Origin of the sequence: Kitasatospora sp. NPDC018058 (genome assembly GCF_044327205.1) — a bacterium.
Lineage (GTDB): Bacteria > Actinomycetota > Actinomycetes > Streptomycetales > Streptomycetaceae > Kitasatospora.
In genome coordinates this window covers 1-113,046 of the sequence record NZ_JBIRFA010000001.1, presented here as the reverse complement: position 1 = coordinate 113,046, position 113,046 = coordinate 1, and the positions used below count along the sequence as shown (strand labels likewise).

At 72.8% G+C, this 113,046-nt stretch carries 99 protein-coding genes, 4 tRNA genes and 1 pseudogene (1 of these 104 only partly in view); 37 read left to right on the top strand and 67 right to left on the bottom strand.

Annotation, left to right across the window (positions count from 1 at the left end; all coding sequences use genetic code 11):
• A protein-coding gene (locus ACH4E7_RS00520; RefSeq protein ID WP_396246797.1) for an SDR family NAD(P)-dependent oxidoreductase crosses the window boundary here: on the top strand, positions 1–353 show its 3' portion. Its footprint begins 73 nt before the window's first position; 353 of the gene's 426 nt are visible here — the last part of the coding sequence; its start codon lies off the left edge, out of view; the stop codon is at positions 351–353.
• A gap of 5 nt (positions 354–358) precedes the next feature.
• On the opposite strand, the gene ACH4E7_RS00515 is transcribed toward ACH4E7_RS00520, so the two are convergent.
• The 4 genes from ACH4E7_RS00515 to ACH4E7_RS00500 all read right to left on the bottom strand — a co-directional run bounded on the left by ACH4E7_RS00515 (position 359) and on the right by ACH4E7_RS00500 (position 8,001).
• Positions 359–1,381, bottom strand: coding sequence for a MazG family protein (locus ACH4E7_RS00515; RefSeq protein ID WP_396246796.1), 1,023 nt, complete (start codon positions 1,379–1,381; stop codon positions 359–361).
• Positions 1,382–1,390: 9 nt separating this feature from the next.
• Positions 1,391–3,193 carry a protein kinase gene (locus ACH4E7_RS00510; RefSeq protein WP_396246795.1) on the bottom strand — a complete coding sequence of 601 codons (1,803 nt, stop codon included), beginning with the start codon at positions 3,191–3,193 and terminating at the stop codon, positions 1,391–1,393.
• A 188-nt stretch (positions 3,194–3,381) separates the two neighbouring features.
• Positions 3,382–7,011 (bottom strand): transcription-repair coupling factor, encoded by a 3,630-nt coding sequence (gene mfd / locus ACH4E7_RS00505; protein ID WP_396246794.1) that lies wholly within the window; start codon positions 7,009–7,011, stop codon positions 3,382–3,384.
• Positions 7,012–7,668: 657 nt separating this feature from the next.
• Positions 7,669–8,001, bottom strand: coding sequence for a beta/gamma crystallin domain-containing protein (locus tag ACH4E7_RS00500; protein ID WP_396246793.1), 333 nt, complete (start codon positions 7,999–8,001; stop codon positions 7,669–7,671).
• Positions 8,002–8,399: 398 nt separating this feature from the next.
• On the opposite strand from ACH4E7_RS00500, the gene ACH4E7_RS00495 reads away from it, so the two are divergent.
• The gene (locus tag ACH4E7_RS00495; RefSeq protein ID WP_396246792.1) at positions 8,400–9,119 is read left to right on the top strand and encodes a hypothetical protein; all 720 of its coding nucleotides are present in this window, start codon (positions 8,400–8,402) and stop codon (positions 9,117–9,119) included.
• Here ACH4E7_RS00495 and ACH4E7_RS00490 read toward each other — a convergent pair.
• The 3 genes from ACH4E7_RS00490 to ACH4E7_RS00480 form a co-directional block, all read right to left on the bottom strand.
• Positions 9,116–10,543, bottom strand: a complete 1,428-nt coding sequence (locus ACH4E7_RS00490) for a hypothetical protein (protein WP_396246791.1) — start codon at positions 10,541–10,543, stop codon at positions 9,116–9,118. The genes ACH4E7_RS00495 and ACH4E7_RS00490 overlap by 4 nt on opposite strands.
• 266 nt (positions 10,544–10,809) lie before the next feature.
• Positions 10,810–13,551, bottom strand: coding sequence for an SUKH-4 family immunity protein (locus ACH4E7_RS00485; RefSeq protein ID WP_396246790.1), 2,742 nt, complete (start codon positions 13,549–13,551; stop codon positions 10,810–10,812).
• Between the two features lie 67 nt (positions 13,552–13,618).
• The gene (locus ACH4E7_RS00480; protein ID WP_396246789.1) at positions 13,619–14,620 is read right to left on the bottom strand and encodes an SMI1/KNR4 family protein; all 1,002 of its coding nucleotides are present in this window, start codon (positions 14,618–14,620) and stop codon (positions 13,619–13,621) included.
• A gap of 639 nt (positions 14,621–15,259) precedes the next feature.
• Here ACH4E7_RS00480 and ACH4E7_RS00475 point away from each other — a divergent pair.
• Positions 15,260–15,721, top strand: a complete 462-nt coding sequence (locus ACH4E7_RS00475; protein ID WP_355670022.1) for a YwqJ-related putative deaminase — start codon at positions 15,260–15,262, stop codon at positions 15,719–15,721.
• A gap of 92 nt (positions 15,722–15,813) precedes the next feature.
• A complete protein-coding gene (locus ACH4E7_RS00470) occupies positions 15,814–16,329 on the top strand; it encodes an SUKH-3 domain-containing protein (protein ID WP_396247130.1) in 516 nt (171 codons plus the stop codon).
• A gap of 99 nt (positions 16,330–16,428) precedes the next feature.
• On the opposite strand, the gene ACH4E7_RS00465 is transcribed toward ACH4E7_RS00470, so the two are convergent.
• Positions 16,429–17,697, bottom strand: coding sequence for a sensor histidine kinase (locus ACH4E7_RS00465; protein ID WP_396246788.1), 1,269 nt, complete (start codon positions 17,695–17,697; stop codon positions 16,429–16,431).
• A 260-nt stretch (positions 17,698–17,957) separates the two neighbouring features.
• On the opposite strand from ACH4E7_RS00465, the gene ppc reads away from it, so the two are divergent.
• Entirely contained in the window at positions 17,958–20,753 is a 2,796-nt protein-coding gene (gene ppc / locus ACH4E7_RS00460) for a phosphoenolpyruvate carboxylase (protein ID WP_396246787.1), read from the top strand.
• A 61-nt stretch (positions 20,754–20,814) separates the two neighbouring features.
• On the opposite strand, the gene ACH4E7_RS00455 is transcribed toward ppc, so the two are convergent.
• Positions 20,815–21,183, bottom strand: coding sequence for a hypothetical protein (locus tag ACH4E7_RS00455; protein WP_396246786.1), 369 nt, complete (start codon positions 21,181–21,183; stop codon positions 20,815–20,817).
• 145 nt (positions 21,184–21,328) lie between these two features.
• On the opposite strand from ACH4E7_RS00455, the gene ACH4E7_RS00450 reads away from it, so the two are divergent.
• A complete protein-coding gene (locus ACH4E7_RS00450; RefSeq protein ID WP_396246785.1) occupies positions 21,329–21,505 on the top strand; it encodes a hypothetical protein in 177 nt (58 codons plus the stop codon).
• A 330-nt stretch (positions 21,506–21,835) separates the two neighbouring features.
• On the opposite strand, the gene ACH4E7_RS00445 is transcribed toward ACH4E7_RS00450, so the two are convergent.
• The 7 genes from ACH4E7_RS00445 to ACH4E7_RS00415 form a co-directional block, all read right to left on the bottom strand.
• Positions 21,836–22,357: a SigE family RNA polymerase sigma factor gene (locus ACH4E7_RS00445; RefSeq protein WP_396246784.1), complete on the bottom strand. Its 522-nt coding sequence runs from the start codon at positions 22,355–22,357 to the stop codon at positions 21,836–21,838.
• Positions 22,358–22,450: 93 nt separating this feature from the next.
• Positions 22,451–22,774: a hypothetical protein gene (locus tag ACH4E7_RS00440; protein ID WP_355670027.1), complete on the bottom strand. Its 324-nt coding sequence runs from the start codon at positions 22,772–22,774 to the stop codon at positions 22,451–22,453.
• A gap of 139 nt (positions 22,775–22,913) precedes the next feature.
• A complete protein-coding gene (gene pth, locus ACH4E7_RS00435; RefSeq protein ID WP_355670028.1) occupies positions 22,914–23,492 on the bottom strand; it encodes an aminoacyl-tRNA hydrolase in 579 nt (192 codons plus the stop codon).
• A 114-nt stretch (positions 23,493–23,606) separates the two neighbouring features.
• On the bottom strand, positions 23,607–24,194 hold the full coding sequence (locus tag ACH4E7_RS00430; protein WP_396246783.1) for a 50S ribosomal protein L25/general stress protein Ctc: 588 nt from the start codon (positions 24,192–24,194) through the stop codon (positions 23,607–23,609).
• 282 nt (positions 24,195–24,476) lie between these two features.
• Entirely contained in the window at positions 24,477–25,454 is a 978-nt protein-coding gene (locus ACH4E7_RS00425; RefSeq protein ID WP_396246782.1) for a ribose-phosphate diphosphokinase, read from the bottom strand.
• Positions 25,455–25,656: 202 nt separating this feature from the next.
• The gene (gene glmU, locus ACH4E7_RS00420; RefSeq protein ID WP_396246781.1) at positions 25,657–27,111 is read right to left on the bottom strand and encodes a bifunctional UDP-N-acetylglucosamine diphosphorylase/glucosamine-1-phosphate N-acetyltransferase GlmU; all 1,455 of its coding nucleotides are present in this window, start codon (positions 27,109–27,111) and stop codon (positions 25,657–25,659) included.
• Between the two features lie 142 nt (positions 27,112–27,253).
• Positions 27,254–27,324, bottom strand: a tRNA-Gln gene (locus tag ACH4E7_RS00415).
• A gap of 249 nt (positions 27,325–27,573) precedes the next feature.
• Between ACH4E7_RS00415 and ACH4E7_RS00410 the strand changes: the two genes are divergently transcribed.
• Positions 27,574–28,554 (top strand): acyl-CoA desaturase, encoded by a 981-nt coding sequence (locus ACH4E7_RS00410; RefSeq protein ID WP_396246780.1) that lies wholly within the window; start codon positions 27,574–27,576, stop codon positions 28,552–28,554.
• Positions 28,555–28,769: 215 nt separating this feature from the next.
• Positions 28,770–29,372, top strand: a complete 603-nt coding sequence (locus ACH4E7_RS00405; RefSeq protein ID WP_350526162.1) for a TetR/AcrR family transcriptional regulator — start codon at positions 28,770–28,772, stop codon at positions 29,370–29,372.
• A gap of 92 nt (positions 29,373–29,464) precedes the next feature.
• Here ACH4E7_RS00405 and ACH4E7_RS00400 read toward each other — a convergent pair whose 3' ends face one another.
• Entirely contained in the window at positions 29,465–30,256 is a 792-nt protein-coding gene (locus tag ACH4E7_RS00400; RefSeq protein ID WP_396246779.1) for a methyltransferase domain-containing protein, read from the bottom strand.
• A gap of 111 nt (positions 30,257–30,367) precedes the next feature.
• Here ACH4E7_RS00400 and ACH4E7_RS00395 point away from each other — a divergent pair, with 111 nt between their 5' ends.
• A complete protein-coding gene (locus tag ACH4E7_RS00395) occupies positions 30,368–30,865 on the top strand; it encodes a MarR family winged helix-turn-helix transcriptional regulator (protein WP_396246778.1) in 498 nt (165 codons plus the stop codon).
• Positions 30,866–30,953: 88 nt separating this feature from the next.
• Here ACH4E7_RS00395 and ACH4E7_RS00390 read toward each other — a convergent pair whose 3' ends face one another.
• The 5 genes from ACH4E7_RS00390 to ACH4E7_RS00370 all read right to left on the bottom strand — a co-directional run bounded on the left by ACH4E7_RS00390 (position 30,954) and on the right by ACH4E7_RS00370 (position 34,885).
• On the bottom strand, positions 30,954–31,850 hold the full coding sequence (locus tag ACH4E7_RS00390) for a LuxR C-terminal-related transcriptional regulator (protein ID WP_396247129.1): 897 nt from the start codon (positions 31,848–31,850) through the stop codon (positions 30,954–30,956).
• A 276-nt stretch (positions 31,851–32,126) separates the two neighbouring features.
• Positions 32,127–33,089, bottom strand: a complete 963-nt coding sequence (gene galE, locus ACH4E7_RS00385; protein ID WP_396246777.1) for a UDP-glucose 4-epimerase GalE — start codon at positions 33,087–33,089, stop codon at positions 32,127–32,129.
• A gap of 249 nt (positions 33,090–33,338) precedes the next feature.
• Positions 33,339–34,007 (bottom strand): LuxR C-terminal-related transcriptional regulator, encoded by a 669-nt coding sequence (locus tag ACH4E7_RS00380; protein WP_396246776.1) that lies wholly within the window; start codon positions 34,005–34,007, stop codon positions 33,339–33,341.
• Between the two features lie 220 nt (positions 34,008–34,227).
• Positions 34,228–34,300, bottom strand: a tRNA-Thr gene (locus tag ACH4E7_RS00375).
• Between the two features lie 132 nt (positions 34,301–34,432).
• Entirely contained in the window at positions 34,433–34,885 is a 453-nt protein-coding gene (locus ACH4E7_RS00370; RefSeq protein ID WP_396246775.1) for a winged helix-turn-helix transcriptional regulator, read from the bottom strand.
• 168 nt (positions 34,886–35,053) lie between these two features.
• Between ACH4E7_RS00370 and ACH4E7_RS00365 the strand changes: the two genes are divergently transcribed.
• The gene (locus ACH4E7_RS00365) at positions 35,054–35,650 is read left to right on the top strand and encodes a flavodoxin family protein (protein WP_396246774.1); all 597 of its coding nucleotides are present in this window, start codon (positions 35,054–35,056) and stop codon (positions 35,648–35,650) included.
• 40 nt (positions 35,651–35,690) lie between these two features.
• Here ACH4E7_RS00365 and ACH4E7_RS00360 read toward each other — a convergent pair whose 3' ends face one another.
• The 3 genes from ACH4E7_RS00360 to ACH4E7_RS00350 all read right to left on the bottom strand — a co-directional run bounded on the left by ACH4E7_RS00360 (position 35,691) and on the right by ACH4E7_RS00350 (position 37,753).
• Positions 35,691–37,025: an MFS transporter gene (locus ACH4E7_RS00360; RefSeq protein ID WP_396246773.1), complete on the bottom strand. Its 1,335-nt coding sequence runs from the start codon at positions 37,023–37,025 to the stop codon at positions 35,691–35,693.
• A gap of 142 nt (positions 37,026–37,167) precedes the next feature.
• On the bottom strand, positions 37,168–37,608 hold the full coding sequence (locus ACH4E7_RS00355; RefSeq protein ID WP_396246772.1) for a hypothetical protein: 441 nt from the start codon (positions 37,606–37,608) through the stop codon (positions 37,168–37,170).
• Between the two features lie 16 nt (positions 37,609–37,624).
• The gene (locus ACH4E7_RS00350) at positions 37,625–37,753 is read right to left on the bottom strand and encodes a hypothetical protein (protein ID WP_396247128.1); all 129 of its coding nucleotides are present in this window, start codon (positions 37,751–37,753) and stop codon (positions 37,625–37,627) included.
• 29 nt (positions 37,754–37,782) lie between these two features.
• On the opposite strand from ACH4E7_RS00350, the pseudogene ACH4E7_RS00345 reads away from it, so the two are divergent.
• A pseudogene (locus ACH4E7_RS00345) lies at positions 37,783–37,907 on the top strand (pirin-like C-terminal cupin domain-containing protein); the annotation flags it as partial.
• 277 nt (positions 37,908–38,184) lie between these two features.
• On the opposite strand, the gene ACH4E7_RS00340 reads toward ACH4E7_RS00345, so the two are convergent.
• The 6 genes from ACH4E7_RS00340 to ACH4E7_RS00315 all read right to left on the bottom strand — a co-directional run bounded on the left by ACH4E7_RS00340 (position 38,185) and on the right by ACH4E7_RS00315 (position 43,144).
• Positions 38,185–38,352 carry a hypothetical protein gene (locus ACH4E7_RS00340; RefSeq protein WP_396246771.1) on the bottom strand — a complete coding sequence of 56 codons (168 nt, stop codon included), beginning with the start codon at positions 38,350–38,352 and terminating at the stop codon, positions 38,185–38,187.
• 140 nt (positions 38,353–38,492) lie between these two features.
• Positions 38,493–38,903, bottom strand: coding sequence for a hypothetical protein (locus ACH4E7_RS00335; protein WP_396246770.1), 411 nt, complete (start codon positions 38,901–38,903; stop codon positions 38,493–38,495).
• Between the two features lie 100 nt (positions 38,904–39,003).
• Positions 39,004–39,270, bottom strand: coding sequence for a hypothetical protein (locus ACH4E7_RS00330; protein WP_396246769.1), 267 nt, complete (start codon positions 39,268–39,270; stop codon positions 39,004–39,006).
• A 148-nt stretch (positions 39,271–39,418) separates the two neighbouring features.
• Positions 39,419–40,783 (bottom strand): S8 family serine peptidase, encoded by a 1,365-nt coding sequence (locus ACH4E7_RS00325; RefSeq protein ID WP_396246768.1) that lies wholly within the window; start codon positions 40,781–40,783, stop codon positions 39,419–39,421.
• Between the two features lie 131 nt (positions 40,784–40,914).
• Entirely contained in the window at positions 40,915–42,561 is a 1,647-nt protein-coding gene (locus ACH4E7_RS00320; RefSeq protein WP_396246767.1) for a WXG100 family type VII secretion target, read from the bottom strand.
• A gap of 70 nt (positions 42,562–42,631) precedes the next feature.
• Positions 42,632–43,144 carry a hypothetical protein gene (locus ACH4E7_RS00315; RefSeq protein WP_396246766.1) on the bottom strand — a complete coding sequence of 171 codons (513 nt, stop codon included), beginning with the start codon at positions 43,142–43,144 and terminating at the stop codon, positions 42,632–42,634.
• 391 nt (positions 43,145–43,535) lie between these two features.
• Between ACH4E7_RS00315 and ACH4E7_RS00310 the strand changes: the two genes are divergently transcribed.
• A complete protein-coding gene (locus tag ACH4E7_RS00310) occupies positions 43,536–45,431 on the top strand; it encodes an FUSC family protein (RefSeq protein WP_396246765.1) in 1,896 nt (631 codons plus the stop codon).
• 1 nt (position 45,432) lies between these two features.
• Here the strand turns inward: ACH4E7_RS00310 and ACH4E7_RS00305 are convergent, their stop codons facing one another.
• The 7 genes from ACH4E7_RS00305 to rsmI form a co-directional block, all read right to left on the bottom strand.
• Complete coding sequence (locus ACH4E7_RS00305) at positions 45,433–47,244, bottom strand: ABC-F family ATP-binding cassette domain-containing protein (RefSeq protein WP_396246764.1); 1,812 nt, start codon at positions 47,242–47,244, stop codon at positions 45,433–45,435.
• A gap of 188 nt (positions 47,245–47,432) precedes the next feature.
• Positions 47,433–48,350, bottom strand: a complete 918-nt coding sequence (locus tag ACH4E7_RS00300; protein WP_396246763.1) for a 4-(cytidine 5'-diphospho)-2-C-methyl-D-erythritol kinase — start codon at positions 48,348–48,350, stop codon at positions 47,433–47,435.
• A complete protein-coding gene (rsmA, locus tag ACH4E7_RS00295; RefSeq protein WP_396246762.1) occupies positions 48,347–49,303 on the bottom strand; it encodes a 16S rRNA (adenine(1518)-N(6)/adenine(1519)-N(6))-dimethyltransferase RsmA in 957 nt (318 codons plus the stop codon). The genes ACH4E7_RS00300 and rsmA overlap by 4 nt, the downstream gene beginning before the upstream one ends.
• 97 nt (positions 49,304–49,400) lie before the next feature.
• Positions 49,401–50,279, bottom strand: a complete 879-nt coding sequence (locus ACH4E7_RS00290; protein ID WP_396246761.1) for a TatD family hydrolase — start codon at positions 50,277–50,279, stop codon at positions 49,401–49,403.
• Positions 50,279–51,898, bottom strand: a complete 1,620-nt coding sequence (metG, locus tag ACH4E7_RS00285) for a methionine--tRNA ligase (RefSeq protein WP_396246760.1) — start codon at positions 51,896–51,898, stop codon at positions 50,279–50,281. Before metG ends, ACH4E7_RS00290 begins: the two co-directional genes overlap by 1 nt.
• Positions 51,899–52,030: 132 nt before the next feature.
• Positions 52,031–52,456, bottom strand: coding sequence for a hypothetical protein (locus tag ACH4E7_RS00280; RefSeq protein ID WP_355670049.1), 426 nt, complete (start codon positions 52,454–52,456; stop codon positions 52,031–52,033).
• Positions 52,457–52,691: 235 nt separating this feature from the next.
• On the bottom strand, positions 52,692–53,561 hold the full coding sequence (gene rsmI, locus ACH4E7_RS00275) for a 16S rRNA (cytidine(1402)-2'-O)-methyltransferase (RefSeq protein WP_396246759.1): 870 nt from the start codon (positions 53,559–53,561) through the stop codon (positions 52,692–52,694).
• A 105-nt stretch (positions 53,562–53,666) separates the two neighbouring features.
• Here rsmI and ACH4E7_RS00270 point away from each other — a divergent pair, with 105 nt between their 5' ends.
• Both ACH4E7_RS00270 and ACH4E7_RS00265 read left to right on the top strand, forming a co-directional pair.
• Positions 53,667–55,445, top strand: coding sequence for a dolichyl-phosphate-mannose--protein mannosyltransferase (locus ACH4E7_RS00270; RefSeq protein ID WP_396246758.1), 1,779 nt, complete (start codon positions 53,667–53,669; stop codon positions 55,443–55,445).
• A 194-nt stretch (positions 55,446–55,639) separates the two neighbouring features.
• The gene (locus ACH4E7_RS00265; protein WP_396246757.1) at positions 55,640–57,409 is read left to right on the top strand and encodes a penicillin-binding transpeptidase domain-containing protein; all 1,770 of its coding nucleotides are present in this window, start codon (positions 55,640–55,642) and stop codon (positions 57,407–57,409) included.
• Positions 57,410–57,533: 124 nt separating this feature from the next.
• On the opposite strand, the gene ACH4E7_RS00260 is transcribed toward ACH4E7_RS00265, so the two are convergent.
• The 6 genes from ACH4E7_RS00260 to ACH4E7_RS00235 form a co-directional block, all read right to left on the bottom strand.
• The gene (locus tag ACH4E7_RS00260; RefSeq protein WP_396246756.1) at positions 57,534–58,943 is read right to left on the bottom strand and encodes a glycosyltransferase 87 family protein; all 1,410 of its coding nucleotides are present in this window, start codon (positions 58,941–58,943) and stop codon (positions 57,534–57,536) included.
• A gap of 128 nt (positions 58,944–59,071) precedes the next feature.
• A complete protein-coding gene (locus tag ACH4E7_RS00255; RefSeq protein ID WP_396246755.1) occupies positions 59,072–60,562 on the bottom strand; it encodes an APC family permease in 1,491 nt (496 codons plus the stop codon).
• Positions 60,563–60,809: 247 nt separating this feature from the next.
• On the bottom strand, positions 60,810–62,318 hold the full coding sequence (locus ACH4E7_RS00250; protein WP_396246753.1) for a penicillin-binding transpeptidase domain-containing protein: 1,509 nt from the start codon (positions 62,316–62,318) through the stop codon (positions 60,810–60,812).
• Entirely contained in the window at positions 62,318–63,664 is a 1,347-nt protein-coding gene (locus tag ACH4E7_RS00245) for an FtsW/RodA/SpoVE family cell cycle protein (RefSeq protein WP_396246752.1), read from the bottom strand. The genes ACH4E7_RS00250 and ACH4E7_RS00245 overlap by 1 nt, the downstream gene beginning before the upstream one ends.
• 181 nt (positions 63,665–63,845) lie before the next feature.
• A complete protein-coding gene (locus ACH4E7_RS00240) occupies positions 63,846–64,529 on the bottom strand; it encodes an ABC transporter (RefSeq protein ID WP_396246751.1) in 684 nt (227 codons plus the stop codon).
• Positions 64,526–65,386 carry an ATP-binding cassette domain-containing protein gene (locus ACH4E7_RS00235; RefSeq protein ID WP_396247127.1) on the bottom strand — a complete coding sequence of 287 codons (861 nt, stop codon included), beginning with the start codon at positions 65,384–65,386 and terminating at the stop codon, positions 64,526–64,528. The genes ACH4E7_RS00240 and ACH4E7_RS00235 overlap by 4 nt, the downstream gene beginning before the upstream one ends.
• Positions 65,387–65,560: 174 nt before the next feature.
• Between ACH4E7_RS00235 and ACH4E7_RS00230 the strand changes: the two genes are divergently transcribed.
• The 3 genes from ACH4E7_RS00230 to ACH4E7_RS00220 all read left to right on the top strand — a co-directional run bounded on the left by ACH4E7_RS00230 (position 65,561) and on the right by ACH4E7_RS00220 (position 68,254).
• A complete protein-coding gene (locus ACH4E7_RS00230) occupies positions 65,561–66,883 on the top strand; it encodes a VWA domain-containing protein (protein WP_396246750.1) in 1,323 nt (440 codons plus the stop codon).
• 2 nt (positions 66,884–66,885) lie between these two features.
• Entirely contained in the window at positions 66,886–67,749 is an 864-nt protein-coding gene (locus ACH4E7_RS00225) for a peptidase (RefSeq protein WP_396246749.1), read from the top strand.
• A gap of 64 nt (positions 67,750–67,813) precedes the next feature.
• Positions 67,814–68,254: a universal stress protein gene (locus ACH4E7_RS00220; protein WP_396246748.1), complete on the top strand. Its 441-nt coding sequence runs from the start codon at positions 67,814–67,816 to the stop codon at positions 68,252–68,254.
• A gap of 9 nt (positions 68,255–68,263) precedes the next feature.
• Here the strand turns inward: ACH4E7_RS00220 and ACH4E7_RS00215 are convergent, their stop codons facing one another.
• The 10 genes from ACH4E7_RS00215 to ACH4E7_RS00170 all read right to left on the bottom strand — a co-directional run bounded on the left by ACH4E7_RS00215 (position 68,264) and on the right by ACH4E7_RS00170 (position 77,828).
• Complete coding sequence (locus tag ACH4E7_RS00215) at positions 68,264–69,880, bottom strand: DUF2079 domain-containing protein (protein WP_396246747.1); 1,617 nt, start codon at positions 69,878–69,880, stop codon at positions 68,264–68,266.
• Between the two features lie 15 nt (positions 69,881–69,895).
• Positions 69,896–71,122 carry a glycosyltransferase 87 family protein gene (locus ACH4E7_RS00210; protein ID WP_396246746.1) on the bottom strand — a complete coding sequence of 409 codons (1,227 nt, stop codon included), beginning with the start codon at positions 71,120–71,122 and terminating at the stop codon, positions 69,896–69,898.
• Between the two features lie 323 nt (positions 71,123–71,445).
• Positions 71,446–71,519, bottom strand: a tRNA-Ala gene (locus ACH4E7_RS00205).
• Positions 71,520–71,589: 70 nt separating this feature from the next.
• Positions 71,590–72,591, bottom strand: a complete 1,002-nt coding sequence (locus tag ACH4E7_RS00200) for a hypothetical protein (RefSeq protein ID WP_396246745.1) — start codon at positions 72,589–72,591, stop codon at positions 71,590–71,592.
• Positions 72,592–72,740: 149 nt separating this feature from the next.
• Positions 72,741–73,349, bottom strand: coding sequence for a GNAT family N-acetyltransferase (locus ACH4E7_RS00195; RefSeq protein ID WP_396246744.1), 609 nt, complete (start codon positions 73,347–73,349; stop codon positions 72,741–72,743).
• A gap of 14 nt (positions 73,350–73,363) precedes the next feature.
• Entirely contained in the window at positions 73,364–73,867 is a 504-nt protein-coding gene (locus tag ACH4E7_RS00190) for a molybdenum cofactor biosynthesis protein B (protein WP_396246743.1), read from the bottom strand.
• Positions 73,864–74,304 carry a cyclic pyranopterin monophosphate synthase MoaC gene (gene moaC, locus ACH4E7_RS00185; RefSeq protein ID WP_396247126.1) on the bottom strand — a complete coding sequence of 147 codons (441 nt, stop codon included), beginning with the start codon at positions 74,302–74,304 and terminating at the stop codon, positions 73,864–73,866. The genes ACH4E7_RS00190 and moaC overlap by 4 nt, the downstream gene beginning before the upstream one ends.
• Before the next feature lie 282 nt (positions 74,305–74,586).
• The gene (gene glp, locus ACH4E7_RS00180) at positions 74,587–75,924 is read right to left on the bottom strand and encodes a gephyrin-like molybdotransferase Glp (protein ID WP_396246742.1); all 1,338 of its coding nucleotides are present in this window, start codon (positions 75,922–75,924) and stop codon (positions 74,587–74,589) included.
• A gap of 26 nt (positions 75,925–75,950) precedes the next feature.
• A complete protein-coding gene (gene galU / locus ACH4E7_RS00175; protein ID WP_396246741.1) occupies positions 75,951–76,868 on the bottom strand; it encodes a UTP--glucose-1-phosphate uridylyltransferase GalU in 918 nt (305 codons plus the stop codon).
• Between the two features lie 51 nt (positions 76,869–76,919).
• Complete coding sequence (locus tag ACH4E7_RS00170) at positions 76,920–77,828, bottom strand: GGDEF domain-containing protein (RefSeq protein ID WP_396246740.1); 909 nt, start codon at positions 77,826–77,828, stop codon at positions 76,920–76,922.
• A gap of 62 nt (positions 77,829–77,890) precedes the next feature.
• Here ACH4E7_RS00170 and ACH4E7_RS00165 point away from each other — a divergent pair, with 62 nt between their 5' ends.
• Positions 77,891–78,466: a 5-formyltetrahydrofolate cyclo-ligase gene (locus tag ACH4E7_RS00165; RefSeq protein WP_396246739.1), complete on the top strand. Its 576-nt coding sequence runs from the start codon at positions 77,891–77,893 to the stop codon at positions 78,464–78,466.
• A gap of 78 nt (positions 78,467–78,544) precedes the next feature.
• Here ACH4E7_RS00165 and ACH4E7_RS00160 read toward each other — a convergent pair whose 3' ends face one another.
• On the bottom strand, positions 78,545–81,265 hold the full coding sequence (locus tag ACH4E7_RS00160; protein WP_396246738.1) for a penicillin acylase family protein: 2,721 nt from the start codon (positions 81,263–81,265) through the stop codon (positions 78,545–78,547).
• A 273-nt stretch (positions 81,266–81,538) separates the two neighbouring features.
• Here ACH4E7_RS00160 and ACH4E7_RS00155 point away from each other — a divergent pair, with 273 nt between their 5' ends.
• The 5 genes from ACH4E7_RS00155 to mscL all read left to right on the top strand — a co-directional run bounded on the left by ACH4E7_RS00155 (position 81,539) and on the right by mscL (position 86,214).
• A complete protein-coding gene (locus ACH4E7_RS00155) occupies positions 81,539–83,023 on the top strand; it encodes a potassium/proton antiporter (RefSeq protein ID WP_396246737.1) in 1,485 nt (494 codons plus the stop codon).
• Positions 83,024–83,391: 368 nt separating this feature from the next.
• The gene (locus ACH4E7_RS00150) at positions 83,392–84,759 is read left to right on the top strand and encodes an MFS transporter (protein WP_396246735.1); all 1,368 of its coding nucleotides are present in this window, start codon (positions 83,392–83,394) and stop codon (positions 84,757–84,759) included.
• 126 nt (positions 84,760–84,885) lie between these two features.
• Positions 84,886–85,191 (top strand): FmdB family zinc ribbon protein, encoded by a 306-nt coding sequence (locus ACH4E7_RS00145; protein ID WP_396246733.1) that lies wholly within the window; start codon positions 84,886–84,888, stop codon positions 85,189–85,191.
• Positions 85,192–85,494: 303 nt separating this feature from the next.
• Complete coding sequence (locus tag ACH4E7_RS00140) at positions 85,495–85,767, top strand: hypothetical protein (RefSeq protein WP_396246732.1); 273 nt, start codon at positions 85,495–85,497, stop codon at positions 85,765–85,767.
• 30 nt (positions 85,768–85,797) lie between these two features.
• On the top strand, positions 85,798–86,214 hold the full coding sequence (mscL, locus tag ACH4E7_RS00135; protein ID WP_396246731.1) for a large conductance mechanosensitive channel protein MscL: 417 nt from the start codon (positions 85,798–85,800) through the stop codon (positions 86,212–86,214).
• A gap of 98 nt (positions 86,215–86,312) precedes the next feature.
• On the opposite strand, the gene ACH4E7_RS00130 is transcribed toward mscL, so the two are convergent.
• Positions 86,313–86,573, bottom strand: a complete 261-nt coding sequence (locus ACH4E7_RS00130) for a hypothetical protein (protein WP_396246730.1) — start codon at positions 86,571–86,573, stop codon at positions 86,313–86,315.
• Positions 86,574–86,693: 120 nt separating this feature from the next.
• Positions 86,694–87,665: a sigma-70 family RNA polymerase sigma factor gene (locus ACH4E7_RS00125; RefSeq protein ID WP_396246729.1), complete on the bottom strand. Its 972-nt coding sequence runs from the start codon at positions 87,663–87,665 to the stop codon at positions 86,694–86,696.
• A gap of 433 nt (positions 87,666–88,098) precedes the next feature.
• Here ACH4E7_RS00125 and ACH4E7_RS00120 point away from each other — a divergent pair, with 433 nt between their 5' ends.
• A complete protein-coding gene (locus tag ACH4E7_RS00120; protein WP_396246728.1) occupies positions 88,099–88,911 on the top strand; it encodes a phosphatase PAP2 family protein in 813 nt (270 codons plus the stop codon).
• Positions 88,912–88,985: 74 nt separating this feature from the next.
• Here ACH4E7_RS00120 and ACH4E7_RS00115 read toward each other — a convergent pair.
• A tRNA-Arg gene (locus ACH4E7_RS00115) sits at positions 88,986–89,058 on the bottom strand.
• A gap of 177 nt (positions 89,059–89,235) precedes the next feature.
• Here ACH4E7_RS00115 and ACH4E7_RS00110 point away from each other — a divergent pair.
• On the top strand, positions 89,236–90,786 hold the full coding sequence (locus tag ACH4E7_RS00110; RefSeq protein ID WP_396246727.1) for a glycosyltransferase family 39 protein: 1,551 nt from the start codon (positions 89,236–89,238) through the stop codon (positions 90,784–90,786).
• Positions 90,787–90,855: 69 nt separating this feature from the next.
• Here ACH4E7_RS00110 and ACH4E7_RS00105 read toward each other — a convergent pair whose 3' ends face one another.
• A complete protein-coding gene (locus ACH4E7_RS00105) occupies positions 90,856–93,375 on the bottom strand; it encodes a hypothetical protein (protein ID WP_396246726.1) in 2,520 nt (839 codons plus the stop codon).
• 298 nt (positions 93,376–93,673) lie between these two features.
• Between ACH4E7_RS00105 and ACH4E7_RS00100 the strand changes: the two genes are divergently transcribed.
• The 3 genes from ACH4E7_RS00100 to ACH4E7_RS00090 all read left to right on the top strand — a co-directional run bounded on the left by ACH4E7_RS00100 (position 93,674) and on the right by ACH4E7_RS00090 (position 95,996).
• Positions 93,674–94,417, top strand: coding sequence for a GPP34 family phosphoprotein (locus tag ACH4E7_RS00100; protein WP_396246725.1), 744 nt, complete (start codon positions 93,674–93,676; stop codon positions 94,415–94,417).
• Positions 94,418–94,926: 509 nt separating this feature from the next.
• Positions 94,927–95,790, top strand: coding sequence for a helix-turn-helix transcriptional regulator (locus ACH4E7_RS00095; protein ID WP_355670104.1), 864 nt, complete (start codon positions 94,927–94,929; stop codon positions 95,788–95,790).
• Positions 95,787–95,996 carry a DUF397 domain-containing protein gene (locus tag ACH4E7_RS00090; RefSeq protein ID WP_355670105.1) on the top strand — a complete coding sequence of 70 codons (210 nt, stop codon included), beginning with the start codon at positions 95,787–95,789 and terminating at the stop codon, positions 95,994–95,996. The genes ACH4E7_RS00095 and ACH4E7_RS00090 overlap by 4 nt, the downstream gene beginning before the upstream one ends.
• Positions 95,997–96,091: 95 nt before the next feature.
• Here ACH4E7_RS00090 and ACH4E7_RS00085 read toward each other — a convergent pair whose 3' ends face one another.
• Both ACH4E7_RS00085 and ACH4E7_RS00080 read right to left on the bottom strand, forming a co-directional pair.
• The gene (locus ACH4E7_RS00085) at positions 96,092–97,207 is read right to left on the bottom strand and encodes an ADP-ribosylglycohydrolase family protein (RefSeq protein ID WP_396247125.1); all 1,116 of its coding nucleotides are present in this window, start codon (positions 97,205–97,207) and stop codon (positions 96,092–96,094) included.
• 172 nt (positions 97,208–97,379) lie between these two features.
• Entirely contained in the window at positions 97,380–99,986 is a 2,607-nt protein-coding gene (locus ACH4E7_RS00080; RefSeq protein WP_396246724.1) for a bifunctional FO biosynthesis protein CofGH, read from the bottom strand.
• Between the two features lie 182 nt (positions 99,987–100,168).
• Here ACH4E7_RS00080 and ACH4E7_RS00075 point away from each other — a divergent pair, with 182 nt between their 5' ends.
• From ACH4E7_RS00075 to ACH4E7_RS00065, 3 genes are read left to right on the top strand one after another with little or no spacing between them, the layout of a single operon-like run.
• Positions 100,169–101,401 carry an outer membrane lipoprotein carrier protein LolA gene (locus ACH4E7_RS00075; RefSeq protein ID WP_396246723.1) on the top strand — a complete coding sequence of 411 codons (1,233 nt, stop codon included), beginning with the start codon at positions 100,169–100,171 and terminating at the stop codon, positions 101,399–101,401.
• Between the two features lie 3 nt (positions 101,402–101,404).
• The gene (locus ACH4E7_RS00070; protein WP_396246722.1) at positions 101,405–102,445 is read left to right on the top strand and encodes an ABC transporter ATP-binding protein; all 1,041 of its coding nucleotides are present in this window, start codon (positions 101,405–101,407) and stop codon (positions 102,443–102,445) included.
• Positions 102,432–103,307, top strand: a complete 876-nt coding sequence (locus ACH4E7_RS00065) for an ABC transporter permease (RefSeq protein ID WP_396246721.1) — start codon at positions 102,432–102,434, stop codon at positions 103,305–103,307. The genes ACH4E7_RS00070 and ACH4E7_RS00065 overlap by 14 nt, the downstream gene beginning before the upstream one ends.
• A 23-nt stretch (positions 103,308–103,330) precedes the next feature.
• Here the strand turns inward: ACH4E7_RS00065 and rarD are convergent, their stop codons facing one another.
• The 3 genes from rarD to ACH4E7_RS00050 form a co-directional block, all read right to left on the bottom strand.
• Positions 103,331–104,293 (bottom strand): EamA family transporter RarD, encoded by a 963-nt coding sequence (rarD, locus tag ACH4E7_RS00060; protein WP_396246720.1) that lies wholly within the window; start codon positions 104,291–104,293, stop codon positions 103,331–103,333.
• Between the two features lie 161 nt (positions 104,294–104,454).
• Entirely contained in the window at positions 104,455–104,616 is a 162-nt protein-coding gene (locus ACH4E7_RS00055; RefSeq protein ID WP_396246719.1) for a hypothetical protein, read from the bottom strand.
• A gap of 57 nt (positions 104,617–104,673) precedes the next feature.
• A complete protein-coding gene (locus ACH4E7_RS00050) occupies positions 104,674–105,441 on the bottom strand; it encodes a TetR/AcrR family transcriptional regulator (RefSeq protein WP_396246718.1) in 768 nt (255 codons plus the stop codon).
• 102 nt (positions 105,442–105,543) lie between these two features.
• On the opposite strand from ACH4E7_RS00050, the gene ACH4E7_RS00045 reads away from it, so the two are divergent.
• Positions 105,544–105,738, top strand: coding sequence for a DUF6011 domain-containing protein (locus ACH4E7_RS00045; protein WP_355670112.1), 195 nt, complete (start codon positions 105,544–105,546; stop codon positions 105,736–105,738).
• Positions 105,739–105,754: 16 nt separating this feature from the next.
• Here ACH4E7_RS00045 and ACH4E7_RS00040 read toward each other — a convergent pair whose 3' ends face one another.
• The gene (locus ACH4E7_RS00040; RefSeq protein ID WP_396246717.1) at positions 105,755–107,692 is read right to left on the bottom strand and encodes a tetratricopeptide repeat protein; all 1,938 of its coding nucleotides are present in this window, start codon (positions 107,690–107,692) and stop codon (positions 105,755–105,757) included.
• A gap of 265 nt (positions 107,693–107,957) precedes the next feature.
• Here ACH4E7_RS00040 and ACH4E7_RS00035 point away from each other — a divergent pair, with 265 nt between their 5' ends.
• A complete protein-coding gene (locus ACH4E7_RS00035) occupies positions 107,958–108,203 on the top strand; it encodes a hypothetical protein (protein ID WP_396246716.1) in 246 nt (81 codons plus the stop codon).
• Here ACH4E7_RS00035 and ACH4E7_RS00030 read toward each other — a convergent pair.
• The gene (locus tag ACH4E7_RS00030) at positions 108,200–109,174 is read right to left on the bottom strand and encodes an SDR family NAD(P)-dependent oxidoreductase (protein ID WP_396246715.1); all 975 of its coding nucleotides are present in this window, start codon (positions 109,172–109,174) and stop codon (positions 108,200–108,202) included. The genes ACH4E7_RS00035 and ACH4E7_RS00030 overlap by 4 nt on opposite strands.
• A gap of 187 nt (positions 109,175–109,361) precedes the next feature.
• Between ACH4E7_RS00030 and ACH4E7_RS00025 the strand changes: the two genes are divergently transcribed.
• Complete coding sequence (locus tag ACH4E7_RS00025) at positions 109,362–109,886, top strand: AAA family ATPase (RefSeq protein WP_396246714.1); 525 nt, start codon at positions 109,362–109,364, stop codon at positions 109,884–109,886.
• A 92-nt stretch (positions 109,887–109,978) separates the two neighbouring features.
• On the top strand, positions 109,979–110,884 hold the full coding sequence (locus ACH4E7_RS00020; protein WP_396246713.1) for an aminoglycoside phosphotransferase family protein: 906 nt from the start codon (positions 109,979–109,981) through the stop codon (positions 110,882–110,884).
• Here the strand turns inward: ACH4E7_RS00020 and ACH4E7_RS00015 are convergent.
• Complete coding sequence (locus ACH4E7_RS00015; RefSeq protein ID WP_396246712.1) at positions 110,881–111,165, bottom strand: hypothetical protein; 285 nt, start codon at positions 111,163–111,165, stop codon at positions 110,881–110,883. The two genes, ACH4E7_RS00020 and ACH4E7_RS00015, sit on opposite strands and share 4 nt — an antisense overlap.
• Before the next feature lie 179 nt (positions 111,166–111,344).
• On the opposite strand from ACH4E7_RS00015, the gene ACH4E7_RS00010 reads away from it, so the two are divergent.
• Both ACH4E7_RS00010 and ACH4E7_RS00005 read left to right on the top strand, forming a co-directional pair.
• Positions 111,345–112,016 carry a DsbA family oxidoreductase gene (locus ACH4E7_RS00010; protein ID WP_396246711.1) on the top strand — a complete coding sequence of 224 codons (672 nt, stop codon included), beginning with the start codon at positions 111,345–111,347 and terminating at the stop codon, positions 112,014–112,016.
• Positions 112,017–112,342: 326 nt separating this feature from the next.
• On the top strand, positions 112,343–112,795 hold the full coding sequence (locus ACH4E7_RS00005; protein ID WP_396246710.1) for a hypothetical protein: 453 nt from the start codon (positions 112,343–112,345) through the stop codon (positions 112,793–112,795).
• Positions 112,796–113,046 lie beyond the last annotated feature (251 nt).

Here is a 113,046-nt window from a genome sequence, read left to right as displayed (position 1 = left end):
TCACCGCGGCCGGCGCCGCCGGGATGCTGATCGCCGACACCCACGTCGGCATCGCCGAGGACCTCGCCGCCGAACTCGACCGGCCCGGCTGCCCCGTCGTCGGCGTCTCCGCGGACATCCGCCGCCCCAGCGACGTCGCCGCCCTGGTCGACACCGCCGAGAAGCACCTCGGGCCGATCGACCTCTTCTGCGTCGCCGGCCCGAACGGCGAGCGGATCGTCTCCCTCGCCGACCTGCCCGACCACCTCGACCTGGAGCGCCTCGCCGAACTCGTCGCCCTCATCGGCGAGGCCATCGGCGAACTCGTCCCGCCGCAGCGGCGCCCGGCCGAGCACACCGCCACGGCGGCCTGAGCCGACTACTCCGGCTTGAGCCCCTCGGCCGCGCGCACCGCGCCACGGTAACCGCGCGCGGCCGAGCGCAACGCCGCGTCCACATCCACCCCGGCGTCGTGCGCCCGCTGCACCACCGCCAGCAGCAGCCGGCCCGCCGACTCCGCGGTCAGCTCCGCCGGCAGCTCGTACGGCGCGTCCGGCACACCCGCGAACCCCGCCCGGCGCACCCGGGACACCAGCTTCGCCGCGTACGCCAGTGCCGGCAGCCCGGCCGGCACGCCGTCCAGCACCGACTCCCGGTCCGCCTTCTCGGCCGCCTTCAGCTGCTCCCAGTTCGCCTCCACCTCGGCGGCGCCCGCGGCCTCGACGTCCCCGAACACGTGCGGGTGCCGGTACACCAACTTCTCCACGATGTCCCCGGCGACGTCGTCGATCGTGAACGGCCCGGTCGGGTGCTCCTCGGCGATCCGGGAGTGGAAGAACACCTGGAGCAGCACGTCGCCCAGCTCCTCGCGCAACGTGTCCCGGTCCCCCTCCTCGATCGCCTCGACCAGCTCGTACGCCTCCTCGACCAGGTACTTCACCAGGCTCTCGTGCGTCTGCTCGGCGTCCCACGGACACCCGCCGGGCGAACGCAGCCGGTCCATCACCGACACCAGGTCCAGCAGCCGCGACCCCGGCAGGTCGTACGAACCCGGCAGCACCTCGATCTCCGGCACCTCCCCGGCGTGCTCCACCGCCAGCCGCGCCAGCGCGTTCGTCAGCCCCGGATCCCCGTCCGGACTCCCCAGCCACACCGTCGGCCCCGCTTCCGCCGACTGCTCGGTCAACAGCCGCGCCAACGCCGGCGCCGACGCCGCCCCCACCGCCTCGACCGCCACCCCGGCCTGCCGCACCGCGGCCACCTGCGGATGCCCCTCCTCCCCCACCAACACCCGCCCTGCCGACCGCAACGCCTCCCACGCCGGCCACGCCAGCAACCCGGGGGCCACCCGGTGGGTGGTGGTCAGCAGGATCAACTTCGCGCCCGGAACATTCGTCGTCACACCTCGAACCTACCCGCCCCCGCCGGCAGCCCGCCGGGCCGGACGCACTCCCGCTCGCACCGGAAGTCGGCCCCGCCGGCTTCCCACGTCCGAACGGCACCCGCAGAGCCCCGCCAGCCGACGGCACGGGACACCCGTCACCGGCGAGGGATCAGCGGGTGGGGGGCCAGGGCGTGGGGTGGTGGGGCTGAAGGGTGGTGAGGGATTGACGGAGGCGGCGGACGGCGGGGTGGTGGGGGCCGTCGCGGCGTTCGCGTTCGAGGAGGAGTCGGAGGAGCCAGTGCCAGGCGTTCTGGGGGTCGCCGGTGGCGGCGAGGTGGAGGCCGATGCGTTCGCGGAGGTCGTAGGTGCGCTCGGGGTCGGTGTCGAAGCCGGATTCGAGGCGGGCGGTGTGGGCGGCGAGCAGGGCCTGGTACTCGGCGAGGGCGTCGGGGCCGTGGCCGAGTCGGTCGAGGCAGAGGGCGGCCCGGTAGCGGTGGTCGAGGCCCTGGGGGCCGTGCGGGCCGCCGTCCGCGGTGGCGGCGAGGCGGCGGTACTCGGGGAGGGCCTGCTGGGGGTGCCCTCGTGGAGGAGGATGCGGGCGTAGATGGTGCGGACGGCGCGGACGAGGGGCGCGCGCTCGCCGAGGTCGGCCTCGGCGCGGGGCAGCAGGCGGGCGGCGAGGCCGAGGACCTCGGTGTGGCGTCCGGCGTCGACGAGGTCGGAGAGTCGGGCGCACTCCGCGCCGAGGTCCGGGGCGGAGGAAACGGCGACGGGAGCGGCGACGGGGACGGCGGGGGGTGCCGAAGGGGCCGGGGGGATGAGGAAGGGCCGCGGCTCCGGGCGGACCACCGCGGCCGACGGCTCCGGCTGGTGCGGGTAACGGAAGGGGCGTGCCGGGTCGGGCAGCGGCGTGAAGCGGGGCTGCGGGGCACCCTCGGCCGGGGGCAGCAGCGGGAGCAGTCGCCCGTACACCGCCTGGGCGGCGGCCGGGCGGTCGGCGGGCTGCTTGGCGAGGAGGTCGAGCACCAGCCGTTCGAGCGGCTGCGGCACCTCGGGGCGCAACTCGCGCAGTGGGACGGGCGGTTCGTCGACGTGCCGGCGCAGGACGCCGAGGGCGGTGGGCGCCCGGAAGGGCTCCTCGCCGGAGAGCATCTCGTGCAGCAGGCAGCCGAGCGAGTAGAGGTCGCTGCGCGGGTCGGTGGTGGCGGCGAGGGCCTGTTCGGGAGCCATGTAGGCGGGACTGCCGATGGGCACGCCGGTGAGGGTGAGGCGGGTGGTCTCGGTGTCGAGGGCCGTGGCGACGCCGAGGTCGAGCAGCACGGTGCGGCCGTCCGCGCGGACCATGACGTTGCTGGGCTTGAGGTCGCGGTGCACCACCGGGATGGCGTGGACGGCGGCCAGCGCCCCGCAGAGTTGGGCGGCGACGGCCACCGCGCGCTCGACCGGGAAGGGCGCGTCCTCGGCGATGAGGTCGGCGAGGCTGGCGCCGGGGACGCGCTGCATGACGAGGTACAGCTCGCCCTCGTCCTCATCCTCGCCCGCGTCGAAGACGGTGACCAGGCCGGGGTGGTCGAGCGCGGCCGTCACCCGGCACTCGCGCAGGAAGCGGCGGCTCAACTCGTCGCCGTGGCGGCGGCGTTCGGTGGTCGCGGCGCCGGCGCCGGACCCACGGCCGGAACCGCCGGGCAGCAGGTGCTCGGGGCGGAGCAGTTTGACGGCAACCGGACGGTGCAGCCGTTCGTCCTGCGCGGCCCAGACCTGGCCCATGCCGCCGCGGCCGATCTTCTCGGTGAGCCGGTAGCGCCCGGCGATCAGCCTGGCGCCGGTCACGATCCGCCCTCGCGGGCCCTGACGGCGCAGCAGTTCGCCAAATTCGCGCAGGTCGTGGGAGGTCTCGACGGAGATCGGCTGACGCCTCCGTTCACAACCGCCGGCCCGCACACAGCCCCGTACACAGCAAAACGGCGGCCCCCGGCCGAAGCCCGAGACCGCCGTGGACCGCCGACCGGCCAGGTGCGCTACTTCTTCGCCCCCGCCAGGTCGTCGAACATGGCCGACAGGAACTCCGAGCACCAGCCCAGCAGTTCCCGCCCGACCAGCGGCTTGCCGCCGATCCGGCCGGTGCTCGGCCGGGGCACCAGCAGCTGCTGGGCCGCCCCCTTGACCTGGCTGCGCGGGTAGAGCCGGTTCAGCCGCAGCTGCTGGGACTCCCGCAGCTCCACCGGCCCGAAGCGGATGTTCGAGCCCTGCAGGGTGATGTCCGAGATCCCGCACCGCCGGGCGTACAGCCGAAGCGCCGCGACCAGCAGCAGGTTCTCCACCGGCTCGGGCAACTTGCCGTAGCGGTCGACGAGTTCGTCCCGGACCTGCTGGATGTCCGCCTCCGAGTTGACTGCCGCGATCGAGCGGTAGGCCTGCAGCCGCAGCCGCTCGCCGGGCGCGTAGTCGTGCGGCACGTGGGCGTCCACCGGCAGCTCGATCTTCACCTCCAGCGGCTCCTCCTCCGGTTCGCCGCCGTTCGCCAGCGACTCGCGGAACTCGGCCACCGCCTCGCCCACCATCCGCATGTAGAGGTCGAAGCCGACCCCCGCGATGTGCCCGGACTGCTCGCCGCCGAGCAGGTTGCCCGCGCCACGGATCTCCAGGTCCTTCATCGCGACGTACATGCCGGCGCCCATCTCGGTGTGCTGGGCGATGGTGGCCAGCCGCTCGTGCGCGGTCTCGGTGAGCGGCTTCTCCGGCGGGTACAGCATGTACGCGTAGCCGCGCTCGCGGCCACGGCCGACCCGGCCGCGCAGCTGGTGCAGCTGGGAGAGGCCGAAGGTGTCGCCGCGCTCGACGATCAGGGTGTTGGCGTTGGAGATGTCGATGCCGGACTCCACGATCGTGGTCGACACCAGGACGTCGAACTCCTTCTCCCAGAAGTCGACGACGACCTTCTCCAGCTGGGTCTCCCCCATCTGCCCGTGCGCGGTGGCGATCCGCGCCTCGGGCACCAGGTCCTTCAGCCGGGCGGCGGCCTTGTCGATCGACTCCACCCGGTTGTGGATGTAGAACACCTGGCCCTCGCGCAGGAGTTCACGCCGGATCGCAGCCGAGATCTGCTTCTCGTCGTACGGCCCGACGAAGGTCAGCACCGGGTGCCGCTCCTCCGGCGGGGTGGTGATGGTGGACATCTCGCGGATGCCGGTGACCGCCATCTCCAGGGTGCGCGGGATCGGGGTCGCGGACATGGTGAGCACGTCCACGTTGGCCCGCAGCTTCTTCAGCTGCTCCTTGTGCTCGACGCCGAAGCGCTGCTCCTCGTCGACGATGACCAGGCCGAGGTCCTTGAACCTGGTCTCGGAGGAGAACAGCCGGTGGGTGCCGATGACGACGTCCACCGAGCCCTCGAACAGCCCTTCCAGCACGGCCTTGGCCTCGCTGTCGGTCTGGAAGCGGGAGAGCGCCTTCACCGTGACCGGGAAGTTGGCGTACCGCTCGGCGAAGGTGGAGAAGTGCTGCTGCACCAGCAGCGTGGTCGGCACCAGCACCGCCACCTGCTTGCCGTCCTGCACCGCCTTGAAGGCCGCGCGCACCGCGATCTCGGTCTTGCCGTAGCCGACGTCGCCGCAGATCAGCCGGTCCATCGGGACGGACTTCTCCATGTCCGACTTGACCTCGGCGATGGTGGTCAGCTGGTCCGGCGTCTCCGCGTACGGGAAGGCGTCCTCCAGCTCCCGCTGCCACGGGGTGTCCGCGCCGAAGGTGTGGCCGGGCGCGGCCATCCGCGCCGAGTACAGCTTGATCAGGTCGGCGGCGATCTCCTTGACCGCCTTCTTGGCCCGCTGCTTGGTCTTCGCCCAGTCCGCGCCGCCGAGCCGGTGCAGCGTCGGGGCCTCGCCGCCGACGTACTTGGTGACCTGGTCCAGCTGGTCGGTCGGCACGAACAGCCGGTCGCCGGGGTGGCCGCGCTTGGCGGGGGCGTACTCCAGCACCAGGTACTCGCGGGTGGCGCCCTGGACGGTGCGCTGCACCATCTCGACGTACCGGCCGACGCCGTGCGCCTCGTGGACGACGTAGTCGCCGGCCACCAGGGCCAGCGGGTCGATCGCGTTGCGGCGCCGGGACGGCATCCGGCGCATGTCCTTGGTGGAGGACTTCTGGCCGGACAGGTCGGTCTCGGTGACGACGGTGAGCTTGAGGTTCTCGTCCACGAAGCCGTGCTCGATCGAGCCGCAGGAGACGTAGACGACGTCCCGGGTGGGGGCCTCGGCGAGGTCGGCGACCAGCCGGGCCGGGATGCCCTCGTTGCCCAGCACCTCGGCCAGCCGAGAGGCCGGGCCGTGGCCCTCGGTCACCATGACGACCCGCCAGTCGGAGGCCAGCCGCTCCTTGGCGTCGGCGATCGCCCGGGCGGTGTCGCCCCGGTACGCCTCGACGGCGTGCATGCCGAGGGTCAGGGTATTGGCGTCGAACTCGAGAACACCGTCCACCGTCGACTCGCTCGTCGCGAACGGGCTGACCGACCACCAGGCCAGGCCGATCTCGGCCGCGTGCTCGCGCACCTCGGCGAGCGAGCGCAGCGAGGCGGCGGAGACGTCGATGGCCTCCAGGTCGATCGGCCGGTCCCCGCCGGCCGCCGCGGCGACCCAGGAGGCGTGCAGGAACTCCTGACTGGTCGCCACCAGGTCGGCGGCCCGGGTGCGGACCCGCTCGGGGTCGCAGACCACCGCGACCGAGCCGAGCGGCAGCACGTCGAGCAGCAGCTCCATGTCGTCCACCAGCACCGGCGCCAGCGACTCCATGCCCTCGACCGCGATGCCCTCGGCGATCCTGTCCAGGATCTCGGCCAACCCGGGGTGCTCGGCGGACAGTTCGGCGGCCCGCGCCCGCACCTCGTCGGTCAGCAGCAGTTCACGGCAGGGCGGCGCCCACAGCCCGTGCTCGGCGATCTCCAGCGAGCGCTGGTCGGCGACCTTGAAGTAGCGGATCTCCTCGACCTCGTCGCCCCAGAACTCCACCCGCAGCGGGTGTTCCTCGGTCGGCGGGAAGACGTCCAGGATGCCGCCGCGGACGGCGAACTCGCCGCGCTTCTCGACCAGTTCGACCCGCGCGTAGGCGGCCGCGGCGAGCCTGCGGGCCACCTCCTCCAGGTCGTGCGACTCACCGCGCTGGACGGCCACCGGCTCCAGCTCGGCCAGGCCCTTGACCTGGGGCTGCAGCACCGAGCGGACCGGGGCGACGATCACCTGCACCGGCCCGGCCGCCGGGTCGTCCGCCCGCGGGTGCACGATCCGTCGCAGCACGGCCAGCCGGCGGCCGACGGTGTCCGAACGGGGCGACAACCGCTCGTGCGGCAGGGTCTCCCAGGCCGGGTACTCGGCGACGCCGTCGGGCGGCAGCAGCGAGCGCAGCGAGGCGGCGAGGTCCTCGGCCTCCCGGCCGGTCGCGGTGACGGCGAGCACCGGACGGCCCCGGTCACCGGCGGCCCGTCCGGCCAGTGCGCGGGCCAGCGCGGCGATGGCGAACGGCCGCGCGGCGGGCGGTCCGACCAGGTCCAGGTGGCGGCGGCCGCCGGCCTCGGCTCCGGTGGCGGTGGCCGCCTCGATAGCCTCGGCGAGCGCCGCGTCCCGCGCGACGACATCGAGCAGTCCGGTCAGGCTCATCTGGGGTCTCTTCTTCGTCCCGTGGCTGGTGCTGCCTCCGGGCGGCGAAGGCCCGCCGGGGCAACGCGAACGGCCCGGCACGCCGAGCGGCCGGGGGTCTCCAGCCTACGCCGCGGCAGTGACGGGCACGCGGTGTACGGCCCCGGCGGGGCCGGGCGGGGACGAACCGGCGGTCGCCACCCCGCAGCCGTCAGGGACACGGCCGCGGACGAACCACTGGACGGAACACCGGGCAGCCGGTGGACGAACCAGCCGGACACCGGTCGGCATCCGGCTCCGCCATCCGCCACCAACTGGACATACTCCGGTCACTGGCCGTCCATGGAGATCGCGCACCATGGTGAACGTGCCCGCCGCACCCAACCGTGGGGGATGGCTGTGGTGGCACTGTCGCACCCCCGATGGGGGTCGGAGGTGCGAGGCCGGGCGACCCTGGGTGGGGGCGCCCGCCCAAGCGCCGGGAACCGTGGCGCCCTTTCCTGGAGGGCGCCACGGGTCTCGGCCTCATCCTTCTGCCGCCCGTTCACCACCCGGCCCGCGCACCGGCCGCCCCGGACGTCCGCACCCGTCCGGTCGGCGAAGACCATCACGGCGAAGACCGTCACAGCGAGAGCCGTCACAGCGGAAGCCGTCAGAGCGAAGCGGTCACAACGGGCACTACCAACGGGACAGGTTGATGTCGTACATCATCACCTGGTGCCCCTGGTTGGCGTTGAAGTCGTAGCGCTCCCAGCTGAAGACGGTCCACGAGCCGAGCCCGCCGCCGAGGTAGGTGATGACCTTGTTGTTGCCCGCGTCGATCCGGTCGACGTTGTAGATCCGCACGGCCGTCCAGCCGTCGTTCGCGAAGCAGAGCTGGCCGCTGTAGCCGTAGTTCCACACCTTCGCGAAATCGTCCCGGTTTCCGCAGTCGACCCGGTCCACGGCATGTGCGCCGGCGGTCGGCAGCAGCGTCGCGGCGGCGGCCGTGAGAACCGCCAGGGCGCCCACTCGACGCGCCTTGCCATTTCTGTTCCGAACGCTGGTACGGGGATTAGTACGGCGAATCATGTAACCCTCCGTCGGTAGCGGTTGCGACTCCCGAGATTTGCACGGCGGGCCACCACCGCACAGCCGTTTTCCGGCCAAGCCGGTCCCCGGCGAGCACCCCGGGAACGTTCTGGGACGAAATGAGCTATGGTCCCAACAAGTTTGCCGCGCTTGAGGATCGGAGCAGACGCTTGCCACGCCCCACCCAATTCGGACGATTCACCGCCATATCTCTGACGGCCGTTCTGTCGGTTTTATCCGCAGGCTGCTCGGACGGCTCCGGTAAGGGTTCCGCCGAATCCTCCCCGACTCCGCCGGAGATCAGTTCGACAATCGCTCCGGAATCCGGTCGCGGCGGAATGACCGGACTTCCCCTCTCCGCTTATCAGGCCGATGATCAAACCTCCGTCAAGGAGATTCAGGCACGAAATGTGCTGGTCGTCTCCTGCATGCACCGGGCCGGGTTCGCCGCGTTCAACGGGGACGGCCTGCAGGCCGCGCAGCCGCCGGACAACGCGACCGCCCTGCCGGCCGGCCCCTGGGGCTACCTCGGGGCGCAGGCTGCGGCGACCCTGGGCTTCCACCCGCCGAAGCGGACCGCCCCGCGGCCGAACCCCGCCCCGGCCGGAGCCGGTGAGGCCTACGACAACGCCCGGGTGGACTGCGACCGGCAGACCGCCGAACGGCTCGGCTCACCACCCGCGGCCGGCGGCGAGCTGGTCAGCCGGCTGTTCGACGAGTCGACCAAGGCCACCGCCAAGGACGCCCGGGTGGTGGCGGCCACCAAGGAGTGGGCCGCCTGCATGTCGGCCGCCGGCTTCGAGGCGACCACGCCGGAGGAGCTGTCCCACGGGTACCAGGCCGCGACGGAGCCCACCCCGGCCGAGCTGGCCGCCGCCCGCGCCGACGCCGACTGCACCGTCAAGTCCAACCTGGCCGGCCTCTGGTTCGCCGTGCTGGCCGGCTACCAGCGTCAGCTGATCGACCGCAACGCAGGGGCCCTGGCCGCACAGAAGGAGGCGGTCAGGGCCCAGGACGCCAAGCTCACCCAGCTGATCGCGGGTGAGGGCAAGGGTTAGCGGCGGCGGTAGGAGACCGTGTTGGGGGCGGCGTAGCCGCTGCCGTCGTCCACGATGATGATCTTCGGGATGATCCGGGTCTCGTCCTCGGGCTCCTCGGCGCCCTCCGCGCCCTCCGAACCCTTCACGCCGTCCCGGTCGGCGGTCGGCGCGGGCGGCGAGGCCGGCTTCGGCGGCACCGCGGCCGGGGCGACCGGGCCGGTCACCACCGGCTCGGCGGCAGCGCCCTTGGCTCCGTCGGCCTTGGCACCCGCAGCGCCCCCGCCTACCACCGGCTGCCGCAGCACCGCCGTCGACTTCTCCGGAGCCGGAGCCGGAGCCTTGTCGGGGGCCGGAGCCGCAGCCACAGCCTTGTCGGGAGCCGGAGCCGCAGCCTTGTCGGCGGCCGGAGCCGCAGCCGGGGCCGGGACCGAAGCCAGCGCCGAAGCCTTCCGCAGGTTCCGCACCGGGATCTCCCCGGTGTCCGCCTCCGAGTCCACGGGCACCGTGTCGGCCACCGCGTCCGCCGGGGCGGCGTCCTCGACGGCCTCCTCCTCGGACTCGATCTGCCCGACCGCCGCGCCCGTGAGCGAGGCCAGCGTCGCCTTGATGTGGTCCAGGTGCTTTTGGACGGTCTCCAGCCGGGTGTCGAACGCGTGCTGGTCGCGCTCGGTCGCCGCGTTGATCTTCTCGGCCTCCCGGCGGGCCTGCTCGACCAGCTGGTCGGCCTTGGCCTGGGCGTCGGTCTCCAGCTGCTTGATCCGGTTGAGCACGGTCTCCCGGTGCTGCTCGGCCTCCTTGACCCGGCGCTCGGCCGTCGCGGAGACCTCGGCCTCCTCGGCGTCGGCCTTGGCCTGGGCCTCGGCGAAGGTCTCGTCGGCCTTGCGGCGCTTGGTGGCCAGCTCGGCCTCGGCGTGCTCGCTGGTCTCGGCGGCGGCCACCCGGACCTTGGCGGCGTAGGCGGTGGCGCCGTCCCGGGCTTCGCGGCTCTCCCGGTCGGCCTCGGCGCGGATGCTTTCGGCCTCGGCGCGGGTGCGCTCGTCGGTGCGGCGGGCGGCCGCGTCGGCCTCCGCGCGGATGGTGGCGCTGTACTCCTTGGCCGCCTTGTCGAGCGCCTGCCCGGCCTCGTACACCTCGTCCCGCAGGTCCTCGGCGAAGCGCTCGGCCTTCTCCTTCACCGCGTCGGCCTCGTTCTGCGCCATCTCGGCCAGTCCGGCGGCCTGCTCGCTGAGCACTTGGTAGTCCGGCTCCGGGGCCTCGTCGGCGGCGCGGCGGACGTCGTCCAGCCGGGCCTCCATCTGCCGGATCCCGGCGCCCAGGACGCTCAACCGCTCCCACGCCTCGTCGCGTCGTGCGGTCAGGGCGGCGAGCGCCCGGTCGACCTGCTCGGGCGCGTAGCCGCGCCGGGCCTGGGTGAAGCCGTACTGGGGGACGGCGTCGCTCATGGGCTCTTCCCCTCGTTTCGCGGGCTGCGGAGCCCATGATCGGACGGAACGGACGGATCCGGAACCGGTTCGCAGGCCGGGGCCGGATCCGGCCGTCGTGCGGACCGGATTATGTCGAGGACCAGGCGAATAGACCCACCCTCTTGACCTATTTTGCGCAGATCCGGACGAAACCCCAATGAGGCACAGCTACCGGGACATGCCGGAGGGGTCGTTCCGGACACCGGAACGACCCCTCCCCACCTGCGAGGATCCGCGACGGTCCGCTACAACAGACCGTCCCAGAACTGCTCCAACAGCACGGCCCACCAGGTGTCCGCGTTCTGCAGGGCCGCCGGGTCGATCGCGGCGAGCTGCGCCTGGAAGTCGGTGGTCCAGCGACCGGCCTGCTCCGGCGTCAGCCCGTACCGCAGCCGCCACATCCGGCCCAGCAGGGCCAGCGCGCGGGCGAACTCCGGTACACCGCTGTTGACGAAGCGCGGCGGCTGGCCGGTTCCATCGATGTCCACGGCGACCACGTGCGCGGTGCCGTACTGGACGCACAGCTGACGACCGTAGTCGTTGCCGAGCACCAGGTAGCCGCCGAAGTCCGGGGCTGCGGGAAGGCCGCGCTCGGCGGCCAGCTCGGCGAGGGTCGGGATCGGCCGGCCCTCCTGCGCCTGGGCCCAGAAGAACGGCCCGAAGTCGCGCGGCAGCCCGGCCCACATCAGGCTCTGCGACACCGGCTCCGGCACGCCCTGACGGGAGACCGCGCGCTGCTCGTAGCGGAACAGGTTCTGCCCGAAGGCCTCGCCGACCTCCTGGGCGAGCTGCTGCGGCGGTGCCGGGGGCAGCTGCTGGACCGTCCCGGGCGCGGGCAGCGGCACCCGGAACGGGCGGACCCGCTGGGCGCCCGAGGCCAGCTGGTGCAGCTCGTCCAGGTGGTCGAGCAGCTCGGCCATCCCGGCCTGCCGGGAGGCGTGGTCGCGGCCGTACGGGGCGGTGTGGGTGAGCCGCACGTTCGGCCAGGAGGCCGCGATCATGCGGTTGCAGTAGCCGCCCGGCAGGTCGCAGGACTCCAGCTCGGTGTAGAGCTCGAGCACCTGCTCCGGGGGCACGTTCAGCCGGCGCAGGTCCTGCAGGATCTTCCACTCCGGGTGCGGGGTGCCGGGCTCGCTGCGGTGCAGCAGCTTCTGCTCCGAACCGTCCGGGCCCCGGTAGCTGAGCGCGGCGAAGTAGCCCGGGCCGACCGCGGGGACCCCGGGCGGGACCGGCGCGCCCTGCGGCGGGCCGGTGACCGGGGTCGGTGGGACAACGCCGGGCGCGGCACCCGCGTTCGGGTAGCCGTACCCGGCCGCGGGCGCGGCGGGGGCGGTGGGGCCACCGGGCGGCGGCGGGACGGCGGGGCCGCCGGACGGCGGGGTGCCCGGGTCCGCCGGGCCGGCGAGCAGCGCCGGGTCGATCGCGCTGGCCAGCTGGGTCGCCTCGTACGCGATCCCGGCTGCGGGCCCGGCGGGCGCGCCCTGCGGGGTCGGGGCCGGGGTGTCACCGCTGCGCAGGCCCGCCGGGGGCGGGGGCGGCGGGGTCGAACCGGCCGCCCGGCCGCCGGCACCGCCGACGGGCGTGCCGGAGCCCGGGGTGTGCCGCAGCTCGGCGGGCGGGGGCGGCGGCGGGGCGGTGCCCTGGTTGCGGCCCAGCCCGCCCGAGCCCGAGGAGCCGGAGGGGCCGCCGGACGGACCGCCGCGCAGCGCGGCCGGCGGGGGCGGCGGCGGGGCCGACCCCGGGGCGCGGCCGAGCCCGCCCTGCGCCGGCGCAGCGGCGGGCGGCGCGGACGGCGTACCGGGGCCGCCGGGCAGACCGGCCAGCCCGCCGGGCGAGGCCAGCATGGTGGGCGCCTGCTCGACCGGCGCACCGCCCGCAGGCGGGGTGGCCGGGGCACCGGGCAGGCCCATCAGACCAGGCATGGCGTCCGGCGGCGCGAGCAGCGTCGGCGCCGGCTCGGCGGCGGCGGTGGGCACCGGGGCCGGCGGGGCGGCGGGCGGAGCTGCCGGGGGCTGGGCGGCGGGCGGCGGGACCGGCGGCATGCCGTAGCCACCGCTGCCCGGGGGCATCAGCATGGTCGCGGCCTCGGCCCCGGCCGGGGCGGGCGCGTCGGGCAGGTCCGAGCCGGAGGTGCGCAGGCCCTCGGACATCAGCACGGTCGCCGCCTCGGCGCCGACCGGCGCGGGGGGAGCGACCGGGGCGACCGGCTCCACGGGCGCGGCCGGCGGCGGCACCGGCGCGGCGGCCGGGGGCTGCGGCGCGAAGGCCGGCTCGTCGCCGGGCGGCGGGGCGAGCATGGTCGGGGCGTCCCCGGCGGGTCGGTCGGAGACCGGCGGCGCGGTCAGCACGGCGGGCGCCGGCGGCGCGGACGGCACCGGCGCGGGCGGCAGGGGTGCGGGCGCCGGGGCGGGTGCGGGCGGCATCGGCGCGGGCGGCTCCTCGGCCGCGACCGGCGCCGGAGCGGGAGCCGGGACAGCCGTCGGAGCCGGGGCAGCCGTCGGAGCCGGGACAGCCGTCGGAGCCGGGGCAGCCATCGGAGCAGGAGCGGCGGCAGCGGCCGGGGCGGCAGCGGCCCCCAGCTTCTCCGCCTCCGCCGCGATCGCCGCGGCCCCCGCCTCCTGCAGCCACTGCGGCGGGCTGAGCAGGAAGGAGGTGGCCTCCACCGGCCCCGGTGCGGGCTTCGCCGCCCCGGCCGGGTTGGCCGCGACCGGCCGCCCGTACACCTCTTCGTACTGCCGGACCACCTCGTTGACGGGCAGCGCGGGCCAGAGCGTGCTGGCGCCCGAGTCCCGGGCGATCACCAGCCGCGCCTCACCCGAGCCGCTCTCACCGCCGTCCGTACCGGCGGCCGCGTCCGCGGGCGCGACCGCCCAGCAGACGAAGCCCAGGTCGAACTCCCGGACCCGCACCTCGCGCTGCTGCGCGTGCGGCACGCCGCCGTTGATCCACTCCTCGGCGATCTCATGCGCCTGCGCGTACGTCACCACGCCCGGTTCACCCCTGTCCGCATCCTCTTCGTCCCCCGTTCCACCTGCACCCCGGCGCCCACGCGCGTCAGCCCATCGGGACGGCCCGGGCGAACCCGCCGTCCACCATCAGCTCCGCGACCGTCTCCAGCTCCGGCGGGCTGCCGGCCAGCCGCACCAGGAAGGCGTCGAAGTCGTCCCCGCAGGGCAGCAGCAGCCGGGCGCAGCGGTCCTCCGGGGCCTCCGGCGCGCCGGAGTCGCGGGCGTCGTCGTACAGGTGGAACCAGACCGAGCCGGTCCGGTCGCCGCGCACCTTGAGCGCGAGAATGCCGCCCTGCACGTAGGCGATGCCCAGGTAGTCCTTGGTGAGGTGGTCGCGCAGGCACTTGTTGGCGTACACGACGTCCTCGGTGCCGTACTCCTCGGTGAGGGTCAGGAACGGCTGGTCGAGCAGCATGCCCAGCTCGGTGTCCAGCGCCACCCCGACCGGGCCGCGGCCGCCGCCCAGCTTGAGGAAGGTGCGGTAGGCGCCGGGCAGCCGGTAGCCGAGGCGCTCCTCGGCGCGCTGCACCAGGTCCTCGGGGACGCCGATCGGGTCGCCGCCGTCCTTGGCCAACGAGAAGTGGACGGGCCGGCGCTCCTGCAGCGGGCGGGTGCCGCGGCGGGAGTGGTCGGCGGGCGAGGTGGCCAGGCCGCCGTGGTGCCGCAGCAGGGCCTTCACCTCGACCGGGACGAGCTCCATCCGCCGCCAGCCCGGGGCGGCCCGGCCGACCGCGTGGTGCCAGGTCCAGCCGGGCGGGGTGGCCACCGCGGTCTCCAGGTCGGCCCAGAGCGGGTGGCCCTGGGTGAACAGCGCGGCGTTGGCGGAGACGTAGTCGGTCAGCCGCAGTTCGTCCACGCCGAAGCCCTCCGGCGGGTCGGCGACCTCGGCCACCGCGGCGGCGTACGGGCCGAAGTCCGGGTAGCCGGACTCGTCCACCCGGACCCCGGCCGGGTGCCGCTCCGCGCGGACCGGATCCGGGAAATGCACCACCTGACCTGCGTACGCCGCGTTCGGTGCGGCGGCGACGCCGGGCCGACCTGTCGTCATCTGGGAGCCCCCACTGGCTGCTGCAAATTCTCGGTGCGCTTGCTGGGCACCAGCCTAGGGGGTCACCCCGCCGGCCGAACCCCCGCACCCGGAGCCCGTCCCAACACCTCCACGACCCGCGACTGCCGTGCCCGCGTGAGGTGCGGGTGCATCGGCGGACGGACCGGGACGGGGCCGTACGACCCGGCGCCGATCATCCGCACGGCGTCGGCGAGTTCACGTCGTCGGTGAACACCCCCAGCCCCGCCCGTACTGCCGGGCGCCCCGGGACTGTGCCGCGCACTCCACCGTCGGGCGGTCGTCGGCCGCCTCCAACGGTTCCTTCATCGGCGCGAGTTGGCCGAACAGGTGGACGGGCCGCGCCCCCTTCGGCGCGCTGTCGGAACCGTACCGGCCACGGCTCCGCATCGGAGGTGGTTTCGGTAGATTGGCGGACAAGTCGTGATGGCGGTGTGCGGATCCGGCCGAGATCGCGTCAGGATGCCGACGGGCGACCGGCCGATCAGGCGACGGCCGTACGGCGGTTCGGCCGCGCCCGCACCCCGGTTGTGCGCTTGTCGGTGTCAAATGACAGGCTTGCCCAGGACCAACAGGACCCAACAGGAACCGGACCGCCGGGAACGAGGAGGAGGACACCGCATGACCACCGGTGAGCCGGCGGGCCCGCCCGTGCTGCGCCACCACCGCGACAGCCTGCTGCCCGCCGTCGCCGCCGCGCTGTCGCTCAAGGGCGGCGAGGTGCACACCCTGGCGGGCGACAAGGACGAGCGCCGCCCGGTCCTGCACCCGCTGGTCGGCGACTTCCTGGACACCCTGCCGGTCGAGGCCCGCGAGCGGTTCACCGGCCGCTGCCCGGAGGCCGTCCTGCTCTCCCAGTACCTGACCACGGTCGACGGCAAGCGCTCGAAGCGAGCGGCCCGCAAGCCGATGAGCCTGAACGAGGCCCGCAAGGCACTCAAGGGCTCCCGGATGACGACCGTGCGGATCCGCGAGGAGGGCGACCCGGCACACGGCACCCACGCCCCGCCGTGCCGTTCCTGTGCCCCGATGCTGGAGCACTTCACCGTGCAGAGCGTCGCCGTCGGGCCGCCCGCGCGCTGATCCGCGCGCCGACCGCCCCCTCGTACACCCCCTGTCCCCGATCCCCGGAGTCCGCCCTGAATCCGCCCAGCCCGCCCCCGCCGCCGACCACCCTGTCCTCGGCCGGCACCCTCGGGCGGACCCGCCCGCGCTTCCCCGCCGACGTCGCCGCCGAGCTCAAGGCGGCCGGTTGGCACCCCGGCCGCTGGCAGATCCGGCAGGCCGAGGAGTGGGCCGACACCCTGGCCGGGTACGACGGGTCCGGCGGCGTCCCGCACGCGGTGTTCCCGGCCGCGGTGGAGGCCTGGGCCGAGTTCGGCGGCCTCGCCTTCGACCTGTCCGGCCCGGGCCGCCAGCTGGCCCGCACCCCGTTCCTGATCGACCCGCTGTGCGGCCTCCACCAGCCGCGCACCCTGTTCGACCTCGGCCGGGCGCTCGGCACCCAGCTCGCCCCGCTCGGCGAGGAGGCGTACGGGCAGGCGCTGCTGGCCGTCGACCAGGAGGGCCGCGTCTACAGCCTGGACCACACCGGCGAGTGGTTCCTCGGCCATGGCATCGACCAGGCGATCAGCGCCCTGATCCTGGGCACCGCCCCGGAACGGCTGCGCACCGCGGAGGAGCACTCCTAGCCCGGCCGACCCGTCAGCCCAGCCGGTTCGCCAACCCGGCCAACCCGGCCGACCCGTCAGCCCAGCCGGTTCGCCAACCCGGCCAACCCGGCCGACCCGTCAGCCCAGCCGGTTCGCCCGGACCGCCAGCCTGGACGGCAGCACCGCCTCGACCCGGAACCCGCCGTCCGCCTCCGGTCCGGCCGAGAAGGTGCCGCCGAGCGCGACCACCCGCTCGCGCATGCCGACCAGCCCGTTCCCGCCGCTGGGCAACTGCGCCGCACCCCGCTCCCCGCCCGGGCAGGCGTTCACCACGCTCACCCGCACCCCGTTCGGCGCGTACGCGAGCAGGACGGACACCTGCGCCCCGCCCGCGTGTTTGTGGGCGTTGGTCAGCCCCTCCTGGACCACCCGGTACGCGGTCTGCTCGGCCTCCCCGGTGAACTCCTGCCGGCTGCCGCTGACCGTCAGGGTCACCGCCATCCCGGCTGCCCGGGACTGGTCGACCAGCCGGGGCAGCCCGACCAGCGAGTCCGGCTCCGGCTGCCGCTCGTCGTCCATCCGCAGCACGCCGAGGATCTCGCGCAGCTCGTTCAGCGCCTGCCGGCCCACCTCGCCCATCAACTTGGCGCTCTGCGCGGCCTTCTCCGGATCCTTGCCGACGATCCGCTCCAGCGCCCCGGCGTGCACCACCATCAGCGACACCCGGTGCGCCACCACGTCGTGCATCTCCCGGGCGATCCGGGTGCGCTCCTCCAGCCGGGCCCGGCGGGCGCGCTCCTGCGCCTGCTCGGCCAGCAGGTCCAGTTCGGTCTCCAGGCCGTGGGCGCGGTCCTTGAGGGACTCGATCAGCCGCCGCCGCGCCCCCACGTACAGTCCGGTCACCACCGGCGGAACGGTCAGCCCGACCGCCACCAGCACCGCTATCAGCACCTGGACCCAGAGCGCCGGCTGCTCCACCGTCGAGTCGCCCGGTGTCAGCATCGACACCATCATCACTGCGACCGCCTCGCCGAAGGCCAGCACCGCCAGCGCCACCACCCGCCAGCGCCGCGTGGGCCACTCCCAGGTCTCCGCCAGCGTGTACAGCGACACCACCAGCAGCAGCACCCCGAGCATCCCGGGCATCAGCACCAGGGTCACCAGCACCGGTACGGCCGGCCACCTCCGGCGCAGCACCAGCGAGCCGCCCGCCAGCGTGCCGAGCACCGCGATCGCGACCGTGCCCGCGCCGGACAGGTGCACCCGGGCGCCCAGGAAGGCGACCGTGCTGGCTGAGCACTCCAGCGCGGCCAACAGCGCCAGCACGATGTCCAGGAAGGCGCTCCGCGGCCGCTTCCACCACCAGAACGACCGGACCGGCACGCGCTCCCCAGGCGACTTGCTCATGCGTGACAGCCTAAGCGGCAACCCCTCCCCCTCCCCACCGGGATAACCCGGTACACCTCGCGAACCGCTCAATTGGTCCAGACCACAGGTGCTTTTCGGCGGGCTTGTCCGCCATCCGGCCACCTCGCGGACAGCGACCGCCCCGACACCTATGCTGGTCGCGTCGGACAGCGCGGTCCGCACGCGTCACACCCTCCGCACTGCGCGTGGACCTGTGACGATGAGCCGTTGCCGAACCCCACCACCACAGGGAGCCAGCCGTGACCGCTCCGGTCCCCAACCCGGCGGACAGCCCCACCGCCATCGCCGACAACGCCGCCCTGCGTGCGGACATCCGCCGCCTCGGCGACCTGCTCGGCGAGACGCTGGTCCGCCAGGAGGGCCCCCAGCTGCTGGGCCTGGTCGAACAAGTCCGTCTGCTCAGCCGCACCGACGGCGAGGCCACCGCCGAACTCCTCTCCGACATCGACCTGGACACCGCCGCCAAGCTGGTCCGCGCGTTCTCCACCTACTTCCACCTCGCCAACGTCACCGAGCAGGTGCACCGCGGCCGCGAGTTCGCCACCCGCCGCGCCCGCGAGGGCTCGCTGCTCGCCCAGACCGCCGACCAGCTCGCCGAGGCCGACCCCAAGCACCTCCGGGACACTCTCGCCCACCTCGCGGTCCGCCCGGTCTTCACCGCCCACCCCACCGAGGCCGCCCGCCGCAGCGTGCTCAACAAGCTGCGCCGGATCGGCGAACTCCTCGACCGCATCCACCGCGAGGAGCTCACCTCCGGCCTCGCCGCCGCCGGCCCGGCCCGCACCAGCAGCGCCAAGCGCTCCGCCGACCGCCGCCTGGCCGAGGTCATCGACCTGCTCTGGCAGACCGACGAGCTGCGCATCGCCCGCCCCGAGCCCACCGACGAGGCCCGCAACGCCGTCTACTACCTGGACGAGCTCTACCGCGAGGCCGTCCCCGAGGTGCTGGAGGAGCTGCACGAGGAGCTCGCCCGGGTCGGCCTGGGCCTGCCCGACGGCGTCCGCCCGCTGACCTTCGGCACCTGGATCGGCGGCGACCGCGACGGCAACCCCAACGTCACCCCTCAGGTCACCTGGGACGTCCTCAACCTCCAGCACGAGTACGGCATCAAGGACGCCCTCGACGCCATCGACGACCTGCGCAACACCCTCTCCACCTCCGAGCGGCTGGCCGGCGCCTCGGTCGAGCTGCTCGCCTCGCTCAACACCGACCTGCACCGGCTCCCCGAACTCAGCCCCCGCTACAAGCGGATGAACGCCGAGGAGCCCTACCGCCTCAAGGCCACCTGCATCCGGCTCAAGCTGGAGAACACCCGCGAGCGGCTGGCCGGCGGCACCCCGCACATCGAGGGCCGCGACTACCTCGGCACCCGCGAGCTGATCGCCGACCTGCGGCTGATCCAGGACTCGCTGCGCGCCCACCGCGGCGAACTGATCGCCGACGGCCGCCTGGCCCGTGCCATCAACACCATCGAGGCCTTCGGCCTCCAGCTCGCCACCATGGACGTGCGCGAGCACGCCGAGGCCCACCACCACGCCCTCGGCCAGCTCTTCGACCGCCTCGGCGAGGAGGCCTGGCGCTACGCCGACATGCCCCGCGAGTACCGGCAGAAGCTGCTCGCCAAGGAGCTGCGCTCGCGCCGCCCGCTCGCCCCCACCCCGGCGCCGCTGGACGAGGCCGGCACCAAGACCCTCGGCGTCTTCAACACCATCCGCGAGGGCTTCGAGCGCTTCGGCGACGAGATCGTCGAGAGCTACATCATCTCGATGTGCCAGGGCGCCGACGACGTCTTCGCCGCCACCGTGCTGGCCCGCGAGGCCGGCCTGATCGACCTGCACGCCGGCATCGCCAAGATCGGCATCGTGCCGCTGCTGGAGACCACCGACGAGCTCCAGCAGGCCGACCGCATCCTGGACGAGATGCTCTCCGACCCCTCCTACCGCCTGCTCGTCTCGCTGCGCGGCGACGTCCAGGAGGTCATGCTCGGCTACTCCGACTCCTCCAAGTTCGGCGGCATCACCACCTCCCAGTGGGAGATCCACCGCGCCCAGCGCCGACTGCGCGACGTCGCCCACCGCTACGGCATCCGGCTGCGCCTCTTCCACGGCCGCGGCGGCACCGTCGGCCGCGGCGGCGGCCCCTCGCACGAGGCCATCCTGGCCCAGCCCTGGGGCACCCTGGAGGGCGAGATCAAGGTCACCGAGCAGGGCGAGGTCATCTCCGACAAGTACCTGCTCCCCTCCCTCGCCCGGGAGAACCTGGAGCTGACCCTCTCCGCCACCCTGGCCGCCTCCGCGCTGCACACCGCCCCGCGCCAGGCCCCCGAGGAACTGGCCCGCTGGGACGCCGCGATGGACCAGGTCTCCGAGGCCGCCCACACCTCCTACCGGGCCCTGGTCGACCAGGAGGACCTGCCGAAGTACTTCTTCGCCGCCACCCCGGTCGACCAGCTCGCCTCGCTGCACCTGGGCTCCCGCCCGTCCCGCCGCCCCGACTCCGGCGCCGGCCTGGACGGCCTGCGGGCCATCCCGTGGGTGTTCGGCTGGACCCAGTCCCGTCAGATCGTCCCCGGCTGGTACGGCGTCGGCTCCGGCCTCGCCGCCGCCCGCGAGGCCGGCCTCGGCGACGTGCTGGACGAGATGCACGGCCAGTGGCACTTCTTCCGCAACTTCCTGTCCAACGTCGCCATGACGCTGGCCAAGACCGACCTGCGGATCGCCCGCCACTACGTCGAGCAGCTGGTACCCACCGAGCTGCACCACATCTTCGACCAGATCGTCGCCGAGCACGACCTCACCCTGCGCGAGGTCCTGCGGCTCACCGGCGAGAGCGAACTGCTGGAGCACAACCCGGTGCTGAAGCAGACCTTCACCGTCCGCGACGCCTACCTCGACCCGATCTCCTACCTCCAGGTCGCGCTGCTGCGCCGCCAGCGCGAGGAGGTCACGGCCGGCCGCAGCGAGGACCCGCTGCGCGCCCGCGCGCTGCTGCTGACCGTCAACGGCATCGCCGCCGGCCTGCGCAACACCGGCTGACGCCGGAACGCCGAGGGCCGGTGCCTCCGTGGAGGCACCGGCCCTTCGCGTCAGGCGGGCCCTAACGGACCTCGGCCACCAGGGAGCCGTACTTCGCCTTGATCTCCGCACCTGCGGACGCCCACTGCGGAGTGTCGACCACCACTCCGGTGCCGTCGACGGCGAGCGTCACCGCCTCGATCTCCACACCCTTGGACCGCCACTCCCCGGTGTCCGCCCGGATCCGGGCGGCGAACGCCATCAGCTGGTCACGCGAACCGGCCGCATCCACGAACTGAAGCTTCACCCAGGGCCGGTCGGCCACCGCCCGGGTCGCGGCGACGTCCAGGTCGCTGCCCGGGACCCGCATCACGTAGAGCGTGTTCGTGCCCGCATCGCGGCAGGTACCGAAATAGTGCTCGCGGAACACCACGTTCATGATCGCCGTCATCTCCACGGCCGTACCCGCCCGCCCCAGCTCGATGTTCGCCAGATCGGCCGACGACAACGACGACGGTGAGCCCGAGGACGCGGGCCAGGCCGACCGGTGACCGGACGACGGGACACCGGAGGACGGTGTTCCGGAGGACGGCACATTGGACGAAGGCATCCCCGACGAGGGGACGCCGGTGGACGGCGCCCCCGACGACGGGACACCGGACGACGGAGATCCCGACGAGGGGACGCCGGTGGACGGCGCCCCCGACGACGGGACACCCGACGACGGAAAGCCCGACGAGGGCGCCCCCGACGGCATCCGGGTCGGGTGCTGATGCCAGCCCGGTGTCCGCATGGACGTGGGTCCCTTCGCGCAACTCAGGATCACGGCCTCCGGCCCCGCGTCCGTCCCACCTGTCGTCGGGCTCACCAGAGCGACGCCCGCCCCCGCCGCGCCCGTACGGCCGGTCCCGGAACCGCCGCCCAGCTGCGTCAGCGCCCCCGCGCCGACGGCCAGCACCGCCACCGCCGTGACCGCCCGCACCACCCCCCGGCGCCGTGCTCGTCGCCGCCCCTCCTCACGCAGCTCGGCCAGTGGCGGGATGCCGCCGATCCCCGCCGCGCGCGTCCCGAGCCGGACGGTCAGCTCCTCCTCGAACTCGTTCTCAGCGCTCACGCCCCACCAACTCCCTCGTCGGTTCCAGTTCCTGTCGAAGCGCCTTGATCCCCCGTGCCAGGTGGGTCTTCGCCGTGGTCACCGAGCACCCCAGCTCCCCCGCCACCTGCGCGACGGACAGGTCCAGGTAGTAACGGAGCACCACCGCCGCGCGCTGCCGCCGGGGCAGCCCGGCCATCGCCACCGCCAACTGCTCGTCCCGCTCGGCCTCCTGGGCCGCCGGTCCGTCCGGCAGTGCGGAGGTCAGTACCTCGCGTCTGGTCCGGCGCCACCGCGAGACGTGGGTGCGGACCATCGTCCGGCGGACGTACCCCTCGGCCGCACCCGGATCCCGGATCGCCGCCCGCTTCGGGTACACCCGGGCCAGGGCGTCGTGCAACAGGTCCCGGGCGTCGTGAACATCCCCGGTGATCAGGTACGCCCCCCGCAGGAGGGCCTGGTACCGCGCCGCGACGAACTCGTCGAACGGGTCGGATCCGGAACCCCCCGGGCGCATCGATTCGCGCTTCATACCCTCATGACGCCCCGCCCGCCGGAAACGGATGACAGGACGGCGAAGGGCCGGCGCCCACTTCCGTGGACACCGGCCCCTCACGTCACGTTCCTACTCCGCGGGCTCGCCCGCGCGCCGCCGCTTCAGCCACAGCGCGGCGCCGCCGGCCACGACCACCAGGCCGCCGCCGACCGCCAGCAGCCCGGCGTCCGGCCCGACCGAGTCGCCGAGCACCGGAGCGAACTGCGCCGCCGCGGGCTCCGGCGAGACCGCCGGATCCGGCTCCGCCACCGGATCGGCGTGCGCCACCGCGCCGCTGGACAACAACACTCCGGCCGCCCCCAGCGCACCGGCCGTACCGACTCGTCGTCCGAGCTGCTTCAGCCGGACCACCCGGAGCCGCCGAAGTCGGCGGACCGGACGCAATCTCCGCATCGAGAACTCCCCAGGACCCGTTCGCGTACCAGGCCGACGGTATCCGATCCCGCACAGGGTTCTCACATGGATTCAGGTTTGGAACGGCAAGCGTTGTACGACTGTTGTGTACCGCGCACAGCACGCCCATGACGGCCAGTCAGGAGTTGTACGTGCCCTGCGCCCGCTCCAGCCCCTCGGACAGCAGCGCCTCCACCGCGTCCGCCGAGCGGTCCACGAACCACTCCAGTTCCTTGCGCTCGGTCGAGGAGAAGTCCTTCAGCACGAAGTCCGCGACCTCCATCCGGCCCGGCGGACGACCGATCCCGCAGCGCACCCGGTGGTAGTCCGGCCCCAGCGACTTGGTGATCGACTTCAGGCCGTTGTGACCGTTGTCCCCGCCGCCCAGCTTCAGCCGCAGCGCCGCGTAGTCGACGTCCAGCTCGTCGTGGACGGCGATCAGCGCCGAGGCCGGCACCTTGTAGAAGTCCCGCAGCGCCGTCACCGGCCCGCCGGAGAGGTTCATGAAGGACATCGGCTTGGCCAGCACCACCCGCTTGCCCGCCAGTCGGCCCTCGGCCACCTGCGCCCGGCTCTTGTGCGCCTTGAACTTCGCGCCCATCCGCTGCGCCAGCAGGTCCACCACCATGAAGCCGATGTTGTGCCGGTTCCGGGCGTACTGCTCCCCCGGGTTGCCCAGCCCCACCACCAGCCAGGGCCCGTCGTACTCCTCAGCCATTCCTTGCTCTCCTCGCCTTAGCGCTCGACGTCATCATCCCGGACACACCGCTGCCCCGGGCGCTCCAGCGGGAGCGACCGGGGCAGCGGTCTCAGCAGTTAAGCGCTAGGAGGCTCAGGCCTCGGCGCCCTCGGCCTCGGCGGCCTCCTCCTCGGCCGGGGCGGCCTGGGCGGCGATGACCTGCAGCACGACGGCGTCGGCGTCGACGGCCAGCGAGATGTTGGCCGGCAGGACGATGTCCTTGGCGTGGACCGAGGCACCGGCCTCCAGGCCCTCGATCGAGACGGTGACAGCCTCGGGCAGGTGGGTGGCCTCGGCCTCGATCGGCAGGGCCTGCAGGACGTGCTCCAGCAGGTTGCCGCCCGCGGCCAGCTCGCCCTCGGTGTGGACCGGGACCTCGACGGTGACCTTCTCGCCACGCTTGACCAGCAGCAGGTCGACGTGCTCGATGGTGCGCTTGATGGCCTCGCGCTGGACGGCCTTCGGCAGCACGTACTCGTCCTTGCCGTCGATCGGGACGACCAGCAGGGCGTTCGGGGTCTTGAGGGCCATCATCAGGTCGTGGCCGGGCAGGTTCAGGTGAACCGGGGCGTGGCCGTGGCCGTAGACGACACCGGGGACGAAGCCGGCGCGGCGGGCGCGACGGGCGGCACCCTTGCCGAACTCGGTACGGGTCTCAGCGGCAAGGCGGATCTCGGACACGACTGCACTCCTCGTGAAGACTGGCGCGGGGGTGCAGGCAACGCGAAAAACCGCCGGGACCACACCCTCAGTACGTTCGGGGGTCACTCGGCGGCAACGGCCTCTGCCGGCGGACGGAATCCGCCACCGGCAGCGCGTCGATCACGGTGTCGGTGCCCGTCCAGCAGGCACACGGCATCCCTCGCCGAGCAGTTGCACGAGTCTAACCGCATCGGCGCCCTCCCGCGAAATCGGCGGCGGCCCCGGCCCACGAGGGACCGGGGCCGCCGCGCGGGGCCTTCGTCAGTGCACGCCCTCGAAGAGGCTCGTGACCGAACCCTCCTCGAACACCTCGCGGATCGCGGCCGCGATCGAGGGGGCGATGGACAGCGTGGTGATCTTGTCCAGCTGGAGCTGCGCCGGGGTGGGCAGCGTGTTGGTGAACACGAACTCGCTCACCCGCGAGTTCTTCAGCCGGTCCGCGGCCGGGCCGGAGAGCACGCCGTGGGTGGCGGCCACCAGGACGTCCGCCGCGCCGTTCTCGAACAGCGCGTCGGCGGCGGCGCAGATGGTGCCGGCGGTGTCGATCATGTCGTCGACCAGGACGCAGACCCGGCCCTTGACGTCACCGACGACCTCGGCCGACAGGATGGTGTTGGCCTGGGTGATGTCGCGGCGCTTGTGGATGATCGCCAGCGGGGCATCCAGGCGGTCGCACCACTGGTCGGCGACCTTCACCCGGCCGGCGTCCGGCGAGACGATGGTCAGCTTGGAGCGGTCGACCCGCTCGCCCACGTAGTCCGCCAGCAGCGGCAGCGCGAACAGGTGGTCCACCGGGCCGTCGAAGAAGCCCTGGATCTGCGCGGTGTGCAGGTCCACGGCCATCAGGCGGTCGGCACCGGCCTGGCGCAGCAGGTCGGCGACCAGGCGGGCCGAGATGGGCTCGCGACCCAGGTGCTTCTTGTCCTGACGGGCGTACCCGTAGAACGGCAGGATCGCGGTGATGCTCCGGGCGGAGGCCCGCTTCAGAGCATCGATCATGATCAGCTGCTCCATGATCCACTGGTTGATGGGAGCCGTGTGGCTCTGCATCACGAAGCAGTCCGCACCGCGCGCCGACTCCAGGAAACGGACGTAGATCTCGCCGTTGGCGAAGTCCAGGGCCTTGGTCGGGACCAGCTCGGCCCCCAGCGCCTCGGCCACCTCCTTCGCCAGTTCCGGGTGGGCACGGCCGGAGAAGAGCTTCAGCTTCTTCTCACCCGACGTCGTGATCCCGCTCACTGCACCGTCTCCTCGCGTTTGCGGACGCTGAACCCCGTCCCCGTGGAGGGCAGGCGCAGCCCGCACTCACGGGGATCAGGGAATTCTCGGTACGCCTGGACAGGGGCGGTAAGCCCGGTGGCGCACGTATGTCCTCAAGGTTACGCGCCCGCGCGGAAACCGTCCGCCCCGGGACCGCCCCGCGGGCGCACCGCCCGGCTCGTCAGGCCTCAGCGGCCCCGTCCGTCGCAGCCTTCGCGGCCTGGGCGGACGTGGTCCCGGGGCGCTTGCGCTCGACCCAACCCTCGATGTTGCGCTGCTGCGCCCGGTTCACGCCCAGTGCGCCCGCCGGGACGTCGCTGGTGATCACCGAGCCCGCGCCGGTGTAGGCGCCGTCACCGATGGTGACCGGGGCGATGAACATGTTGTCCGAGCCGGTGCGGCAGTGCGCGCCGATGACCGTGCGGTGCTTGTTGACCCCGTCGTAGTTCACGGTGACCGAGGCCGCGCCGATGTTGGTGCCCTCGCCGATGGTGGCGTCGCCGATGTAGGAGAGGTGCGGCACCTTGACGCCCTCGCCCAGCTCGGAGTTCTTCACCTCGACGTAGGTGCCGACCTTCGCCTTGCGGGCCAGCTTCGCCCCCGGCCGCAGGTAGGCGTACGGGCCGGCGATGGCCAGCTCGCCGACCTCGGCGCGGTCGGACGTGGTGTTGCTCACACGGGCGCCGGCGCCGATCAGGGTGTCCTTCAGGGTGGAGTTCGGGCCCACCTCGCAGCCCTCGCCCAGGTGGGTGGCGCCCTGCAGCTGGGTGTTCGGCAGCACCACGGCGTCCGGCTCGTACGAGACCTGCACGTCGAACCAGGTGGTCGCCGGGTCTACCACGGTGACTCCCGCGCGCATCGCCCGCTCCAGCAGGCGGTCGTTCAGCAACCGGCGGGCCTGCGCCAGCTGGACCCGGTCGTTGATGCCCAGGATGTCCCGGTGGTCCTCGGCGACCACGGCGCCGACCCGGTGTCCGGCCTTGCGCAGGATCTCCAGGGTGTCGGTCAGGTACTCCTCGCCCTGCGAGTTGTCCGTGGTGAGCTCGGCCAGCGCCTCGACCAGCAGCTTGGCGTCGAAGGCGAAGACGCCCGAGTTGATCTCGGTGATCGCACGCTGGGTGTCGCTGGCGTCCCGCTCCTCGACGATCGCGGCGACGGTGCCGTCCTCGTCGCGCAGGATGCGGCCGTAGCCGAAGGGCGCGGGAACGACGGCGGTCAGCACGGTGACCCCGTTCTGCTGCGCGGCGTGGGCGTCGGCCAGTCGACGCAGGGTCTGCCCGGTCAGCAGCGGCGAGTCACCGGCGGTCACGATCACGGTGCCGTCCAGCACCACGTCGTCCGCGGCCAGCGCCTCCAGCGCCGTGCGCACCGCGTGCCCGGTCCCGTTCTGCTCCTCCTGCACCACCGGCCGCACCGCCGGGTAGTGCGCCGCCAGGTGCTCCTCCACCTGCTCGCGCTGGTGGCCGACCACCACGACGAGCTGCTCCGGCGCCAGTTCACCGGCCGCCGACACCGCGTGACCCACCAGCGAGCGCCCGCAGACCTCGTGCAGCACCTTGGGCAGCTTGTTCGACTTCATCCGGGTCCCGCCACCGGCGGCGAGCACGACAACGGCGGCAAGCGAATTGGCACCCATGCGGGGAGGCTCCTCAGTAGGTTCACAGAGAGGGAGGGCAGGCCCGGCCCGGACCCAGGCCGGTCGCCATTCGCACAGTCCGCCGAGCAGCACCGACAATACCGGCGAGGGGGGAAACGCCCGAACCCGAGGCGTGCAAAGGCTCCGCCGCTAGGATTCGAACCCAGACAAAGGCCTCCAAAGGGCCCTGTGCTGCCATTACACCACGGCGGACAGTCGTGTCAGACCCTACCCGAGTCGACCCTCCCGTGGGTATCAACAAGCCCGATCCGCAAGCCCCGATCCGCCGGAGCCGATCGAACATGCCGGGCCCCGGGTTCATCCATCCAGTCGGGTGAATTCACTCAAGCGCCGCGTGGCGATGTGTTCCCCCGAGCACGGAGCGCAACCTACGATTCCGTAGGTTACGCCAACGTAGGCTCCGCTCTGTCCCGTTCAAGGGACGCCGCGAAGGGACGCCCCATGACCATCCAGGCAGGCGAGGCGCACCCGGGGGGCGCCGCACTCCCCGATCCCTCCGCCGACGCAGCGACCCGGCTGTCCGCCACCCGTGGCGGGGAGAAACAGGGCCTCGCCGAACGCGTCGCACTCGCACTGTTCATCCTCGTGCCGTTCGCCGCGCTGGCCGCCGCCGTGCCGGTGGCCTGGGGGTGGGGGCTGGGGTGGACGGACGCGGCGATCACCGTCGCCATGTACTTCCTGACCTGCCACGGCGTCACCGTCGGCTACCACCGCTACTTCACCCACGGCGCCTTCAAGGCCAACCGCCCGATGCGCCTGGTGCTGGCGATCGCCGGCAGCCTGGCGGTCGAGGGCCCGCTGGTGCGCTGGGTGGCCGACCACCGCAAGCACCACCGGTTCAGCGACAAGGACGGCGACCCGCACTCGCCCTGGCGGTACGGCGAGAGCGTCCCGGCCCTGATCAAGGGCCTGTGGTGGGCGCACATGGGCTGGATGTTCGACGAGGAGCAGACCCCGCAGCTCAAGTACGCCCCGGACCTGGTCCGCGACCCGGCCATGAGGCGGATCTCCCGGCTGTTCTGGCTCTGGACCATGATCTCGCTGCTGCTGCCCGCACTGATCGGCGGCCTGGTGAGCCTGTCCTGGGAGGGTGCGCTGTCCGCCTTCTTCTGGGGGGCGCTGGTCCGGGTGGCGCTGCTGCACCACGTCACCTGGTCGATCAACTCGATCTGCCACGCGGTGGGCCGGCGCCCGTTCCGCTCCCGGGACCGCTCCGGCAACGTCTGGTGGCTGGCGGTGCTCTCCTGCGGCGAGTCCTGGCACAACCTGCACCACGCCGACCCGACCGCGGCCCGGCACGGGGTGCTCCGCGGGCAGATCGACTCCTCGGCCCGGCTGATCCGCTGGTTCGAGCTGGCCGGCTGGGTCCGGGACGTCCGCTGGCCGGACGCACAGCGGATCGCCGCCCGCCGCGCCGCATGAGGCGGCACTTCCAGCATGATGTAGGGGTGAACGGGAGCAGCGCAGACAGCACAGGCGGTCACCACAGCACGCGGACGGACGCGGCGCCCGGAACGGCGCCGGCCCGTCCGCGGGCCGCTGCACCGGCGGGCACGCCCGCCAACGGGGGCTCGGAACGGGGCGCGGACGGGGGCGCGGCCGCCTCGGCCCCGCGCCGCCGAGGCGGCCGGGTCCGGATGACCGGCAAGCAGCGCCGGGAGCAGCTGCTGGAGATCGGCCGGACGGTCTTCGCGGAGCGCGGCTACGACGGCACCTCGGTGGAGGAGATCGCCGAGCGCGCCGGGGTGTCGAAGCCCGTGGTGTACGAGCACTTCGGCGGCAAGGAGGGGCTGTACGCGGTGGTGGTGGACCGCGAGATGCAACTACTGCTGGACATGGTGACGGGGGCGCTCACCGGGGGGCACTCGCGCGAGCTGCTGGAGCAGGCCGCGTTCGCGCTGATGGACTACATCGACACCTCGACGGACGGCTTCCGGATCCTGGTCCGGGACTCGCCGGTGGCCCAGTCGACCGGCACCTTCGCCTCGCTGATCAGCGACATCGCCACCCAGGTCGAGGACATCCTGGGCCTGGAGTTCAAGTCCCGCGGCTTCGACGCCCGGCTGGCCCCGATGTACTCGCAGATGCTGGTCGGGATGGTCGCGCTGACCGGCCAGTGGTGGCTGGAGGTCCGCAAGCCGGACAAGGCGACGGTGGCGGCACACCTGGTGAACCTGGCCTGGCACGGGCTGGAGGGCCTGGAGCGGCACCCGAAGCTGGTCGGCGACCGCAAGGGCTGAGCCCGCGCCGGGCCCCGCTTCGCCCCCGCCCCGTACCCCGACCACCGCTTCACCCCGACCACCGCTTCACCCCGACCACCGCTTCACCCCGGCTACCGCTTCACCCCGACCGCGAAGATCCGCCGGAACGGGAAGACCGTCCCGTACGGCCCGGCCGGGTAGGCCTCGCGCAGCAGCCGCCCGTACTCGGCGAGGAAGGCGGCCCGGTCGGCCGGGTCGGCGAGCCGGGTGAGGACGGGCCGCAGCGCGCTGCCCTTCACCCACTCCAGCACCGGGTCCGGCCCGGGGAGCAGGGTGCGGTAGGTGGTCTCCCAGACGTCGGGGAGGCAGTCGGCGGCGGCGAGGGCGTCGAGGTAGCGCTCGGGCGGGTGGACGCCGGAGCGGACGGCGTCGGCGCCGAGGGTGTCGCGCCAGCGCGGGCTGCGGCGCAGTTCGGCGAGCAGGGTGTGGCTGGGTGCCTCGAAGTTGCCGGGGACCTGGAAGGCGACCACTCCGCCCGGGCGCAGCGCGGCGGCCCAGCGCGGGATCAGGTCGAGGTGACCGTCGATCCACTGCAGGGTGGCGTTGGAGACGATCAGGTCCGGTCGGGCCGGGGCCGGGTCGTACTCGCGGGCGTCGGCGAGCAGGTAGTCGGCGGTGGGTTCGCCCTCGGCGCGGGCGGTGGCGAGCATCGGGGCGGAGTTGTCGACTCCGGTGATCCGGGCCTGCGGCCAGCGTTCGCGCAGGACGGCGGTGGAGTTGCCCGGGCCGCAGCCGATGTCGAGGATCACGGCGTCGTCCGGATCCGGGAGGGCGGGGACGCGGGCGGTCAGTTCGCGCAGCGGGCGGGTGCGTTCGTCGGCGAAGCGCAGGTACTGCGCCGGGTCCCAGACGGGGGTGGTCATGGCTCACCTCGCAGGTATCTCGACATCAAGATATCTCGATGAAGCCTCGCGGGCACATTTCTCGATGTCAAGAGACTTCACATCGACACATCCACCGATACACTGATCGTCATGGAGGACGAGGTCGACAGGCTGGTCGCAGCGTGGCGCCGAGAGCGCCCCGACCTCGACGTGGAGCCGCTTGAGGTGCTCAGCCGGGTCAGCCGGCTCGCCCGGCACCTCGACCGCGCCCGCCGCACCGCATTCGCCGAGCACGGCCTGGAGCCTTGGGAGTTCGACGTCCTGACCGCCCTGCGGCGGGCCGGCCCCCCGTACCAGCTCTCCCCCGGCCAGCTGCTCACCCAGACCCTGGTCACGTCCGGCACCATGACCAACCGGATCGACCGCCTCACCGGCAAGGGCCTGGTCAAGCGCCTGCCCGACCCGGACGACCGGCGCGGCGTCCTGGTCCGGCTCACCGACGACGGCCGCGACCGCGCCGACCAGGCACTGGCCGGACTGCTCGCGCACGAGCGCGAACTCCTGGCCCAGCTCAGCTCCGACCAGCAGGGCGAACTCGCCGCGCTGCTGCGGCTGCTGGTCGCACCGTTCGACAACATCCCGGGCTGAGCCTTCCGCTGTCGTTCGGGCGACGCCGTTCAGGGGCCGCCGCCGTTCGGGGCCGCCGCCGTTCTCAGGGGCCGCCGTTCGGGGCCGTTTACGGGGCGGAGGCGACGGACGGCGGTACCGCCGGTTCGGCGGGGCTGACCCCGGCCCGGCGGGCGACCGCGACGGCGGCCAGCGTCGAGTGCACCCCGAGCTTTCCGAGCACGTTCTGCATGTGGGTCCGGACCGTGTGCGGCGACAGGTAGAGCCGCTCGGCGACGGCCTGCCGACCCAGCCCCGCGACCATGCAGCGCAGGATCTGCTTCTCCCGCGGGGTGAGGGTGTCGACCAGCCGCTCGCTCTCGGTGCGGTCCCGCCGGGCGGTGGTGAGCTCGCGGATCACCCCGGTGAGCAGCGCGGGCGGCAGATGCGTCTCGTCCCGCAGCACGCCCCGGACCACTGCGAGCAGCCGGGCCAGTGAACTCTCCTTCGCCACCCAGCCGGTGGCCCCCGCGTGCAGTGCCCGGGCGGCGCGGTGCGGGTCGTCGGCGATGGCCAGGACGACGGCGCGCAGCCCGGGGTGGGCGCGGCGGAGCCGGCCGAGCAGGGAGATGCCGTCAGGGGGCGGGGAGACGGCTCTGAGCTGGTCGGCCCGCGGCTGGTCGGGGCTCAGCCGGTCGGCCGGGCGGGCGACGGCCGTGGGGACCACGGCCTGGACCGCAGACCGGCGCGGCGGCGGTACGGCCTGGGCCGGGCGGCGCCGGGCCTCCTCGGCCGGCTCGGCGCCGGGCCGGGCCCGCGCGCCCGCGGCCTCGGCCCCCAGGTCGGCGTCGATCAGCGCCACGTCGTAGGCCCGCCCCTCGGCGGCGGCGCGCTCCAGCGCCCGTTCGGCGGCGGCCGCGCTGCCGGCCGCGCCCACCTCCACGTCGGGCTCGGCGGCGAGGGCCGCGGCCAGTGCCTCGGCGAAGATCCGGTGGTCGTCGACCACCAGGACCCGGATCCGCCCCATCGTCACTACCCCCCTGCTCAGCGCGCCCGAGCCCGGGAGCGGGGACCGGTCCGGCGTGCGTGCTCCGGACCCGTCGCTCCGCCCGCCCACCGGTCAGCCGGTGAGGCCGCATGGGCGCCGGCCCCCACGGGTACCGCACTCAGCGTACGGGCCGGGAAACCCATCCGTGGTGGTTTGGTGAAGTTTCGCCAGGAGGTGCGTGAGTGGCCGGACTTGATCGGTCCGTCGGCCCCGGGGTGCTTTCCGCACCCCGGGGCCGTCCCGACTCGCCCGTGGTCAGCCGGCGTTCTTCTCCAGGGTGAACTTCCAGGCGTCGGCGACGATGTCGTCCAGGCTCGGGCGGCGCGGCGTCCAGCCCAGCGCCTGGTGGGCGCGCTCGGCGGAGGCCACCAGCACGGCCGGGTCGCCGGCCCGGCGACCGGCCACCTGCACCGGGATCTCCCGGCCGGTGACGCGCTTGACCGACTCGATCACCTCGCGCACCGAGAAGCCGCTGCCGTTGCCCAGGTTGCAGATCAGGTGCTCGCCCGGCTTGGCGGCGTCCAGCGCCAGCAGGTGCGCCTCGGCCAGGTCCGCGACGTGGATGTAGTCGCGGATGCAGGTGCCGTCCGGGGTCGGGTAGTCGTCGCCGTACACCGCGATGTGCGGACGCTGGCCCAGCGCGGCCTGGAAGACCAGCGGGATCAGGTGCGACTCGGGGTCGTGGCGCTCGCCGTAGGCGCCGTACGCGCCGGCCACGTTGAAGTAGCGCAGCGAGACGGCGGCCAGGCCGTGGGCGACGGCCTCGCTGGTGATCAGGTGGTCCACCGCGAGCTTGGTGGCACCGTAGGTGTTGGTCGGCGCGGTGCGGGCGGTCTCGGCGATCGGCACCGCCTCCGGCTCGCCGTAGGTGGCGGCGGTGGAGGAGAACACCAGCTTGCGCACGCCCGCCGCGCGCATCGCGCTGATCAGCTCCAGCGAGCCGGCCACGTTGTTGCGCCAGTACTTCTCCGGGTCCACGACCGACTCACCGACCTGCGAGGAGGCGGCAAAGTGCAGCACGCCGTCGAAGGAGCCGTCCAGCACCTTGCCGGCCTCCTGGATCCGCCCCTCGACGAACTCGGCGCCGGTCGGAACGCCCTCGCGGAAGCCGGTGGAGAGGTCGTCCAGGACGGTCACCTGGTGCCCCGCCTCCAGCAGGTGGGCGGCCACCACACTGCCGACGTAGCCGGCGCCACCCGTGACCAGGTACTTACTCATGATGAGACCTCCAGCGGGCGATGGTCCGCCCGGTCGGCGGGCCATCGAGGGATTGCGTACGACTGCGGTCAATTGTCCCTGCCCGGCGGGGTGCTCCCGACCACCGGGGCGCCGGCTCCCGGGCTTTCTCACCCGGTCCTCAGCCGTCCTCCACAGCCGCCGCCCGCGGGCCGGCCTCAGCCCTTGCCCTTGACCCTTGCCCTCGGCCGCCGCCCCGGTCCCCGGCCCGGCCCGGCCCGGCCGCCGCCCTCAGCCGCCGGACATCCGCTCCAGCAGGCCGGTGCGCGCGGCCACCGCGGCCGCCTCCAGCCGGGTGCGCGCGCCCAGCTTCATCAGCACCCGCTGGACGTGGGTACGGGCGGTGCTCGCGGCGATCCGCATTCCGGCGGCGATCGCCGCGGTGTCCTCGCCGTCCGCGATCCGGGCCAGCACCTGCACCTCACGGCGGGTCAGCAGTCGCAGCAGCCGGACCGCCTCGTCGTCCGGTTCGGCAACCGGGCGCAGCAGTTGGTCGAAGGCCCCGCGCAGGATGTCCACCGCCACTGCGGCCTCGCCGGCCCGGGCCCGTCCGATCGCTCGCTCGACCACCTCGATCCGCTCGTCGCTGGGCACGTACCCGGCCGCCCCGGCTGCGAACGCCCCCGCCACGCCCCGCAGTTCACCGACCGGCCCGAGCACGATCACGGCCACCTCGGGGCGCTCCCGGCGGATCCGGCGCAGCCCTTCGAAGGCACCCGGATCCCCCGGTGCGGCCACGCCCAGCAGGCACACCTCCGGCCGTCGTCCGGCCACCAGGTCGGCGGCGACGCCGGCCGGCGAGCCGACCGCGAGCACCCGGTGGCCGCGCAGTTGGAGCGCGGTGGCCAGCGCCTCGGCCAGCAGTCGGTGGTCGTCGACCACCACGAGTCGAACGCCCATGACGCCCTCCCGGTCGGGGTCCGGCTCGCGCCCGCACCCCACGGGCGGGCGACCGATGACGCACCATCACAGCGCATTCCGCACCCGACCCGCTAGGCCACCGCGTGTCGGCGGTCCGGCCGGGCTCGGACCACGCCTGGTCCAGGGGCTGTGCCGGTTCAGGCCGTGCTGGTTCAAGAACGCGAAAGACCCCCGCCGTGAGGCGAGGGTCTTTCAGTTGAGCCCCCATGCGGAATCGAACCGCAGACCTTCTCCTTACCATGGAGACGCTCTACCGACTGAGCTATAGGGGCTTGCCGGGTTTGTTTTCCCGGGCCGGTCGAACAAGGAAGACATTACACGGCCGTCGACCCGAAAGGGAAATCGGCCCCGCTCACCCCCGGTCCGACCGCCCAGGTCCGCGCTCCGACCACTCAGGCCCCCGCTCAGGCCTCGGCGTGCGCCGCGTCGAACTCCTCGCGGGCCGCGAGCATCTGCTGGGCCCGCCGCTCCGTCCAGCGACCGAGCGGGCAGACCAGCTCGGCCAGTTCCCGGCCGAGCGGCAGCAGGTCGTAGACCACCCGCGGCGGCGTCTCCGGGAAGACCGTGCGGCGCACCAGCCCGTTGCGCTCCAGGGTGCGCAGCGACTGGGTGAGCATCTTGCGGCTGACCCCGCCGATCCCGCGCTGGAGTTCGGAGAAGCGCTGGGGCCCGCAGGCGGCCAGGTTCATCAGGATCAGCAGCGACCACTTGTCGGCCAGCTCGGCGAACATCTCGCGGCTCGGGCAGAGCTGGGCGAAGACATCGAGCTCCAGCTCCTGCCCCTGCTCTCGCCTCTGCTCCTGCTCCTGCTCCTGGTGCCACCCGATGCCGGTGCAGGCCGCTTCCTCGGTCGTCATACCGACCAGGGTAGCTCCACGGTCTCCAATCCGCCCCTGGTAACCAATGGAGACCTGGTCTATATTGGAGACCGATCGACGGGCCGGGCCCGCGCAGTACGCCCTGTCCGCGCTCCGTCCCCTCCACTTCCCCACCGGCTCACCGCCGTCCCGTACAGGAGTGCCCGTATGACCGCCGTCCGTCCGACCGTCGCCCTCGCCTACCACTCCGGCTACGGCCACACCGCCGTGATAGCCGAGGCCGTCGCCCGCGGCGCCGCCGCCGCAGGTGCCGAGGTCGTCTCGATCGCCGTCGACACCATCACCGAGGAGCAGTGGGCCCAGCTGGACGCCGCCGACGCGATCGTCTTCGGCTCCCCCACCTACATGGGCACCGCCTCCGGCGCCTTCCACGTCTTCGCCGAGGCCACCAGCAAGCGCTGGTTCACCGACGCCTGGAAGGACAAGGTCGCGGCCGGCTTCACCAACTCCGCCTCCAAGAGCGGCGACAAGGCCAGCACCCTCGGCTTCTTCCAGACCCTCGCCGCCCAGCACGGCATGAACTGGGTCAACCTCGGCCTCAAGCCCGGCTGGAACGCCACCACCGCCAGCGAGGACGACCTCAACCGCCTCGGCTTCTTCAGCGGCGCCGCCGCCTCCTCGCCCTCCGACGCCGGCGCCGAGGCCGTCCACAAGGCCGACATCGCGACCGCCGAGCACCTCGGCGCGCGCGTCGCCCAGCACACCGCGGTCCTGCTGGCCGGCCGCGCCGCCCTGGCCGGCTGACCTCCGGATACGCCGGGTGCGCCGGGTGCGCCGGGTGCGCCTACGCCGCCGGGTCCGTCCCCAGGACGGGCGCCCGGCGGCGTCCGCCGTCCACCGCCGCCAGCTCGGCACCCGTGGTCTCCGGCAGCAGCCACAGACACCCCAGGGCCAGCACACCCAGCCCCGCCACGTACCAACCCACCAGCTGCGCCGTCCCGTACGCGGCCGTCAGCCTGGTGGCCACCAGCGGCGTCGTCGCACCGCCGATCACACCGCCCAGGTTGTACGTCAGCGCGGCCCCGGTGTACCGCACCCGGGTCGGGAACAGCTCCGGCAGGAACGCCGCCATCGGCCCGAACATGCCGCCCAGCACCACCATCGCCCCCGCCAGCCCGACGAACATCAGCGGCCGCCGCACCGTCTCCAACAGCGGGAACAGCACCAGCGCCCAGCCGGCGGCGAGGGCCGTCGCCCACTGCAAGGTCCGCCGCCGCCCCCACCGGTCACTGCGCGAGGCACTCAGCCACACCGCCACGGCCATGCCCACCGCGCCGACCAGCAGCATCGACAACACCAGCGTGCTCGCCACCCCCAGCCCGGACGTCGCGTACGCCAGCGCGTACGTCGTGGTCAGGTAGAACAGCGCGTACCCCACGGTGATCGCCCCACCGCCCGCCAGCACCGGACGCCAGTGCTCCCGCAACACCTCCACCACCGGCGGCCGGTCCCGCCGCTCGTCCGCGCGGAACAACGGCGACTCCGTCAACCGCAGCCGCACGAACAGCCCCACCGCCACCAGGGCCAGTGAGGCCAGGAACGGCACCCGCCACCCCCACTCCCGGAACGACCCCTCGTCCATACCGAGTTGGAGCGCCAGGAACACCCCGTTCGCCAACACGAACCCACCCGTCGGCCCCAACTGCAGGAACCCCCCGTACCGCCCCCGCCGCCCGGCCGGCGCGTTCTCCGCGATCAGCAGTGCCGCCCCGCCCCACTCCCCGCCCAACCCGACGCCCTGGCACACCCGCAACACCACCAGCAGCACCGGCGACCACCACCCCCACACCGCGAACCCCGGCAACACCCCCACCGCCGCCGTCGACAACCCCATCAGCAGCAGCGACACCACCAACGTCGCCTTCCGCCCCACCCGGTCACCGAAGTGCCCGAACACCACCGCCCCCAACGGCCGGGCCAGGAACGCCACCGCATACACCGAGAACGCCGCCAACAGCGCCCCCACCGTGCCCAGTTCGGGAAAGAACACCGGCCCGAACACCAACGCGGCCGCCGTCCCGTACAGGAAGAAGTCGTAGAACTCGATCGCCGTCCCGATCAACGCCGCAGCCGCCGCCCGCCGCAACTGCCCTACCCGCCCAACACCCTCCGCATCCATACCACCACCCTCACCACCACCCCGACACCCCCACCAGCCGCCACCCGAGTGACCCCGGCGCACACCGACCGCCCTCACGCCGGAGCGCGTCGGTGGCCTCCGCCCCTGTCTTGGGATAGAAGCCACCGAACGCTCGTGGGACTCAGCGGCGACGGCCGCGAGGCGGCTCCGGCTGTGCGGGCGGCTCCCAGCCTTCGCGCGCCTTCTCGCGCAGCGCTTCAACGCTTGTTGCCGTAGCTCGCGAGCCGGGCACAACCCTCCCGGACCAGCCGCCCTCAGTATCGGCGGACAGCACGTCCAGGGCCTGCGAGGGAAGCAGTCCGCGAGCCTTGGTCTCACGGAGTCTGGCGAACCAGTACGCACCGCCATTCATCGCGATGGGACCAAGGGAGAGCCGCGCCTCCCAGCCTGCGGCATCGTCAGCGTCACAGGCCCAAACGTAGCCAAGAATCCCAACGCTTTCGCTGGCAATCGCCACGTACTCGACCGGCTTGCCCGTCCGATAAACGTAACTGGCTGGCCCGCCCTCCACTAGGCGCAATTGCATATCATCCCGAAGGCGACTTTCTTCGTTTTCACTCATCAACTAGACCCTTTCATTATGGAAGGACATCCCCGTAGATGTGCCATTTTCCGCCGTCCCCGTAGATGACGCTGAGCTTCCATAGGCCCGGATTGGTGGCCGGCCTGACTGTCTGCACCCGGGCGGACCCATCGCCGTGGACGATCGCCGGAATCTCCTCCCATCGTTGTGGACCAACCGATCCGCGAACCAGTCGCCTGGTACGGCCCGTTCGTGATGAACAGCCACCGCGAACTCCAGCAGGCCATGGAGGACTCCAGGCCAGCCGCCTCGGCACGATCCCCACCGATGCCCGGTAGTCACCTCCCAAAACGGAACTGCCCGCGTGAGCCCGTCTCCACCCGAGACGGCTCACGTCAGCATCGCTCGCTGCCCAGGCAGGCCCTCACCGCAACCGACCCGCGCTTGCTCCTTGCGCCCGGCTCGGCGGCGTCGGGTTCGGAAGACCTCGTGTTGGCGGGTGGACCTCCGATTCCACAGTGGAAGCCCACAAGACGTAACCGCCCAGATCAGGATGAGCCCGGCCAGCTTCCCGCTGGCCGGGCTCCTGCGATTCTTTGAAGCCGAAAGGCGAGGTCAGCCCCCGTAGCGCGACGCGTACGCATCAGCGTACAAGGAGGGCGGGAAGTCGGGGCGCGTCACCCAGAGCGAGATACCGTCCAGCACGACGGCCCATGAGTGCGCAGCCCGCTCAAAGTCGCTGTTCTTCATCGCCACTTCGGTTCGCGCCAGATTCTTGTCCATGAGCTGAGACCATGCGTGGAACGCCGCAACGATATCGTCTGCGCATGACACCAGCCTGGAATTATTACGTCGCTGACAGCCGATGACAAAAGCCCGCGCGTCGCCATACTGCTCCCCGGTCGGGATTCTTCCAGCAGTAGTCAACTTCCACTCCCGTCATTTACCGTAGATTCCGCGACCTCCCGCAGGTCTTCGATGGGAATGGTCACGGTCACCCGACTGCCAGGATTGATGCGCAAGTCTATCGATCCCGGAATTTCGACCAGCAGACGAACGGGCACCGGAACGGCACCCGGCCAGTTCCGCGGGACGTATTCGAGCGATGTGCAGCCGTCAATTGTTTTACCGCCATCTTCTCCGATGACTGCGACAGGGCCCCGCCAGGTCGAGCCGGCATAGACAAGCAACTCCGCATCCAGAAGTGCCGCCGCAAACCGCTTCTCGCTGTAGTATCCAGTGGCCGTCAGCTGGAGCTTGTTCTCCAGTTCATTAGCAGGCGGGGTCAATCCGAGTACCATCGGTGAAGGCACCCCTGCGCTCGTCCGCCCCATCACAACTCCTCATCGATCTTTCCGCTGACCGGGAAAACCTGCCCCGAACAGGTCTGCCCGGCCACTGGGAAAGCCCAGTGACCGGGCAGACATTGCCGTCCTACTCAACCACGTCCGGATTGCTGTGCGGCGTACCGTCGGTCCAGGTCTCCTCGTCCTCGTGCAGGTAGTCGGCACGCTTGCGGCCGTCGCGCTCGTTCCGTCCGCCGTGGCCCCCCGTACCCGGGGCCATCATGCCGTTCTGCCTAGAGCGGGCGCCGCCCTCGGTGCGGTCGGCGGTCGTAAGGAACCGGCCGCCGACGGGGAGTTCACGCCAGGCAGCACGGGTCTGCGCAACCGTGCGGCCGCAGCGGGAACTGCCGACCACTGATCAGCCGAATCGAGACCCACCCACGAGAGCTGGCGACGCGCCGCCCCCACCATGCACGTACTCGCAAGCCCGACGACCACAAGCCGCCGAGCCCGCGTCCAGCGACTCCCCGCCTGACTCCCCTACAACACCAAGACAGCTTGAACTACTTCGTGTACGGGTTGTCCTCCGACGCGACCGGCGGCTCGTACGGCGGAGGAAGCAGCGGGGTCACGCCACCTGCTGGCTGCTGCGAGGACACCGGCAGGACACCGGCCTCAGGCTGCACAGCCGACTTCCGCCGCCGCACCACCACGAACACCACACCCGCGACCAGCACCAACCCGGCCACAACCGCAGCAACGATCGGCACCGCACTGCCACCCGACCCCGACGACGCATCAGCCTTCGGCTGCGCCGTCGGCACACCCACCGCCACATCACTCGGGCTCGCAGAAGCACTCGGCACCGACGACGCGGAAACCGACGAACTCGCTGACGGCGACGGACCAGCTGACGGCGTGGCTGCATCAGCCGGAAGAGGCGACACATCCGCCGGACCGGGGTCGCCCGGATCTGTCAGAGCAATCCGTGGCCGCACAACTCCGTATCCGACATCGTTGTTACGCACTGATCCGTCAGTCGGCTTTCCCGCCGTATTGATGAGAACCCGAAGGATCTGATTCGCGGTCCAGTCCTTGTGAACTGCCCAGACCAACGCCGCTGATGCAGATACCAGAGCAGAGGAAGCCGAGGTGCCATGACTCTTGCAGTACCCCGTTTTTCCGGTACAGGCTTCGACCATATCCACACCCGGCGCGGCAAGGATCACCTGCGGCCCCTGCTGGGACTCTGAAGTTGCAACGACATCGCGACCAACCGCGCCCACCCCAACAACATTGGGCAGCGCGCTCGGGTATTCGACAAGGTTTCCGGAGTCAGCAGAATTTCCGACACTGGATACGACCAGCGAGCCCTTCCCACGAGCCCACGCCAAGATCTTGTTCAACTTTTCCACATCGTCGGGAGAAGTGGCGACCGAAGAAATTCCTTGCGAGATGTTGATGACTTTGGCGCCCTGCTCGACCGAATATGTAACGGCCTGCCCAATCTGGCCGAGGAAGTCAGTCGAAACTACTGGCCCGACAGTCCCATTGTTGATCTTCAGTGGAAGAATCTTGGATCCGGGGGCAAGCCCGTAAGCGCCGGTACCACCATTGGACTTTCCGGTCCCGGCAATAAGGCTGGCCATCTCCGTGCCATGCCCGTCGCCGTAAGATCCAACACCGCCCGCGCCCCCGCTGAAGTCCTTGCCCGGCAGGAACTGCCCCTCCAGGTCCGGGTGGTCCAACTTGAACCCACCGTCGATCACCGCAATGGTGACCCCCTCCCCCTTCGAGGTCTTCCACATCTCCGAGGCATGCATGGCATCCAGATGCCACTGATCGGGACGAATCGGGCCATCGGCAATCGCAGGTGTTGCGACCGGGCCGACCACGACTCCAACCGCCGTCAGCGCTACCGCGAACACTCGCAGACGCGCTCGTGTATTCGTCCGCCCCATCACAGCTCCTCGTCGATCTCTCCGCTGGCCAGGAGACCCGCCTCGAACAGAGCTGCCCGGCCATTGGGAAGGCCCAGCGGCCGGGCAGCCGTGCTGTCCTACTCAATCACGTCCGGGTTGCTGTGCGGCGTACCGCTGGTCCAGGTCTCCTCGTCCTCGTGCAGGTAGTCCGCGCGGCTGCGGCGGTCGCGCTCGTTCCGACTGCCGTGGCCGCCCATGCCCGGGGCCATCATGCCGTTCTGCCCGGACCGGGCACCGCCCTCGGAGGCTCCCGCTGCTGCCGCCCGATTGCGCAGGCCCGTACCACCAGGGGTGAACTCCCCGCCGACGGCAGGTCCCTTGCGGCCGCCGATCGTTCCGCCGGGGGTCGAGGTCAGGCCCCGACCACGCGAGCTGCCGCCCCCACCGACGACGCCGTGGCCGCCACCGATTCCCGGGTGCATGCCCATTCCGCCACCCATGGGCGTTCCTCCGACCCGGCCACCGCCCGGCGCACCCTCACGGCCGAAGACCGTTCCGCTGGGCAGGCCCGGGGTACCGGACTTGCCGGGAACCGGGCCACCGCCGAAGGGGCCCGTGCGGGCGGGAACCGGGCCGCCGCCCTTACCGGGGATGCCTCCGACGCCCTTGGCCGGGACCGGGCCACCACCTGTTCCGGCCGGGAAGCCGGAAATCGGCCCGCTGCCCGGCAGGCCGGGCAGGCCGACAGGGCCATCGGGCCCACCCGGGTAGGTGGGGTTTCCGCTCGGGCCGCCCGGCAACACAGGACCACTGCCGGGCCCGACCGGGACGGTCTGGTCCGGCAGGGTCGGGATGCTGTCGAGACCGGTACCCGGGCGGTTGACCGGGTCCGACGGGTGGGACGGCGGGATCGAGGAGCCCGGGTCCTGCGGCGCTGGTGGCAGCTGGCCGCCACCATGCGGAGGAGTCACGCCGCTGTGACCGGAGTTGGGCACCTCCTGCCAGCTCGTCCCCGGATCACCGGGCGTCATCGAGCCACCGCCGTAGTTGGCAACTGAGGGGTGGCTGCTCCCCCTGACGCTGCCGCCGTTGTAGCGCGGGCTGGGCAGGGCACCGCCGGAGCTCCCCCCAGAACTGCCGCCGTTCGAGTAGTCAGACGATGTTTCCCGGTTCGTCTCAGGCGTCCCCGGCAGCACCACATTGTCGCCGAGCCCGGTCAGCGTCGTCGTCGCAGCGGCGTACGCCTCCCCCAGCTTCTCCATCTGGCGGATGGCTTCCTGGCGCGCGTCGTAGAGCTCCTTCGTTCCGGCCATCGCCTGCGTCTCGGAGATCCAATTTTTATCCCCGACACTGCGCTTCATCGCTGCATCGATTTCCGCAGTGGAAGGGCCACCCGGGCGCCAGCCGACCATTTTCAGCTGCTTGACCACCTCGGGGTCGGGGGCCTTCTGCTTCTGGCGCCCGATCACCCAGTCGCGGGCGTCCGGCGGAACTGGCGGCACGGCGGCCTTGGCCGTGCTGAGTGCCTCGCCGGCCTGATTCATGGCGTCGCCCGCACCCGCAGAGTAGGTGCCCAGCTTCTCGGCGGACTGCTGCAGGTTCCCGGCCCAGGTCTTGAAGCTCTCCGCAGCCTGGCCTTCCCAGGTGACCTTACCAAGGTGCGACTTGAGAGCCTCGCTCAGCTCCTTCAGAACACCGCCAGCCTGTTGTAGCTTCGCCCCGCGACTCAACACCAGCGCGTAATCGGTCCCCTTGAGCATGCTCAGGAGCTTGTCATGGTCCATGTCTTCGAACCTCGACTGGACTGCCACTACTTTCTCCCCGTTCCCCGTGAACTGTCTCTGTCGACCGCCATCAGAAGTCCTTGGCGCCGGTCCGCTTCGACCCAGGTCCGCTCGTGCCCGCCACACCCGTGCTCTGCGCGACCGCCTTCTGGGCAGCTGTCGCGTTGTCCTCGTTGGTCGAGTAGTTGTGGGCCGTCGTCGTGACCGCGTTCTTCATCGCCTTAATCTGCGACGTGAAGTCCTTGTGTAGCTTGACGAGCTGACTGTGGACCTTCTCGTAGGCGGAGGACAGGGCGACCGCTTCCAGGAACTCGTGGGCGTGGTCCCCGCCGACAAAGTTCTTCTGAGCCACCGTCTGCGCCGCTAGCTTGTACGGCGCAGCCTCCGAGCCCTCCATTGCGGCGAGCAGCGCCTCGATCTTGTTCGCGAACACGCTGAGCGTGTCGATCTCGACCTCGACGTTGTGCTTGCCGAAGGCCGCCACCAGGGCACCGGCGCTGCCGTCCGTCTGCGCGGTACTGACGAGGGGAGTGAGATCGATCCCGCCCCAAGGCAAGGGGATCTTTGGCCCACCATCCAGCATGAACGGCGTCGAATCAGCCGTCCCCCCCGGGTTCGCCCCCGTAGGATCCGCAGGCTTCGTCGGCTCTGACACAGCAGTCCACCTCTCCCCCGTACGGCCACTTGCTCCGGGCAACTCCCGGGTGCTCCGCGCCGCAACACACCGTCAACTTCTGGCTCGTACCGTCCTGGTCGGTTCAACCGCCCGCCCTGTGGACGGTTTCCGCCTCCTTCATCGTAGCCACCACCCCTGTCGGGCTGGCAGGGCCCATGGCCCGCCCGTGCACGATCGGTACGAACTTGACACGTACAGCCGACCGCCAGGCCGCTGGGTAGACTGACCCGGTACGCCCCATCTGCCGCGCAATGTCGCACAGCAGCGACCCGAGGCCGCAGAACGGACGTGACCCCGTATGCCTCCGAGCAGCAAGCCGACGCCCTGGTGGGCCCGCGCCGTGCGACCTGCCCGCCCGCCGCTGCCGTTGGCGCCGATGGCCCGTGCCGCGCTCGGCATGGCGGTACCGCTGACGGCCGGCCTGCTGACGCACCGGCTGGATCTCGGGGTGTTCGCCGGGCTCGGCGCGATGCACGCGACGATGAACGACCGCGCGGAGCCTGCGAAGCAGAGAGCCGCCCGCATCGCGACCGCCGCCCTCGCCTCGGCGTTCGGCATGCTGATCGGTACGGGCCTCCAGCACGTCCACGCGAGCGCCGCCGTGCTCGGCTGCGCGCTGACGCTCACCGCCTTCGCCTCGGGTGCGCTGAGTGCGACCGGCCCGCGTGGTTCGGCGGCCGGGATGCTGCTGTTGGTGTCGGCCGCGCTGGGCAGTGGAATGCCGTTGCCGCATCCGTGGTGGGCGGCGGCGCCGATGGTGTTGGCGGGCGCGGTGCTGGTCGTCGTGCTGGGTCTGCCGGTGAAGGCCGATCACCGGTCCGGCTCCGACCCCCGCAACCGCGCGCTGGCCGCCGTCTACGAGGCGCTCGGCCGCACCCTCGCGGATCTGGGCACCCCGCAGGGCGCCGCCTCGCGCCAGGCGCTGACCGCCCGCCTGAACCAGCTCCAGGATCTACTCCCGGACCCGGCCCACCGAACCAACCCGCAAGCCCTGCACCGCATGTACGAGGCCGCCCTCGCCGCCACCGAGGCCGCGACCGGCCTGCTGTGGGCCTGGCGCCCCGTCCTGCCGGAGGTCGCCGAGGTCCCGAACCGGCTGGCGCAGGCCGTGCGGCGAGGCGGTGGCGAGGTGGCGGTGCCCGACTGGCGGCCCGACACCCCCGCGCGGCAGGCGCTGGACGTGGCGCTGCGTGCCGCCGCCGACACCGTCGCCGGCCGCCCGACGCGGATCGGCACCGCTCCCGCGCCCCCGCCCGACCCGTGGCGGCTGCGCGCACGGCTGTTGTCGCGTCCCTCCGTCCGGTACGGGCTGCGGGTCGCGCTGTGCATCGCGGTCGGCGAGGCGGTGACCGCCAACTACCCGCTCAGCAAGAGCTATTGGGTGCCGATGACGATCGCGTTCGTGCTGAAGCCGGATCTCGGTTCGGTGTTCCTGCGCGCGGTGAGCCGGGCGATCGGCACGGTGCTGGGCGTGGTGGTCACGGCGGCGCTGCTCTCGCTCACCACCAACCACTGGGCCCTGACCGCGATGGCCGCGCTGTGCGTCGCCCTGCTCCCGTACGCGACCGCCGCGCACTACGGGCTGAACACCGTGGCGGTCACCCCGATGGCTTTGGTCCTGCTCCAACTCGGCGGTCAGAGCAGCCCGGCGGAGTTCTGGCCCCGGGTGCTGGACACGGTGCTCGCCAGCGCGGTCGTGCTGCTCTTCGGCTACCTGTTGTGGCCCGAGCGCCCGCGTCACCGCATCGAGCCCCGGCTGGTCACCGCGACCACCGCCCTGCGCGCCTACCTCGACGCCACTACCCGGAACACCCGCAACAGCCAGGCCCAGGTCTGGCTGCGCCGCACCGCCTACCGTTCCCTGGCGGACGCCCGCCAGGAGGTGCAGCGGGGCTTGGCCGAGCCGCCGCCCACCGGCCAGCTGGCCGAGCAGTGGCTGCCCGCCACGGCCGCGCTGGAGCGGCTGGGCGGCGCGGTGGCGGCGTTCGCCGCGCAGATCCGGTACGGCGGCCGGGTGCCCGACCCCGCGGAGACCGACCGGGTCCGCCGGGCGCTGGACGAACTGACCGCCGCCGCCCGGGAGCACCGCCCGCCGACCAGGCCGGCGGCCCGTCCGACGGCGCCGCACGACCCCGCGCTGAGCGCGCTGGGCCGTGCGGCGGACGAACTCGAAATCCTGCTCAAGGAGCAGTAGTTCAGACCTGCTCGGCCAGCTCCAGCCAGCTCATCTCCAGCTCCTCCTTCTCCTCGCGGACCGCGCGCAGCTGCCCGTCCAGCTCCGCGACCTTGGAGAAGTCGGCGGCGTGCTCGGCGAGTTGGGCGTGCAGCTTGGACTCCTTCTCGTCCAGCTTGGCGATCTGCCGCTCCAGCTTCTGCATCTCCTTCTTCGCCGCCCGCAGGTCCCCGCCGGAGAGCCCGGAGGCGGTCTCGGCGACGGGGGCCGGAGCAGCCGCGACGGGAGCCGCGGCGGCCGCCATCCGGGCCCGCCGCTCCAGGTACTCGTCGACGCCGCCGGGCAGCATCCGCATCTTCTTGTCGCCGAGCAGCGCGTGGACGACGTCCGTGGTCCGCTCGATGAAGAACCGGTCGTGGCTGATGACGATCATCGAGCCGGGCCAGCCGTCGAGCAGGTCCTCCAGCTGGTTGAGCGTCTCGATGTCCAGGTCGTTGGTCGGCTCGTCCAGGAACAGCACGTTGGGCTCGTCCATCAGCAGGCGCAGCAGCTGCAGCCGCCGCCGCTCGCCGCCGGAGAGGTCGCCGACCGGCGTCCACTGCTTGTCCTTGCCGAAGCCGAACTGCTCGCACAGCTGGCCGGCGCTCATCTCCCGGCCCTTGCCGAGGTCGACGCGCGAGCGGACCTGCTCGACGGCCTGCAGCACCCGGGTCGCCGGGTCCAGCTCGGCGACCTCCTGGGACAGGTAGGCCAGTCGTACGGTCTTGCCGACCTTGACCACACCGGAGGTCGGCTGCACGTCACCCTCGCTCGCGTACGCGTCCCGCATGGCGCGCAGCAGCGAGGTCTTGCCGGCCCCGTTGACGCCGAGCAGGCCGATCCGGTCGCCGGGGCCGAGCTGCCAGGTGAGGTTCTCCAGCAGCAGCTTGGGGCCGGCCTTGACGGTGACGTTCTCCAGGTCGAAGACCGTCTTGCCGAGCCGGGCGTTGGCGAACTTCATCAGCTCGCTCTTGTCGCGCGGCTCCGGCACGTCCGCGATCAGGGCGTTGGCCGCCTCGATCCGGTAGCGCGGCTTGGAGGTACGGGCCGGGGCGCCGCGGCGCAGCCAGGCGAGCTCCTTGCGGGCCATGTTCTGGCGCTTCTGCTCCTCGACGGCCTCGATCCGGGAGCGCTCGGCGCGGGCGAAGACGTAGTCGGAGTAGCCGCCCTCGTACTCGTGCACCGCGCCCTGCTGGACGTCCCACATCCGGGTGCAGACCTGGTCGAGGAACCAGCGGTCGTGGGTGACGCAGACCAGCGCGGAGCGGCGCTTCTGCAGGTGCTGGGCGAGCCAGTTGATGCCCTCGACGTCGAGGTGGTTGGTGGGCTCGTCCAGGATGATCAGCTCGGGCGAGCCGAGCAGCAGCTTGGCGAGGGCGATCCGGCGGCGCTCGCCGCCGGAGAGCGGGCCGATGACGGTGTCGAGGCCGTCGGCGAAGCCGGGCAGGTCGAGGCCGCCGAAGAGGCCTTCGATGATGTCGCGGATGCGGGCGTCGCCGAGCCACTCGTGGTCGGCGCGGTCGGCGATGACCTCGTGCCGGATGGTGGCCTTCGGGTCGAGCGAGTCGTGCTGGGTGAGGACGGCCGGTTCGAGGCCGCCGTTCCAGGTGATCCGGCCGCCGTCGGGCTCCTCCAGCTTGGCGAGCATCCGGATCAGGGTGGTCTTGCCGTCGCCGTTGCGGCCGACGACGCCGATCCGGTCGCCCTCGCTCACGCCCAGGCTCACCGCGTCCAGCAGGGTGCGGGTGCCGTAGACCTTCGTGACGGACTCGATGGTGGCGAGGTTGACGGCCACGTGTGCTGCGCTCCTGGGTTCGGCGGTCGAGGGGCGGCCCACCCTCAGCGACGGGGGTGCCCCTCTCGGGGACGCCCCGATCACTCCAGCCTAATGGGCCCGCCGACACCCCACTGCCGGGCGACCGGCACCCGACTGCCGGGCGAGGAGCCAGTGCCTGCGCGACCGGGGCCGCCGGGACCGCACCGCTACGGCAGCAGCGACGCCCCCGGCACCGGCCCGTACGTCGCGTGCGCGGTCCGGCAGGTGCCGGAGGCCCGCAGCGCCTCGGCGACGGCGGTGGCCGCGTCGGCGTCCTTGGCCAGGAACGCGCAGGTCGGCCCGGAGCCGGAGACCAGGGCGCCGAGCGCGCCCGCCTCGGTGCCGGCCCGCAGGGTGGCGGCCAGCGCGGGGCGCAGCGAGAGCGCGGCGAGCTGGAGGTCATTGGCGAGCGCGGCGGCCAGGGCGACGGCGTCGCCCTCGGCGAGGGCGGCGAGCAGGGCCGGGTCTGCGTCGGGGGTGGGGACGTCGGTGTCGCTGGAGCCGGTGCCGGCCTCCTCGCGGAGCCGGTCGCACTCGCGGAAGACGGCGGGGGTGGACAGGCCGCCCTCGGCGACCGCGAAGACCCAGTGGAAGGTGCCGGAGACGGCGAGCGGCTCCAGGATCTCGCCCCGGCCGCGGCCCAGTGCGACGCCGCCGACCAGGGCGAACGGCACGTCGGAGCCCAGTTCGGCGGCCAGTTCCAGCAGCGTCTCGACGGGGGTGTCCAGCTTCCACAGCGCGTCGCAGGCGACCAGCGCGGCGGCGCAGTCGGCGCTTCCGCCGGCCATGCCGCCCGCGACCGGGATGGCCTTGGCGATGTGCAGGTGCACCCCGGGGTCGGCGATCCCGTGGTGGGCGGCGAGCAGCCGGGCGGCGCGGGCGGCGAGGTTGCTGTCGTCCAGCGGGACGACGGCGGCGTCCGGCCCGGAGCAGGTCAGCGTGACGCCCTCGCCGGGAGTCGCGGTGACCTCGTCGCCGAGCGCGACCGCGAAGAAGACGTTGGCCAGGTCGTGGAAGCCGTCGGCGCGCAGTCCGCCGACGCCGAGCTGGACGTTGACCTTGGCCGGCACCCGTACGGTGATCACTCGCTGTCCTTAACGGGCTCGCTGCCCTTGACGGGCTCGTTGTCCTTGACGGACCCGCTGCCCTTGACGGGCTTGTGCTCGGCGATCGCGGCGAACTGTTCCACCGTCAGCATCTCGCCGCGCAGCTTGTGGTCGATCCCGGCGGCGGCGAGCGCCCGCTCGGCCCCGGCGGGGGAGCCGGCCCAGCCGGCCAGCGCGGCGCGCAGGGTCTTGCGCCGCTGGGCGAACGCGGCGTCGACCACCGCGAACACCTCCTCGCGGCTGGCGCTGGTCTTCGGCGGCTCGCGGCGGATCAGCGAGACCAGGCCGGAGTCGACGTTGGGGGCGGGCCAGAACACGTTCCGCCCGATCGCCCCGGCCCGCTTCACGTCGGCGTACCAGTTGGCCTTGACCGACGGGACGCCGTACACCTTGTTGCCGGGCTTGGCGGCGAGCCGGTCGGCGACCTCGCTCTGCACCATCACCAAGGTCCGCTCGATGCTGGGGAAGGTCGCCAGCATGTGCAGCAGGACGGGCACGGCCACGTTGTACGGGAGGTTGGCGACCAGCGCGGTGGGCGCCGGGCCGGGGAGCTCGGTGACCTCCATGGCGTCGCTGAACACCAGGTCGAAGGAGTCCACCCGGCCGGGCATCCGGGCGGCCACGGTGTCCGGCAGGTGCTGGGCGAGCACCGGGTCGATCTCGACCGCCGTGACGTGCCGCGCCACCTCCAGCAGCGCCAGCGTCAGCGATCCGAGCCCGGGCCCGACCTCCACCACCGCGTCCTGCTCCGTCACGTCGGCGGCCCGGACGATCCGCCGCACGGTGTTGCCGTCGATGACGAAGTTCTGCCCGCGCTGCTTGGTCGGCTTCACGCCGAACGCGGCCGCCAGTTCCCGGATGTCGGCGGCGCCCAGCAGGTGGCTGTCAGAGGTGGGGTCGGTGGTGCTCACGCGCCAAGGATACGGGCGCATGGGGCACCGTCCGGACCCTCCGAACCGGAACGCCCCCTCAGGGCGGCACTCGGGGCAAGGCTCAGCACAGCACTCGGACCAACGCCCGCGACGGCGCTCAGTACCCGAAGGCCCGGGCGGTGTTCTCCGCGATCGCCGCCGACAGCTCGTCCTCGTGCAGCCCCAGGGTGGCGGCCATCGACCGCACCGTGACCGGGATCAGGTACGGCGCGTTCGGCCGCCCCCGGTACGGGTGCGGGGTGAGGAAGGGGGCGTCGGTCTCGACCAGGATCCGGTCCAGCGGGGTGGCGAGCAGGGCGTCGCGCAGCGGCTGGTTGGCCTTGAAGGTGACCGGGCCGGCGAAGGAGAGGTACCAGCCGTGCTCGGCGCAGACCTTGGCCATCTCGGCGTCGCCTGAGTAGCAGTGGAAGACCGTCCGTTCGGGGGCGCCCTCCGCCAGCAGGACGGCGATGACGTCCTCGTGGGCGTCCCGGTCGTGGATGACCAGGGCCTTGCCGTGCCGCTTGGCCATCTCGATGTGGCGGCGGAACGACTCCTTCTGGATCTCCACGCCCTCCGGCCCGGTGCGGAAGTAGTCCAGGCCGGTCTCGCCCACGGCGCGCACCTGCGGCAGCGCGGCCAGCGCGTCTATCTCGGCGAGCGCCTCGTCCAGCGCCGCCTGGCCGCCGGCCTTGCGCTGCTGGCCGGACCAGCCGTCGGCGTCGCCGAGGAAGATCCGCGGCGCCTCGTTGGGGTGCAGGGCGACGGCCGCGTGCACCTGCTCGTACTGGGCCGCCAGCTCGGCGGCCCAGCGCGAGCCGGGCACGTCGCAGCCCACCTGGACCACCGTGGTGACCCCGACCGAGGCGGCCCGGGCCAGTCCCTCGGCCGGGGTTCCGGCCTGCATGTCGAGGTGGGTGTGCGAGTCGGCCACCGCCACGGCCAGGGGTTCCGGCAGCGGCGGCGGGGTCGACCGGTCGTCGTCCTTGGCGGGCATCAGGAGGCCGGCTTCTCTTCCAGGCGCGGGAACAGGATCTCGCCCTTGGTGACGGTGGCACCGGCGGGCAGCCGGCCCCAGTCACCGACGGTGGCGACGGTCTGCGCGGCGAGCGCGCCGAGGCCCTCGGCGGCGCCCAGCGAGGCCCACAGCTTCTCGGCCGTGGACGGCATCACCGGGTTGAGCAGGACGGCGGTGCCGCGCAGCGCCTCGGCGGCCGTGTAGAGGATGGTGGCCAGGCGCGCCCGGCCCTCCTCCGACTCGTCCTTGGCGACCTTCCACGGCTCCTGCTCGGTGAGGTAGCCGTTGACCTGCTTGACGAAGTCGAAGATCGCCGCGAGGCCGCCGGCGAAGTCCAGCTCCTCACCGATCTTCCGGTCGGCCGTCTCGGCGGCCTTGACGAGCCCGTCCGCGATCGCCTGCTCGGCGTCACCGTGCGCGGCGGAGGCCGGCAGCTCCCCGCCGAAGTACTTGCCGACCATCGCGGCGACCCGGGAGGCCAGGTTGCCGAAGTCGTTGGCGAGCTCGGAGGTGTACCGGGCGGTGAAGTCCTCCCAGGAGAACGAGCCGTCCGTGCCGAACGGGATCGCCCGCAGGAAGTAGTAGCGGTAGGCGTCCACGCCGAAGTGCGAGGTGAGGTCGGTGGGCGCGATGCCGGTCAGGTTGGACTTGGACATCTTCTCGCCGCCGACCATCAGCCAGCCGTTGGCGACGACCCGCTTGGGCAGCGGCAGCCCGGCGGCCATCAGCATGGCGGGCCAGATGACCGCGTGGAAGCGGAGGATGTCCTTGCCGACCAGGTGGACGGAGGCCGGCCACAGCTCGGCGAAGCGCTCCGGGTCGCTGCCGTAACCGGCCGCGGTGATGTAGTTCTGCAGCGCGTCCACCCACACGTAGAGGACGTGCTTCTCGTCCCAGGGCAGCGGCACACCCCAGTTGAAGGTGGAGCGGGAGATCGAGAGGTCCTTCAGGTCCTGCTCGACGAAGCGCAGCACCTCGTTGCGGGCCGAGGCCGGCTGGATGAAGTCCGGGTTGGCGGCGTAGAACTCCAGCAGCTTCGGACCGTAGGCGGAGAGGCGGAAGAAGTAGTTCTCCTCCTCCAGCCACTCGACCGGCCGCTTGTGCACGGCGCAGAGCTTCTCGTCCGCGGTGGCGCCGTCCAGCAGCTCGGCGGGGAGCTTGAACTCCTCGCAACCGACGCAGTACGGGCCGGAGTAGCCGCCCTTGTAGATCTCGCCCTTGTCGAACAGGTCCTGGACGAACTCCTGCACCCGGGCGGTGTGCCGCTCCTGGGTGGTGCGGATGAAGTCGTCGTTGGCGATCTCCAGGTGCTCCCAGAGCGGCTTCCAGGCCTCCTCGACCAGCTTGTCGCACCACTCCTGCGGGCTGACGCCGTTGGCCTCGGCGGTCCGCATGATCTTCTGACCGTGCTCGTCGGTGCCGGTCAGGTACCACACCTTCTCGCCGCGCTGGCGGTGCCAGCGGGTGAGGACGTCGCCCGCCACCGTGGTGTACGCGTGGCCCAGGTGCGGACGGTCGTTGACGTAGTAGATCGGGGTGGAGACGTAGTACGCCGGGGCGCTCGTCCCGGTGGTGCTGTGTTCTGCAGTGGCCGCCATGGTCGGAAAGCTTAGTCGGGCCCGCACACCCGCCTCGACCGCATTACCCCCGCGACGGCGTGCGACGGGGCCGCCCACCGCACTGCTCGCGGCGGACGGCCCCGGTTGCGCTCCCCGTGCCTGCGTCAGGCCCTAGCCCAACAGCCGCGACCAGAACCGGGCCCAGCGTCCGCGCGGCTTCTCGGGCCCGGACACCGGGGGCGCCCCGGCCGGCTCGGCGTGCGCCGGGTAGCCGGGAGCGTGCTGCCAGGGCTGGTCGGCGACGGCCACCCGGCCCTCGCGCATGATCCGGACGGTGTGGCCACCGCATCCCGGGCAGGTCGGCTTGAGCAGCGGGGACGGTACCCGGACACCGTTGGCGTGGTACTCGAACACGACATGGCCGTCCTTGGCGATGTGGTGCTCGATGTCGTACGCCTGCTCCCAGCCGTACCCGCAGCGCAGGCACGCGAAGGAGTAGGCCTCCCGTACGGTCTCGACGGGAGTGTGCGGCCGCCCGGCCAGGCCGGGCGCGCTCAGTGCGTTGCCACCGAGGGGGCTACCGATCATCTCGCTCATAGCCGTCTCCCAGCGCCCGCCGGACGCTCGCCCGGCTGGGTCTTTCCATTCCAGGAAATGCCCGGACCGCCCCGGCCGACGCCCTTCTTGTGAAGACTTGGATGCGGGTTGGGAAGTCCTATACGAAGGGCCTTCCGCAACCCGGAAACCAGGGCCGAAGCTTCAGCTCAACGGGCGTTTACCGGGGCCTCCCTCAAAGGTACGACTCCCCGTCCGCCACGCAACCCCCCGGAATTCACCCCTTTTTCAAAGCCTCGTTCAAGCCGTCCTTCTTCGCCGCCACGACCGCGTCGAAGACCTCGCGCTTGGGCACGGAGAGTTCCGCCGCGACCGCCGCGATGGCCTCCTTGCGCCGCTCCCCGGCCTCCTCCCGGACGGCTACCAGCCGGGCCAGCTCGGCCGGGGTCAGCTCCTGCGGCGCGGCCGGCGGGGCGCCCGCGACCACCACGGTGATCTCGCCCTTGACGCCCTCGGCCGCCCAGGCCGCCAGCTCGCCGATCGGCCCGCGCTTGACCTCCTCGTAGGTCTTGGTGAGCTCGCGGCACACGGCGGCCGGCCGCTCGGGCCCGAACGCCTCGGCCATCGCGGCCAGCGCCTCGGCGATCCGGTGCGGCGCCTCGAAGAAGACCATGGTGCGCGGCTCGGCCGCGATCGAGGCCAGCTGCCGGGCCCGGTCGCCGGTCTTGCGCGGCAGGAAGCCCTCGAAGGTGAAGCGGTCGACCGGCAGGCCGGACAGCGCGAGCGCGGTGAGCACCGCGGACGGCCCGGGCACCGCGGTGACCTTCACGTCCGCCGCGACGGCCGCCGCCACCAGCCGGTAGCCGGGGTCGGAGACCGAGGGCATCCCGGCATCGGTCACCAGCAGCACCCGGGCGCCGCCGAGCAGTGCCTCGACCAGTTCGGGCGTGCGGGCGACCTCGTTGCCTTCGAAGTAGGAGACGACCCGCCCGGCCGGGGTCACCCCGAGCGCCTGGGTGAGCCGGCGCAGCCGACGGGTGTCCTCGGCCGCGATGACGTCCGCCGAGGCCAGCTCGGTGAGCAGCCGGGGCGGGGCGTCCGAGACGTCGCCGATGGGGGTGCCTGCGAGAACGAGTACTCCTGTCACGTGCCCCATCCTTCCAGTTCCGAGGGGCCGGGGCTTTTGGTGACGATTCGGGCAGCTTCCGAGGGACCGGTCACGCGCACGAAGAGCGCCCCTACGATGTGGCGGATGAACGGCGACACGGCGGCGCAGACGCCCACTGGTACGGACCACTCCGCGCAGGGCGGTGTCGACCTGCCGTCCCCCCGCTCACCCCGGTCACCCATGAGCTGGCCGGAACGCCTGGCCCGCCACGGCTACCGTCCCGGCCCCGTCGCGACGCTCACCGAGCGCCTGGTCCCGCCGATGCCGGACGGCCCCGGGGTGACCGGGCGCGACGTACCGCAGTCGCCGCTGCTGCTGCGGCTGGGGATCTCGCTGCCACAGGGCCTCTGGTACTTCCTGTGCCGCTGGTCCGGCTGGCTGGGCCCGATCGCGGTGGCCGTGTTCGCCGGGCTGCTGCGGTTCACCAACCTCGGCCAGCCGCACGCGATCATCTTCGACGAGACCTACTACGCCAAGGACGCCTACGCGCTCTGGCACGGCGGCTACGAGATCAGCTGGCCGGAGGACGCCAACACGACGATCATGACGCCGGGCGCGGCCGTCCCGTACCGCCCGACGCCCTCGTACGTGGTGCACCCGCCGGTCGGCAAGTGGATCATCGGTGCGGGCGAGCAGCTGTTCGGCATGAACCCCTTCGGCTGGCGGTTCGCGGTGGCCCTGCTCGGCACCCTGTCGGTGCTGATGCTGGCCCGGATCGCCCGCCGGATGTTCCGCTCGACCCTGCTGGGCTGCGTGGCCGGCCTGCTGCTCTCGGTGGACGGCCTGCACCTGGTGCTCAGCCGGGCGGCGCTGCTCGACCTGGTGGTGATGTTCTGGATCCTCGCCGCCTTCGGCTTCCTGCTGCTGGACCGGGACCGGACCAGGGCCCGGCTGGCGGCCCGCCTGGGCGGGGTGGCGGACCCCGAGCTGGCCCAGCGGCTCAACCTGGGCTGGCGCCCGTACCGGATCGCGGCCGGCGTCTGCGTCGGTCTGACCTGCGCCACCAAGTGGAGCGGCCTGTACGTGGCGGCCGCGTTCGGCCTGATGACCGTGCTGTGGGACGTCGGCGCCCGTCGGCTGGCCGGCGCCCCGCGCCCGTACCTGGCGGTGCTCGCCCGGGACGCGGTGCCGGCCTTCGTGTCGATCGTCGTGGTCTCGGTGGCGGTGTACATCGCCTCCTGGTGGGGCTGGTTCGCCAGCAGCAACGCGCCCGGCCAGGGCGGCTGGGGCCGGGACTGGGCGGTCGGCCGCTCCACCGACTACCCGTGGATACCCGAGGGCCTGCGCGCCCTGTGGCACTACCACTCGACGGTCTACGAGTTCCACACCCACCTGAGCGACCCGCACACCTACCAGTCCAACCCGTGGTCCTGGCTGGTGCTGGGCCGACCGGTCTCCTTCTACTACGAGTCCCCGAAGTTCGGCCAGAACGGCTGCACCGCCGCCGACTGCGCCCGCGAGGTGCTGGGCATCGGCACCCCGCTGCTGTGGTGGACGGCCGTGCTGGCGCTGGTGTACTGCCTGTGGCGCTGGGCGTTCCGGCGGGACTGGCGGGCCGGCGCGCTGCTGTGCGGCCTGGCGGCCGGGTACCTGCCGTGGTTCCTCTACCAGCAGCGGACGATCTTCCTCTTCTACGCGGTGGTCTTCGTCCCGTTCCTGGTGCTCGCGGTGACGATGCTGGTCGGCGCCCTGATCGGGCCGGCCGGCGCCTCCCGGGACCGCCGGATCATCGGCTCGACGACGGCCGGCCTGGTGGTGCTGCTGATCGTCTGGAACTTCCTCTACTTCTTCCCGCTGTTCACCGGGCAGACGATCCCGCTGGACGACTGGCGCGGCCGGATGTGGTTCAACAGCTGGATCTGAGCCGGCCGCCGGGGCCGGTCCACACACGACACCCCCGAACCGTCCGTATGCGGTGCACGACACGTACCAGATCCGTCACAAGTCCCGGGCGTTTCGTCGGCGCACCGATCCGCCCTGCCTAGGGTGGGGGCGTACCGCGTTTCCGGCCCCCGGCCGGCGGCGCCCGGCCGCGAGACCCCTGGGGGACCTGCACCATGCGCAGTGGCGCGAAGATCGGCATCATCACCGGCGTGTCCATCGTCGTCCTCGCGGGCGGCGGCTACGGCGCGTACAGCCTGATGGGCGGCTCGGACTCCGGGTCCGCCGACGGCAAGAAGCCCCGGACGGTGGTCGCCGAACCCCCCACGGCCGATCAGGCGGCGAGCGGCGCGAAGGACTTCCTGGCGGCCTGGGCGTCCGGCGACATCGCCAAGGCGGCCTCGCTGACGGACGACCCGGCCGCGGCCACCACGGCGCTGACGGCCTTCAAGGACCAGGTGAAGCCGAGCGCGCTGACCCTGACCCCGGCCGGTCCGGCCACCCCGCAGGCCTTCGCCTCGGCCACCGGCACTCCCACCCCGGCCAAGCCCACCGGCGCGGCCTCGGCGACCCCGTCCGCGGCCGGCACCCCCGGCGCCACCGACTCGCCGTCCGCCTCCGCCACCCCCGGGCCCACCGGCGTGCTGATGGGCTTCAAGGCGCGAGCCGAGTTCGAGGGCACCAGCCGGGTCTGGGACTACAACGGCTTCCTGGGCGTCGTGAAGATGAGCGACGACACCCCGGCCGTGCACTGGGCGCCCTCGGTGATCCACCCGCACCTGTCCGGCAGCGAGACGATCGCCACCCAGCAGGTCTTCTCCCCGCCGTCCACCGTGGTGGACCGCAACGGCAAGCCGCTGCAGGGCGCCTCGCTGACCCCGGCGCTGATGAGCACCCTGCAGGACAACGCCCGCAAGCTGCTGCCGCCGGACCCGAACAAGGACCAGGACGCGGGCAGCGCGGTGGTGATCACGGACCCGTCCGGCAAGACCGCCGCCGACAAGCTGTTCACCATCGTCGAGCCGAAGCCCGGCAAGCCGTTCAAGGTGACCATCGACAACACCCTCCAGGCCGCCGCCGAGAAGGCGATGACCGACCTGGGCGGCAAGAGCGGCTCGATCGTCGCGATCGAGCCGAGCACCGGCCAGGTGCTGGCCTTCGCCAACGCCCCGGCCAACGGCCAGAACCGGGCCTTCGTCGGCCTGCTCGCCCCCGGCTCGACGATGAAGATCGTCACCTCGACGGCCCTGCTGGAGGCCGGGATCAACCCGGACAGCACGGTGGCCTGCCCGGAGAAGAGCAGCAACCCGGTGGCGATCCCGAACGACTTCCCGGGGGCCTTCCCGAACAACACGCTCCAGCAGGACTTCATGGTGTCCTGCAACACGGCCTTCATCAACCAGGGCCTGACCAGCCTCAAGCCCGAGACGCTGTCCAGCACGGCCAAGGACGTGTACGGCATCGGCCTGGAGTGGAAGACCGGCCTGCCGAACGCCGACGGCAAGATCCCGCCGACCCCGGGCAGCAAGGACGAGCAGGCCATGAACTACATCGGCCAGGGCAAGGTCCAGATGAACCCGCTGGCCATCGCCTCGATCACGGCGACCGTCCAGAGCGGCGCGTTCAAGCAGCCGATCCTGGTCGCCGGCCTGCCGCAGCAGACGGCGGCCCGCCAGATCTCGCCGGACGTCGCCGGCAAGCTGCGCGCGATGATGAACGCCACCGCCGTCGGCGGCACGGCCAAGGACGTGATGGCCGGGATCACCGACAACGCGGGCGCCAAGACCGGCTCCGCCGAGGTCCAGGGCGCGTCCACCACCAACAGCTGGTTCACCGCCTTCCGCGGCAACCTCTCGGTCGCCGCCGAGGTCCAGGGCGGCGGCCACGGCGTCGACGCGGCCGGCCCGGCGGTCGCCTCGCTGCTCAAGGCGGCGGGCAGCCGCTGACCCGCACGCGCCCGTCCCGAGCCGAAGGGCGCGCCGGTGTCGAACGGGGAGAAGCGACCACGCCCGCTCAGCCTGGAAGGCTGAGCGGGCTCCGGCGCGTTCCGGGGCGGGCGAGCCCGCCCGCTCAGCGTCGCGGCAGCGCTGGCTCCGGCGGGTCCGGCAGCGGTCGGGGCGGGATCCGGCGGCGGCTGCTCCACCGCCGGGCGGCCAGCCGGGGCCAGATCACCAGGACGGCCGGCAGCGCCAGGTACCCGAACCGCCCGGCCGGGGCGAGTGTGAAGGCGATCGCGAGCCCCGCGGCCAGCAGGTCGGCGGCGGCGATCGCGGAGACCGGCGGCCGGGCCAGCAGCCAGATCGCCACCCCGATCAGGGCCAGGGTCATCAGCGCCAGCGAGATGGAGTGCCCGGTCGGGCCGAACCCGGCCAGCACCTTGCCGGGCAGCGGGCTGCCGGCCGGGGTGCGGATCGCGGTCATCCCGAGCGGGAAGCGCACCACCTGGTCGCGCAGCTGGTCGGCCTGGGTCAGGACGGACGGCAGGATCACCGCCGCGCTCACCCCGGCCCCGATCAGCGCGGTGCGGGTGGCGGGCCTTCGGCCGTAGAGCCGCCAGAGCAGCAGGACGGCGACCGGCAGGGCCGGCCAGGCGGTCCATTTCAGGCTGCAGGCGAGGGCGAGCACCAGTCCGGCGCCGACCGTGCGGCCCCGCTCGGCGAGCGCCATGGCCAGGCAGCAGACACCGATCAGCGGCAGGTCGACCCCGCCGACGGCCAGGGCGAGCGCTATCAGCGGCGAGGCGGTGAGGACGGCCAGCGGCAGCAGCGGCGCGCGGTCCCGGGTGGGTCGCAGCAGCCGCCAGGCGCCCAGCAGGCAGGCGACGAAGGTGAGGGCGAACCAGATCCGGGCGTCCCCGGCGACCCGGGCGAAGGCGGTGGAGTTGCCGAGCAGCTGGCGCGGCAGTCCGAACAGGGCCATCGCCGGCAGGTACGGGTTGTAGTCGGTGACCACGACCGGGTGCGGCAGGTACGCGTCACCGGTGGTGAGCAGGAGGTGGGCCGAGCGTTCGACCACCATGACCTCGGACTGGTGGCGGCCGGTGAGGGCGAGCAGCCCGAGCGGGGCGAACACGGCGCCGGCGAGGCCTACCGCGGCGGCCGCCTGGGGCGCGTAGCGGCGCGGCAGGGTGAGGCAGAACAGGCCGGCCAGGAGGTAGGCGGGGGCCGCGACGAGGCCCCACAGCCGCTGGTTGGGCAGGTCGGAGACGAGCGGGAAGGCGGCGGCCCAGCCGGCCGCGATCAGACAGCCGAGCAGCTGGACGGAGCGCAGCGAGGCGAGCCGGGCGGGATTCCATCGATCGAGCGTGGGCGGAAACGTGCTCTCGCCACGCTGCCGGGGGAACGGCCGGGTGGAGAAGCCTCTCGGTGGCCGTCCGGGTCTGTACGGCAGTTCGGCGCTGATGGTCTGGGCCGGCGTTCTGACGCGGCCGGTGAAGCGGCCGCGCGGACGGGAGAAGCCGGGCGTGCGGGTGCTCACCATGGTGGAAGGTTATGGGTGCGGGCCGGGCCCTGTCGCCATGGTGTCCGGCACCGGTTGTCGCGCTACGCGCGTAGGGCCGCCGGGTGTCGTACCGAGCGGCGGCCCTTCACGATTGGGTAACGGCCCGGTCAGCCGGCGTTGGTGTCGACCGGGGCGGCCGGCTGCTCGGCGTTCTCCAGCCGGGAGTGCCTGATGCTGTAACCGAAGTAGACGACCACCGCGACGGCGAGGGCGATCGCCCCGGCCCGGAAGGTGTCGGCGTGCAGGCCGGTGATCAGGTAGATGCAGAAGCCGACGCTGAGCAGCGGGACGACCGGGTAGCCGGGCACCTTGAAGCCGCGCGGCAGGTCGGGCTGGGTGCGGCGCAGGACGATCACGCCGACGGAGACCACCGAGAAGGCGATGAGGGTGCCGAGGCTGGTGATGTCGGCCAGGACGTCCAGCGGGATGAAGGCGGCCAGCGCGCCCACGCCGAGGCCCACCACGAGGGTGTTCCAGACCGGGGTGCCGGTGCGCGGGGAGAGCTCGGCGAAGCGCTTGGGCAGCATGCCGTCGCGGCCCATCGAGTACAGGATGCGGGTCTGGCCGTAGATCACCACGAGGGTGACGCTGAAGATCGAGATGATCGCGCCGACCGCGAAGATCATCGCGGGCCAGCTCTGGCCGGTGATGTCCTGCATGATCTGGGCGAGGCCGGCCTCCTGGTCCTTGAACTGGCCCCACGGCTGGGCGCCGATGCCGGCCAGCGCGACCAGGATGTAGAGCAGGGTCACCACGACCAGCGAGATGATGATCGCCATCGGCAGGGTGCGGCGCGGGTCCTTGACCTCCTCACCGGCGGTGGACACGGCGTCCAGGCCGATGAAGGAGAAGAAGATGCTGGACGCGGCGATCTGCACGCCGCCGATGCCGAGCGGCATGAACGGGGTCAGGTTGCCGGAGTGGAAGCCGGTGAGCGCGACGCCGACGAACAGCAGCAGGATCAGGATCTTGATCCCGACCATGGCCGCGTTGACCTTCGCCGACTCGCTGACACCGCGGATCAGCAGGAAGCAGACCATCGCGACCAGCAGCAGCGCCGGCAGGTTGAACCAGTGGCCGCCGCCGGGGGCGCCGGACAGCTGCTCGGGGATCTTGAACCCGAAGGCCAGGTCGAGGAACTTGTTGAGGTACTCGGCCCAGCTCACCGCGATCGCGGAGGCGGAGACGCCGTACTCCATCAGCAGGCAGATGCCGACGCCGAAGGCGACGCCCTCACCGAGGGTGGCGTAGGCGTAGGAGTACGAGGAGCCGGAGACCGGGATCGCGGAGGCCATCTCGGCGTAGCAGAGCGCGGTGAGTCCGGCGGTGACCGCGGCGATCACGAAGGACAGGATGACCGCCGGCCCGGCCGCGGGCACTGCTTTGCCGAGCACGAAGAAGATGCCGGTGCCGATGGTGGCGCCGATGCCGATCGAGGACAGCTGCCAGAGGCCGACGGAGCGGCGCAGATGGATGCCGGAGCGTCCGCCCTCCTCGGGCGCGCCCGCCGGAAGGCCGCCGTGGCCCTCGCTCTCCGCGATCAGGGTCGAGACGGGCTTGCGTCGCAGCAGACGCGCACCAAGGGTGTTGCTGGCCAAAACTGCGGTCCTTCTAGGCGGGGGAGGGTGTCCTAGCGAGCGGGTCACCCGGGGCACCAAGGGGTGTCATCGGGGACCAACCGAACAAACATGGGACAGTACCCCGCGAATGCACCAGTGTCGCAAACGAACAGTCTTGATCGGCGCATTGTACGAACCGGCGCACCACGGATAACAAACCGGACACTTCGCACACGGCGGACTTGCCGGACATCGGATAGAAGGCCAGGTCAGCGGCCATATCGGGTCAGCGGCCGAGCACCGCCCGCATCACCGACCGGGCGATCGGCGCGGCCAGCGCGCCACCGGTGACGTCGGTGGCGTCACTGTCCGCGACCACCACCGCCACCGCGACCGGCGGCACCGCGTCCGAGCCGGCCGGCCTGGCCCAGGAGATGAACCAGGCGTACGGCGTCCCGCTGTTGTCCACCCCGTGCTGGGCGGTGCCGGTCTTGCCGCCGACCACCGCCCCGGCGATCCGGGCGTTGCCGCCGGTGCCGTTCTCCACCACGTCGGTCATCAGCTTCTGCACCTGGCCGGCCACCGTCGGGGTCAGCGCCCGCTTGTACACGGCCGGCTTCATCAGCTGCACCACGGTGCCGTCGCTCCTGGTCAGCTTGTCCACAAGCTGTGGACGCATCACCGTGCCGTTGTTGGCGACCCCGGCCGCGACCATCGCCATCACCAGCGGGGTGGCCGCGGTGTCGAACTGCCCGATCGAGGAGAGCGCCAGCTGCGACCGGTTCATCGCGGTGTCGAAGTTGGACCGGGCCGGGCGCACCGGCAGGTCCAGCTTCGGGTCGTTGAAGCCGAAGCCCTCGGCCGTGGCCACCATCCTCTGCAGCCCGGTCTGCACCCCGAGGTAGCCCATGACGCTGTTGCAGCTGGCGGTCATCGCGGCGCTCAGCGACTGGCCGGGCTGGTCACAGGCCGCGCTGTCGTTCACCAGCGGCGTGGTCGTCCCGGGCATCACGTACGGGAAGGGCGCCCCGGTCGGCGCGTCCGGGTCGGTGACCACCCCGCCGGCGAGCGCGGCCGCGGCGGTGACCACCTTGAAGGTCGAGCCCGGCGGGTAGGTCTGGCGCAGCGCCCGGTTGAGCATCGGCTGGTCGGTGTCGGCCCGCAGCCGGTTCCAGGCGGTCTGGTCGGCGCCGGTGGAACCGGCGAAGCCGCCCGGGTCGTAGGAGGGCGTGCTGGCCAGCGCCAGGATCCGTCCGGTGGCCGGCTCGATCGCGGCCACCGCGCCCTTCTGCCCGCCGAGCCCGCGCATCGCGGCCTGCTGGGCGGCCTGGTCGATCGTGGTGTACACGTCCCCGCCGGGATTCTGCCGACGGGCGATCGCGTCCCAGAGCGACCAGCCGGTCAGTCGGCCGTCGGTACCGGTCAGCAGGGCGTCCTCGGTGCCCTCCAGCTGGGTGTTGCCGTACGCCTGGGAGGCGAAGCCGGTGACGGCGGCGTAGGTCGGCCCGTCGGTGTAGGTGCGCTTGTACGCGTACCGGCCGCCGGTGGCCATGGAACCGGTGACGGTCTCGGCGCCGACCAGGATGTTCCCGCGCGGCTGGGCGTAGCGCTCGATGGCGAGCCGCTGGTTGGCGCTGTTGTGGTCGAGGTCCTCGGCCTCGAACACCTGCACCCGGGTGGCCTGCACGCACAGCGCCACGACCAGCAGCAGACAGAAGGTGGCCGCCCGCCGCCCGGTGATCGAGATCCCGGGCAGCCCCTGCGGGCCGTTCCCCCCGAGTCGGATCCGTGCCATCAGCCCACCTCGGGCGCCGGCCGCCGGGCGTCGTCGCTCATGCGCACCAGCAGCGCGACGATGATCCAGTTGGTCACCACCGAGGAGCCGCCCTGGGCGATGAACGGCATGGTCATCCCGGTCAGCGGGATCAGCGCCAGCACCCCGCCCGCCACCACGAACACCTGCAGGCCGACGATCGCCGCCAGCCCGATCGCCAGCAGCCGCCCGAAGGGGTCGCGCAGCGCGATGCCGGTCCGGAAGCCGCGTGAGATCAGCACCGCGTACAGCAGGAACACCGCGATCAGCCCGGTCAGGCCGAGCTCCTCGCCGATGGTGGCGAGGATGAAGTCCGACTTGGCGGCGAAGCCGATCAGCACCGAGTGCCCGTTGCCCAGCCCGGTCCCCAGTTCGCCGCCCCAGGCGAAGGCGAACAGCGACTGGGCGATCTGGTTGGCGCCCTTGCCCGCCGCGATCGAGCCCAGCGGGTCCAGCCAGTCCACGACCCGGCTGTGCACGTGCGGCGAGAGCCAGCCCACCGTCACCGCGCCGACCGCCGCCAGACCCAGCCCGATCGCGATCCAGCCGGTGCGCGCGGTGGCCACGTAGAGCATCACCACGAACAGGCCGAAGAAGAGCAGCGAGGTACCGAGGTCCGTCTCCAGCACCAGCACCCCGACGAAGGCCGCCCAGATCATCAGCACCGGCCCGAGCACCCGCCCGCGCGGCAGCTTCCAGCGCCAGAGCCGACGGCCGGTGAGCGCCAGCGCGTCCCGGTGCACCGCCAGGTAGGCGGCGAAGAAGACGGCCAGCAGGATCTTGGCGAGCTCCCCCGGCTGGAAGGAGAGCGGCCCGACGACGATCCAGATCCGCGAGCCGTACACCGGCGGGAAGAAGATCGGCAGCACCAGGAGGACCAGCGCCACCAGCGCCCCGACGTAGGCGTAGCGCCGCAGCCGCCGGTGGTCCCGCACCAGCAGCACCACGGCGATGAACAGCGCCACCCCCAGGCCCGACCAGAGCAGCTGGGTGGAGGCGGCGGCCCGGCCCGGGGTGGCCCGGTCGAGGCGGTGGATCACCACCAGCCCGATCCCGTTGAGCAGCACGGCGATCGGCAGCAGCAGCGGGTCCGCGTACCGGGCCCGCCACCGGATGGCGGCGTGCGCCGCGAGGGCCGACACACCCAGCACGGCGCCGGCCCCGTACGCGACCTCGGAGGCCGTGCCGGCCGACACCGTGCCGTCCAGGTTGACGCCGACCTCGATGTAGCCGAACACCGTGGCCAGGACGGCGGTCAGCACCAGCACCAGCTCGGTGGTGCGCCCGGTCGGCACCGGCCGGGCGGGCCGGGCGGCGGATCTCGTCACGGCGGAGGGTGTCGCCACGGACCGTCCTGGGGGAGGCGGGGATGCCGATCGGGGCGGACCGGGCACAGGGAGCCGGTGCGGCGGCGCCAGCGCCCCGGTTCGTCACCCTAACGAGCAATATCCATATTTATTGGCTCTTCGCTCCGGTGTGTCCGCCATTACCGGAATTCATCCGCAGGCCTCACTCCGCCCGTCGCCCGGCCAGGGCCGCCACCCCGGCCCCGACCACGGCCAGCAGGGCGACGGAGAGCAGCAGTTCGACCCAGGGCACCGCGACCTGCCCGGTCCGCGCGGCGGTCACCAGCGCGCGCACCGCCGCGTTGGCCGGCGAGAACGGCACCACCAGCGCCAGCACGGCCAGCCCCAGCGCCGCCGGGATCCCGTACGGCGAGCGGACCAGCACCGGACGGTTGCCCAGCGCCCCGGCCAGTACCCCCAGCAGTACACAGACCACCGAGGTCGACAGCCCCGCCAGCAGCGCCCGCCCGACGCCCGGATCCCGCTGCGCCCCCGGGTTGGCCACCGCGCCGCTGACCCACCACAGCGCCGCCACCTGGCCCACCGCCAGCACCAGGGCCGCCGTCAGGGCCGCCAGCAGCGCGCCCAGGTGCACCCGCACCGGTCCCGCCACCGCGACCAGGCAGGCCCGCGAGGCCGGCGGCTCGGCGGTCAGCGCGCCGCGCACGTACCAGGCGCTCACCGGCAGCAGCACCCCCGCGCCGTAGCCCAGCCCGCCCAGCAGCGGATCGCCCGCCGTCACCCCGATCACCAGCAGCAGCGTGAACGCCAGGAAGGGCGGCAGCCAGGCGTGCGAGCGCAGCAGCAGCTCCAGGTGGTACCGGGTCAGCGCCCCGACCTGCCTCACCGCTCCTCCTCCCGTCGACGCACCGCCAGCACCCGTACGGCCGGGCGGCCGAGCAGCAGGCCGCGCAGCAGCGCGTCCGAGTGGGCGGCCGACACCGCCAGCCGCACCGCCGTCCCGTCCAGCGCGGTCAGCTCCGGCGCCCCGGGCAGCCGCTCCGGCAGCAGGACGCCCTCCGGGAGGTCCACCTCGATCTCCATCACCGGTCCGCCCGCCGCCACCACTGACCCGTCGTCCACCGGCTCCTCCTCGGCCGGGCGCAGCTCGCCGTCCCCACCGACCCGGTAGGCGGCACTGGTCCGCCCGGCCAGCCGGGCCGGATCGTGGTCGACGAACAGCACCGTGCCGCCCGCCGCCGCCCGCTCCGCGGCCGCCTCGTCCAGCACCGCCCGGGCCGCCGGGTCCAGCCCGGTCCAGGCCTCGTCCAGCAGCAGCACCCGGGCCTCGGCGATCAGCGCCTGCGCCACCGCGACCTTCTGGCAGGTGCCCTTGGAGAGCCGGCTCAGCGGGGTGCCCGCCCGGTCCGCGATGCCGAACCGCTCCAGCCACTCCCCGGCCCGCCGCCGCGCCGCCTCCGCCGACAGCCCGTGCACCCGGCCCACCCGCAGCAGGTACGAGGCGGCGTCGAACGGCAGCGCCGGCGGGAAGCGCTCCGGCACGTACGCCGCGGCCCCGGGCCGCACCACCCGGCCGGTGCTCGGCCGCTCGATCCCGGCCGCCAGCCGCAGCAGCGTCGACTTGCCGCAGCCGTTCGCCCCGGCGATCCGGACCAGCTCCCCGGGCCCGACCGCCAGGTCGACGTCGCGCAGGATCCACCGCCCGCCCCGCCCGTACCGCTTGCCGACCGCGGTCAGCTCCATCACGCCCCGCCTCCGTCCGACCCGCGCTGAAGGCTATCCGTCGCGGATAAGGCCGACGTGAGCACAGCGCTCCGTAATCCCCTCTCCACACCCCGGAGTTCACGCCGGGGCGGGCAAGTGCACCGTCCGGTCTCGTTTGGCCTTGACGAACTGATGATCCCTAGGATCTGGCGCGTGACTACCGGACGACGACCGAAGACCAGGCTCGGCAGCCTGCTGGCCGCCCTGGCGATAACGGGCGCCTCGCTGCTCCTCGGCCTGCCCGCCCACGCCGACGAACCATCAGCCGGCGCCCCATCCGCGCCCAAGGAGGCCCCCAGGGTCGATCTCATCCTGGATGTCAGCGGATCCATGACCGCCACCGACATCCAGGGCAAGAGCCGCATCTCGGTGGCCCAGCAGTCCCTGAACGAGGTGATCGACGCTCTTCCCGCGGAGACCGAGTTCGGCATCCGCACCCTCGGCGCCACCTACCCCGGCAACGACAAGAACCTCGGCTGCCAGGACACCAAGGTGCTCTTCCCGGTCGGCAAGACCAACAAGGTCGAGGCCAAGACCGCGGTCGCCACCCTGCGCCCCACCGGCTGGACCCCGATGGGCCTGGCCCTGCGCGGCGCGGCCCAGGACCTCGGCAAGGGCGACGCCACCCGCCGGATCGTCCTGATCACCGACGGCGAGGACACCTGCACTCCGCCCGACCCGTGCGACGTGGCCCGCGAACTCGCCTCCCAGGGCATCCACCTGGTGGTCGACACCCTCGGCCTGGCGCACGACGACAAGACCCGCCAGCAGCTGCTCTGCATCGCCAACGCCACCGGCGGCACCTACACCGACGTCCGCACCCCGCAACAGCTCACCGACAAGGTGAAGCAGCTGGTCGACCGCTCCAACGACACCTACACCGTCAACCCGGTCAAGACCTCCGGCACCGACAAGTGCGAGAGCGCCCCGGTGCTCGCCCCCGGCGTCTACAGCGACCGCGAGAAGTTCTCCGAGCACCGCGTCTACAAGGTCCCGGTCAAGGCCGGCCAGGAACTGCGCGCCTCGGTCAGCGTGTCGCTCGACCGCGCGGTGAACCGGGACTACGGCGTCCTGCTGCAGGCCACCAGCGCCGCCGGCCAGGAACTCGTCCGCGGCACCGACGCCGGTAGCAGCCGCACCGACGTGATCTCCACCGGCCTGCGCTGGTCCACCGACGACTCCAAGGGCTACGTCACGGCGAGCCCGACCTCCTCGGCCAAGGACAAACCGGACACCAATGTCTGCCTGGTCGTCAGCAACTCGCTGGCGCCGCAGTCCGGTGTCCAGGCCGACCCCGGCATGCCGCTGGAGCTGACCGTGGACCTGGCGTCCGCCTCGCCCGCCCCCGAGGGCGCCGCGATGGGCCTCGGCCGCGGCTGGATCCTCCTGCTCACCCTCACCCTGGCCGGCCTGGCCTTCGGCCTGGTCTTCGGCTGGATCGCACGCTGGCGCATCGCCGTCTGGCGGGAGAACTGACCATGCGTACGAAGATCCGCGGCGCCCTCGCCGCCCTCACCCTGCTGCCCGCCCTCGCGCTGGGCGCCCCGGCCGCCTCCGCCGCGCCGTCGCCCTCGGCGAGCGCGAGCGGCACCCCGGCCCCGGCCACCAAGGCCGGGACCTCCTTCCTGACCGCGGTCAACCTCTCCCCCGGCCAGGACGCCAACGTCGCCGCCTCCACCGGCGACTACCTGTACTGGGCGTTCGGCGCCTCCGAGGGCCAGACCCCGACGGTCAACCTGACCGTCAGCCTGGCCCCGGCGACCGACCGGCACGGCCCGCAGACCTGGACCGTCGAGGTCTTCGACGGGCTGCGCCGCCGCCAGGCCTGCACCGCCGGCACCCAGAACGCCACCGGCGACCAGAACACCACCACCCTGGCGCTCGACTGCACCCTGCGCGAGGTCCGCACCTGGGCCGAGCCGTGGTCCGGCGACCCGCTGCCCGGCACCTACTACGTCCGGCTCTCGGTCACCGACGCCCCGCAGCCCGACCTCGGCCTGGCCGCCAACGCCCAGCTGCACGTCAGCTCCAAGGGCAACGCGGACAACGCCCAGCCGGAGGGCGGCGAGCTGAAGGCCCCGCTGGTCCCGCCGGTCGGCGGCGGCGCGAGCACCGCCAAGGCGGCGGCCCCGGTGGCCCAGAAGGAGCACTGGTACACCGGCTGGTTCTCCGGCTGGAACAGCCGCTGGTACTGGACCATCGGCGGCGGCTTCCTGGCCGCGCTGGCCGGCGTCCTCGGCTACAACCTGACCCGACACCCGCGCGGCCGGCGCCCCGGCCACTACGGCGCCGTCCCGCCCCAGGGCTCGCACCAGCACGGCTCCTACGCCGACCGCCCGTAACGACGGCGAGGGCCGGCCGGAGACCGTTCCGGCCGGCCCTCGGCAGGTCTGCGACCATGAAGGCATGCAGCCGCACGGCCGGATCGTGGTCGGTGTGGACGGCTCCGCGCCCGCCCGCGCGGCCGTCCGCTGGGCGGCCCGCCTGGCCGGTCTCACCGGCGGCCCGCTGGAGGCGGTGGCCGTCTGGGACTTCCCCTGCCTCTACGGCGAGCACGGCCTCGTCCCGCCCGCCCTGGACGGCTTCGGGCCCGAGCGGCGCGCCGCCGCCATCCTCGCCGAGACGGCCGGACTCGCCGAGACCGCCGCCGACCTCGCCGTCCCGCTCCGCCGCCACCTCAAGGCCGGGCCGCCCGGACCCGCCCTGGTCGCCGCCGCGACCGGCGCCGCCCTGCTGGTCCTCGGCAACCGCGGCCACTCCACCCCGCCGGACACCCCGCTCGGCACCGTCGCCCAGTACTGCCTGCACCACGCGCCCTGCCCGGTGGTCATCGTCCGGGCTACCTGAGCGCAGCCGTCAGCCCTTGAACAGGTTGTGCCCCACGTCGGACGGCACCTCGTCCTGGACCGGCTTGCTGCCCGGCCCGGGCACGTGCTCGCCGGGCACCGGCTCGCCGCCCTCCCGGTGCAGCAGCACCACCCCGTCCTCGGCCCAGAGCTGCCGGTAGCCGTGCGCCAGCAGCAGCTGGATCCGGTCGGCCTGCTCCTTGTCCGTCTTGAACGGGAAGGACCGCTTGTCCGAGCGGGTGAGCACGTACTCGCGCCCCCGCGGCGTCCCGTCCACCAGCACCACGTCCGCCCGGGCGGTCAGCCGCGGCGCGATCTGGTTGTCCGCCTCCACCGAGGCCCCGTCCGGGATCAGCGCGGCGGCCCGGACCAGCGCCGCCTCGCTCGCCTTGGGCTCCCAGGAGGACGGCACCGCGAGCTGCAGCAGCCCGATCGGTACGGCCGTCACCAGTGCCACCCCGACCGTGCCCAGGCCCAGCAGCCGGGCCCGCCGACGGGTGGGCTCGGGCCGCTCGACGCTGCTCAGCCGGCCCAGCACCTCGATCGCGGCGGTCAGCAGGATCGGCCAGAGCATCGAGTCGTAGTGCCGGGCGATCGACCAGTGGTTGGGGTTGCTGGAGAGGATCCGCTCGGCCAGCAGCGGCAGCGCGCACAGCGCGGTGGCGGAGCGCAGCGGCAGCAGGAACATGGTGCCGAACAGCCAGAGCAGCAGCAGCGGCTTGAGCGGCTGGTCGAAGGCGGTCTGCACCAGCAGGAACGGGTTGTGCAGCAGGTGCTTGAGCGCGTCGCCGCCGTCGGCGCCGAGCGCCGCGTAGTTCCAGTAGTAGCCCGGCTCCCCGCCCATCGCCGGGATCAGCCACGTGATCGCCACCGCCGCGGCGAGCGGCCCGCCCAGCAGCAGCCCGAGCCCGGTGAATCGGCCGGCGCGGTCCCCGGTACGGCGGGTGCGCAGCAGCACCAGGCCGTACGCGCCGACCATGAGGCCCATGTCCTCCTTGGTGCAGCACAGCAGCACCGTGGCGAGCACCACCGCGACGTACCGGCGGGCCAGGCCGCGCTCCAGCATCAGCAGGGTGAGCGGGACGGCGAACGCCACCTCGTGGAAGCCGACCCGGGCGGCGACCAGCAGCGGCCAGCCGAGCGCGTAGACCAGCCCGGCCAGGTCGGCCGCCCGCCGGGCGGTGCGCGGCTCGGCGGCGGCGAAGCAGTGCGCGGCGATCCGCCGGATCAGCGGCACCCCGAGCGCGAACAGCAGCGCCTGCCCGATGATCAGCGAGCGCGGGTCGTCCCAGATCCAGTAGAGCGGCGCGAGCAGTGCCAGTACCGGGGAGAAGTGGTCGCCCAACAGGGAGAACCCGGGCGGGAACTCGTGGTGGTAGCTCTTCAGCGTCGAGACCGGCAGCCCGAAGTGGGCGTATCCGCGCACCCCCTGGTCGAAGATGCCGAGGTCGAAGCCGCCGAGCGAGACGGAGGCCCAGCCCTGCAGGCCGATGGCGCACGCCGCCGCGAAGCAGAGCACGCCGAGCAGCACGGTACGGCGGGCCGACGAGCCCAGGGCGGCGGCCGCCCGGCGGGCGACGGGTACGGCGGCCCGCGGCGGCGACGGGGTTGCGGTCTGGGTGGTCACGTCGACTCTGATCCGTCAGGTCCGATTGGTCAGGGCGGGGTCACGGTCGGGCTCGGTGCCCGGGACAGGCCCCAGCAGCGCCCAGGCGCCGGCCGAGGCGTCGACGGCCGCGCGCCGGGCGCGGTAGAGCCGCAGTCCGACGACGGCCAGCACGGCGATGCCGAGCGGTGGGTAGACCGAGCCGGGCAGTTGCCAGTACCAGGCGACCCCGCGGCCCCAGCGGTGCGGGACGGTCCACATGACGTGGGAGAGGAACACCAGCAGCGTCACGGCCAGCAGCGCCTGCCGGGCCCGGGTCCGGGCCTCCACCACGAGCAGGGCGATCAGCGGGATGCACCAGACCCAGTGGTGGGTCCAGCTGATCGGGGAGACCAGCAGCGCGGTGAAGGCCGCGCAGACGGCGCCCCAGGCGTCGGCCCGGCGCAGCACCCGGGCGGAGCGCCCGGCCAGCACCGCCACCCCGAGCCCGAGCGCGCCGACCAGCGCGGAGGCGATCACCCCGACCAGGCCGGGGTCGTTGACGTCGAGCAGCCGGCAGACGGCCCCGCGCAGCGACTGGTTGTCCACCAGGACGGTGACGCCGACCCGGCTCGGGTCCCAGAGGTAGGTGCTCCAGAACCCGTACGAGGCGTCCGGCAGCGCGATCCAGCCGATCAGGCCGGCGCCCAGGAAGGTGCCGATCGAGACCAGGCCGGCCCGGACCCGGCCGGTCAGGAACAGGTAGACGGCGAACAGACCCGGGGTGATCTTGATGGCGGTGGCGAGCCCGATGCCCACGCCCTTGAACCGGCTGCGGTCCGAGCGGGTCAGGTCCCACAGCACCAGGCAGAGGATGCCGAGGTTGACCTGGCCGTACTGGAAGGTGGTGTACACCGGCTCCAGCCAGACGCCGAGGCCGGCCGCGAGGATCACGGCGGCCGGGCGGGTGCGCCGGGGCCAGCCGGCCAGCCGGAGGGAGAGGTGGACGGCCAGGGAGAGCAGCGCGTAGTTGAGGAGCATCACCAGGACGCGCAGGGTGCTCACGTCGAACCAGGTGCTCGGGACGAACAGCATTGCGGCGAACGGCGGGTAGGTGGCCGGCAGGTCCCAGCCGGGCAGCCGCATCGCGTACAGGTCCTGGCCGTTCACCACGGCCTGGCCCTCGGCCCGGTAGACCAGCATGTCGACCATGGTCGCCCCGTGCAGGTGCCGCACCAGGACGAACGCCGCCAGCGACACCGCCGCCACGCAGGCCGCCGCCACCGTCCAGGAATTCGGTCTTCCGGTCGCCGGGCCGCCGGGCCCCTCCGGGTCCGCTTCTCGCGTCCACCGTTTCAGACCGAACTCGCGCACCGCGATGGCACCCCGTTGAGATAGACCAGATCGTTCCCTCGTCAGCGTCTGGGCCCAACCACCATAACCGACCCCTCTGAGACCCAAACGGCGTCAGATTCCGCCCCGGGAAGGCCTTGTGACCTCCATCACCGCCGGTGCTCGGATCGGTTCCGGAACCGCAAAACGCGAAATCCCGCCGGGAGTTGACTCCCGGCGGGATTTGGTGGACCGACCGGAGTCGATCCGTTGGGTGGAGCTGAGGGGATTCGAACCCCTGACCCCCTCGATGCGAACGAGGTGCGCTACCGGACTGCGCCACAGCCCCAACGAGAAGAAACTCTAGCACCTTTCGGAGGGGGTCCGTGACCACCCTCCTGGTCGGAGGGTGGTCACGGTCATTCGTTGGCCGCGCGGGGGCGGGTCTCCGGGGCCGGGGCCTCGGCGTACTGGTCGAACAGCGGGGTGTTGCGGGACTCGGTCGGGCGTCCGGCGGTCCAGGTGCCCGGGGCCGACAGGTCGAGGCCGCGAGAAACCCGGGGGGCGACCGGCGCGGTGACATAGGTCGGCAGCGGGACGGGCACCGGCTCCCAGGAGTCCGGGCCGGCCGCACCGCGCTCGCGCATGCCGTCGACCCACTCCTCGTGCTCGGTCGCCTCGGCCACCGCGGAGGCGGACACCGAGACGGTGGCCTCCTCGGGATCGGCGGCCAGCCGCAGGTGCGGGCGGCGGCCGGGCGGCTGCTCGGCGGGCGCGGCCGGGTCCGGCTCCGCGTCGACGGGGGCCTCGGCCGGGGCGCGCCCCGCCTCCGGGGCCTCGGCCCGCTGCTGCTCGCGCCGCCGCAGCTGCTCGGCCGCCTGGGCGGCCCGGGTGCGGTCCAGCTTCACCTCGTACCGCTGGCGCTCCAGCTTGCGCAGGTGGCCGATGTAGAGGGTGAGGAGGGCCGCCGGAATCGCCGGGACCCAGAGGAAGGCCAGTCCGGCCACCGCCGCGACCACGGCGCCGAGCGCGAAGGCGAGGAAGAGGGCGGTGACCATCCGGCGCCGACGGGCCAGCAGCAGCGCCCGGCGCTCGGCACCGGCCGACCGCGCGGGCGCCGGGCGTTCGACCGGGCGCTCCGCGGGGGGTTCGGGCTCCCGCGCGGCGGGATCGTCGGAGGCGGCCTCGTCCCTTGCGGGAGGGCCGTCGTTGCTCTGCTCGTCGTCACGCGGTTCGTCGCCCAGGGCCCGGGCTGCTCGCCGCTCCAGCGCCGAACGCCCGGCCAGCAGGCGGATGGCGGTGCTGAAGCGTTCCGTCGGGCGCGCCTCGTTGAGTTCGTCCTGCCTGCGGAGCCACATCGGCACCAGATAGGCGGCCCAGGCCCCTACGATGACGGCGTAGATAAGGCCGCTACTGCTCACGATTCACACCGTACGGGCGCAGGGAAGGCCTGGCAGCAATTTGGCGCGGCGTGTCGTGTGATCAAGCTGATTCTCCGACTATTTTGCCGCCATTTGTGACGGTCCGCCACCGCGTCGATGCCATATCGATATTTCTTTCGAACATATATTCAATTACCTGGATCGCGCCCGGAGCTGAGCGCCCGCCAACGTTCCAGCATCCCCTCCGGGACCTCCTCGGCGGTCAGGGCGTAGACCAAGTGGTCCCGCCAGTCGCCGTCGATGTGGAGATAGCGCGGGCGGATTCCCTCCGAGCGGAAGCCCAGCTTTTCCACCACCCGTCGGCTCGGGCCGTTCTCCGGGCGGATGCAGACCTCGATCCGGTGCAGCCCGAGTGTGTGGAAGCAGTAGTTCACCGAAAGCGCCACGGCGGTCGGCATGATGCCCCGGCCGGCCACCGCCTCGTCGATCCAGTACCCGACGTTGGCCGAGCACATCGAACCCCAGGTGATCCCGCCGACGGTCAACTGCCCCACCAGCTGGCCCTTGTAGAGCACCACGAAGGGCAGCATCCGGCCGGCCGAGGCCTCGTGGCGCAGGAAGCGGACCATCTGCCGGTACGTCGGGCGGGGCCCGGCGGCCTGGCCCGCCGGGCCGGGCGGCACGGTGGCCTCCCACCGCCGCAGCCAGTCCCGGTTGCGGCGGCTCACCTCCTGCCACTCGCGCTGGTCACGGGCCCGGATCGGGCGCAGCGTGACCTCCCCCTCGTGGAGATCCACCGGCCAGCCGGCGTTCAGTGCGCTCTCCCGGAAGCCGGTGCGTCGGGCCGGGGGTGGTCTCCGCCCCCGAGTTGGTCGACGGCATGGGCGAGCAGCGGCTCCAGGACGGCCAGACCGTCCTTGACGCCGCCGGTCGAGCCCGGCAGGTTGACGATCAGGGTACGTCCGGCGAGTCCGGCGAGCCCGCGGGAGAGCGCCGCGGTCGGCACCTTGTCGCGGCCGTGGGCCCGGATGGCCTCGGCGATGCCGGGGATCCGGCGGTCGATCACCCGGGCGGTCATCTCGGGGGTGAGGTCCATCGGCGAGATGCCGGTGCCGCCGGTGGTCAGCACCACGTCGTACCCGGCGGCGACGGCCTCGCGCAGGACGGCCTCCACCGGCTCGCCGTCCGGGACGACCCGGGGGCCGTCGGCGGTGAAGCCCATCGCGGTCAGGCCGGCCACCAGCAGCGGGCCGCCCTTGTCCTCGTAGACCCCGGCCGAGGCCCGGTTGGAAACGGTCACGGCAAGGGCCTTCACGCGTCCACCTCCGGCGCGAACCAGTCGCCGCTCTTGCCGCCGGTCTTGCCGAGCACCCGGACGGACTCGATGCTGGCGCCCTTGTCCACCGCCTTGACCATGTCGATCACGGTCAGCGCGGCCACCGTCACCGAGGTCAGCGCCTCCATCTCGACGCCGGTGCGGTCGGCCGTCTTCACGGTCGCGGTGATCTCGACCGCGTCGTCCGCGACGGCGAGGTCGACCTTGACCCCGGAGACCGCGATCGGGTGGCAGAGCGGGATCAGGTCCGGGGTCTTCTTGGCGCCCATGATCCCGGCGATCCGGGCCACCGCGAGGGCGTCACCCTTGGGCACGCCCTCGCCGCGCAGCAGCTCGACCACCTTCGGGGAGACCCTGACCCGCCCGGCCGCCACGGCGGTGCGCACCGTGGTGGCCTTCTCGGAGACGTCGACCATCCGGGCCGCGCCCTGCTCGTCGACGTGGGTGAGGCGGTCGCCGGGGCTCGGTGTCGTCACGGGTAACTCCAGGGGCGCGCAGGTCGAATACCGCGCTACCGTACCCCTCCCCCGACCTCGGGGTGGCAGCCACTCGCCCGCTCGCCTCCGGGGCGCGCGCCGACCCGGTGCCGACGGTCGGCGCTCCGGCGCTCTCCCCCCGGCCTTCGGCCGGGGGGACCCCCACCTCGCTGGTCGCTTCTCCCTTTCGCTACCGGCGCGCCCCTTCGGCTCGGGGCGGCCTCAGGAGTGCAGCAACACCACGTCGACCTCGCTGCCGGCGGGCAGTTCGGTGACGTCCTCGGGGACGGTGATCAGGCAGTCGGCCTTGGCCAGCGCGCCGACCAGGTGCGAGCCGGCGCCGCCCACCGGCTCGACGGTGCCGTCCGCCGCCGAGTAGCGGCCGCGCAGGAACTGCCGGCGGCCGGCCGGGGAGCGCAGCGCGGTCGGACAGAGCGCGCGCACCACCGGGCGGTGGACGTCGGCGGAGCCGAGCATGGTGCGGATGACCGGGCGGACGAAGAGTTCGAAGGAGATGTAGGCGCTCACCGGGTTGCCGGGCAGGGCGAGCAGCGGCACCCCGGCCGCGCCGCCGATCCGGCCGAAGCCCTGCGGCTTGCCGGGCTGCATCCGCAGCTTGCGGAACTCGACGCCGCCATAGGAGTCGAAGACCTCCTTGACCACGTCGTACGCGCCGACGCTGACCCCGCCGCTGGTGACGATCAGGTCGGCCCGGCCGAGCTGGTCCTCCAGGACGGCGCGCAGCCGGTCGGCCTCGTCCGGGACGGCGCCGACCCGGTAGGCGATGGCGCCGGCCTCCTGGGCGGCCGCGGTGAGGGTGAAGCTGTTGGAGTCGGCGATCTGCCCGGGCCCGACCGGCTCGCCGGGCTGGACCAGCTCGCTGCCGGTGGAGAGCACCACCACCCGGGGGCGCGGGCGGACCTTCACGGCGGCCCGACCGATCGCGGCGAGCAGGCCGATCTGGGTGGGGCCGAGCCGGGTGCCGGCCTCCAGGACGGTGGTGCCGGCCGCGACGTCGCTGCCGCGGCGGCGGATGTGCGCGCCCTCGGCGACCGGGCGCAGCACCCGGACCTCCTCGTCGGCGACCGCTGCGGTCATCGCCGCGGCGGCCACTCCGGTGCCGGTGCCGCCGTCGGTCCACTCGACCGGGGCGACGGCCTGGGCGCCGGGCGGCACGGGGGCGCCGGTCATGATCCGGGCGGCCTGGCCGGGGCCGACCTTGGGCAGTTCGCCCGCGCCGGCCGCGATGTCGCCGACCACCGGGAGCACCGACGGGTAGGTGTCGGTGGCGCCCTCGGTGTCGGCGGTGCGGACGGCGTAGCCGTCCATCGAGCTGTTGTCGAAGGGCGGCAGGTCGCCGTCCGCGACCACGTCCTCCTCCAGCCGGCAGCCCTGGGCGTCGAGCAGCGGGAGCTCGATCGCCGGCAGCGGGCCGACCGCGGCGAGCACGTCGGCGAGGTGCTCGTCCACGCTCCAGAGGCGAGGAGCCGCCGGTGCCCGGTCCGCGGACCCGTCGCAGCAGGCTGCGGGGGTGGTGCTGTGCTCCGTGGACCGGGTCATCGGCGGCTCGCTCTCTGTCGTGGTGATCAGTCCTGCAGCTCGGAGCCGACGAACTCCCGCAGCCAGGATCGGAACTCCGGGCCCAGGTCCTCGCGCTCGGCGGCCAGACGGACGATAGCGCGCAGGTAGTCGGCGCGGTCGCCGGTGTCGTAGCGGCGGCCCTTGAAGAGCACGCCGTGCACCTGGCCGCCGTCTGCAGCGTCGCGGGTGGTCAGCTCGCGCAGGGCGTCGGTGAGCTGGATCTCGCCGCCGCGGCCGGGCGGGGTCTCGCGCAGCACGTCGAAGACCAGCGGGTCGAGGACGTAGCGGCCGATGACGGCGTAGTTGGAGGGGGCCTCGCCCGGCTCGGGCTTCTCGACCAGGTCGGTCACCTGGAAGACGTCGTCGCCGAAGCCGTTGGCCTTGACGGCGGCGCAGCCGTACAGGTGGATCTGGGAGGGGTCGACCTCCATGAGGGCGACGACCGAGCCGCCGAGCTCCTGCTGGACCTCGATCATCCGGGCGAGCAGCGGGTCGCGCGGGTCGATCAGGTCGTCGCCGAGCAGGACGGCGAAGGGCTGGCCGGCGACGTGCTGCTCGGCGACCGAGACGGCGTGGCCGAGGCCCTTGGGGTCGCCCTGGCGGACGTAGTGCATGTTGGCCAGCTCGACGGACTCGCGGACCCGGCGCAGGCGGTCCTCGTCGCCCTTGCGGACGAGCAGCTCCTCCAGCTCGTAGGCGCGGTCGAAGTGGTCCTCCAGCGCGCGCTTGTTGCGGCCGGTGACCATCAGTATGTCGGACAGGCCGGCCGCGGCGGCCTCCTCCACGACGTACTGGATCGCCGGCTTGTCGACGACGGGCAGCATCTCCTTCGGGGTGGCCTTGGTCGCCGGGAGGAAGCGGGTGCCCAGTCCGGCCGCGGGTACCACGGCCTTGGTTACCGGAATACGGGGGGTCGTCGTCATGCGTTTACCTTACTCAGGCACGTTTTCGCCCGGCCGAGCGCCGTCGGACGGCTAGGACAGCGCGTCACGGGGCACGGCCACGGTGGCAGGCGTATGGGAAGCGACCGGCTGGGCAAGAGGGTCCCCTCCGGTACAGGCGGACACACTACCCGCCTTTCCCGAACGGTCACGTTCGGCAGTCGCCGCCCCGTCCGTACCGGAAGCGGCCTGCTCACCGCGCCCGCCCGAGCGCTGCCCGGGGGCCGGGGCGGCCCGCCAGCAGTCGCCGCCGGCCGCCCGGGCCTCGGCCAGTGCCGCGTCGGCGGCCCGCAGCAGGACGGCGGCGTGGGTGCCGTCCTCGGGGAGCACCGCGATGCCGGCCGCGGCGGTGAGTCCGTTGCCGTGGGCCGGGCGGGGCGCCCGGGTGCCGGAGGACCAGTCCAGCAGCAGGTGGCGGCGGACCGACCAGACCAGCCGCTCGGCGACCTGGGCCGCGCCCTCGGCGCCGGTGTCCGGCAGCACCACCAGGAACTCCTCGCCGCTGTAGCGACCGAGGGTGTCGGCCCGGCGGATCTCCATCGCGAGCCGCTGGGCGAGGTCGCGCAGTATCGCGTTGCCGCGGGCCCGGCCGTGCTCGGCGATGACCGCGTCGAAGCCGGCGATCTCCAGCAGCAGCACGGCCAGCGGGCGCGGGCCGTCGGCCTGCTCGGCGTGCTCGGCGCGGCGGGCCCGCTCGATCTCCCGGTCCAGGGTGAGCTGCAGGTGGCGGTAGTTCCACACGCCGGTGAGCGGGTCGCAGGAGGCGGTGCGTTCCAGCTCGGCGCAGCGCCCCTCCAGTTCGGCGACCCGCGCCCGCAACCGCTCCCGGCCCCCGGCGGCCTCGGCCCGCTCCCGGCGCACGCGCAGCCCGAGCACGGTGGCGCCGGCCAGCGCGGGGGCACTCAGCGCGGCCAGGACCTGGACCAGCAGCGGGGTGGACAATCGGGGCGCCCTTTCGCGTGTCAGGCTCTGCGCGTCGACGGTCTGGAGACGTGGAGGATCCGATGCACAACGAGAAGACCGACCTGAGGACACGGCTGTTGAGGCGGCGCCGCGCACTCTCGGCCGAGGGGCGGGCGGAGGCGGCGGACGCGTTGGCCGGACACGCCTGGGAACTGGCCGCGGCGGGCGCCACGGTGGCCGCGTACGTCTCGGTGGGCGCGGAGCCCGGGACCAGGCCGCTGCTGGACGCACTGCGCGAGGACGGAGTGCGGGTCCTGCTGCCGGTGCTGCTTCCCGACAACGACCTGGACTGGGCCGAGTACACGGGGCCCGAGGCGCTCGCCCCGGCCGGGCGCGGGCTGCTGGAGCCGGTCGGGCCGCGGCTGGGGCCGGAGGCGGTGACGACCGCCTCGCTGGTGCTGCTGCCGGGCCTGGCGGTGGACCGCGGCGGGCTGCGGCTGGGCCGGGGCGGCGGCAGCTACGACCGGGTGCTGGCCCGGCTGGAGCGGGCCGGGGCGCAGCCGGTGCTGGCGGTGCTGCTGTACGAGCACGAGCTGCTGGAACGGGTGCCGACCGAGTCGCACGACCGGCCGGTGGACCTGGCGGTCACGCCGTCGGGGGTGCGGACCTTCGGGTGAGCCGCCGGCGGCCCCCGGGACGCGGGCGGCCCCGCTCCCTCCGGAAGGGAGCGGGGCCGCCCGCGCGTCGTACCGGCGTCAGCCGGTGGTGAGCACCAGCTTGTGCTTGGTCGCCTTCTCCACGGCGTCCGGGGTGAAGGCCCAGGTCAGCAGCTTGCCGTTGAGCCAGAGGTCGGTCTGGTCGTTGTAGTTCTGGTGGAAGGCGTGGCCGGAGGCGCCGCCGACGTTGACCCAGCGCGAGGAGTCCAGGTCGTTCAGGTCGACCACCATGCGCATCGACGGGATCCAGTCGACCTGGTAGCCGGCCGCCGCGTTCCAGCCCGCCGCGTCGACCGCCGCCGAGCCGCCGGAGAGGCGGTACGGGCCGCGGTTGAGCAACTTGTGGACGGCGCCGGAGGCGATCGAGGAGTTGTCGGTGCCCAGGGTCTGCTCGCGCAGCTCCAGCTTGTGCAGGCGGCCCCAGCTCCAGGTGGAGATGTCCTTGCCGAGCAGCGAGGTCAGGTCCTGCCGGGCGTTCTTCATCGCCTCCTTGAGCAGGTTGTCCAGGCCCTTCTGCTCCTTGTGCTGGGAGTCGATGTACGTCCACCACGAGCTGTCGGGCTTGTCCAGCTGGGCCCGGACCACCTCGGTCCAGCGGTCGCCGCCGTCCGGCTGGGCCTTGCCCGGGTCGCGGGTGCCGCACTCGGTGACGATCTTGCTGGAACTGTCCGGCTTGGTCGGGTCGTCCTGCTGGCGCACCAGCAGGCAGTTGTCCTTGGCCCGGATGTCGGCCGGGAACTTCTGGCCGAAGGCGAGGCTGAGCAGGTTGCGCCAGACGCCGTTGTAGTAGGCGGCGGCGGCCGAGTCGGCGTCCTGGTGGAAGTTCCAGTCCTTCAGCAGGTCCTGGGCCTCACGCACGTACGGGTCGTCGATCTGCTGCTTGAGCAGCAGCGGGACCAGCGTCTTGGCCATGATGCTGGTGTTGTCCAGCTGCAGGGTCTGCATGTCGTCCGGCGAGATCTTGCCGTTGTTCTTGAGCAGGCCCTCGATCTGGTCGGTGATCTCCTTGGCCCGGGTGCCGTACTCCCAGTCCTTGGTGAGGTTGTACTTGTAGCCCTGGTCCACCACGGCCTGGTTGGCGGTGACGATGTAGCCCGCGGACGGGTTGAGGCTCCACGGCAGCGCGGTGAAGGGGACCGGGTCCGCCTTCCACTGGTACGAGGAGTCCCAGCCGGGGGCCGGCATGGAGCCGTCGCCCTTGCCGCGGACCGGGATGACGCCCGGGGCCTGGTAGCCGATGTTCTTGGCATCGGCGTAGATCAGGTTCTGCGCGGGGACGGCGAAGTCCTTGGCGGCGCCGCGGAACTCGTCCCAGTTGCGGGCCTTGTCCAGCTCGAAGACGGCGTCCATGGTCTTGCCGGGGCTGAGCGCCGTCCACTGCAGGGCGACGCCGTAGCCGCCGGTGCCGCGGTCGGGGGCGGAGGTGCCGTTGGGGGCGTACTTGCCGACGTTCTGCTGCTCGGTGCTCTGGTCGGAGATCAGCGGGGCGCCGGTCCGGGTGGTGCGGACGGTGATGGTGCGGTCCTCGCCGCCGGCGACCTTGATGGTCTCCTTGCGGAGGTCGAACTTCTCGTCCTTGCCGTCCACCTGGTAGGTGTCCGGGCCGGTCACCTTCTCCAGGTAGAGGTCGGTGACGTCGGCGCCGAGGTTGGTGAAGCCCCAGGCGACGTCCTTGTTGTGGCCGATCACCACGCCGGGCATGCCGGCGAAGGTGAAGCCGGAGACGTCGAACTGGCAGGCCGCCGACGCGGTCCGGCAGTGCAGGCCCATCTGGTACCAGACCGAGGGCAGGCCGGGGCCGAGGTGCGGGTCGTTGGCCAGCAGCGGCTTGCCGGTGGTGGTGTGCGAGCCGGCGACCACCCAGGAGTTGGAGCCGATGCCCTGGCCGGGGCGGCCGAGCAGCTGCGGCATCGCGTCGATCCGGTCGGTGAGGCCCTGCATCAGCGCCTTGGTCGTGGCCGCGCCCTGGGTGGTGGCGGCGCCGGGGGCCCCGCCGGACGGCGCCGAGCCGTCGGCCGGGCGGTAGGTGTCGCCGGCCACCGTGCCGGTCTTCACGATGGTGCCGTTGCGGGAGTACGGGTACTCCGGGTACAGCTCGGCGATCTTGTCCGGGCCGAAGTCCTGGGCCAGCAGCGAGCGGTCGATCTCCTCCTGGAGGTTCCCGGAGAGGTTCCAGGCCATCGCCTTGAGCCAGGCCACCGAGTCGACCGGGGTCCACTGCTCGGGCTTGTAGCCGCTGTTGACGGCGCCGAGCAGGGCGTACTCCAGCGAGGCCTTCTCACCGCCGGGGTGCTCGGCCAGCCAGGCGTTCACGCCGTCCGAGTAGGCCTGCAGGTACTTCTTGGTCTCGGGCGACAGCTTGGTGTCGAACTCCTTCTGCGCCACCTGTCGCCAGCCCATGGTGCGGATGAAGGAGTCGGTGTCGACCTGGCCGTCGCCGAACATCTCGGACAGCCGGCCGGCCGTGATGTGACGGCGGACGTCCATCTCCCAGAAGCGGTCCTGCGCCTGGACGTATCCCTGGGCGCGGAACAGGTCCTCGGCGGTGTCGGCGTACAGCTGCGGGATGCCGTTGGCGTCGCGCTTGACGTCGACCGGCGCGCTGAGGCCCGCCACCTTGACGCTGCCGTCCACCTCCGGGAAGGACGCACGGACCGCGGTGACCCCGCGGTAGCCGCCGTAGCCGACGCCGGCCACCAGCAGCACGACCAGCACGATCACGATCAGACGGGCGCGCCGGAACTTCTTCGAGCGGGGCATCTGGGTCCTTGCGGTCCTGACTTCGGGGCGGGCGGGCGTGTCCAGGGCCTGGGGCCGTGACAGGGCACCACATTAGGCCGAGTCGGCGGAGCGCTGTGAATGGGGGACCAAACTAAAGATATGGCAAAATGTTAGACTGAGTAACGATCCGCAACAGGAGCATTGACGACTTCTTAGCGGGCCGGTGCCCGACAGCACCCTCTCTACACCAACGGAACAACCCCAGCACCACCTGACACCCCGCCCGCCCATGCCTGCCCGAGGTGCCACTGCGTGAACGTCGCCCACCTGAACCAGCTCCTCCTCGAAGCCTCCGCGATCCTCTTGGTCGCGGTGGTCGCCGTGCGGATCTCGACCCGATCAGGGCTGCCGAGTCTGCTGATCTATCTCGGGATCGGCGTCGCACTGGGCCAGGACGGAATCGGCATCACCTTCAACAACGCCGAGCTGACCCAGGTGCTCGGCTACGCGGCGCTCGTGGTGATCCTGGCCGAGGGCGGCCTCAAGACCAGCTGGCGCGAGGTCAAACCGGTGATGCCGGCGGCCACCGCGCTGGCCACGCTCGGCGTCGGGATCAGCGTGTTCGTCACCGCGGCCGGCGCGCACTGGCTGGTCGGCCTGGACTGGCAGACCGCGCTGCTGCTCGGCGCGATCGTCTCCTCCACCGACGCCGCCGCCGTCTTCTCGGTGCTGCGGATGGTCCCGCTGCCGCACCGGCTCACCGGCCTGCTGGAGGCCGAGTCCGGCTTCAACGACGCGCCCGTGGTCATCCTGGTCGTCGCCTTCGCCGGCACCGGCGGGCACGACTCCTGGTACGTCCTGCTCGGCACGATCGCCGCCGAGCTCGCCATCGGCGCCGCGGTCGGCCTGGCGGTCGGCAAGCTCGGCGCGTACGGGGTCAAGCAGGTCGCACTGCCCTCCTCGGGCCTGTACCCGATCGCCGTGATGGCGCTGACCGTACTCGCCTACGCGGGCGGCGCGCTGCTGCACGGCTCCGGCTTCCTCGCCGTCTACGTCTGCGCGGTGATCCTCGGAAACTCCAAGCTGCCGCACGGACCGGCCGTGCGCGGCTTCGCCGACGGGCTGGCCTGGATCGGACAGATCGGCATGTTCGTGCTGCTCGGACTGCTCTCCGCACCCGAGAGCATGGGCGACTCGGTGGTGCCCGCGCTGGTGATCGGCGGGGTGCTGGTCTTCCTGGCCCGGCCGCTGTCGGTGGCGCTCACCATGACCCCGTTCAAGGTGCCCGCCCGCGAGCAGGCGCTGCTGAGCTGGGCCGGGCTGCGCGGGGCCGTGCCCATCGTGCTGGCCACCATCCCGGTGGTCTCCGGCGCCCACGAGGCCCAGGACGTGTTCAACATCGTCTTCATCCTGGTCGTCGTCTTCACCCTGCTCCAGGGACCGACCCTGCCCTGGGTGGCCAAGCGGCTGCGGATCGGCGAGGGCGCGATGGGCCAGGACCTCGACATCGAGTCCGCGCCGCTGGAGAAGCTGCACGGGCACCTGCTGTCGGTCACGCTGTCGCCGACCTCGCGGATGTCCGGCGTGGAGATCAGCGAGCTGCGGCTGCCCAAGGGGGCGGCGGTCACCCTGGTCGTGCGCGAGGGCAACTCCTTCGTGCCGGACAAGGCCACGATGCTGCGCGGTGGGGACGAGCTGCTGGTGGTCACCACGGACGAGGTCGGCGAGGCTGCCGAACGGCGGCTGCGGGCCGTCGACAAGGGCGGCAAGCTGGCGGGGTGGCTGAACGGGCGCTGAGCCCGCCGCCCCGGGCACTCCGCCCCGGGCACTCCGCCCCGGGCACTCCGCCCCGGGCACTCCGCCCCGGGCACTCCCCGGGGGCCCGTTCCCCGCGGCCCGGCTGGTGGTGGACTGGGTGGCCTGGCGGAATCTACGCGCGTAACTGTATGCTGGTTCGACTACGCCGTATAACTACCGCTAGACCACCCCCAGCATCTGCCTGACGCAGAGTTGGCGCGACCGCTCGGCGGCCGCGGTCCGGCCCCGGCCCGTCAGGCCAGGCTGACCCGGTATCTACCCCGGTCGACGCGCGAGAGGACGACTCTCGGCGCCGTCGGGGCCACCCCATGCCCTGCCGCGCTACCAGGCAGCAGGAAGGACCGACCGTGACGGCCCGCCGAACGGTCGACATCGCCGCGGACAACGCTCCGGACACCGCGGCCAGCACTGTGGACACCGCCGCCGAGGCGCCCGCCAGGGTCGGGTACGGCGAGCTGCTGCGCACGCCGGGCGCCTGGACGTTCCTGTCCCCCGCGTTCTTCGCGCGACTGCCGTACGCGATGCTCAGCATGGGCATCCTGCTGCTCATCACCCAGACCACCGGCTCGTACGGCACCGCCGGCACCGCCGTCGCCGTCTCCTCCGTCGCCCAGGCCCTGATCGGGCCGCAGACCGGGCGACTGGCCGACCGGTACGGCCAGGCCGCGGTGCTGGTCCCGACGGTCCTGGCGCACGCGGCCTCGGTCGGCGTGCTGATCGCGCTGGCGCTCGGCCACGCGCCGGCCTGGAGCGTGTACCTGGCCGCCGTCCCCGCCGGGGCGAGCGTGCCGCAGATCGGCGCGATGGTCCGGGCCCGCTGGGTCTCCAAGTTCACCGGGGAGGGCGCCTCCCCCACCGCCGCGGCCAAGGTGAGCACCGCGTTCGCCTTCGAGTCCGTGACGGACGAGTTCACCTTCGTGATCGGCCCGATCCTGGCCGCCAACATCGCCGCCTTCGCCAGCCCGGCGGCCGCGCTGGTCGCCGAGGCCTCGCTGACCCTGGTCGGCGGTCTCGCCTTCGCGGCCCAGCGACGCAGCGCCCCCGCCCGGATCGTTCCGCAGCCCGGCGTGCGGCGCGCCTCGGCGCTGGCCTCGCCCGGTGTCCGGCTGCTGGTCGGGGCCTTCCTCGGGGTCGGCGCGGTGTTCGGCGGCATGCAGGTGTCGGTCAACGCCTTCGCCGACTCGGTGGGACAGCACGACGCCGGCGGCACGGTGTACGGGATCTTCGCGGGCGGCTCGATGCTGGCCGGTGTGCTGTACGGCGTGATCGCCTGGCGGCGGCCGGTCCAGCAGCGGATGGTCATGAGCTACACACTGCTGGTGCTGGGCTGCTCGGTGCTCTGGGCGATGCCCGACCTGGTCGCCCTGACGGTCGCCGGGCTGATCTGCGGTCTGGCCATCGCGCCGACCCTGATCAGCGGCTACACCCTGGTCGAGACGCTGGTCGCGGACGGCGCCAAGACGGAGGCCTTCACCTGGCTGACCGGCGCGATCGGGCTGGGGCTGGCGTTCGGCTCGATGGCGGCGGGCAAGCTGCTCGACGGCCACGGGCCCTCGGTCGGGTTCCTGGTGCCGGCGGCCGGCGCGGGCCTGGGGCTGATCGCGCTGGTGTCGATGCGGCACCTGCTGGTGGCGCCGGGCGGGGCGGGCCGCGTGGTGGCGTCGTCCGCCGAGCACGGCGGCGCGGCACAGCTGGTCGGTGCGGCCAAGGGCTGAACGCGCGGTGGGCGGTGACTCGGTACCGGCTCATCTCACACCGGAGTCGCTGGACTGATCCAGCGGAATGCCGCATCATTGACCATCGTTAGCACTCATCAGGCGAGAGTGCCAGGAGGAAGACAAGTGCCCACGTACCAGTACCAGTGCACCGAGTGCGGCAACGGCCTGGAGGCGGTGCAGAAGTTCACCGACGAGGCGCTGACCACGTGCCCCGACTGCCAGGGACGGCTCCGCAAGGTCTTCTCGGCCGTGGGCGTCGTGTTCAAGGGCTCGGGCTTCTACCGGACCGACAGCCGCTCGTCCTCCAGCAGCTCGGTGGGCGCCGGTTCGTCCTCCGGCTCCTCGACGTCCGCGTCGTCCTCGTCGGGTTCGTCCGGCTCCTCCAGCTCGTCGAGCTCGTCCAGCAGCCCGGCTCCGGCCGCGAGCTGACGTCGGGCGCTCCGCGCTCGGCGCTTCGCGCCGAACCGGCGTCCGGGAGCTCTCGGAAGCTTCTCGAAAAGGCCCGTCGGCCCCGCTTCACGCGGGGCGGCGGGCCTTCGGCGTGCCGTGCTCGCCGTCCGGGCGCGGGTTTCCGTCAGCTTGCGGACATCGGTCTCACTCGCGCGGGCGTACGAAGTTGTCCACAGGGGCGGGTTTATCCACAGGCTGTGGGAACGGGCTTTCCGGCGGCGCCCCGGGCGCGCATCGTGTGGGTCACCAGAGACCGACCGATCGAGTCCGGAGGTGACGTCGATGACGACCATGAGCCTGTCCGTCCCGCTGCCCGCACCCACCGTGCCGCCCCGGCGGGAGGTGCCGAGCTTTCCGCCGATCCGGCGCGGCTGCGGCGGGTGGCACCGCTGGCGCCGGGCCGTCCGGCGGCGGGCCGGGGTGCCCGCGCTGGTGCTGCTCGCGGTGGTGGCGGCGCTCGCCTTCGGGCCCGCGCGGGCCTGGCTGCCGCCACCCCCGGGGGGCGCGGTGGGCCGTACGGGTTGCCAATCCGGACTTCCGGAAGTTCACCCGTAACCGGGTAACGACTTCGTCGTTCGAGGCGGCATGAAAGGCTTCAAGGAATTCCTGCTGCGTGGAAACGTCGTCGAACTCGCCGTCGCCGTGGTCATCGGCGCGGCCTTCACCAACATCATCAACGCCTTCGTCAAGGGCGTGATCAATCCGCTCGTCGGTGTTTTCGGGACGAAGGACCTCGGGTCCTACAGTTCCTGCCTCAAGGGGCCCTGCGAGGTGAGCGCCACCGGTGAGGTCACGTCCGGAATCCTCATCCTGTGGGGGGCGGTGCTCAGCGCCGCCCTGCAGTTCCTGATCACGGCAGCCGTCGTCTACTTCATCCTGATCATGCCGATGAACCGGCTGGCGGCCAAGCGCAAGAGCCCCGCCGAGACGGTGGTGGAGGCCGAGGCCAAGGAGGTCCAACTGCTGACCGAGATCCGCGACGCACTGGTCACGGCCCGCTAGTCGCGGCCCGGTGGCCGCGTAGCCCTCGTGCCGCATGGCCCTGGTCTGGGCCTGTCCGGCGGATGTCGGCGGGCCCGGCGAGATCCGCCGGCCGGGCCCTAGTCCCCGTGGTGCGGCGGACGCTGGCTCAAGTACCAGTCCAGCTCCCGCCCACCGCTCTCCCCCGCCCCGGAGCGCTCGCCCCAGCCGGCGTCGGTGTCGTCCCGGGACTGCTGGTCCAGCGGGTCCCGGAAGACCAACCGGGCCTTGGCCACGGCCGTCTTCCGATCCGCCGGCCGCTGGCCCGCCGACCGCTGCTGCGGCTGCTCGTCCTGCTCCTGGCGGACCTGCTCCTGCCCGCTCTGTTCCTGCTCGCTCACCCTGTCCACTCCCCTGGTCACCCGGGCCGTCGTGTCCCTCCAGCCTATGAGCCCCGTGGCACGCCGCGGGCCCCGGTGCGGAGCGCCCCGCATCAGGACCCGTCCGGTCGAGCCGGTCCGTCAGGCGGCTTCGAAGCCCGCGTGGTCGGCGATCTTCTTCAGCTCGGCGAGCGCGTGCTTCTCGATCTGGCGGATCCGCTCGCGGGTGAGGCCGTGCTGCTTGCCCACCTCGGTGAGGGTGCGCTCGCGGCCGTCCTCCATGCCGTAGCGGGAGCGGATGATCGAGGCCGTGCGGTCGTCCAGCCGCCCGATCAGGTCGTCCAGCTCCTCGCGGCGGAGCATGACCATCACGGCGTCCTCGGGGGACGTCGCCCCGGTGTCCTCCACCAGGTCACCGAACTGGGTCTCACCCTCGTCGTCGACGGACATGTTGAGGCTGACCGGGTCGCGTGCCCAGTCCAGCACGTCCTTGATCCGAGCCTCGGTGGTGTCCAGCTCCGCCGCGATCTCGGCCGGCTCGGGCTCGCGGCCCAGCTCCTTGGACTTCTCGCGCTGCACCCGCCGGATCCGGCCGAGCTCCTCGACGAGGTGGACGGGCAGCCGGATGGTGCGGGACTGGTCGGCGATGGAGCGGGTGATCGCCTGGCGGATCCACCAGGTGGCATAGGTGGAGAACTTGAAACCCTTGGCGTAGTCGAACTTCTCCACGGCGCGAACCAGGCCGGCGTTGCCCTCCTGGATGAGGTCGAGCAGCGGAAGGCCGCTGCGCGGGTAGCGGCGAGCCACCGCGACCACCAGGCGGAGGTTGGAGCGGATGAAGACGTCCTTGGCACGCTCGGCGTCCGCGGCTATCGCCTCCAGCTCCTCGTGCGTCACGCCGCCCGGAAGTTCGCCCTCGTCCAGCAGGTGCTGGGCGTACACGCCGGCCTCGATCCGCAGCGAGAGCTCGACCTCCTCGGCGGCATCGAGCAGGGGCGTCCTGGCGATCTCGTCGAGGTACATGCCGACCAGGTCACGGTCGGCCTCAAGGTTGGTCGGGCGGGCCGCGCGAGTCCGGTCGGCCCTGTCGCGAACGACGGCACGGGTGGCCATGCTTGCTCCCTTTGCTGGTGTTGCCGAGGTCTGCCTGCCTGCCCGCGAGGGCAAGAAATGCGGGCCCCTGGGGGCTCACACGTAACGATCCAACGAACAGAATCCGGACAACATTCCCAACTCACTCAGATTATTCCCCTCGATGCAGTATCCTGCCGGTTTTCACTCCGGTTCTGGACGCTCGGTGATCGGCCGGGCACCTCGCGTGCCCGCATTCGCCCACTTCGCGCGATCGCCCGGGACCGTTCTTCACCGGCTCTACGCGCAATCGCCGCCTACTCGTTGAACAGGCGAACGGTCGCGCACGTTCCCGCGCACCCCCGGTTTCCGCCCGCGCCCACACCCCCGCGCACGCAGGTCCTCCCCACAAAAGATGCCGAATCGCTATCACTCCGGCTCCCGAACGGCGCAACGCGCTGGGAAGGTGTCAGGCATGCACCTGACCAACAGCTCGACCTCCGTCGCCGTGCGTCACCGCCGTCTCCTCCGGGACGCCGCGCTCGCGCTGGGTTGCGCCGCGCTGTTCGGCCTCCTGGCGATGCTGGTGACGGGCCACTGGCACCCCCTGCACGAGTTCGACCAGGACTGGATCAGCGAACTCCACGTCTACGCACGGGAACACCGGATCTGGACCGCCGCGGTGCAGACCCTCTCCGACATCGGCGGCCCCGTCACGATGCGTGCGCTTCTCGGCGTCGCGGCCGCCTGGCTCCTGTTGATCGGCGCCCGCGTGCTGGCCGGCTGGGTGGCCGCCCAGGCCCTGGTCGGCTGGGGCGCCCAGTGGGCGCTGAAGCTGGCCGTCGACCGCCAACGCCCGGCCTTCGGCGACCCGGTCGCGCACGCCGACGGCCCGGCCTTCCCCTCCGGGCACGCCATGGCCTCGGCGATCACCTGTGCCGTCCTGGTCGGCCTGGTCTGGTACCGGGTGCACCGCCGCGGCCGGACCGCCGCCTGTGCCGTGGCCGCGGGCACGGTGCTCACGATCGGCTGGACCCGGGTCGCCCTCGGGGTGCACTGGCCCACCGACGTGGTGGCGGGCTGGCTGGCCGCCGGCGTCGTCCTGGGCGTCGTGACCGCCGCCACCGAGCTCTGGCGTCCGGGCGCCCTGGCCCGCGACGTACGGCGGGTCAACTGGCGTACCCGGCCCCGGGTTCAGCGGGTCATCGTGCCCTACGTCCGGGCGCCGCACGCCGAGGACGTCGAGCTGGACGACCCCGCCGACCACCCGGACGAGCCCGTCCGCTGACAGCACCCGGAGCAATACCGCAGGCCCCCCGTCCGAGGTCGGACGGGGGGCCTGTGAGTTGCGGTGCCGTGCTGTGCCCCAGACAGGAATCGAACCTGCGACACCGGCTTTAGGAGAGCCGTGCTCTATCCCCTGAGCTACTGAGGCGCGGCCGGTCTGTGACCAGGCCGTTCACAGCGTACCGGATCGAGGGTCGCCTGGGGGGTGGTGGCTGGAGGTGACGACCGGGACCCGGGCGCCGACGGGACGTCAGAGCAGGTCAAGTAGCCTGCCGAGAAGTGTTCGAACCGCCCCGGTGCGCCGCCCGAAGGAGACGAAGGCCTGATGACACCAGCTGTGCGCCCGGCCGTCCGGTTGCTGGGGCAGGTGTGGTTCTGGCCCGCAGTGGTGATGCTGGGGGTCGGCGGGTACCGGCTGGGGACGCCCGAGCTGTGGCGGGACGAGATGGCGACCTGGACGGTGGCCACCCGCTCGCTGGGCGACCTGCTCCGGCTGCTCCGGCACGTAGACGCCAGCAACGGCGCCTACTACCTGCTGATGCACGGCTGGACGGCGATGTTCGGCGACTCGACGGTGGCGCTGCGAATACCCTCCGTGCTGGCGATGGCCGCGGCGGCCGCCTTCGTGGCGCTGGCCGCCGACCGGCTGTTCGGCAGCCGGGTGGCGGCGATCGGCGCGGGACTGCTGTTCACGGTGCCGCCGCAGGTGTCCCACTACGCCCAGGAGGCGCGCGCCTACGCGCTGGCGACCTGCTCGGTCGCGGCCGCCACCTACTTCCTGCTGCGGGCGCTGGAGCGGCCGGGCCTGCGGCGGTGGGCGCCGTACACCGTGGCGATGGCCCTGGCCGGGGTCTGGCACCTGGTCTCGCTCAGTACGGTCACCGGGCAGGCCACGCTGGTGCTGCTGCACCTGTGGCGCACCCGGGGCGGGGTGGACCGGCGGATCCTCCGGCAGTACCCGGTCGCCGTCATGGTGGCGGTGCTGCCGGTGCTGCCGGTGGCGCTGCTCGGCAGTCGGCAGTCCGACCGGCAGCTCGGCTGGATAAAGACGCCGTCCTTCTCCGGTCTCACCGGCTTCGGCGGGCACCTCTTCGGCGCGGGCCACGTGGCCCTGGCCTTCGCCCTGCTGGCGCTGCCCGCGCTGCTGCTGCCGGGCCGGCGGCTGCAGGCCTGCCAGTTCCTGCTACTGGCGGAGCTGCCGGTGCTGGCCGTCTGGCTGGTCTCGCGGGGCGCCACCTCGTACTTCCTCGACCGGTACCTGCTCTTCACGGTGCCCGCCTGGGCGGTGCTGGCCGGGGGCGGGGTCGCGGCGGTGTACCGCGCGGTGGCGGCCCGGGGCGGACGGCCGTGGGCGCCGGGGCGGACCGTACCGCCGCGGGCGGCCGTGGCGACGGCCGGACTGCTCGCGGTGGGGCTGCTCGCCCTCCCGGCCGTGGCGGCGCTGCCGAAGCAGCCCGGGGTGCGGTACGCGGACGCGCACACCCGGTCCGAGGAGCCGTTCCGCGCGGCGGCCGAGGAGATCACCGCCGGGTACCGCCCCGGGGACGGATTGGCGGCCCCGATGGGCGACCAGTCCTGGGCGATGGTCTGGCCGGGCGTCAGCTACTACCTGCCCCCGGGCGTCCGGCCGTTCCCGGTGTTCGTCGCGCGCGGCGCCGAGGACGCCGAGGACCTCACCCCCGAGCCCTGCCCGCGGCCGGAGGCCTGTCTGGGGGACGGGCCTCGGGTCTGGCTGCTGGTCCTCGGGGACACCACCGACCCGCTGGCGGCCATGACGGAGGAGCAGGCGCGGCTGCTCAAGGCGCGGTACGGCGAGCCGGACAGGGTGGTGCCGCTCGGCGGTCTCACCCTCGCGCTGCTCGACCGCACCACCTGAGACGGACGAAGGAGGGGGAGCCGGATCGGTCCGGCTCCCCCTCCTTCGTCGTTCAGCGGATCAGCGCGCTCACAGCATGCGCAGCAGCCGCGACTGGATGGACGGCGGGTTCAGGTCGGACTGGAGGGCCACCGGGACCTCCACCTTGCTGTCGCCCGCGCCCACCCGCAGCGTGCCGACCTCCTTGCCGGCCTTCTCGCTGTGGCCGAGCTTGGCCGGGTCCAGGGTGATCGTGCCGCTGATCCCGGGGAAGCCCGCCACCACGAGGTCCTTGGTCGCGACGACCGGGACCTTGCCGCCGAGCCCGTCGTCCACCGAGCCGACGACGTCGCCCTTCTTCACCACGGTCTGGCCGGTCAGGCCGTTCTGAGCGGCCTGGATCTGCTTGCCGCTGACCTTCAGCACGGTCGGCAGGATGCCGTCGCCCTCCTTGGACGAGGTGGCCTGCTGGCCGAGCGTGACGCCGAGGATCAGCCGCTTCACGCCGCCGATCTCCTTGTACGCGGCCCACATCAGGCAGCCGCCGGCCGGGGTGCTGGAGCCGGTCTTGACGCCGATCACGCCGGTCTTCGGGTTGATCAGGTTGTTGGTGTTGGGGATCTTCACGTTGTTGAAGTTGGTCTCCGGGGTGGAGACGATCTGCCGGAAGATCTCGTCCTGCATGACCTGCTCGGCCAGCTTCAGCTGGTCCTTGGCGGTGGACTTGGTCTCCGCGTTGAAGCCCGCCGGGTCGGCGTAGGTGGTGTTGGTCATGCCGAACTTGGCCGCGGTGTCGTTCATCAGCTTGACGAACGCCTCCTCGGAGCCGGAGTGGACGCGGGCGAGCAGCCGGGCCACGTTGTTGGCGGAGGGCAGCATCAGCAGCTCCAGCGCCTGGTACTCGGTGAGCACCTGGTTCTCGGTGAGCGTCACCCGGGATTCGTCCCCGTTGCCGGACTCCTGCGCGGCCTGCTTGTCGACGATGATCTTCAGGCCGCTCTCCCCCTTCTTCAGCGGGTACTTCTGCAGGAACAGATAGGCGTTCATCACCTTGGTGACACTGGCGATCGGGGCCGGGGTCTCCTGGCCCGAACTGCCGAGGCTGCCCACGCCGACCACCTCGGCGGCGGACTGGCCCTTGGCCGGCCAGGCGAGGTCGAGCGCGTCGCCGGAGAAGTTGAAGCTGCCCGCAGCCGACATCTTCACCTTCGCGTCCGGCAACGGGCGCAGCAGCTGGGCCACCACGACCGCACCGAGCACCACGGCCAGGAACGCCGTCCAGATGGTGATCCGCTTGAGCGCACGGCGCAGCGGCGAGACCGGACGGGCATTGAGGGAGGCCAGGACCTCCATCGCCTCGGCCGTGGTCTCGGGCGAGGGCAGTGGCTCCGGGGCGGGCAGCGGCTCGGGCCGGGGCAGCGGCGGGACGGGCGGCACCGGCCGCGGGTCCGGCTCGGGCAGCGGCTTGGGCGCCGGGGCCGGGCCGGGCTCGGGCTCGGGGACCGGCTCGGGCAGCGGTTCGGGGCCCGGGGTCGGCTCGGGTTCGGGAAGGGGCTTGGGCGCCGGATGCGGCTCGGGCACCGGCTCGGGGACGGGGGCCGGCTCGGGCAGCGGGGTGGGCGCCGGGGGCTCGGGCACGGTGCCGGCGGCGGGGGCGCGCAGCGGCCCGGGCTTCTCCAGCTTCTCGGCCTTGCCGGTCGGAACCGGTGGCTTGGTGAGCAGCACGGTCTTGGTCGGGTCGTAGGGCTCGTCGGCCTTATCGGCCTTGTCGGACTCGGCAGCCGTGTCGGCCTCGGCGGACTCCGCGGGCTCCTCGGCTTCGGCGGCCTCGGGCGTGTCGGCCTTCTCGGCCGGCTTCGCCTTCCCCGTCGTGTCGGCGGGCTTCGCGGAGTCGGCCGCGGACTCCTTCTCCTCCGGCGTGTCGGACTCGGGAGCGGTCGCACCGGAAGCCTTCTCCGGCCCCTTCCCTGCCCCCTCTTCGGACGCCTTCTCCGACGCCTTCCCGGAGTCCTTCCCAGGGGCCTCGGCCGTCGCCGCGGCAGCTGCGACAGCTGCCCGCATGGCGAGACGCGGGTCGGCGCCGGACGGCCGCTCGGCGGCCTCCTTCGCCGCGTCAGCCGTCGGGGCGGACTCCTCCTTCTCCCCCCCACCATCGGAACTGTCGTCGCCAGTGGCCTTCAGCAGCTCCTCGGGCAGCCGCAGCGCGGTGGTCTTGTTGTCCACCGGCAACCGCAGCATCGTCGTCCGGCTGTCCACATCCCGGACGCGGATCTGCACGGTCGAGCCGCCCTTGGCCCCCGCCCCCGACGCCGCGGAAGGCGACCCGGTGGACGACTCGACAGCCGCCCCGGCGGACGTCTCGGTGGACGTCTCGGTGGACGACTCGGTGGACGACTCGGCAGCCGCCCCGGTGGACGTCTCGGTGGCGGTCTCCGCAGACGCCTCCGCAGATGCCCCGGCCGCGGCCTCTGCTGACGCCCCGGCAGCCGTCGAACCGGCGGACCCGCCGTCGGCGGCCTTCGCGGCGTCGTCCGCCGCACCGGTCCGTTCGCCCTCCCGGCCCCGCTCCCGCTCGCCGTCCCTCAGCACCCTGTCGGGGGACTCGCCCACGTATCCCAGCCTCCTCAACGCCCGGCGGGGCATCGGCAGACCCGATTTCGGGAAGCCGGCGCCCCGCTCCGTGTACCTGTACAGTCTCCGCCACATACGGTCGATCCGGCTGCGCACACCCCGCCCGACCGGCGCTTATTGCCGCCGCACGGCCGCACTGCGGCCTGTTCAACGATCAGACGCCCGGCCCGCGGCCGCCGGTTCCGCGCCTTCACCGCAAGGTCACGATTCGGAGGCGTACTCGACAAGCCCGTGTGAGAGGCGTCACCCTGTCTCTCATCCACGCGGGGAGGCTTGGATGGGCAAGAGCCGCAGAACTGTTCCCGAGGAACTCTTGCTGCTCGCTTTGGACCCGACCACGGGTACCACGGCGCAGCCGCAGACCCTCGACCTCGGACTCGCCGGGGCGCAGCTCGTCGAGCTGTCCCTGGCCGGACGGATCGTACCGGAGGGAGACCGGATCGCCGTCGTGCTCGCACGACCGACCGGCGACCCGACCCTTGACCACGCACTGGAGTTGCTGCGCCGACGCGGGAGCCCGGTCCGCGCGGCGCACTGGATCGGCGGACCCCGGCTGGGGCTGCGTCAGACGTACCTGGCGCACCTGGAGCGCTGCGGCATGGTCACCGCCGTGCCCGGCCAGGTGTGCGGGGTGCTGCCGACGACCCGGTACCAGGCGTCCGACGACTGCACCAACGCCGCGATCAAGCAGCGGCTGGACACCGCGATCCGCACCGGTGTGCCGCCGGACCCGCGGACGGCCGCGCTCGCGGCCCTCGCCCACTCGGTGGGGCTGGGCAAGCACCTGTACCCGGGCAACGAGGGCCGGTCCTCACGGTCGCGGCTGCGTGACCTGATCCGGTACGACCCGCTCGGCGGGATGGTCGCGCACGCCGTGATGGACGTGCAGAACGGCCTGCCGGCGCAGCAGAACCGTTCTTCCCAGGCTTCCGGGACCGGCACCGGCCGACCCGGCGGCACCCGCACGGCGGGCCGGGCCTCGGGCGGGCGGGTCCCCGCCTCCCGGGTCGGCGTCCGCTGATCCGCGCGGGCCGCTGACCCACGGCGGCCCCGGGCCGTCGAAGCCGTCAGGCCGGTCAAGGCGGTCAAGGCGGTCAGGCCGGTCAAGGCGATCCGGCCCGACGCGCTGACGACACGCCCAGCGGCGCGGGCCGTCCCGTCCGCGCCACCCGAAGGCGCCGGACGATCCGGCGCGCGACCCGGCACCACCGGCACCACCAGAAGCACCGAGGGGCGGTCGCCCCGCGACGCAAGTCGCCCGGCGACCGCCCCTCTGCCGTTCCCGGGGGCCCGTCGAGGCCCTCCGCAACTACCGGTCCGAGTCGTCGAGCCGTATTACCACCTGGGGGCTTTCGCTGTCTCACAGAAGCGCTTTTCCGATGATCTGCTCTACTGCGCTGCTGTGATTCCCCGGCGCCGACCTGGCCCAAGGTGACATGCTGCTCCAAGTCAGGGGGGTTGGTCCCAATGTCCGAAGTGTTCCGAGGGCTGCCGTTCCAACGATCACCAGAGGTCCGGCCGGAGGTCGACGTGTCCGCGAACATCAATCCCACCGTGCGCCGCCGGCGCCTCGGCTCGGAGCTGCGCAAACTCCGCGAGGGCCTCGGGATGACGGCGGAGGAGGTGGCCGGCCGGCTGATGGTCTCCCAGTCGAAGATCAGCCGGCTGGAGAACGGCCGCCGCAGCATCAGCCAGCGCGACGTACGGGACCTCTGCGACGTGTACAAGGTGTCCGACGAGCAGATGCGCAACAGCCTGATGGAGATGGCCAAGGAATCACGCCAGCGCGGCTGGTGGCACGACTTCAACGACATGCCGACCCCGTACAGCGTCTACATCGGCCTGGAGGCCGAGGCCTCCTCGATCCGCGCCTACGAGTCCTCCTTCGTCCCGGGCCTGCTGCAGACCGAGCAGTACGCCCAGGCCGTGGTCGAGGGCACCCAGCCGGACACCGACGCGGTCGCGGTGCAGCGCCGGGTGCAGGTCCGGATGAAGCGCCAGGAGCGCGTCCACGGCGAGAACCAGCTGGGCAGCCTGTGGACCGTCATAGACGAGGCGGCACTGCGCCGTGAGGTCGGCAGCCGCGAGATCATGGCCCGGCAGCTGCGGCAGATGCTGGAGCTCAGCCTGCGCCCGAACATCACCATCCAGGTGATCCCGTTCTCGCACGGCGCCCACCCCGGCATGACCGGGACATTCTCCCTGCTGGAGTTCCCGGAGTCAGCCGATTCCACGGTTGTCTACTTCGAAGGTGTGACGAGCGACCTCTACCTGGAGAAGGAGGCGGACGTGCGCCGCTATACCGGTCTGTACGACTACCTGAGAGCGGCCGCACTCGGTGTCGCGGAGAGCCGGTCGCTGATAGCCGACATCGAAAAGGGATACCACGAATGAGCACCCCCTCCGAGTACGGAACCCACTGGCGCAAGAGCAGTCACAGCGGCGGCCAGGGCGCCTGTGTGGAGATCGCCGGACCCACCGCCGAGACAGTGGCGGTCCGGGACTCCAAGGACCCGCTCGGCCCGCAGCTGCTCTTCTCCACCGAGGCCTGGAACGCGTTCGCGGCGGCCACGGCGGCGGGGACCTTCGGCGAGGTCTGACCGGGATCCGTGCTCGGACCAGTTGCCCGTAGCGGTGACCGTCACCTTCAGCGGCGGCCGGCGCTACGGGCAACTGCCGTTTCCGAGGCGTTCGTTCAGTACACCACCGGGTACCGGACCGCCCAGTTGCCCCCCTCCGGGGTCTGCCGGTCGTGCAGTTCGGTGCCGTGCATCAGCTCCAGCGCGAAGTCGTCGGCGAGTTCGAGGATCGCGCCGCGCCCCTCCAGCCCCGCCACCAGCCCCGGCGGCAGCGCGGTGTCGCCGTGCAGCACCCCGAGCAGGTTGCCGCAGACCGCGCCGGTGGAGTCGCTGTCCCCGGAGTGGTTGACCGCCAGCAGCAGGCCCGAGCGCACGTCGTGGGCGACCAGCGCGCAGTAGACCCCGATCGCCAGCGCCTCCTCGGCGACCCAGCCCTCACCCAGCGCCTCGACCCGGTCCGCGGACGGCTCGCCGGCCCGGACGGCGTCCAGCGCGGCCCGCAGCGCGGCCGTGGTCTCCTCGTGCGACTGTCGCTCGGAGAGCAGCGCCAGCGCGAGGTGGACGCCCTCCTCCAGGGTGCCGCCGCGGGCCACCGCCTGGACGATCACGGCGAGCGCGCCCGCCGCCAGGTAGCCGGTCGGGTGGCCGTGGGTGAGCACCGAGCACTCCACCGCGAGCTGGAACACCAGGCCCGGCTCCCAGGTGGTGAGCAGTCCGAACGGCGCCGCCCGCACCACCGTGCCGCAGGCCTTGGAGTGCGGGTTCTTGGGCCGTTCCAGGGTGCCCAGCCGCTCGCCGTCCGGCCCGGTCAGGCCGGTCAGACAGCCCTGGCCGGGGGCGCGCTGGGCGTACAGCCACTCCTCGCGGCCGAGCCAGCCGAGGTCGGGGCGGCGCTCGTCCGGGCCCCAGTCACGCTGGGTGGCGGCCCAGCGCAGGTAGGCCAGGTGCAGGTCGGTGGGCGGGTGCCAGCTGCCGGTGTCGCGCCGGATGTGGGCCCGGATCAGGCCGTCCACGGTGAACAGGCTGAGCTGGGTGTCGTCGGTGACGGCACCGGTACGCCCGTGCACGGGGAGGTAGCCGGTGACGCCCTGCGGGCCGTGCTGGGCGCGGATCTTCTCCAGCGACTCGAACTCGACGCCGGCGCCGAGCGCGTCACCGATGGCACCGCCGAGCAGGCAGCCCCGCACCCGGCTGCGGAAGTCCTGCTGCTGGGCTCGTGACCACAGGGGCATCACGACGGGGCGCCTTTCGTCGGGGTCGGGGGGGCGGGTCCGCGCGGAGCACGGCCGTGGCGCGCGCCCTGGCACTGTATGCGAAGACGCGAGCGAAACGACGGCACCCCTCGCACTTCGGTTCCCCGCCCCGGCCATCGCGGTGACGACGGCCTGGGTCCCGTGGCCCGCCTCAGTCCAGCACCGGCAGCAGCTCCGGCAGGTGCCCGTCCGAGGCCAGCGCCGCCGCCTGCCGTTCGGCCGGCACCTCGCCGTAGACGGTGGTGCGCTGGCGGTGCGGGCGGCCCGCGGCCTCGGCGATCGCCTGGAGGTCGCGCACCGACTTGTAGCTGCCGTACGCCGAGCCGGCCATCCGCGAGATGGTCTCCTCCATCAGCGTGCCGCCCAGGTCGTTGGCGCCCGAGCGGAGCATCTCGGCCGCGCCCTCCGCGCCCAGCTTGACCCAGCTGGTCTGGATGTTGGGGATGTGCGGGTGCAGCAGCAGCCGGGCCATCGCGACCACCGCGCGGTTGTCCCGGACGGTCGGGCCGGGCCGGGCGATGCCGGCCAGGTAGACCGGGGCGTTGGTGTGCACGAACGGGAGGGTGACGAACTCGGTGAAGCCGCCGGTGCCGTTGGATCCGAGCGAGCGCTGCTGGATGTCGGCGAGCAGCCGCAGGTGGCCGAGCCAGTGCTCGGGGGTGTCCACGTGCCCGTACATCATCGTGGACGAGGAGCGGATGCCCAGCTCGTGCGCGGTGGTGACCACCTCGACCCAGGTCGCGGCCGGCAGCTTGCCCTTGGTGAGCACCCAGCGGACCTCGTCGTCCAGGATCTCGGCGGCCGTGCCCGGGATGGTGTCCAGGCCCGACTCCTTGGCCCGCTGCAGCCAGTCGCGGATCGAAAGACCCGTCCGGGTCGCGCCGTTGACCACCTCCATCGGCGAGAAGGCGTGCACGTGGATGCCGGGCACCCGCTCCTTCACCGCGCGGGCGATGTCGAAGTAGGCGGCGCCGGGCAGGTCCGGGTGGATGCCGCCCTGCATGCACACCTCGGTGGCGCCCACCTCCCAGGCCTGCGCGGCGCGTTCGGCGACCTGCTCCAGGGAGAGGGTGTAGGCGTCGGCGTCGGTGCGGCGCTGGGCGAAGGCACAGAAGCGACAGCCGGTGTAGCAGACGTTGGTGAAGTTGATGTTCCGGGTGACGCAGTAGGTGACGTCGTCGCCGACCGCGTCCCGGCGGACGTCGTCGGCGATCCGGCACAGCGCGTCCAGGGCCGGGCCGTCCGCGTGGAACAGTGCCAGCGCGTGGTCGTCGGTGAGCCTGGTCGGGTCGTCGGCGGCCACCTTCAGCGCCTCGCGCAGGTCGCCGGCGAGGCGCTCGGGCGCGCCCTTCGCCAGCACCTGCTCGCGCAGCGCCTCCCAGTCGCCGTACACGTCCTCGAAGTCGGCCCGGCGGTCGCCGGTGCGGCCCTCGGTGTCGATGGCGGCGTGCAGGTCGGTCCGCCCGTACGCCTCCGGGAGGTCCTCGGGTTCCTGCCACGGGCGGCCCTGGACCACGGCGTCCGGGTTCGCCAGGCCGGTGGCCGGGTCGGCCAGGGCGCGGACATGCGGCAGCACCCGCGGGTCCAGCCAGGGTTCGCCGCGCAGCACGTACTCGGGGTAGACGGCGAGGCGCTCGCGCAGGTCGAAGCCGGCCGAGGCCGAACGCTCGGCCAGGCGGTCGATCTGCGGCCAGGGGCGCTCGGGGTTGACGTGGTCAGGGGTGAGCGGGGAGACGCCGCCCCAGTCGTCGATGCCGGCCGCGATCAGCCGCTCGTACTCGCCGTCCACCAGGTTCGGCGGCGCCTGCAGGCAGGCGGTCGGGCCCAGCAGGTGGCGGGCCACCGCCACCGTGGCGACCAGCTCGTCCAGTTCGGCGTCCGGCATGCCGCGCATCGCGGTGTCCGGCTTGGCGCGGAAGTTCTGCAGGATCAGTTCCTGGATGCCGTGGTACGCCCGGGAGACCTTGCGCAGCGCGAACAGCGACTCGGCGCGCTCCCGGTACGTCTCGCCGATGCCGACCAGCAGGCCGCTGGTGAACGGGACGGAGCTGCGGCCGGCGTCCTCCAGCACCCGCAGCCGGACGGCCGGCTCCTTGTCCGGGGAGCCGAAGTGCGGGCCGCCGGGCTCGCTCCACAGCCGGGTGGCGGTGGTCTCCAGCATCATGCCCATCGAGGCGGAGACCGGCTTCAGCCGCTGGAAGTCCGTCCAGCTCAGCACCCCGGGGTTGAGGTGCGGCAGCAGGCCGGTCTCCTCCAGGATGCGGATGGACATCGCCCGCACATAGGCGACGGTGTCGTCGTAGCCGTGCGCGTCCAGCCACTCGCGGGCCTCGGGCCAGCGGTCCTCGGGCTTGTCACCGAGCGTGATCAGGGCTTCCTTGCAGCCGAGTTCGGCCCCGCGCCGGGCCACCTCCAGCACCTCGTCCGGGGACATGAACATCCCGTGCCCGGCCCGGCGCAGCTTGCCGGGGACGGTCGCGAAGGTGCAGTAGTGGCACTTGTCGCGGCAGAGCCGGGTCAGCGGGATGAAGACGCTCTTGGAGTAGGTGATGACGCCGGGGCGGCCGGCCGCCTCCAGCCCGGCGTCGCGCACCCGGGCGGCGCTCGCGCACAGGTCGCGCAGGTCCTCGCCTCTGGCCTGGAGCAACACGGCGGCCTCGGCCACATCGAGGGCGACGCCGTCCCGGGCGCGGCGCAGGGCGCGCCGCATCGCGTTCGCGGTAGGGGGGTTGCTTGCGTCCATGGCGGTTCCGTCCATGGCGCGACCCTACGCCAGGTGTCGTACGTTCGGAGGAGCCAACCCTGAGGCCGTCTCAGGGTCGATGTACCCACCAGGTTCACCCCGATCTGGCCCTGCAGGGCGATGACGCGGCGGCGGCGCCGACCTCTAATGGAAGGGCAGTGCCAATCGCACGGGTTCGCAGAGGAGTTGATGACGCCATGACCAATGACACGGCGGCGGGGGACCAGCAGGACGGCGGGGTGCCGTTCCGTTCGCGGCGGCGCACCCTGGTACGCGCCGGGGTGCCGCTGGCGGTGGCCGCGGTGATCGCCACCGGGGTCGGGCTGGTGCCCGCGCTGGCCGCCGACTCCCCGCCCGACCTGCCGGCCGTGTCGGCGGAGCAGCTGGTGGCCAAGGTGCTCGGCTCCGACGCGCAGACCCTGTCCGGGACGGTGTCGGTCTCGACCGACCTCGGGCTGCCCAGCCAGCTGCTGAGCGGGGCCGGCGGGTTCGCCGCGGCCGCCGGGCAGGGCAAGGGCTCCTCGGCGGACCCGCAGGCCAAGCTGCTCGGCCTGCTCGGCGGGGACCAGACCCTGCGGGTCGCGGTGGACGGGCCGGACCGCCAGCGGGTGGACCTGATGGAGAACATGGCGGGCTACACCCTGGTCCGCAACGGCGACCAGAGCTGGGCCTGGGACAGCTCGACCAACAGCGCGGTGCACCTGACCGGGCGTCCGGCGGCCGAGCAGCACTCCAAGGCGCCGCTGACCGGCGTGCCGACCACCCCGCAGGAGGCCGCCAAGCAGTTCCTGACCACGAGCGCCGGCACCACCTCGGTCACCGTGGCCGGGACGGCCACCGTGGCCGGGCAGAAGGCGTACCAGCTGAGCGTCAAGCCGACCCAGTCCGGCTCGACGGTCGCCGAGGTGCGGATCTCGGTGGCAGCCGACAACGGGGTGCCGCTCGCGGTGGTGGTGAAGTCCACCGACGGCTCCACCGTGCTGGACGTCCACTTCACCGACGTGTCCTTCGCCAAGCCCGCCGCCAAGGCCTTCGACTTCACGGTGCCCAAGGGCGCCAAGGTGACGGAGCGGAAGGCGGACGAGGCCGCCAAGGACCACGCCGGCAAGGGCGAAGCCGCCAAGGGCGGGGCCGCCAAGGACCACGGCGGCGTGAACGTGATCGGCGAGGGCTGGACGGCCGTGGTCTCCGCGCAGCTGCCCAGCAGCGTCGAGGCGCCCGCCGGGGAGTCCAAGGGCGACGGCAAGCAGGGCAAGCACCACGGCCGGCCGGTGAACCCGCAGGCGCTGGTCAAGTCGCTCGGCAAGCCGGTCGGCGGCGGCACGCTGATCAGCACCAAGGCCGTCAACGTCCTGCTCACCGACGACGGCCGGGTCTTCGCCGGCGCGGTGACCCTGCCGGTCCTGCAGCACGCCGCCGGGGTGAACTGACGGATGACCGGGACTCCCGTAACGGGGGACGTTACGGAGTCGGCCGGGGGTACGGGCGCCGCGCTGCGCCCGGCCCCCGCTCCCACTTCTCCGCCCTCCCGCACCGACGACGTGATCAGAACCCGCGGCCTGACCAAGCGCTTCCGCGGCGGCCAGCTCGCCGTGGACGGCCTAGACCTGGCCGTGCCGCGCGGCTCGGTGTTCGGCTTCCTCGGCCCCAACGGCTCCGGCAAGACCACCACCATCCGGATGCTGATGGGCCTGATCGCCCCCACCTCCGGCGTGGCCACCGTGCTCGGCGAGTCGATGCCGCAGTCCGTCGCCACCGTGCTGCCCCGGGTGGGCGCGCTGATCGAGGGCCCGGCGCTGTACGGCTTCCTCTCCGGCCGGGACAACCTGATCCGCTTCGACTCCGCCGATCCGACCGCCGACCCGCGCACCCGCCGGCAGCGGGTGGACACCGCGCTGGAGCGGGTCGGCCTGAGCGCCGCGGCCGGGAAGAAGGCCCGCGCCTACTCACTGGGCATGAAGCAGCGCCTGGGCCTGGCCTCCGCGCTGCTGCAGCCGCGCGAGCTGCTGGTGCTGGACGAGCCGACCAACGGTCTGGACCCGCAGGGCATGCGGGAGATCCGGGCGCTGGTGCGGGAGGTCGCGGCGGAGGGCACCACGGTGTTCCTCTCCTCGCACCTGCTGGACGAGATCGAGCAGGTCTGCACCCACGCGGCGGTGATGTCCCGCGGCCGGCTGCTGGTGCAGGGCACCGTCGCCGAGCTGGCCGCCCGGTCCCAGGGCCGGCTGGTGGTCCGCACCCCCGACGTGGCGCAGGCCGCCGAGGTGCTGGCCGCCCACCAGGTGGGCGCGCTGGCGCCCGGCGAGGGCCGGGTGGACGGCGAGTTGGGCGCCCAGGGCGACGAGGTGCTGCCCAAGCTGTGCGCGGCGCTGGTCGAGGCCGGGGTGCGGGTGCACGGATTCGGGCTGGAGCGGGGCACGTTGGAGGACGCCTTCGTGGCGCTGACCGGGGAGGGCTTCGATGTCGCAGGCTGAGGCGGTGCCGGTGACGGCCGGCCGTCGACCGCAGACCGCGGCCGGGTTCCTGGCGCTGTTCCGCAACGAGCTGCACCTGACCTTCCGCCGGCTGCGCACCAGGGTGCTGCTGGGCATCCTGGCGGTGCTGCCGATCCTGATCGGCGTGGTGGTCAAGCTCAACACGGACAGCCCGCACGAGGGCGGCGGTGGACCGAGCTTCATCGCGCAGACCACGCAGAACGGCCTGTTCCTGGTGTTCACCGCGCTGGGGGTGGCGCTGCCGGTCTTCCTGCCGATGACGGTCGGCGTGGTGGCCGGGGACTCGGTCGCCGGCGAGGCGGCCACCGGGACGCTGCGCTACCTGCTGGTCGCCCCGGCCGGGCGGACCAGGCTGCTGGCCGCCAAGTTCACCGCCGGGCTGGCGTTCTGCCTGGCCGCCACGGCGGCGGTGGCGCTGTCCGCGCTGGCCACCGGTGCCGCGCTGTTCCCGCTCGGCGAGGTCACGCTGATCTCCGGGGACACCATCGGCTTCTCCGAAGCGCTACTGCGGGCGGTGCTGGTGGCCGGGGTGGTCGCGGTCTCGCTGGCCGGGCTGGTGGCGATCGGGCTGTTCGTCTCCACCCTCACCGGCAGCGGCATCGCGGCGATGGCCGCGACCGTCGGCCTGGTGGTCACCGTGCAGATCCTGGACGCCTTCCCGCAGCTGGACGCGATCCGGCCGTTCCTGTTCACCCACTACTGGATGAGCTTCTCGGACCTGCTGCGCGAACCGATGTACTGGGACGGCGTGTGGAAGGACCTCGGCCTGCAGGCCGCCTACGTCGCCGTGTTCGGCTCGGCGGCCTGGTCGCGGTTCACCAGCCGCGACATCAGCGCATGAGCGGTATCGGCGCCTGAGACGCGTCAGCGCGTGACGGCTTCCCGCTGTGCGGGGGCGGGCTGCGGCACGACCGCGGCCCGCCCGGCCCGCACCTGGCGCAGCGCGTCCCAGGTGAGCAGCGCGAGCGCGGCCCAGACCAGGGCGAAGCCGGCCCAGCGCGCGGGCGGCATCGACTCGTGGAAGACGGCGACGCCGATCAGGAACTGGAACACCGGCGCCAGGTACTGCAGCAGCCCGAGCACGGTCAGCGGTACCCGCACGGCCGCCGCGCCGAAGAACAGCAGCGGGATCGCGGTGATCACGCCGCTGAGCACCAGCAGCGCCGAGTGCCCCCAGCCGTACGAGCCGGGCACCGTGTGGCCGAAGGTGCCGTGCCCGCTGACCTCCAGGTAGATCAGGTAGCCGAGGGCGAAGGGGAACATGAAGGCGCTCTCCGCCGCCAGGCTCTCCAGCCCGCTCAGCCCGACCTGCTTCTTCAGCAGGCCGTAGGTGGCGAAGGAGAGCGCCAGGACCAGCGCGATCCAGGGCAGCTGCCCGTAGGCGACGGTCAGCACCGCGACGGCGGCCGCGCCGATGCCGACGGCCGTCCACTGCGCGCCGCGCAGCCGCTCCTTGAGCACCAGGACGCCGAAGGCAATGGTGACCAGGGGGTTGATGAAGTAGCCGAGGCTGGTCTCCACCACGTGCCCGTTGTTGACGGCCCAGATGTAGACGCCCCAGTTGACGGAGATCACCATGGCCGCGCCGGCCAGCATGGCGAGTCGGCGGGGCTGGCGCAGCAGCGGGCGTATCCAGCTCCAGTGCCGCTGGGCGATCAGCATCAGCACCACGGCGGCCAGGGACCAGACCATCCGGTTGGCCAGGATGTCGTCGGCGGCGCCGGGCTCCAGCAGCGGCCAGAACAGTGGGAAGAGCCCCCAGATGCCGTAGGCCGCCATGCCGTACCAGAGGCCTCGGCCGCTGTCCTGCTGGGTTGTCTGTGGCATGGCCGAGTGCCCTCCCGCGCGCGCGATGTATCGAGGTGACGGTAGCGGGCGGAAGGGCAGACTGTCATCTCCGTTTCCGGATTTTGGTCATGACATTGTTTGAATGCCGGACGGATCCGGTGTTCCCGCCGGTCAGACGGTTGCCTTGGGCACCAGGTGCTCTAGGCGCCCAGCGCTGCGCGGACGGACTCGGCCAGCGGGACGGTCGGGCGGCCGATCAGCCGGGCCAGGTCCCCGGTGCGCAGGGCCAGCTCGCCCTCGGCGATGGCCGCGTCGGTGTTCGGGAACAGCCCGGCGAAGCCCTCCGGCAGCCCCGCGGCCACCAGTCGGCGGACCTGCTCGTCCGCGGTGACGTCCCGGTACGGAGTACGACGGGCGGCCTACCGCTCCTTGATCAGCGCCGCCAGCCCGTCCAGCACCCGGCCCAGCCCGAAGGCGTACGCGTGCTCCGGGCTGTACGCGCCGCCGTGCGCCTGGCCGGCGGCGGCGCCGACACGGGCGGCGACCGGGTAGCGCTCGGGGTCGAAGACCCGGGCGAGCAGTTCGGCGTTGGCCTCCCACCACTGGGCGTCGGTCAGCGCGCTGTCCTGCTGGACGGCGCGCTCGTCGGCGGCCATCCGGGCGCAGGTCTGGACGAAGCCGAGCAGGTGGGTCAGCGCGGCGTCCAGCTCGACGTCGGGCAGGCCGGTGCCCTCGAAGGCGCGCAGCTCGTACTCGTACTTGGCCATCAGACCGGGGCCGAGCGGCGGGCGGCTGGTGGAGACGGCGGCGACCCAGGGGTGGGCGCGGAACAGCACCCGGTTGTCGTCGGCGACGGCGGTGACCCTGGCCCGCCAGCCCTCGTCGGCCGGGGCGCTGCGGGGCATCGTGGCGTAGACGGTGTCCAGCATCAGGTCGAGCAGTTCGGCCTTGCCGGGCACATAGGTGTAGAGCGCCATCGGGGACAGCCCCAGCTCCTGGGCGACCCGGCGCATGGTGACGGCGTCCACGCCCTCGGCGTCGGCCACGGCGATGGCCGCGGCGGCGATCTCGCCGGTCGAGCGGGCCTGCTTCGGACCGCGCCGGCCGGGCTTCTCCTCGGCGGTCAGCCCCCAGAGCAGGGCGAGGGTGCGCGCCGGGTCTCCTGCGCTGCTGCGGTCCGTGGCCATGGGACGGATCCTTTCACGGCGCAGGCCCCGGGCCTGTCCTGTGGACCCGGCGGAGATCCGCAGGACAGGCCCGGGGCAGCCGTGGGCGGCTACCGTCTCCCCATGACCAGCCCTGAGCCACTCCCCGGCACGGACACCACCCAGGCCCTCCGGCCCCGGGTCACCTGCCGCCGCTGCCACCGGCCGCTGCACGACCCGGAGTCGCGGATGCTGCGGCTGGGGCCGGAGTGCCGCGACCCGGCGGAGCGGGTCGCGCGGTTCGAGGTGGACCAGGAGCCGCTGCCGGGGGTGGGGTAGCGGGTAGCGGGTAGCGCTAACTCCGGCCGAAGAGACGGCGGATCAGGCCGGGGCGGGGCCCGGACTGCCGCTGCGCGCTCGGCCCCACCGGCTCCTCCCGGGCCTCGTCCTCCCCGGCCCCCTTGCCGTTCTCGGGGTCCCCGCCGTCCTGACCGTCCGCCTCCGCCAGCAGGTGCCTGGCGAGGTCGCGGTCAGCCGGCTCCGTCCACGGCGCGGCGAGCGCCAGGGCTGCGAGCGAGCGCAGGATCGTCACCGCCCGGCTGCGGCTCGCCCGGGCGCTGTACTCCAGCCGCTGCCGCAGCAGCTCGGCGATGTCGGCCCGGGTCTCGGGGTGCGTCCAGCCGATCGCGACCAGGGCGAAGCCGGCCGCCTCGACCACCCAGTCCTCCGGCCCGAGCAGCAGGTCGCGCAGCACCCGGCGGCGCTCGGAGCCCTCCCACGGCTGGTCGGTGCGGTGGTGGGCGATGCCGAGGCAGGCGAAGGACTGGACGGCGCGCACCCACAGTTCGGGCTGGTGGGCGAGCAGCGCGCGACCGAGGTCGTCCTCGCGGGGCAGCGGCGGGTGGACCAGCACGCCGAGCAGTTCGTCCAGCGGCAGCCCGGCCAGCCGGACGGCGTGGTCGTAGGCGGCGGGGATGGTCGGCCAGACGATCTCGGCGGTGGCGCGGACGAGTTCGGCGCTCGCGGGGGCGGGCGGGGCGACGGCCGGGCGCGGGTCGGTGCCGTCCCAGGCCCAGATCCGGGTGGTGGGCTCGGTCAGCGGCAGCCGGGGGTCGGGCTCGCCGACGGACTGGTAGGAGACGGTGGAGCGCGGCAGGGCGAGGTGGACCGCCAGCACCGAGCTGGGCGGCTCCACGGCGGAGGCGGTGCAGTCGATCTCGGTGTCACGGCCGGTGCCCTCGGCGCCGAGCACCTGGTGCAGCACGTTGACGGTCGCCTCGGTGGCGCCGGAGACCATGCCGAGCCAGGGCTCGCGGTGGCTGAGCCGCTCCAGCAGGTCCTGGGCGTACTCGTGGTCGGGGTGGGCGCGGTGGTGGTCGGCCAGGCCGAGCAGGTGCGCCGGGTCGCCGTCGATGGCGTGGCGCAGCCCGTACCGGGCCGGGGCCGCCTTGGGGTGGTCGGGGGCGGTGGCGAGCACCTGGTCCAGCCAGGGCAGGCCGTCGGCGGGGCGGCCGAGGGTGCCGTAGAGTTCGGCCACGTCGACGGCGAGGTAGCTGCTGGAGTTGTCCTTCTCCGGTGCCTCCCGGGCCAGTTCGGCCTCCCAGACGGCGAGCGCCGCCTCGGGCCGGCCGTCGGAGCGCAGGGCATTGCCGAGCATCACGGAGGGCAGGTAGCCGGGGGCCGACCGGTGGGCGCGCTGGGCGAGTTCGACGGCCCGGGCGGTGGCGCCGAGGCGGCGGGTCAGGCCGGAGGCCATCGCCAGCAGCAGTGCGTGCTCGCCGTTGCGGGCCAGCACGGCCTGCACGAAGTCGTCGAAGGGCCGTACGGCGTGGGCGAGTTCGACGGACAGTCGGTCGGGCAATGCGCCGGCGGCGCGGGCCACCGCCTGGGCAACGGCGTCCGGGTCGACGAGGGCGGGCAGGTCCTCGCGGGCGAGCCAGGCGGTGTGCGCCCAGGGGCGGGCCGGCTCGTGCTGGATCGCCGAGGCGAGCAGGCCGACGGCGCTGTCCCAGTCCCCGGCGGCGGCCTCCACGTGGGCGCGGCAGACGACGGTGCCGAGGTAGACCTCGCCGTCCAGCGGGAACAGCTCGCGCGCCGCCGCCGGGCCGCCCGCCGCCGCGCACAACTCGGCCAGCGCCTCGTGCAGTTCGGGCAGCTGGGGGTCGGAGAGGATCGCGTCGGAGAGGTGGTCGGCGGCGTGCGCGAGGTCCCCGGAGTCGATCGCCAGCCGGGCGACGGCCACCTCGCCCTCGGCCGCCAGCCGATCGTCGCCCTCGCCGTCGGTGTGCACCATGCCCTTGCCCCCCGGTCGCGCCGTGTTCGCTCGTTCCTCGTGCGCGGATGAGGCTATCCGGTGCGCCTGACGGCGAGATGATCACCCTTCGGCGAAGGACGGCCCGGCCCCTGATCGGATACAACCCTTACGAGCGGTTTGGACCTCGGAAGGAGTCGTATCGCGGGAGCCGCTCATCGCAGCCGTCCGCCAGGAGCCGTGGCGGGTCGATCTGGTCGGGGAGGCGGCGGTCTGGCCGACCACCCCGCCGCCCGGACCGGACGGCTTGGAGGACGAGGACGACCCGTGGGTCACCGGCCCCTGGGTGACCGAGCTCGACGACGCCACCCGGGACGCCCTCGCCGGGGTGCCCGACGCCCGGGTGCCGGAGGCCGTCGCGCAGTGGGCGCTGGCGGAGGAGTGGGGCGGCGCCGACCCGGCCGATCTGCTGCCGCTGGCCGAGGAGTTGATCGCCCTCGCCCGCCGGGCGCGCACGGCGGGCGAGCGGCTGTACTGCTGGATCTGCCTCTAGCGGCCGATCGGGGTGGCCCCGGTCGCGGCGAGGGAGAGGCCCCAGAGACGGGCGGCCGCGTCGGGGTCGACGGCGTACCGGCGGACCCCGCCGTCGTCCATCGGGTCGGCGGGGCCGGCGAGGTGGGCGACCTCGCAGTCCTCCACGTAGAGCCCGCCCCGGTCGGCGAGGAGCGGGGAGGTGGCCGCCCAGAGGCCGGTGGCCGCGCCCTGGGAGGGGGTCTTGAAGTCGGCGCCGACGACCGTGCCGTGCTCGTCCACCCAGCCGCGGTCGATCTGCTCCTGGAGCGTCATCTCCCGCTGCAGCCCGGTGATGATCTTGCCGGGGTGGAGGGCGAAGGCCCGCACGCCGTCCGTCCGCCCGAGCGCGTCGAGGTGCACGGCGAACAGCACGTTGGCGGTCTTGGACTGGCCGTACGCGAGCCACTTGTCGTACCCGGTGCGGAAGTGCGGGTCATGCCAGCGGATGTCGGTGAGGGCGTGCCCGGCGGAGCTGTTGACCACGACGCGCGCGCCGCCCGGGGCGGCTGCCAGCAGCGGGTACAGCTCGCAGGCGAGGGCGAAGTGCCCGAGGTGGTTGGCCGCGAACTGCCCCTCCCAGCCGGGGCCGACGCGCCGCTGCGGGGTGGCCATCACGCCCGCGACGGCGAGCAGGAGGTCGAGGCTCGGGCTGGATCCGGCGATCAGCGCGGCGGCGGCGCGCACGCTGTCGAGGTCGGCGAGGTCCATCGGGACGACCTCGCAGCCCGCGGTGTGCCGGAGCGCGGCACGGGCGGTGTCCGGCCGCCGGGCCGGGACGATCACGCGGGCTCCGGCCGCGCTCAGGGCCCGGGCGGTCTCCAGGCCGAGGCCGGAGTAGCCGCCGGTGACGACGGCGGTCCGGCCGGAGAGGTCGAGGCCGGCCGTGACGTCCTCGGCGGTGCTGGAGAAGGAGAAGGGCGAGCCGATCGGCTGCTGGTCGGTGGTGGTCATGGCGAGGACACTAGGAGCTGGAGCGCGGTCTAGATCAAGCCCGGGGTCGGGAACCCGGGGTCCGGACTCGGAGAGGTCGCCGTCCACGCCGAGCACCTCGCCCGCGGCGAGGCCGCCGGACTCGGGGACCCGACGGCCCGAGCAAAACCGTTCGCCCCGGGCGGGCCGCGGCTGCCACCATCCGAACGTGACGACGCTGTTCCTGATGGTCGGCCTACCCGGGGCCGGGAAGACCACGAAGGCCCGCCGACTCGCCGAGGAGCACCGGGCAGTCCGGCTGAGCCCGGACGAGTGGATGATCCCGCTGTTCAACGGCATGGAGGCGGACGGCAAGCGCGACGTGCTGGAGGGGCGGCTGCTGACGATCGCCCTGGAGGCCCTGCGAGCGGGCGCCGACGTGGTGGTGGACTTCGGCTGCTGGGGCCGGGACGAACGCTCCGCGATCCGCTGGCTGGCGGAGTCGGTCGGCGCGTCCTGCCGGATGCTCTACCTCCCGGTCGACCCGGACACCCAGCGCGCCCGGATCGCCCACCGCTGGGCGACGACGCCGGACGAGACCCTCCCGATGAGCGAGGCCGACATCCTGGACGGGCACGCGCACTTCGAGGAGCCGGACGCGACGGAGCTGGCGGGCCGGGACCTCGACGCGGCCCCTCCGGGCTGGGCCGACTGGCGCGCCTGGGCCGCGGAGCGCTGGCCCTCCTTCGCCTGACGCCCCGCCGGAGCGGGAAGTCGGCCGGGCCGACTTCCCGCTCCGGGCGCCTGGCGGACGAACTCGCCGCCACCCGACTACCGTTGCTCCGCATGACCCACACCGAGCCCGAGATCACCGCCGAGCTGGTCCGGCAGCTGCTGCGCGACCAGCACCCCGACCTGGCCGACCGCCCCGTGCGGCTCGGCGCGCGCGGCTGGGACAACCAGCTGTGGCGGCTGGGCGAGGACCTCGCCGTCCGTCTGCCCTGGGCCACGCGGGACGCGGACGCGCTGCTGCGCAAGGAGCACGCCTGGCTGCCCGGTCTCGCGCCGCGCCTTCCGCTGCCCGTCCCGGTGCCGCAACGCTTCGGCGAGCCCTCCGAGCGGTTCCCGCGCCCGTGGCTCGTCACCACCTGGGTGCCGGGCGCGCCCGCCGACCGCGAGCCCGCCACCCGCACCGAGGCGGCGGCCGACGCCCTGGCCGCCTTCCTGACCGCCCTCCACCGGCCCGCCCCCGCCGGAGCTCCCGTCGGCCGTGGCCGCGGCGGGCCGCCGGCCGACTACGCCGAGGGGTTCGACCGGCAGCTCGCCGAGGCCGTCAACCTGGGGCTGGTCCCCGACCCGGACGCCGTCCGCGCCGTCTGGGCGGATGCCGTGGCCGCGCCGCCGTGGTCGGGACCGCCGGTGTGGCTGCACGCCGACCTGCATCCGGCCAACGTCCTCACCGCCGACGGCACCATCTGCGGCGTGATCGACTTCGGCGACCTCTGCATGGGCGATCCGGCCTGCGACCTCGCCGCCGCGTGGATCCTGCTGCCGGACGGCGCCGCCGACCGCTTCCACGCGGCCTACCGGCCGACCCCGGACGCCGCGACCCTGCGCCGCGCCCGCGGCTGGGCGCTGCTGAAAGCCCTCGCGGGCATCCGGATCGGGGAGGCCGGCCTGCGCGGCCTCCCCGGCGGCAAGGCCAGCTGGGGGCCGCCCGCCCACGCCGCCCTGCGGCGTCTGGTCGCCTAGGTCGGCTGGTCTGTGCGGCGCAGGTCGTAGAGGTACGACTTGCCGGCCTTCCAGCTGCGCCAGGGGCCGAGGGGCGGGAACGCCTCCTCCCCGGTCTGCCCGAGCAGCGGCCAGCCGTTCCCGATCCCGTCGGCGCCGACGGTGCACCAGCCCCGTTCGGGCAGCCAGCGGCACCACACGTCCAGGTCCACCCGCTTGAACGACGGCCTGCCGTTGAACTCGCCGTCCTGGCGGTAGCGGTAGACCAGGCCGTCCAGACGGCGCACGAACTCGAAAGACACGACGACTCCCCCAACCGGGCGACGGAGACGGACACGGCCACTTCGCCGGACCATCCTCCCGGCCATGCCGCGCCTGCCGCACCTGAATATTTCAGTACGAGAAATATTCATACGGATGACTGCGTTCCGGTAGGTGTCAGCGCGGGAGGTCCGCGCAAGGCTGGAAGGAGTGCCGCGCCGTGCGCGTCGAAGTGTGGAGCGATGTCAACTGCCCGTGGTGCTACATCGGCAAGGCGCGGTTCGAGAAGGCGTTGGAGCTCTTCCCGCACCGCGACGAGGTGGAGGTCGTCCACCGCTCCTTCGAGCTGGACCCGCACGCGCCGCGCGAGGCGCGCCCGGTCATCCCGCTGCTCGCCGCCAAGTACGGGATGAGCCCGGAGCAGGCCGAGGCCGCGGAGGCCCGGATCGCCGAGAACGCGCGCGGCGAGGGACTGCCGTACCTGGACGACGGGCGGGACGCGGCGAACTCCTTCGACATGCACCGCCTGCTGCACTTCGCCAAGGAGCACGGCAGGCAGGGGCAACTGCTGGACGCGCTGTACCGGGCCAACTTCGCCGAGGAGCGCTCCGCGTTCGATGACGGGCGGCTGGTCGAGCTGGCCGTCGAGGCGGGGCTGGACGGTGAGGCGGCCGCTGCGGTGCTGGCCGAGCCGGAGGCGTACGCGGAGGCGGTGCGCGAGGACGAGGCCACGGCGAGCGCGATGGGGGCGACGGGAGTGCCGTTCTTCGTCCTGGACCGGCGGCTGGGCGTGTCCGGCGCACAGCCTGCGGAAACGTTCACTCGGGCGCTGGAGCAGGCCTGGGAGAGCCGGGTGGCGTTGCCGCTGGTGCCCCTCAAGCCGGCGAAGTAAGGGGTTCCCAGTAGGAAGTCGGAGTGGGAAGTCGGACGGGCCGACTTCCTGCTCCGAGTCCTGCCGGCTCATTCGGCACGCCAGCGGTGGGCGTAGATGATGTGCAGGCTCGCCGGAACGCCCTTAGCCGCGCGGCCGGAGCCCCAGCCCCCGTGGGTGAGGGTGCGGCAGTAGTGCGCGTCGGGGCGCCGACCGGGAGCCTCGCGACTGAACGGCCGATCATTGCCAAGAGTCGGCGCCAGGCTGGGGTGCTGTCCGACTATCGCGATGCCCAGCAGCTGAATCCAGTCGCATCAGGCCCCTGATCGACGGCGATACTCCGAGACATGAGCAGAATTGCCGAGGTCATCGTGCTGGCCCAGGACGCGGACGAGGTGATGAAGCCGCTGACGCGGCCCGACCCTACTCGTACCTGGTTGGGCTGCTTCTCCGAGATGCGCCCGGGCGGTGACTGGGGTTTCGGCTGGGGTGCGGAATTCGAGCACATGAGCTGGAGATCTGGGCTGTTGAAGCACTTGGAGTCCTTGCCGTGGCCTCGTCCGGAGACGGTACAGGTACTGATCCACGACGAGGAGGACGACTGCTTCGGCCTGTGGATGATCCACGACGGCAGGCTGCTGGAGGTACCCCTTCCGCGCACCAGACGGGCCTTGTGGTCCGGACCGCCGAAGGAGGGCTACGCGCCTGACCCCGGAATCCTGAGCCGGACGGACTGCGGGCCCGTCGATTGGCCGGAGGAGATCGAGGGCGGTGACCAGTCCCGGCCCCCGGCCTGGTGACGTGATCAGGTGCGGAGCCAGATGACGAGGGTCGCTGCGGTGACGGTGCCGAGGAAGACGTAGCCGCGCTTGTCGTAGCGGGTTGGTGCGCCACGAGGCGCCATGGAGTCGAGTGAGGTGAGAGACCTGCACTGCCGGGTTGTCGCAGCAACCTGGTTGAAGCTGAGGGCAGTTCGTTTCGGGGGATGCCGAGGCGGGCGGTAAGCAGCCCTGACAATGCCGGGACGGACTGGCACTGCCAGACGGTTCGG

What these genes read in the sequence shown, in the direction of transcription:
- ACH4E7_RS00040 (WP_396246717.1), bottom strand. Translation starts at nt 107,692, where the DNA reads ATGGTGCACACCGACGGCGAGGGCGACGATCGGCTGGCGGCCGAGGGC.
- glp (WP_396246742.1), bottom strand. Translation starts at nt 75,924, where the DNA reads ATGACCCGGTCCACGGAGCACAGCACCACCCCCGCAGCCTGCTGCGAC.
- ACH4E7_RS00390 (WP_396247129.1), bottom strand. Translation starts at nt 31,850, where the DNA reads ATGGGGCGGATCCGGGTCCTGGTGGTCGACGACCACCGGATCTTCGCC.
- ACH4E7_RS00050 (WP_396246718.1), bottom strand. Translation starts at nt 105,441, where the DNA reads ATGGCCACGGACCGCAGCAGCGCAGGAGACCCGGCGCGCACCCTCGCC.
- ACH4E7_RS00455 (WP_396246786.1), bottom strand. Translation starts at nt 21,183, where the DNA reads ATGACGGCGATCATGAACGTGGTGTTCCGCGAGCACTATTTCGGTACC.
- galE (WP_396246777.1), bottom strand. Translation starts at nt 33,089, where the DNA reads ATGAGTAAGTACCTGGTCACGGGTGGCGCCGGCTACGTCGGCAGTGTG.
- mscL (WP_396246731.1), top strand. Translation starts at nt 85,798, where the DNA reads ATGAAAGGCTTCAAGGAATTCCTGCTGCGTGGAAACGTCGTCGAACTC.
- rsmA (WP_396246762.1), bottom strand. Translation starts at nt 49,303, where the DNA reads ATGCGCCCGTATCCTTGGCGCGTGAGCACCACCGACCCCACCTCTGAC.
- ACH4E7_RS00220 (WP_396246748.1), top strand. Translation starts at nt 67,814, where the DNA reads ATGCAGCCGCACGGCCGGATCGTGGTCGGTGTGGACGGCTCCGCGCCC.
- galU (WP_396246741.1), bottom strand. Translation starts at nt 76,868, where the DNA reads ATGACGACGACCCCCCGTATTCCGGTAACCAAGGCCGTGGTACCCGCG.
- ACH4E7_RS00395 (WP_396246778.1), top strand. Translation starts at nt 30,368, where the DNA reads ATGGAGGACGAGGTCGACAGGCTGGTCGCAGCGTGGCGCCGAGAGCGC.
- ACH4E7_RS00465 (WP_396246788.1), bottom strand. Translation starts at nt 17,697, where the DNA reads ATGAGCAAGTCGCCTGGGGAGCGCGTGCCGGTCCGGTCGTTCTGGTGG.
- ACH4E7_RS00165 (WP_396246739.1), top strand. Translation starts at nt 77,891, where the DNA reads ATGCACAACGAGAAGACCGACCTGAGGACACGGCTGTTGAGGCGGCGC.
- ACH4E7_RS00490 (WP_396246791.1), bottom strand. Translation starts at nt 10,543, where the DNA reads ATGAGCGACGCCGTCCCCCAGTACGGCTTCACCCAGGCCCGGCGCGGC.
- ACH4E7_RS00225 (WP_396246749.1), top strand. Translation starts at nt 66,886, where the DNA reads ATGCGTACGAAGATCCGCGGCGCCCTCGCCGCCCTCACCCTGCTGCCC.
- ACH4E7_RS00125 (WP_396246729.1), bottom strand. Translation starts at nt 87,665, where the DNA reads ATGGCCACCCGTGCCGTCGTTCGCGACAGGGCCGACCGGACTCGCGCG.
- ACH4E7_RS00475 (WP_355670022.1), top strand. Translation starts at nt 15,260, where the DNA reads ATGACCACCGGTGAGCCGGCGGGCCCGCCCGTGCTGCGCCACCACCGC.
- ACH4E7_RS00260 (WP_396246756.1), bottom strand. Translation starts at nt 58,943, where the DNA reads ATGGTGAGCACCCGCACGCCCGGCTTCTCCCGTCCGCGCGGCCGCTTC.
- ACH4E7_RS00370 (WP_396246775.1), bottom strand. Translation starts at nt 34,885, where the DNA reads ATGACGACCGAGGAAGCGGCCTGCACCGGCATCGGGTGGCACCAGGAG.
- ACH4E7_RS00070 (WP_396246722.1), top strand. Translation starts at nt 101,405, where the DNA reads ATGACCGGGACTCCCGTAACGGGGGACGTTACGGAGTCGGCCGGGGGT.
- ACH4E7_RS00310 (WP_396246765.1), top strand. Translation starts at nt 43,536, where the DNA reads ATGCCTCCGAGCAGCAAGCCGACGCCCTGGTGGGCCCGCGCCGTGCGA.
- ACH4E7_RS00445 (WP_396246784.1), bottom strand. Translation starts at nt 22,357, where the DNA reads ATGAAGCGCGAATCGATGCGCCCGGGGGGTTCCGGATCCGACCCGTTC.
- ACH4E7_RS00365 (WP_396246774.1), top strand. Translation starts at nt 35,054, where the DNA reads ATGACCGCCGTCCGTCCGACCGTCGCCCTCGCCTACCACTCCGGCTAC.
- ACH4E7_RS00410 (WP_396246780.1), top strand. Translation starts at nt 27,574, where the DNA reads ATGACCATCCAGGCAGGCGAGGCGCACCCGGGGGGCGCCGCACTCCCC.
- mfd (WP_396246794.1), bottom strand. Translation starts at nt 7,011, where the DNA reads ATGAGCCTGACCGGACTGCTCGATGTCGTCGCGCGGGACGCGGCGCTC.
- ACH4E7_RS00340 (WP_396246771.1), bottom strand. Translation starts at nt 38,352, where the DNA reads ATGGACAAGAATCTGGCGCGAACCGAAGTGGCGATGAAGAACAGCGAC.
- ACH4E7_RS00480 (WP_396246789.1), bottom strand. Translation starts at nt 14,620, where the DNA reads ATGACGACAGGTCGGCCCGGCGTCGCCGCCGCACCGAACGCGGCGTAC.
- ACH4E7_RS00005 (WP_396246710.1), top strand. Translation starts at nt 112,343, where the DNA reads ATGAGCAGAATTGCCGAGGTCATCGTGCTGGCCCAGGACGCGGACGAG.
- ACH4E7_RS00405 (WP_350526162.1), top strand. Translation starts at nt 28,770, where the DNA reads ATGACCGGCAAGCAGCGCCGGGAGCAGCTGCTGGAGATCGGCCGGACG.
- pth (WP_355670028.1), bottom strand. Translation starts at nt 23,492, where the DNA reads ATGGCTGAGGAGTACGACGGGCCCTGGCTGGTGGTGGGGCTGGGCAAC.
- ACH4E7_RS00045 (WP_355670112.1), top strand. Translation starts at nt 105,544, where the DNA reads ATGACCAGCCCTGAGCCACTCCCCGGCACGGACACCACCCAGGCCCTC.
- ACH4E7_RS00400 (WP_396246779.1), bottom strand. Translation starts at nt 30,256, where the DNA reads ATGACCACCCCCGTCTGGGACCCGGCGCAGTACCTGCGCTTCGCCGAC.
- moaC (WP_396247126.1), bottom strand. Translation starts at nt 74,304, where the DNA reads ATGGTCGACGTCTCCGAGAAGGCCACCACGGTGCGCACCGCCGTGGCG.
- ACH4E7_RS00280 (WP_355670049.1), bottom strand. Translation starts at nt 52,456, where the DNA reads ATGAGCGAGATGATCGGTAGCCCCCTCGGTGGCAACGCACTGAGCGCG.
- ACH4E7_RS00100 (WP_396246725.1), top strand. Translation starts at nt 93,674, where the DNA reads ATGGGCAAGAGCCGCAGAACTGTTCCCGAGGAACTCTTGCTGCTCGCT.
- ACH4E7_RS00160 (WP_396246738.1), bottom strand. Translation starts at nt 81,265, where the DNA reads ATGCCCCGCTCGAAGAAGTTCCGGCGCGCCCGTCTGATCGTGATCGTG.
- ACH4E7_RS00120 (WP_396246728.1), top strand. Translation starts at nt 88,099, where the DNA reads ATGCACCTGACCAACAGCTCGACCTCCGTCGCCGTGCGTCACCGCCGT.
- ACH4E7_RS00250 (WP_396246753.1), bottom strand. Translation starts at nt 62,318, where the DNA reads ATGGCACGGATCCGACTCGGGGGGAACGGCCCGCAGGGGCTGCCCGGG.
- glmU (WP_396246781.1), bottom strand. Translation starts at nt 27,111, where the DNA reads ATGGGTGCCAATTCGCTTGCCGCCGTTGTCGTGCTCGCCGCCGGTGGC.
- ACH4E7_RS00265 (WP_396246757.1), top strand. Translation starts at nt 55,640, where the DNA reads ATGCGCAGTGGCGCGAAGATCGGCATCATCACCGGCGTGTCCATCGTC.
- ACH4E7_RS00270 (WP_396246758.1), top strand. Translation starts at nt 53,667, where the DNA reads ATGAACGGCGACACGGCGGCGCAGACGCCCACTGGTACGGACCACTCC.
- ACH4E7_RS00075 (WP_396246723.1), top strand. Translation starts at nt 100,169, where the DNA reads ATGACCAATGACACGGCGGCGGGGGACCAGCAGGACGGCGGGGTGCCG.
- ACH4E7_RS00380 (WP_396246776.1), bottom strand. Translation starts at nt 34,007, where the DNA reads ATGGGCGTTCGACTCGTGGTGGTCGACGACCACCGACTGCTGGCCGAG.
- ACH4E7_RS00290 (WP_396246761.1), bottom strand. Translation starts at nt 50,279, where the DNA reads ATGCCCGCCAAGGACGACGACCGGTCGACCCCGCCGCCGCTGCCGGAA.
- ACH4E7_RS00360 (WP_396246773.1), bottom strand. Translation starts at nt 37,025, where the DNA reads ATGGATGCGGAGGGTGTTGGGCGGGTAGGGCAGTTGCGGCGGGCGGCG.
- ACH4E7_RS00495 (WP_396246792.1), top strand. Translation starts at nt 8,400, where the DNA reads ATGACCGGACTTCCCCTCTCCGCTTATCAGGCCGATGATCAAACCTCC.
- metG (WP_396246760.1), bottom strand. Translation starts at nt 51,898, where the DNA reads ATGGCGGCCACTGCAGAACACAGCACCACCGGGACGAGCGCCCCGGCG.
- ACH4E7_RS00085 (WP_396247125.1), bottom strand. Translation starts at nt 97,207, where the DNA reads ATGCCCCTGTGGTCACGAGCCCAGCAGCAGGACTTCCGCAGCCGGGTG.
- ACH4E7_RS00335 (WP_396246770.1), bottom strand. Translation starts at nt 38,903, where the DNA reads ATGGGGCGGACGAGCGCAGGGGTGCCTTCACCGATGGTACTCGGATTG.
- rarD (WP_396246720.1), bottom strand. Translation starts at nt 104,293, where the DNA reads ATGCCACAGACAACCCAGCAGGACAGCGGCCGAGGCCTCTGGTACGGC.
- ACH4E7_RS00110 (WP_396246727.1), top strand. Translation starts at nt 89,236, where the DNA reads ATGACACCAGCTGTGCGCCCGGCCGTCCGGTTGCTGGGGCAGGTGTGG.
- ACH4E7_RS00320 (WP_396246767.1), bottom strand. Translation starts at nt 42,561, where the DNA reads ATGGACCATGACAAGCTCCTGAGCATGCTCAAGGGGACCGATTACGCG.
- ACH4E7_RS00140 (WP_396246732.1), top strand. Translation starts at nt 85,495, where the DNA reads ATGACGACCATGAGCCTGTCCGTCCCGCTGCCCGCACCCACCGTGCCG.
- ACH4E7_RS00030 (WP_396246715.1), bottom strand. Translation starts at nt 109,174, where the DNA reads ATGACCACCACCGACCAGCAGCCGATCGGCTCGCCCTTCTCCTTCTCC.
- ACH4E7_RS00065 (WP_396246721.1), top strand. Translation starts at nt 102,432, where the DNA reads ATGTCGCAGGCTGAGGCGGTGCCGGTGACGGCCGGCCGTCGACCGCAG.
- ACH4E7_RS00315 (WP_396246766.1), bottom strand. Translation starts at nt 43,144, where the DNA reads ATGCTGGATGGTGGGCCAAAGATCCCCTTGCCTTGGGGCGGGATCGAT.
- ACH4E7_RS00440 (WP_355670027.1), bottom strand. Translation starts at nt 22,774, where the DNA reads ATGCGGAGATTGCGTCCGGTCCGCCGACTTCGGCGGCTCCGGGTGGTC.
- ACH4E7_RS00090 (WP_355670105.1), top strand. Translation starts at nt 95,787, where the DNA reads ATGAGCACCCCCTCCGAGTACGGAACCCACTGGCGCAAGAGCAGTCAC.
- ACH4E7_RS00235 (WP_396247127.1), bottom strand. Translation starts at nt 65,386, where the DNA reads ATGGAGCTGACCGCGGTCGGCAAGCGGTACGGGCGGGGCGGGCGGTGG.
- ACH4E7_RS00020 (WP_396246713.1), top strand. Translation starts at nt 109,979, where the DNA reads ATGACCCACACCGAGCCCGAGATCACCGCCGAGCTGGTCCGGCAGCTG.
- ACH4E7_RS00080 (WP_396246724.1), bottom strand. Translation starts at nt 99,986, where the DNA reads ATGGACGGAACCGCCATGGACGCAAGCAACCCCCCTACCGCGAACGCG.
- ACH4E7_RS00355 (WP_396246772.1), bottom strand. Translation starts at nt 37,608, where the DNA reads ATGAGTGAAAACGAAGAAAGTCGCCTTCGGGATGATATGCAATTGCGC.